The sequence below is a fragment of the Cupriavidus basilensis genome, from assembly GCF_008801925.2.
GTDB classification, from domain to species: Bacteria; Pseudomonadota; Gammaproteobacteria; order Burkholderiales; family Burkholderiaceae; genus Cupriavidus; species Cupriavidus basilensis.
This window is the reverse complement of sequence record NZ_CP062803.1, coordinates 3,905,165-4,018,674: the sequence shown is the minus strand read 5'-3', so window position 1 is coordinate 4,018,674 and position 113,510 is coordinate 3,905,165. Positions and strand designations below refer to the sequence as shown.

Here is a 113,510-nt window from a genome sequence, read left to right as displayed (position 1 = left end):
CAAAAGCAGGAGCGCAGCCTGACGGTATATGCCGACCAGGCCGGCGCGCGCTACGAGGGCGGCTACTCCAGCTACCTCGAAGTCACCACCGCGCAGGAGAAGCTGTTTGATGCGCAGCTTGCAGCCATTCAGGGACAGGTCGATGTGTTGAACGGCACGGCAGCCTTGTACAAGTCGCTGGGCGGCGGATGGCCGGCGGTGCCGGCCGAGGTCAGGGATGCCGGGTTGGGCGGCAACGCGCGCCCCGTGATGCGCTGAGCGGGCCGCTTGCGCCGCCCACTCAGGCTCAGCGTGCCGACCAGTTAGCGCCGCGCACGCCAAACGCCGTCACCACGCCGTAAGCGGTGATGCCCAACGCCACGCCCAGGAAGTGCCCGTCCAGGCCCATGCCCACCGCGTTCGCCAGCAGCCAGCCGCCGCCGGCGGCCAGCGCGATGCGCGAGATGCCGGCCGCGATCGGCCAGCCCATGCGGCCCGCGCCCATCGACGCGAAATACAGCGCCATGCCCAGCCCGAAGCCGCCGAAGGCCGGCGCGACCCAGGACAGCGCGCGCGCGGCGATGCTTGCCACTTCGGCATCCTTGGTGAAGAACCCGGCAAAGACATCCGGCGCCAGGCCCACCACCGCACCCACCGCGCCGGCCACCGCCAGCGCCATCAGCGCGCCGGCCCAGGCCGTGCGGCGTGCGGTGGCCCAGTCGCCGGCGCCGACTGCTCGCCCCACCAGCGCGGTTAGCGCGGAGCCCACGCCGAACGCTAGCGGGATCATCAGGAACTCCAGCCGTGCCGAGATGCCGTACGCGGCCACCGCGGCGGTGCCATAGTGGCGCAGCTGGGTGGTCACGAGGATCGTGGACAGGTTGGCCACCGAGGCCAGCGCGCAGGCCACCAGCCCCACTGACAGGATGCGCGTGAACAGCGCGCGTGACGGACGGATGCGCAGCATCGGCACGAACCCCGCGCCGCCCCGCAGCACCACCCAGGCCATGGCCAGCGCCGCCGCCCACGACACCGCCGCCAGCGACGCACCGATACCGGCCAGGCCCATGCCTACCGGCTCGGCCAGCGTCCAGGCCAGCACCGGGAAGACGATCCACATCAGCGAGAGCACCCGCGCCGCCAGCGCATGGCGGCCACCGCCGCGCAGCACCGATGCCAGCGTGTTGGCCAGCCAGGCCGGCACCGCGCCGGCGCCGAACAGCCAGATCGCATAGGTGGCGGCCGCGTCTGCCGCGGTCTGCCCTGCCACCGCGCCCAGGACGGCGCGCGGGAAACCGGCCATCGCCACGGCAAACGCCAGCCCCGCGGTGACCGCGATGATGAGTGCGTGCAGCACCAGCGACGAGGCCTCCTCGCGCTTGTTCGCGCCCAGCGCGCGGGCGATGGCCGCCACCACGCCACCGCCCATGGCGCCGGTGGACATCTGCTGCAGCAGCAAGGCAAACGGCAGCACTACCGCCCAGCCCGCCAGCGCCGCCGTGCCCTGGCGCGCCGCCAGCCAGGTCTCGATCAGTTGCGCGCCCGCCTGCAGGAAGGCGATCAGGCTGGTGGGCGCGGCCAGCACCAGGATGCGGCGCATCAGTTCGCGCATCAGCGGGTGAGTGGGGGTGGCAATGGGTGCGGCTGCTGCGGCCGACGCCATCGCGGCTCCGGCCATGGGATTGGCTTGCGGCTCATTCATGGCTGGACTCCGTTTCGTCTGTCAGCGGTTCGTCTGCGGCCTGCAGGCCGGCAGCGGCGCCAAAGCGCCGCCGCAGATAGCTGCCCGCGCCGGGGCCCGGCGCCACGCGCAGGTCGTCCAGCGTCAGCGGGCTGCCGTCCGGGCGGGCCAACGCCGGCGTGGCAATCTCTGCGCCGGTGTGCTTGTCCTGCAACAAGGTGAGCGGGCCGCGCTCGTCGGTCATCCAGCGGTCGGCCCAGGCCTTCAGCGCCACAAAAGCGGGAAAGAAGTCGCGGCCTTTCTCGGTGAGGTGGTAGGCATGCCGCGCACTGTCGGGCGCCGGCACGCGCTCCAGCATGCCGTGTTCCACCAGCGTCTTCAGGCGTGCGCTGAGGATGTTGGGCGCGATGCCCAGGTGGCGCTGGAATTCATCAAAGCGGGTGCTGCCGTAGAACGCCTCGCGCAGCAAAAGAATGGCCCAGCGCTCGCCCAGCACCGCCATCGAGCGGGCAATCGGGCAAGGCATGCTGGCAAAGTCGGTATGTCCCATGGTCTCCTCTCACGCGCTTTGCAGGGTTGGCTCTGATGTTTACTTTCGTTTTGCAAGCCAAGGGTTTCGGCGCATCTTAACTTGCAATTTGAAAGTTTGCTGGCGCGCTGCAAGCGGCGTGCGGGGACTACGGTGCGCACAAAGCGGTACCGCCCGGGGCGCTGAAGACATCCAGCGCCGGAATCCGCTCGCGCAGGAAGTCGATCAAGGTGCGCGTGGCCATCGACGGATGCAGGTTGGGTGTGGTGATGATGTAGAGCCGGCTGCCCAATCCCTCCGGTTTCCATTCGGTCAGCACCGGCACCAGGCGGCCTTCGCGCACATCGTCCCAGCCGGCGTAGACGGGCAGCAGGCCCACGCCGTGGCCGTCGCGTACCGCGCGCATCAGGAAGGGGAAATGCTCAGACTGCAGGTGCGGGCTCAGTTCCACCTCCTCGCGCTGGTCGCCACGGTCGAGCGTGAGCACAAAGCGCCGGGCGGGATAGGGCGGGCACAGGAACTGGCAGCGCGCCAGGTCGGCCGGGGTTTGCAGCGGGCCATGGCGGGCCAGGTAGCCGGGCGAGGCGCAGAGCTGCCAGTCGATGGCGCAGATGTCTCGCGCTACGTGGTCCAGCGGCGGCTGCGAAGTCACCTTGAGCGCCACGTCGATCTCCGCGGCGATCAGGTCGACCACGCGGTTGGCAAAAAACACCCGCAGCGAGATGCCGGGATGCCGCCCGGTGAATTCGAGCAGCAGCGGCGCGAGGAAGGTGTCGCCCAGCCCGGTCGGCACGCTCACGCGCACGTGGCCGCGCAGGGTGGTGCCCAGGCTGTCGATCTCAGCCTGGGCGGACGCCACTTCCTGCAGGATGCGCAGCCCGTGCTGGTAAAGCGCGCGGCCCGCTTCGGTCAGTTCCAGCCGGCGCGTGGTACGGCGCAGCAACTGCGCGCCAGCCTGGTGCTCCAGTTCGCGCAGCTGGCGGCTGACCTGCGAGCGCGTGACGCCGCGCCGCCGCCCCGCCTCGGACAAATTGCCGGCTTCGACGATGTCGACGAAGGCCTGGATCAGGTTGAGGTCCATCCGGGATTCCATGGAGAATTGTCGCGTATGGCGCAACATTGTGAGTCGCTGCGAGGGAATTGTCGATGCGGGGAACCGAGGCTACAGTGACCATGCCCTGCCGGATCGCCAAGGCAGAGCCAGGCGGGCGCGACACCGCCCTGAAACAAGCAGGAGACACCATGTTCAAGAACGATCTTTTCGCCGGCCAGCGCGTGCTGATCACCGGTGGCGGCACCGGGCTGGGCCTGATCATGGCCGAGCGCCTGGCGGGGCTGGGGGCGGAGCTGCACCTGTGCGGGCGCCGGCTGGCGGTGCTGGACGAGGCCGCCGAGATGCTGCGCCACCAGCACGGCACCAAGGTCGTGACGCACGCGGTGGACATCCGCGACGCGGCTGCTGTCGACGCCATGATCGAGACCATCTGGACCCGGCACGGCCCGCTTGATTGCCTGGTCAACAACGCCGCAGGCAACTTCATCAGCCGCACCGAGGATCTGTCGCCCAACGGCTTTCATGCCATCTCGGACATCGTCTTCCGCGGTACCTTCTACACCACGCAGGCCGTGGGCAAGCGCTGGATCCGCGACGGCCATCCCGGCTCGGTCCTGTCCATCGTCGTGACCTGGGTCTGGACCGGCTCGCCGTTCGTGGTGCCGTCCGCCATGTCCAAGGCGGGCGTGGATGCCATGACCAAGTCGCTGGCCGTGGAGTGGGGCCGCCACGGCATCCGCTGCAACGCCATCGCGCCGGGCGTGATCCCCACCGAAGGCGCGGGCTCGCGCCTGCGTCCGCAGGATGCGCAGCAAGACGCGATGAGCGGCCAGAACCCCACGGGCCGCATCGGCCAGCCGCAGGATATCGGCAACCTGGCCGCCTTCCTGCTGGCCCGCGACAACGCGTGGATCAACGGACAGACCATTGCGCTGGATGGCGGCGATTACCTTGCCAACGGTGCTTATTTCAAGCAGTACCTGGATTGGGGCGATGCCGAATGGCAAGCCGCGCGTGAGCGTATCGCGGCCACGAACGCCGCCGATCGTGCCGGGCGCAGCGTCAACGCACCGACCCCGACCCGCTCTACCACCAAGCCTAGCCAGGCTGGAGACAACTGATGGCCGCTGACCTCTTGTTTGAAGACATCCACCGTACCGGCGCCGAACTGAGCGAGCGCGGCGCGCGCCTGGCCGGCGGCCTGCGCGCGCTTGGCCTGGGCGAAGGCGACGTGGTCGCGGTGCTGCTGCGCAATGACCCGGTCTTTGCCGATATCGTGCATGCCTGCCGCACGGCCGGCACTTACTACTGCCCGATCAACTGGCACTTCACGGCGGAAGAAATCCGCTTCCTGCTGACCGACAGCGGCGCCCGGGCCTTGATCGTCAGCGCCGACCTGCTGGACGGCGTGCGCGCGGTGGTGCCCGAAGGCGTACAGGTGCTGGCGGTGGCAGCGCCCGGCAAGGACAGCCCCGCAGGCGCGACCGGCTACGAGAGCTGGCTCGCCGCGCAGCAGCCCTACGACGGCCCGCGGGTCGCGCCGCGCGGCCACATGGCCTACACCTCAGGCACCACCGGCCGCCCCAAGGGCGTGCTGCGCGCCGCACCGCCGCTGGCCATGCTGGACGAGCAGCTCGCGCGCATGCGCTCGGTGGTGGCGCAGACCATGGGCATCGTGCAGGGCACGCGCGCGTTGATGGCCGCGCCGCTGTACCACAGCGCGCCGGGCGTGTTCATCCAGAATGCGCTGCAGCTTGGCGAGTGCCTGGTGCTGTGCGCGCGCTTCGATCCCGAGCAGGTGCTGGCGCTGGTGGAGAAGCACCGCATCGACGTGCTCTACCTGGTGCCGATCATGTATGTGCGCATGCTCAAGGTGCCGCCCGAAGTGCGCGCCCGTTATGACTTGTCCTCGCTGCGCTTTGTCGCCTCGACCGGAGCGCCGTGCGCGCCCGAGGTCAAGCGCGCCATGCTGGACTGGTTCGGCCCGGTGATCCATGAAACCTATGCTTCCAGCGAGGCCGGCATGATTACCGTGGCCACGCCGGCCGACGCCCTGGCCAAGCCCGGCACGGCGGGGCGCCCGGTTGACCAGGGCGAAGTGCGCATCCTGGATGAGCAGGGCGTTGCCTGCGCCCCCGGCGAGATCGGCCTGGTCTATGTGCGCCAGCCTGCCTACCCGGACTTCACCTATCGCAACAACGAGGCAGCCCGCCGCGCCATCGACCGCGACGGCCTGGTCAGCCTGGGCGACATGGGCTACCTGGATGCCGACGGCTACCTCTTCATCTGCGACCGCGCCTCCGACATGGTGATCTCCGGCGGCGTGAACATCTACCCGGCCGAGATCGAGCACGAGCTGGTGCGTTATCCCGGCGTGGCCGACTGCGTGGTGTTCGGCGTACCCGACGACGAATACGGCGAGCGGCTGCTGGCCATGGTGCAGCCGGTGGCGGGCGCCACGCTGGAAGAGGGCGCCATCATCGAATGGCTGCGCCAGCGCCTGTCCGGCTTCAAGGTGCCGCGCACCATCGTGGTGGAGGCGCTGCTGCCGCGCGACGATACCGGCAAGCTGGCCAAGCGCCGCCTGCGCGACAAGTACTGGGAAGGGCGCACGCGGCGGGTTTGAGCCGCACCGGACACCGAATGCCGAGTACCAAGTACCGAGTACCGAGTACCGAGTACCAGACGTCAAAAAAAACGCCAAGGAGACTACGCAATGCATAGCTGGAAAACCGGATGGCGCGCATGGGCCGGCGCCGCCGTCTTCGCCTGTTCGCAACTGGCCGCTGCCGCCTATCCCGACCGCCCCATCAAGCTGGTGGTGCCCTACACGCCGGGCGGCTCCACCGACCAGTTCGGGCGCGGGCTGGCCGATGGCATGAGCCGCGTGCTCAAGCAGACAGTGGTGGTGGAGAACCGCCCTGGCGCCGCCACCATGATCGGCACGCAAAGCGTGGCGCGCGCACCCGCCGATGGCTACACCATGGTGCTGGCCACCAACGGCAGCATGGTGCTCAACCCGATGCTCTACAAGAAGATCGCCTACGATCCGCCGCGCGATTTCCGGATCTTCACCGTTGGCGCCGAGGTGCCGCTGGTGGTGGTGACCAACAGCCAGGTGCCGGCCACCAATATCCGTGAGTTCGCAGCCTACGCCAAGGCCAGCGGCGGCAAGCTCAACTACGCCTCGGTCGGCCTGGGCAACGCGCTGCAGCTCGCTACCGAAATGCTCAAGACCGAACTCGGGATCTCGGTCACCCATGTGCCGTACAACGGCAGCGCGCCGGCGCTCTCGGCGCTGCTCGCCAACGATGTGCAACTGATGGTGGATGTGGTCAGCACCTCGCTGCCCCACATCAAGGGTGGCAAGCTGCGCGCGCTGGCGGTGACCGGCCGCACCCGGCTGGAAGTGCTGCCCAACGTGCCGACCGTGGCCGAAAGCGGCTATCCCAACTTCCAGGCCGCAACCTGGTTCGGGCTCGCCGTGCCGGCGCAGACACCGCCGGACGTGGTGGAAAAGCTGCAGGCCGCGGCCGCGCAGGTCCTCAAGGATCCGCATTTCCGGGCGACCTTCAGCGCACTGGGACTGGTGATCCAGACGCCGCGCACCCAGGCCGAGATTGACCGCTATGTAGAGGCGGATCGCGAGCATTGGGGCAAGGTCATCCGCGCCAACAACATCAGCCTGGACTGAGCCAGGGGCCTCTGGCGCGCACTTTGTGCGCGGCACGCCTGGCGGCGATCGGCGTATAGTTCCATCACGCCGTGATGAATCCGGCCCTCGGGCTTGTCACGGCGTTTCTTCGCCCACGCCTGCCGCTCCATGAACGACATCACGCCAAATCGCAGCCAAGAGCCCGAGCCGTCCGATCCTGACGACGCTTCCGGGCGGGCCTCCGACCACAACCGGCTGCGCGCGCTGCGCCGCCGCGCCCGCATGGCAGCGGGCCGCAAGTCGCGCCAGATGTGGCGTATCTCCCGCACCACGCTGCGCTACGCCGTCTTCATGTGCGGCGCCGGCTGCGTGGCGCTGTTCTCCCTGATCTTCGCCTGGATTGCCGAGGTGGCCTTGCGCTGGAACGCGCACCTGACAGCGGCCACGCCCTGGCTGGCCTTTGTGCTGCTGCCGTTCGGGCTGGCCGCGCTGCGCTGGCTCACCATCCGCCTGGCGCCGCAGGCGCGCGGCAGCGGCATCCCGCAGGTGCTCGCCGCATTCGGCCTGCCCCCAGCGGGGCCGGCGCAGACCCTGCTGGTGTCGTTTCGCCAGTCCATGTGGAAAGTGCTGCTGACCACTGGCGGGCTGCTGGCGGGCGCCTCCATTGGCCGTGAAGGACCATCGGTGCAGGTTGGCGCCGCGGCCATGCTCGCCTGGGGGCGCTGGTGCCAGGAGAAGCTGCGCTTTCGCATCGGCTTTCATCCCAACGCGCTGATTGCCGCCGGCGCTGCCGGCGGCCTGGCCGCCGCCTTCAATACACCGCTGGCGGGCGTGGTGTTCGCCATCGAGGAGCTTGGCCGCGGCACTGCCGTGCGCTGGGACCGGCTGGTGCTGTCAGGCGTGCTGACCGCAGGCTTTCTCTCGCTGGCGATCCTTGGCAACAATCCCTATTTCAGTGTCAAGACGCCGATCCTCGCGCTGCATGATGCCTGGGGGCCGGTACTGCTGTGCGCCCTGGTCAACGGCGCGCTGGGCGGCCTGTTTGCCAAGTTGCTGATCGGCGGCGTGCCCGCGCTGATGCCGGCCCGGCTGCGCGCCTGGCCGTCGCAGCATCCCGTGCAGGTGGCGTTCGTGTGCGGCCTGCTGGCCGCGGCGATTGGCTGGTCGACCGGGGGCGCCACCTTTGGCACCGGCTACGAGCAGGCCGCCGGCCTGATCAACGGCGAGCCGCACGCCACGCTATGGTTCGGCCTGGCCAAGCTGGCGGCGACCGTGGTTTCGTATTTCGCCGGCATTCCCGGTGGCATCTTTACGCCATCGCTGGCCATCGGTGCCGGCATCGGCGCCAATGTGGCGGATTGGGTCGGCCACCTCTTCGGCGGCATGGCCGAGCCACGCGTGCTGGCGCTGGTGTCGATGGCCGCCTTCCTGGCCGCCGCCACCCAGGCGCCCATCACCGCCAGCGTGATCGTGATGGAGATGACGCGCTCGCAAGACCTCACCTTGTTCCTGCTCGCCTCGTCGCTGCTGGCTTCGTTCCTCGCACGCCAGTTTTGCCCGCACCCGTTCTATCACCACGTGGGCCATGCTTTCCGGCGCGAGGCGCTTGCCGCTACGCGGAAAGTGGCCCCCACCACATAAGCAGAGGCGGTGGCCATGGTGCCCGGTGCCGCTTTGTCTTACCATGGGCGGCGCCCGGGCCATGCACCTGGCGCTGTGTACCGGCGGCACATGAGGATCCGCGCCGGCACGACGAACCGGGGAGCACAGATGGCCACAAAACGACCGCCGGGCAGTAACGGCGCATCACGCCCGCAGCCGCAGAGCCCACGCAAGCCGCAGGGCAAGGAAAGCACTGCGTTGCGCGACCTCGGACCGGACACCGTCTGGCACACGCGTGGCCTGCATGGCCATACCCGCCAGCGCGCGCCGCTACCGTCGTCGGCGCGCTCGCCGCGGCGGCAGTTGCCGCCCAGCCGGGTGCCGCGCCTGCTGCTGTGGGGCTTGTTGCTGATGGTGCTGGCGGTGCTGGCCAGCGCGGTGATGAATATGACGCATTAACCCCCGGCAGTGTGCCTGCATGCCATCTTGTGGCGGGCGGCAGGAACCACGCGCGCAGGGGGCGCTCCAATCCGGAGCTTATCTCAGGAGTCTGGATGAAATACCCCCTTGCCGGGCTGGCCGTTGCCAGCCTGCTGCTGGTTTCACCTTGGGCCGGCGCCGCCCCCAAGGATGGCGTCGCCGACAAACTGGCGCCAATGCTGGGTACCCTGGAGATCGGCAGCCCGCTGCCCACGCTGCCCGATTGCGCCGACAAGCGCACCCCCGACGGACGCGACGTGACCGCCCTGTGCGTTGAAGTGCGTGGCGACGGCGTGATGCGCCAGGTTGGCGTGCCGCGCGACAAGCGGCCCGCCTTCATGGACGGACCCCATGTGGTGGCCTTTGTCGACGGTAATGCGCTGGTTGGCGTGATTGTGCCGATCGATGGCGTGCGCTCCGAGAAAGACGCGGTGGACAGCCTCACCGCGCGCTATGGCAAGCCCTTTCGCTCCGAGCAGGTGAAGATGAAGGACAAGGCCGGCCAGCCCGTCACCAGTGCGCACGCCGGCTGGATGAAAAAGCCGCTGACCGTCGAGCTATACGCCATTCCGGAGGATCCCAATACCGGCACCATCGAACTGCTGCTGCCCCAGGCCCGCGTGCTGATGGCCAACCAGGACAACGCGATGGCGCAACAGCTCAACCCCAAGGCGGCGTCCGCCCCGCAAGCGGCGCCCAGCGGCAAGGGCGCGGAGAAGAAGGGCAAGGACGGCAGCTGGTAGCGTTTGCGGCTTTGCGGCGCTCCACGCGCCGCAAAGGCCCTCAAAGCCCTTCCATCACCTTGTCCAGCCCGCGCACCAGCCCGGTCAAGGCATGCACCTTGCGGATCGCCAGCAGCGCGCCCGAGACATAGGGCTTGGAGCCGTCGCCGGACTCATGCTTCAGGTGCAGGCGCTGCCCGTCGGCGCCAAAGATCACCTCCACGCCCAACTGATAGCCCGGCAGGCGCACGGCGTGCACCTGGCTGCCGGACATCGTTGCGCCACGCGTCTCCTTCGGGCCCTTGACCTGGTCGATGGGCACCGCCTGCCTGGGCTCGCGGACCTGTCCCAGCCGATACGCCAGCTCGCGCACGGTGCCGGAGGGCACGTCGATCTTGCCGGCCTTGGCGTAGTCGATGATCTCCCAGTGCTCCAGGTGGCGCGCGGCCATCTCGGCGAACTTCTGCAGCAGCACCACGGTGATGGCAAAGTTGCCGCAGGCCAGCACGCCGCGCCCGGCCTGGCGCGCGGCGGCATCGATCTCGGCATAGTCCTCGTCGGATAGCCCGGAGGTGCCCACCACCACGTGCGCGCCCTTGGCCAGCGCTTGCAGGATGTTGCGCTTGGCAATGTCCGGCTTGGTGTACTCCACATAAACGTCGAAGGTGCCTTGCGCCAGCTCGTCGATGCTGGCCACCGCCACGCCCGGCGTGCCTTTGTGCGCGGTCAGCGCCGCCAGGGCCTGACCGGCCGCGCCGCGCGACAGCCCGGCCACCAGCGTCATGTCGTCCGCGTGCGCCACGCCCCGCGCCAGTTCGCCGCCGGCCCAGCCGGTCACGCCACCTACGGCGACTCGAATGCGATTGCTCATCGTCTTGCTCTCCTGATCTGGATGGTTTTCCGGGGTGGCCAACCGCACCGGGCTGGCTGCCAGGTTGTGCAGCATAAGCCTTTTGCGCGCGCGTCGCTGGCTCAGCCCGCGGCGCGGCGCCGGTCGATCTTGCGCGCCAGCACGATCGAGGTGGTGGTGTGGTTGACGCCATCCAGCGCGCCGATTTCGTCCAGCAGCCTGTCCAGGCGGGCATGGGTGTCGCAGCGGATCACCGCCATGTAGTCCACCGGGCCGCTGACCGAGTTCAGCTCCTCGATTTCGGGAAAGCGCTGCAGCGCCCGCACCACCGCGGGCGCGCTCTTGGGCATCACCGACATGCCGCAGAACGCCAGGATGGCGTTGTCTTCCATTTCCTTGCCCAGCCGCACGCCGTAGCCGGCGATCACGCCATCGCGCTCCAGCCGCGCAATGCGTGCCACCACGGTGGTGCGGGCAATGCCGAGCTTGCGCGCGAGATTGGCGGCATTCTCGCGCGCATTGGCCTGCAGCAGGGAGAGCAGGTGGCGGTCGGTCTGGTCGAGTTCGGTCATGGGCGGGCTAGGGCTGCGGGCGGGTCAAACGCCGGTGTTTCGTCGATTCGATCGTTGGCTTCGTCTAATCGTTCGATTGTGAGGCCTTTTCGTCAATCTTGTTCCTTCATTCTGCCTGTGCCCGCAACCATACTTCAGCTATGGGCTTGCTCCGCTGAATCACTTCCATGAGGGACATCATGACCTGCATTACGCCAACCGGCCATCTGGACCAAACTGGACAGAACACCCAAGCCAGGCAGACGCCGATGCGCGTGGTCGTGCTGGGCGCGGGCAAGATCGGCCGCACCATCGCCGTCATGCTGCATGACAGCGGCGACTACCGCGTGACCCTGGTCGACCGCGAGCCCACCCATCTCGAGGGTGTGCCGCAGGGCATCGCCGTGCGCGTCGGCAACCCGGACCAGACCGAGGATTGCGCCCGGCTGCTCGGCGGCGCGCAGGCCGTGCTCAATGCACTGCCATTCCATGCCGCGGTCGGCGTGGCCACGGTAGCGGCCAGCCTTGGCGTGCATTACTTCGACCTGACCGAAGACGTCGCCGCCACCCATGCCATCCGGCGCCTGGCCGAGGGCGCGCGCTCCGTGCTGATGCCGCAATGCGGGCTGGCGCCCGGCTTTATCGGCGTGGTCGGCAATGACCTCGCCCAGCGCTTCCTGCGCGGCGGCGGCGAACTGCTCGACCTGAAGATGCGCGTTGGCGCGCTGCCGCGCTACCCGAGCAATGCGCTCAAGTACAACCTGACCTGGAGCACCGAAGGCCTGATCAACGAATACTGCAACCCGTGCGAGGCCATCGTCGACGGCCGCCGCGTGGAAGTGCCGGCGCTGGAAGGGTTGGAGAGCTTTGCGCTGGACGGCATCGAGTACGAAGCCTTTAATACGTCAGGAGGGCTTGGCACCTTGCCCGAGACGCTGGCGGGCCGGGCGCGCGACGTGGACTACAAGTCGATCCGCTATCCGGGCCACTGCGCGGTGATGAAGCTGCTGCTCAACGACCTGCGCCTGCGCGAGCGCCGCGACTGGATGCGCGAGATCTTCGAGAGCGCGATCCCCGCCACGCAGCAGGACGTGGTGATCGTGTTCGCCAACGCCACTGGCTATGCCGCCAGCGGTGGCAAAGGCAGGCGCGGGCCGCTGACACAGGCGTCGTTCTCGGCGCGCATTGGTGGCGCGGATACGATTGCCGGCCATGTCAACGCGATCCAGCTCACCACGGCGGCCGGCATCTGCACCGCGCTGGACCTGGTTGCCAATGGCGAGTTGCCGCAGGCCGGCTTCGTTGCGCAAGAGGCGATGCCGCTGGACGTTTTCCTGGCCAACCGTTTTGGCCGACACTACACCCGTCATCCGCTTCAAGAGGCAACGGTATGAAAGCAAAGGAATTCGCGGCCTGCTGGCAGGCCATCGGGCTGACGCCGCCGTGGCGCGATGGCGAAGGCCCCACCGGCGCCTTGCCGGTGCGCTCGCCGATCGACGGCGAGGCATTCGGGCACCTGCCCGCCTGCAGCCTCGCCGAGGCCGATGCGCGCATCGAACGCGCCCGCGTGGTGCAAGCCAGCTGGGCGCTGGTGCCCGCGCCAGTGCGCGGCGAGGTGGTGCGGCGCTTTGGCGAGATGCTGCGCGAACACAAGAAGCATCTCGGAGAGCTGGTTTCGCTGGAGGCCGGCAAGATCCTGCAGGAAGGGCTAGGCGAGGTGCAGGAGATGATCGACATCTGCGACTTCGCCGTCGGCCTGTCGCGCCAGTTGCATGGCCTTACCATCGCCTCGGAGCGGCCCCAGCATGCGATGCGCGAGACCTGGCATCCCTATGGCCTGTGCGGCGTGATCTCGGCCTTCAACTTTCCCGTGGCGGTCTGGGCCTGGAATGCGGCGCTGGCGCTGGTGTGCGGCAATGGCGTGATCTGGAAGCCGTCGGAGAAAACGCCCCTCACCGCGCTGGCCATGCAGAGCTTGCTTGACGGCGTGCTGGAGATTGCCGCGCCCCAGCACGTTGGCATCGCCACCGTGCTCTCTGGCGGCCCGGCACTGGGCCAGCATCTGGTGGAACACGCCGCCGTGCGGCTGGTGAGCGCCACCGGCTCCACCCGCATGGGCCGCGCCGTGGGCATCGCTTGCGCCGAGCGGTTCAAGCGCGCCATCCTGGAACTCGGTGGCAACAACGCTGCGATCATCGCGCCCTCGGCGGATCTCGAACTCGCCGTGCGCGCCATGACTTTCTCGGCGGCGGGCACGGCCGGGCAGCGCTGCACGTCGCTGCGCCGCGCCTTCGTGCATGTCGACGTGCTGGAGGCCGTTACCACGCGCCTGATCCAGGTGTTCGGCCGCCTGCCGGTGGGCGATCCGCTGGCCGAGACAACGCTGGTCGGTCCGCTGATCGATGGCGCCGCCGGCGCCGCCATGGCCGCTGCGCTGCTGCGCTGCCGCGAGCATGGCAACACGGTGCACGGCGGCGAGCGCGTGCTGGCCGAAAAGTACCCCAATGCCGAGTACGTGCGGCCCGCGCTGGTGCTGACCGATCGTCAGCACGAGATGATGCTGAGCGAAACCTTCGCGCCGATTCTCTACGTGATGCCGTACACCACGCTGGACGAAGCCATTGCGCTGAACAATGCGTCGGAACATGGCTTGTCGTCCTGCATCTTCACCGAGTCGCTGCGCGAGGCGGAACGCTTCATGTCGGCAAGCGGCAGCGATTGCGGCATTGCCAATGTGAATATCGGCACCAGCGGGGCGGAGATTGGCGGTGCGTTCGGGGGGGAGAAGGCGACTGGCGGCGGGCGTGAATCCGGCTCGGACGCCTGGAAGGGGTATATGCGGCGCGCTACCAATACCGTGAACTATGGGGATACGCTGCCGTTGGCGCAGGGGGTGCGGTTTGAGGTTTGAGGTCTGAGGTTTGATATCTGAGGCCTGCGGCCCGCGGTCTTTACGTTCATCCAAACGTTGCGATTCGTAACAAGGGTTACAGCAGGTTGACCCTGTATTACTAAACCGCCCCGTATAACGTTCTTATGGCTAAACCAAGGCTAAACAAGCCACAAGGACGATGAGATGAGAACGTTGATGATGGGGCTCGCGATGGTTGGCGCCGCCATGCTTGGCGGTTGTGCGGTCTACCCGGCTTATCCCGGCTATGGCTATGGGGGCGGCGAGGTCGCAGTGGCGCCGGCGCCGGTCTACGCTGCGCCGCCGGTGGTGGTGGCCCCTGGGTTTTACGGTGGCTACTATGGCTATCACGGCGGCTACTACGGCGGCCGCCGCTATCGCTACTGGCATTGAAGCGAGAGAGGTAGCACGGGATAGAACGCGGTAAACGCGTGTGCCAGCGCGTGTGTCAGGCCTGGCCGTTGAGCCCGGCCCAGCTCGGCGCCAGCGTCTGCGGCACGTCGATCAGGTCCAGCACGCGGCCAACCGTATGGTCGACCAGTTCCGCCACGCTCTGCGGCTTCTGGTAGAAGCCGGGGACCGGGGGAAAGATGATGCCGCCCATCTCGGTGACGGCGGTCATATTGCGCAGGTGCGCGAGGTTCAACGGCGTTTCGCGCACCATCAGCACCAGCTTGCGGCGCTCCTTGAGCGTGACATCCGCGGCGCGGGTAATGAGATTGTCGGACAGGCCATGCGCCACGGCCGCGAGCGTGCGCATGGAGCAGGGCGCCACCACCATCGCATGGGCGGCAAACGAGCCGCTGGCAATGGTGGCGCCGATATCGCGCACGTTGTGGACCACCTGCGCAAAGGCTTCCACCTCGGCCTTGCTGATGTCGAGTTCGTGCTGCAGGTTCATCACGCCCGCCGCCGAGATCAGCAGATGGGCCTCCACGCCAGGCGCAGCGCCCAGTATCTGTACCAGGCGTACGCCGTAGACCGCGCCGGTGGCGCCGGTGATCGCGACGACGATGCGCCGCGGCTTGCCTTCACCCACTGCACCCGCCGCTGCACCCGCTGCGGTCATGTCGCGCTCAGGCCTTCAGCAGCGATTGCAGTTCGCCATTCTGGTACATCTCCATCATGATGTCCGAGCCGCCGACGAACTCGCCGTTCACGTAGAGCTGCGGAATGGTCGGCCAGTTGGCGTAGGTCTTGATGCCTTGGCGGATGCCGTCGTCTTCCAGCACATTGACCGTGGTCGGTGCGTCGACGCCGCAGGCCTTCAGGATCTGGATGGCACGGCCGGAGAAGCCGCACATCGGGAACTGGGCGGTGCCCTTCATGAACAGGACCACCGGGCTGCCCTTGACGATCTGGTCGATCTTTTGCTGCACGTCACTCATGATGTCTCTTTTCAGTTGCTCGCGGTGCAGGCACTGGCCGGCACCGCTATCGGGAAATCGGAAAGGGCGCGCGTGATGCGTGCGCCTTGATGCAATCAAGTATTTGATTTTACCGGAATCGGCTGCCGGCTTCAGGCGGCCGCCCCGGCCTGTGCTGGCAGGCGAGCCGCGCTGCAGCGTTCATGGCCTGCCAGGTCGCGCGCGGTAAAGATCTCGGCCATGCCGGCGGCGGCCAGCAGGTCGCGGGCAGCCTGGCCCTGGTCGTAGCCGTGCTCCATCAGCAGCCAGCCGCCCGCATGCAGGCGCGCGGCGGCCCCGGCCACGATTGCCGCCAGGTCCGACAAGCCATCGCCATGATCGGTCAGCGCATCGATCGGCTCGAAGCGCAGGTCGCCCTGGGCCAGGTGCGGGTCCGCGGCCGCGATATAAGGCGGATTGCTCACGATCAGGTCGAAGCGCAGGCCAGCGGGCAGCGCGGCGTACCAGTCGGAGGCCAGAAAGCGCACGTTGCCGGCGCCCAGCGCGCGCGCGTTGTCTTGCGCCACCTGTAGCGCGCCCGGCGAGATATCGGTCGCCCAGACCTCGGTGTCGGGCCGTTCGCAGGCCAGCGTGACGGCCAGCGCGCCGGAGCCGGTGCCCATGTCGAGCACCCGGGGCGCAGCCAGTGGCGCCAGCAGCTTCAAGGCCGCTTCCACGGCGATTTCGGTGTCCGGGCGCGGAATCAGCACATCCGGGGTCACGCGGAAGGCGCGCCCGAAGAATTCACGCTCACCCAGCAAGTAGGCCACGGGCTCGCCGCCCAGGCGGCGCCCGAGCAAGGCGGCCACGCTGTCGCGCTGGGCCGGGGCAAGCGTTTCGTCGTCGCGTGTGATCAGCTGGGTGCGGGTGAGCCCGGTGACATGGCTGATCAGCAGGCGCGCCTCCAGCGCGGGCAAGCCGGCTGCCGCAGCCGCGGCCAGGGCGTCGCGTACCGTGGCCGTCTCAGGCAATGAGACCGGCGTGGCGGCATCGGGGCTGGGGGAGGTGGCGGTGGACGTGATGCTGGGCATGGAGAGAGCAAAAAAACAAAACCCCGTCGGGAGGTGCCCTGACGGGGTTTGCAGTGTAACGCGCTTGCCTGGGCGGCGGTGCCTGGGCGCGATGCGCCAGCCTCTTGCCGCCGTGGCGCGCGGATTACTTGTTGACGGCGTCCTTGGCCTTGTCAGCGCTGGCGTTGACAGCATCCTTGGCGGCGTCCTTAGCCTTTTCCATGGCATTGCCGGCATCGACCTTGGCCTTTTCGGCGGCAGCGGAAACATCGGAAGCCGCGCTGCTGGCAGCGGCCTTGGCAGCATCGGCGGCATTGCTGGCGGCGGATGCGGCGTCGCTGGCGGCGGCCTTGGCGGATTCAGCGGCGCTTTGCATGGCGCTGTCGGCGCTCGGCGTGGCGGGGGCTTCTTCCTTCTTGCTGCAGGCAGCCATGGCGGCGGTGATCATCAACAGCGCGAGCAATTTCTTCATGATTTCGTCCTTTTTTCCGTTTTCGAGTGGCGACACGCCGACCTCTGTATGGCGGCTCAGTCGAAATCGATTATAGACAGCGAAAAATGGCACGCCAGTGCTGTTGCAAGCATTTACAACAGATACAAAGGTTTTCGTTCAGAAATCGCGATTTATGCAGTGCGATCAAAAAATCTGCCTTAATGACCGGTAATTCGTCGCAATAACCTGCTAATGCCAAGCGATTATTGCCCTTCGCCCAGCGCCGCCAGCTGGTCCGCCTGATGTTCCGCGGACAAGGCGGACAGGAGCTCGTCGAGATCGCCGTCCATGATCATGTCGATCTTGTACAGCGTCAGGTTGATGCGGTGATCCGTCACGCGCCCCTGCGGGAAATTGTAGGTGCGGATACGGTCACTTCTGTCGCCGGTGCCGATCAGGTTGCGCCGGGTGCTGGCTTCTTTCGCCTGGGCCGCGCGCAGCTTCGCGTCCATCAGCCGGGCCGCCAGGACCTTCATGGCCTTGTCCTTGTTGCGGTGCTGGCTGCGGTCGTCCTGGCACTCGACCACGATGCCGGTGGGCAGGTGGGTCAGGCGCACGGCCGAGTCGGTCTTGTTCACGTGCTGGCCACCGGCGCCGGAGGCGCGGAAGGTATCCACACGCAGGTCCGACGGATTGATTTCCACCTCGGTCACCTCATCGGCCTCGGGCATGACTGCCACCGTACAGGCCGACGTGTGGATGCGTCCCTGGGCCTCGGTGGCTGGCACACGCTGCACGCGATGGCCGCCGGATTCGAACTTCAGCCGGGAAAAGGCCGCATCCCCGGCGATGCGGATGATGACTTCCTTGTAGCCGCCCAGGTCGGACGGCGATTCGCTCATCACCTCTACCTGCCAGCGCTGGCGTTCGGCGTAGCGTGTGTACATCCGCAGCAAATTGGCGGCGAACAGCGCGCTTTCCTCGCCGCCGGCACCGGCGCGGATTTCCAGCAGCAGGTTGCGGTCGTCGTTGGGATCCTTGGGCAGCAGCAGTTTCTGCAGGCTGCCTTCCAGCGTTTCCAGCCGCTCGCGGGCCGCGGTGATCTCATCGGCCGCGAACTCCTTCATCTCGGGATCGTCCAGCAGCGCTTGCGCGGTGGACAGGTCCTCCTGTGCCTGGCAGTACTGCGCATATTGCTCGGCCACCGGCGTCAGTTCGGCGTGTTCGCGCGTGAGCTTGCGGTACTGGTCGATCTTGGCGGTGGCATCTTCGCGCGCAAGCAGGGCGTTGACTTCGTCGAGTCGCTCGGACAATTGGTCGAGCTTGGCAAGCATGCTGGCTTTCATGGGGGTCCGAAGAGGCGCGGTGAAACGGGTGGAGATGGATGTTGCTGCTGGGATGCGTGCGGGCCTATGGCCTGAGGCAACGCAAAGCTGGCCGCGCGCAGGACACGCACGGCCGAGGCGAGCGCGGCTAGCGCTCGGAGTGGCTGCTGTGGCGGAACAAGCCCGGCACCAGGCGCAGCAAGGTCTCGCGGTCGTCGCCCTGGGTGTGGTTCAGGGCGTGGGTCGGGCCGTGCAGGAATTTGCGGGTGAGCGCGCCGGACAGGGCTTCGAGCACGGCTTGCGGGTCGTCGCCGCGCGCCAGCATGCGGCGCGCGCGCTCCAGCTCGGCCTGGCGCATGGCCTCGCCCTGCTCCTGCAGTTCGCGGATGACAGGCACCACGCTGCGGGTTTCCAGCCAGTGCATGAAATTCTGCACGCGGCTTTCGATGATGGCTTCCGCCTGGGCCACGGCGGCCTGGCGCATGGCATTGCCCTCGCGCACGATGGCGCCGAGGTCGTCCACGGTGTACAGGAAGACGTCGTCCAGGCGCGCGACTTCGGGCTCCACGTCGCGCGGCACGGCCAGGTCCACCATCATGATGGGGCGGTGGCGGCGCAGCTTGACCGCGCGTTCTACCGCGCCCAGCCCGATGATGGGCAGGGAGCTGGCGGTGCACGACACCACGATGTCGAACTCATGCAGGCGCGCGCCCAGCTCCGACAGGCGGATGGCCTCGGTGGTCAGGCCCTGGCCGGCGAGCTGCTCGGCCAGCCGCTCGCCACGCTCCACGGTGCGGTTGGCCACCACGATCTGGCGCGGCGTTTGCGCCGCGAAGTGCGTGGCGCACAGCTCGATCATCTCGCCCGCGCCGATGAACAGCACGCGCTGGGTCGAGACGCTTTCAAAAATCCGCTGGGCCAGGCGCACCGCGGCAGCGGCCATGGATACCGAGTGCGCGCCGATCTCGGTCTGGCCGCGGACTTCCTTGGCCACCGCGAACGTGCGCTGGAACAACTGGTTCAGGTAGGTGCCCAGCGCGCCGGCTTCACCGGCGGTGCGCACGGCATCCTTCAACTGGCCCAGGATCTGGGTTTCGCCCAGTACCATCGAGTCCAGCCCGCTGGCCACGCGGAAGGCATGGCGCACGGCTTCGGACTGCGGCAACGAGTACAGGTGGGGCGCGAGTTCACCGGCCGGCACGTTATGGTGCTGCGCCAGCCAACGCAGCGTGTGCTCGAAGCCTTCCGAACCCGACAGCAGCACATCGGTGGCGCAATAGATCTCGGTGCGGTTGCAAGTGGAGAGGATGGCGGCTTCGGTGCCATTTTTGCCGGCCAGGTGGGTGCGCAAGGCGCCCAGGGCGGGTTTGATCTGCTCAAGCGGAAACGCCACTCGCTCGCGCAGCGAGACGGGCGCCGTGGTGTGATTGATACCGATCGCGAGCAGTTGCATGGTGGGGAGCATGTCTCTCTGGCCGGGCTCCGGGCGGCGGCTTTGCAGGCTGCAGCGCGGGAGTCAGGTGCAATCCGGGCATGAATTCAAGCGCGGATTCCGGCGCAAAGCGCCGCCGAACCGGGCTACATTATAGCGCCCGGCGCGGATCTTGCCGGAGCGCGGTCGGGTTTACCGTATGGTTGCGGCCACGCGCGGCGACTGGCGGGACTCCCCGGGGAGCGCGCCATATTCAGGAATTTGGGAGAAAGTGATGTTGGGTACGCTGGTGGTGGGGGTGCTGGCTGGGCTGGCGGCGCGGTGGCTGCACCCCGTGGGCCGGGTCAGCCTGCTTGCGGCGGTGGTGTTCGGCGCACTGGGCGCGCTGGCCGCGTTTTACGGCGGCCGTGGGCTGCACTGGTTTGTCGACGGGCAGATGGCGGGCTGGTTCGCGGCCATCCTGGGCGCGGCCGTGCTGGTTGGCGTCGGGGGCGTGGCCAGGGGGCGGTGAGACCGGCTCAATGCCTCTCAACCTCGAATTTACGCCGAACCAGGCTTCAGGCAGGTTACCCGCGCTGCTCCAGAAACCGCCTCAAGACCCCGCTCGAATAATGGCTGGCCACGTCGGTCAGGAACGCCGCAAAATCCACGTGCGCGGTATCGTCGGCCCGATCCGACAGCGTGCGCATGACCGCATGCCGCACGCCATACTCATGGCAAACCTGCGCCACCGCGGCGCCTTCCATTTCCACCGCCAGCACGCCGGGCAAGCGCTCGCGCAGTTCGGCCGCGGCGGCGGGTGAGCCGATGAACTGGTCGCCGCTGGCGATCATCCCCACATGCAGCCTGGGCGCGCTGACCCCGAAACGCGCCAGCACGCCGGCCGGGACGGAGGCCGGCAGATCATCCCGCAGGTAGCCTGCCACGGCCTCGCGCAGCGCGGCGGTCAGCCCCGGGTCGGTGGGGAATTCAGCGCGATCCAGCAGCGGCACCTCATGCCGGGCAAAAAAAGGCCGCGCGTCCAGGTCGTGCTGCAGCGTGCGGTCCGCCACCACCACGTCACCGACCCGCGTCTCGGCCCCGATGCCGCCGGCCAGGCCGGTGAAGACGATCTCATCCACGCCGAACTCGCGCACCAGGGTGACCGTGGTGGCTGCCGCCGCCACCTTGCCCATGCGCGCGAGCACCAGCACGCAGCGCTGGCCGTAGAGATGGCCAACGTGATAGTCGCGCATGCCGATCGTGCGCACGGTGGCGCGGGCATCATCGTGGCGCATGGCGGCGATCAGGCCGTCGACTTCATCGTGGATGGCGGCGAGGATACCAAGGGTCATGGCGAGGCGTGGCTGGGTTGGAGAAACGCACAGCATACCGGGCCGGGGCAAGGCGGCAAAGCAGCGCTGTTGCATGCTCCCGCTCACGCCAGGAAAGCTGCGCAAATGGCGGCGCCTTTGCTACAGTGCGCTGGCGTATCCATCACATGGGGCATCGATGCAGGCAACCACAACGCAGGGCTTTCAAGACCGGCGGGCAGCGCGCCAGGCGCTGGCAGACTGGCGTGAGCAGGGCGTGCTCGCCGCCGACGGCGTGGCCGCCGGCTGGCCAGGGACCGAGCCCGACGCGGCGCAGTGGCGGACCTGGCTCGATCGCACGTTGCTGATGCTGGGCGCCGCGCTGCTTTGCGCTGGCGTGATCGTGTTCTTCGCCTTCAACTGGCAGGACCTGCACAAGTTTGCCAAGTTTGGCCTGCTGGCCGGCGCGCTGACGCTGCTGGCGGGATTCGCCTGGCTGCGCCCGCCCGCTGACATGCCGGGGCTGGCGGCGCTCTGCGGCGCCCAGGTGGTGGCCGGCGTGCTGCTGGCCGTGATCGGACAGGTCTACCAGACCGGCGCTGACGCGTGGCAGCTGTTCGCCCTGTGGGCACTGCTGGCGATCCCGTGGGCGCTGGCCGCGCGCGCGGCGCCGCACTGGTGGGTGGTGATCGTGCTGGCCAATGTGGCGCTGCTGCGGTACCTCAGCGTGCGCCTTGGCGTGGGCGGCATGTTCGACCTGCTGTTTGGGGCAACTGGCGAACGGGCCACCACGCTCTGGTTGCTGGTGGCCACGCTGGTGCAACTGGTGCTGTGGTTCGCGCTGCGCGCAGTGGCGCCGGCCTACGGCTTTCGCGGGCTGGCCGGCGCGCGCATCCTTGCCACGCTGGCGTGCGCCTACGCCGGCTGGCTCGGCCTCGCCAGCATCCTGCACAACCGCGTCGACCCCGCCATGTTCGGCGTGGCCATGCTCACGCTGGGCGGGCTGCTTGCGTGGTTCCGGCTGCGGGCATTCGATGTGGTGGCGCTCAGCCTGGCCAGCTTCTCGGTCATCGTGCTGCTGGTGACCGGGGTTGCCCGGCTGCTGCTGGAGGGCAGCCGGGACGCGTTCGGCGCCTTCCTGATCCTCGGGCTGCTGACCATTGGCCTGTCCGCCGCGGCGGCGGCCTGGCTGCTGCGCGCCTATCGACACCACGGGCAAGACCAAAGCGGCGCGCCCAACGGAGAGCCAGCATGACCAGCGACCGTCAAGTAGTACAAGGGTTGTGGCAGGACCTGGCCGCGCGCGGCTTGGTGCAAGGGCAGCCGCAAGCCGCACAAGGGCGCACGCCATGGGCCGTGAGGCTGCTGATGGGCCTCGCGGGCTGGCTCGGTGCGGTGTTCTTCCTCGCCTTCCTGCTCGGCTCGGTCTTTGTGGCCGCGCGCGACAATGCCACGGCAATGGCGCTGTGCGGCGCCGCCATGATCGCACTGGCCGCGGTGCTGTACCGGCGCCGCGCGGGCGCCACCGCGCTCGAGCAGTTCGCGCTGGCCGTCAGCCTCAGCGGCCAGGGCCTGCTCGTGTATGGCGCGAGCCAGGCCTACGGCGGTAGCCGCCTGCTCGAATCGGCCGCCTTCTGGGGCGCGCTCGCGCTGCTGGAGGCCGTGCTCTATGTGCTGGTCAGCAACCGGCTCCATCGCTTCCTGGCCGCGCTGGGCCTATGGACCGGCGTGGCCCTGGCGCTCCACCTGGCCATGGCGCCCGGCCTGCGCCACGTCTGGCAAGCCATGAGCTTCTCGCTAGGCTGGCTCGCGCCCTTCGCCATGACGCTGCTCGCCGGCTTCGTGCTGGCGGAGCGGCGGCTCTGCGCCGCCGGTCTGCACAACTGGATCGAGCCGGCCGCGGATGCCACGCTGCTGTTCGCACTGGGCGCGGCCTTGATGGTGACCGGCCTCAGCCAGCCTCAGGCACTGCTGTTCGATGCCGACACCGGGCGCCACGCCGGCAACTACTGGATGGCCGGCGCGCTGTTTGGCGCTGTGCTCGCCGCGTTTGTCCTCGCCGAAGCAGGCCGGCTGCAGCTAAGCCCGGCGGTGCGGGGCACCGCGCTTGCCGGCGCGGTGCTGTTTGGTGCCTTGCTCGCCGGCGCGCCAGCGGTAGTCGCCGCCGCCCTTGCGCTCGGCCTGGCGCTGCGCCGCGGCTCGCTGCCCTGGCTGGGCCTGGCCGTCGCCGCGCTCGGCAGCGGCTTCATCTGGTACTACAGCGCGTTGCACTGGACGCTGCTGATCAAGTCCGCCACGCTCGCCGGCGCCGGCATCGCCGTGCTGATGCTGCGCATGGCGCTGCGTCGCGATGGCGCAAGGAGACAAGCATGAAACGCTGGATATTGTTGGCATGGGTGCTCACGCTCGGGCTGGCCGCTTTCGCCATCGCCGGCAAGGAACGGCTGCTGGCGCATGGCGACACCGTCTACCTGCGCCTGGCGCCAGTCGATCCGCGCTCGCTCATGCAAGGCGACTACATGGCGCTGAACTTCGCCATCGCCGAGTCCATCCGCCAGGCAGGCAAGCTGCAAGGCATCGAGCCCGCCCGCGAGCAAGTTGCCGTGATCCACCGCGATGCACGTGGCGAGGCTAGCTTCGTGCGTCTGCACACGGGCGCGGCACTGGCCGCCGGCGAGCAACTGCTGCGCTTTCAGAACGTGCCGGCCCGCTGGGGCGGCATGCAGGCGCAGGTGTCCACTGATGCGTACTTCTTCCAGGAAGGGCAGGGGGCGCGGTTCGAGAAGGCGCGCTATGGCGAGTTTCGCGTGGGGCCGGATGGGCAAGCGCTGCTGGTGGGGCTGCGGGGGGAGGATTTGGGGGCACTGTGAGAGGCGCACAGGCGATCGCTGCTCACGCCCCGGCCCGTCTCGGCGTCACCAGCGACACCACGAATGCCACGACGATATTCGTAACCAATGCAATCAAGCCGATGTAGACCGGATACGTGGCGCTGCCAATGTGCAAGGCAAACACCGGCTTGAGCCCCTGCGAAATCGCCATGCCCGTGCCCAGCGCGATGCCCGCCAGCCAGCCGAGAAACAGCCCGGGCGCGCTGAGCCGGCGCGTGTACAGCGAGAACACGATGGCCGGGAAAATCTGCAGGATCCACACGCCGCCGAGCAGCTGCAAATCGATGGCGTACTGCGTGGGCAGGAACACGATGAACAGCAGCGCGCCGAACTTCACCACGAGCGAAGCCATTTTCGCTGTCGACGCTTCCGCCTGCGGCGTGATGTCCGGCGCAACCAGCGGGCGCCACAGGTTGCGCGTGAACAGGTTCGCCGCGCCGATCGACATGATGGCAGCCGGCACCAGCGCACTGATTGCGATCGCCGCCGCGGCAAAGCCGACGAACCATGCAGGGAACAGAGCGCCGAACAGCGTTGGCACGACATCCGAGGCCGAGGTGACCTTCACCCCGGCCGCAATCGCCATGTAGCCGAGCAGTGCGATCAGGCCGAGCAGTAGCGTGTAGGCTGGCAGCAGCATGGCATTCTTGCGGATCGTTGTCGCAGATGAAGAAGACAACACCGCCGTCATCGTGTGCGGGTACATGAACGCGGCCAGCGCAGAGCCCAGCGCAAGCGACGCGTAGGCCGTGAACTGCGTCGGCTTGAGGATAATGCCCGTCGCGCCGCCCTTGGCCAGGAAAAACTGATCGGCAGCATCGAACACGTGCCCGTAGCCACCCAGCTTCGACGGGATCAGCCAGACCGCCGCGATCACCACGATATAGATCATGATGTCTTTCACGAACGCGATCATTGCCGGCGCGCGCAAGCCGCTCGCGTAGGTGTAGAGCGCCAGGATCACGAATGCGACGATCAACGGCATCTCGCCGGTCACACCAAGCCCCTTGATCACGACCTGCATGCCTACCAGTTGCAGCGCGATGTACGGCATCGTCGCAACAATGCCGGTCATCGCCACCGCGGCCGGAAGCCACTTGCCGCCATATTCGCCACGCACGTAGTCAGCTGCCGTGATGTGATTCTTTGCCTTCGCAATCGTCCACAGCTTCGGCATGACCGCGAAGACCAACGGATACACGATGATTGTGTACGGCAATGCGAAGAACCCGTACGCACCCACCGAGTAGACCAGTGCAGGCACGGCAATCACGGTGTAGGCCGTATAGAAATCGCCGCCAACGAGGAACCACGTGATCAGCGTGCCGAACTGGCGGCCACCGAGGCCCCATTCATGCAACTGCGTCAGGTCACCGCGCTTCCAGCGCGAGGCAAAGAACCCGATGACCGTGACGAGGACGAAGAAGAAGACGAAGACGGTCATCGCGACCGCGTTGACGGGAGGCGCGTCGCTCATTTGATGCCCCGGTACACGATGTAGATCAACAGCGACGTCAGCGGTACCCAGAGGAACTGATACCAGTAGAAAAACGGAAAGCCGGCGAAGGACGGCCGCGTGTCGTTATAGAAGGGCACCCACAGCAATGCGATGTACGGCAGCAGCAAGATGAGCCATAGCCATGAACGGCCGGCGGAGTTGGCAGGTTCCACGACATCCCCCTAACGGTCCATCACCGGGACCGGTCTCCTGACGCATAGCGGCCATCGCTGGCATGCCCTCGCCGGCATTGTTGTCGGGCTATGCGCCAACCATGCGTGCCCGCGCAGGTATTGGCCTTCGATGCAGTGCGTCGTGTGCCATTGCGCCTTGAGGGTGACTTCAGTCTAGGCCATCAATGCGGGGGTTTCACTTGGGTTTGGCGGGGAAATGTTTGGGAAGGCACGTCGCCATCTCCAGCGCATCAGCGATGGCCGGTTGCGGGATGGCCATGATGCTGCGTGCATTCATGCGGCGGCCATCGCCAATGTCTTCTCTTTGGTGCATTACGGCGCGGCGGCATTTGGCATGGGCCTTCTCGCCCGTTGAGTTCCAATTGCGCTGGACAGTTCTTATTTCAAATACGGCAGGAATCTCCCGCATGCCACCGCCTGATTCCGGGGCTGGCGGCCAGGACGGGGACCAGAGGATGCCACGCTCTGGTCTTGTACACCCAACGAGCGAAGGGTGTTGGACATGCCCCAGACAGTCGTTAACAAATTCGGTAGCCGGATCTCCGTGGCCGCTTCCGCGGATGCGGAGATTCATTGTTTCATGATGCGATTAACAGGAAGATTCTTAGTGAAGAAAGCGACCACAATTCCCCTGATCGGGGCGATGGCGCTGCTCGCCATGCTGGGCGGGTGCGCCACCGAAACGTCGACCGCGCTGCCGGTGCAGAAGGTGGAAAGCGCGAGCCGCCCCTACGCCGGCGTGCGGACCCCGATCGCGGTGGGCAAGTTCGACAACCGCTCGAGCTATATGCGCGGCGTGTTCTCCGACGGCATCGACAGGCTGGGCGGCCAGGCCAAGACCGTGCTGATCACGCATCTGCAGCAGACCAACCGCTTCAATGTGCTGGATCGGGACAACATGGAGGAGATCAAGCGCGAAGCCGCCATCAAGAGCCAGGCACAGCGCCTGAAGGGCGCCGATTTCGTCATCACTGGGGACGTGACCGAGTTCGGGCGCAAAGAAGTTGGCGACCAGCAGCTGTTCGGCATCCTGGGTCGTGGCAAGTCGCAAGTGGCCTACGCCAAGGTCGCGCTGAACGTGGTGAACATCACCACGTCGGAAGTCGTGTTCTCCGCCCAGGGCGCTGGCGAATACGCACTGTCGACCCGCGAAGTCGTTGGCTTTGGCGGCACGTCGAGCTACGACTCCACGCTCAACGGCAAGGTGCTGGACCTCGCGATGCGCGAGGCGGTGACGAACCTGGTCACCGGCATTGAAGGCGGTGCCTGGAAGCCGGGCAACCCCTGAGCATCGATTGTTGACGAGGAGAAGATGTGAATAAGTCGTATCAGCCATGGCGCCCGGCGGCGCTGGCTTTGTTGGGAAGCATCCTTCTGGCGGGGTGCGCAGCGCCAGCCAAGAACCTGTATCAGTGGGAAGGCTATCAGCCGCAGGTCTATCAGTATTTCAAGGGCGAATCCAAGGAAGCGCAGATCGAGTCGCTTGAGCGCGATATGCAGAAGATCACGGCCGCAGGCGGCACGCCGCCGCCGGGCTATCACGCGCACCTCGGGTTGCTGTACGCCGGCACCGGCAAGGACGACCAGATGGTCCAGGAATTCCAGACGGAGAAGACCCTGTTCCCTGAGTCGGCCACCTATGTCGATTTCCTGATGAAGAACGTCAAGCGCGGTGAGGAGAAGAAGTGAAGCCAATGTTCAAACGCCTCATCGCCGTTTCCGCGGTTGCGTTGCTGGCCGCTGGATGCGCAGCGCCCAAGCGGGTCAACTACGCCGCCTTCAAGGAGAGCCGTCCCCGCTCCATCGTCGTGCTGCCGCCGCTGAACGAATCGCCTGAAGTGCAGGCCACCTACAGCATGCTGTCGCAGGTCACCTATCCGCTGGCCGAGTCGGGATACTACGTGCTGCCGGTGACGCTGGTGGATGAAACGTTCAAGCAAAACGGCCTGACAACCGCCGGCGACATCCATGAAGTCCCGCCGGCAAAGCTGCAGGAAATCTTCGGCGCCGATGCGGCGCTGTACATCACCGTGTCGAAGTATGGCACTTCCTACATGGTGATCAGCAGCGCCACCGTCGTCACCGCGCGGGCCAAGCTGGTCGACCTGAAGACAGGCAAGACGCTGTGGACCGGTTCCGCTTCGGCCTCCAACGACGAAGGCGGCAACGCCTCCGGCGGCGGGCTGATCGGCGCGCTGGTGGCCGCAGCGGTCAAGCAGGTGATCAACAGTGTGACGGAAGCGGGGCACACGGTGGCTGGGGTCACGAGCCAGCGGCTGCTTTCGGCAGGGCGTCCGGGGAGTATCTTGTACGGGCCGCGCTCGCCTAAGTACGGGACGGATTGAGCTTGGGCGGGACGGGTGATGGATGAACGTGCGGCGTCCCTGCGCGAGCGAACGGCACGGGCCGTCTCCTGAAAACAAAAAGCCCCGCAGGCACATGCCTTGCGGGGCTTTTTCGTCGCCCGCCGAGTGGAGCCGGCGGGCAGTAGCTCAAGGTGATCAGACGTTGATCACACGTTGAACAAGAAGTTCATCACGTCGCCATCCTTCACCACATACTCCTTGCCTTCCGCGCGCATCTTGCCGGCTTCCTTCGCGCCCTGCTCACCCTTGTAGGTAATGAAGTCCTCATAGGCGATGGTCTGGGCGCGGATGAAGCCGCGTTCGAAGTCGGTGTGGATCACGCCGGCCGCTTGCGGAGCGGTGTCGCCCACGTGGATGGTCCAGGCGCGGACTTCCTTCACGCCGGCGGTGAAGTAGGTCTGCAGGCCGAGCAGGGTGAAGCCGGCGCGGATCACGCGATCCAGGCCGGGTTCTTCCATGCCGAGGTCGGCCAGGAACTCGGCCTTGTCCGCATCGTCGAGGTCGGCGATTTCGGCTTCGATGGCGGCGCAGACGGCCACGACCGGCGACTTGGTCTTGGCGGCGTGGGCGCGCACGGCGTCCAGGTGCGGGTTGTTCTCGAAGCCGTCTTCACGTACGTTGGCCACGTACATGGTGGGCTTGGCGGTGATCAGGCACAGCGGCTTGATGGCGGCCCATTCTTCATCGGACAGGTCGAGCGTGCGCACGGCCTTGGCCTCGTTGAGCACGGCCTGGGCTTTTTCCAGCACGGCCACCAGGCGCAGCGCTTCCTTGTCGCCGGCGCGGGCGGGCTTGATGTAGCGGGCGTGGGCTTTTTCGACGGTGGAGAGGTCGGCCAGCGCCAGTTCGGTGTTGATCACCTCGATGTCGGACAGCGGATCGACCCGGCCGGCGACGTGGATCACGTTCTCGTCTTCGAAGCAGCGCACCACGTGGGTGATGGCGTCGGTTTCGCGGATGTTGGCCAGGAACTGGTTGCCCAGGCCTTCACCCTTGGACGCGCCGGCCACCAGGCCGGCGATGTCGACGAATTCGACCACGGCCGGCAGGATGCGCTCGGGCTTGACGATCTCGGCCAGCTTGGCGAGCCTCGTATCCGGCACTTCCACCACGCCCACATTGGGCTCGATGGTGCAGAACGGATAGTTCTCGGCGGCGATGCCGGCCTTGGTCAGGGCGTTGAACAGCGTGGACTTGCCGACATTGGGCAGGCCGACGATGCCGCATTTGAGGCTCATGGTAAACCTTTAAAAATCAATGGGTTGCGGTTCACCCTGGGTGCGTCCGGCGCACTGGAATGGCGCGGCGGTGGGGACGCAGAGGGGAGGGTTCAGCACGAGACAACACAGCCAAAGCGGGGCGTTGCTCACCGGTTTTGTGCTGGAATGCCATCAGAAAGATGGCTATTGTAACCTCGCCGGACGCTGCGCTGAACCGGCTGGCCGCGCCTGCCGCCTGCTGCATTTGTGCGCCTCGCGGGCGTGCGCCCCTTCGCCGCAGGCGCCCGGGCGCCGCTTCATGCGCGCGAGGGCGCACCAAAGCCATCGTGCCGGGGTGGCTATAATCCACGCATGACTCGTCCATCTCCCTCCCGTTTCCAGGTTGCCGTGGTTGGCGGCGGCATCGTCGGCAAGGCTTGTGCGTTATTGCTGGCCCAGCAGGGCATGCAGGTGGCGCTGATCGCGCCGCGATTGCCTGCCGCTGCGGCCGCGCCGGATCCTGGCCAGTGGGACAGCCGTATCTACGCCTTCTCGGCGAGCTCGCAAGCCTTGCTGGAGCGGTTGCGCGTGTGGGAGGCGCTGGACCCGGCGCGGATGCAGCCGGTGTGCGACATGCGCGTGTTTGGCGACGCGAGCGCGGCGCAGGCGAATGCCTCGGCTGCCGGCGATCTCCATTTCTCGGCCTACGCGGCCACGGTCGCGCAACTGGCGTGGATCATCGAATCCGGCCATGTGGAGCGCGTGCTCGATACCGCGCTGCGCTTCCAGCACCAGGTGCACTGGCATGACGATACGGCTGCGGCGTTCGCGCGCGACCATGATGGCGTGACGCTGACCCTGGCTGGCGGCGACAAGGTGCGCGCGGCTTGCGTGGTGGGCGCGGATGGCGCGCGCTCGTGGGTGCGCGAGCAATGCCACATTCCGGTCACCAAGCGGCACTATCGCCAGCTTGGCGTCGTGGCGAATTTCGAATGCGAGCTGCCGCACCAGGACACTGCCTGGCAGTGGTTCCTGGGCACGCCGCCCAAGCTGATGGCGGACGAGGAGCCGGCCAACGGCGAGATCCTGGCGTTGCTACCGTTGCCGGGCCGGCGCGTGTCGATGGTGTGGTCGGCCGACGATGCCCATGCGAGTGAGCTGCTGGCGCTGTCGCCCGAGGCGTTGGCCGATACCGTGATGCAGGCTGCCAGCGGCGCCGTGGGACGCCAGTTTGGCGCGCTGCGCTGCATCACGCCCGCGCAGGGCTTCCCCCTGGTGCTGCAGCGCGCCGATCAGTTTGTGCAGCCGCACGTGGCGCTGGTGGGCGATGCCGCCCACGTGGTGCACCCCTTGGCGGGGCAGGGCATGAACCTCGGTTTGCGCGATGTGGCGGAACTTGGCCGCGTGATGGCCGCCAAAGAGTCTTTCCGAGCAGAAGGCGACTTGCGCTTGCTGCGCCGCTACGAGCGCGCGCGCGCCACCGATTTGTTGTCGCTGACGGCGGCTACCGATGGCCTGCATCGGCTGTTTTCCCTGCCTGGCGGCGTGGCGCGCACGGTGCGCAATGCCGGCATGCGGGTCGTGGGCGGCCAGTCGCTGCTCAAGCGTTTTCTTATCGGCCGCGCGCTGGGCTGAGCGCCCGACCCTTGAACCCTGAATCCCGAGCTCGCTCGCGCGAACCGAATCATCGAATTACTGGAGTCATCATGTTGCATTTTCTGCGCCGCCGTCCCGCCCTGTCCGCCACCATCGTTGGCGGCATTGCGGCTGCCGGTTTCGCGCTGCACGCCATGGCGGCGGGCGAGCCGGGCACCGACCGCATCAAGGAATCGGTGCAAAAGATGCTGGGCGGGCGCGCTGAAGTGAAGAGCGTGGCCAAGACTCCCGTGCCCGGCTTGTTCGAGGTCAACATCGGTGGCCAGGTGGTCTACACCGATGCCACCGGCCGCTACATCATCAACGGTGAGATGGTGGACTCCAAGACCGGCGCCAACCTGACCGAGGAGCGGCTGGCCGATATCAACCGCATCAAGTGGTCGGACCTGCCGCTGGCGCGCGCGATCAAGTGGAGCAAGGGCGATGGCAGCCGCCAGGTGGCGGTGTTCTCCGACCCCAACTGCGGTTACTGCAAGCGCATCGAGCAGACGTTCCAGCAGATGGACAACATCACGGTCTACACCTTCCTGTACCCGGTGCTGTCGCCGGATTCGTCGGTAAAGGCCAAGCAGGTGTGGTGCGCGGCCGACCGCACCAAGGCCTGGCGCGACTGGATGATCAGCCACGTGGCGCTGACCGGCAACGGCAGCTGCAAGACCCCTGTGGATGACAACCTGGCGCTCGGCCAGAGCCTGAACATCACCGGCACCCCGGCCGTGTTCTTCATGGACGGCACCCGCATTCCCGGCGCCGCCGACGCCGCCACGCTCGAGCGCAAGCTCACCAGCCTCAAGAAGTAATCACGTTGCGCCGGCGGCCTTCCCGGCGCTGCCGTGCCGGAGCCGGCCGGTTGTCTTTGCTTAAGAATCAAGAACCGGAAGGAGACTCCATGACGTTCCAGGCATTGCTGCTGACCCAGGCCGACGGCGCGACCCAGGCCGCCGTTACCGCGCTCGACGAATCCAGCCTGCCCGCCGAGGGCGATGTGCTGGTGGCCATCGACTACTCCACCATCAATTTCAAGGACGGGCTGGCCATTACCGGCCGCTCGCCGGTGGTGCGCAAGTGGCCGATGGTGGCGGGCATCGACGGCGCCGGCACGGTGCTGGAATCCGCCCATGCACGCTGGAAGGCCGGCGACAAGGTCGTGCTCAACGGCTATGGCGTGGGCGAGACGCATTGGGGGTGCCTGGCCCAGCGCGCCCGCCTCAAGGGCGACTGGCTGGTGGCGCTGCCGTCTGCCTTCACCACGCAGCAGGCCATGGCCATCGGCACGGCCGGCTACACCGCCATGCTGTCGGTGCTGGCGCTGGAGCGCGCTGGCATCAAGCCGGGCGATGGCGAGGTGCTGGTGACCGGCGCCTCGGGCGGCGTGGGCTCGGTCGCCATTGCCGTCCTGTCGAAGCTGGGCTATCGCGTGGTGGCCTCCACCGGCAAGACGGCCGAAGCGGATTTCCTCAAGGCACTGGGCGCGGCCGAGGTGATTGACCGGACGGAGCTGGGCAAGCCCGGTAAGCCGATGCAGAAGGAGCGCTGGGCTGCGGTGGTGGATTCGGTTGGCTCGCACACGCTGGTCAATGCATGCGCGCAGGTGCGCTACGGCGGCGCGGTCACCGCGTGCGGGCTGGCGCAAGGGCTGGATTTCCCGGCTTCGGTGGCGCCCTTCATCTTGCGTGGCATCACGCTCTACGGCATCGATAGTGTGATGGCCCCGATGGCCTTGCGCGAGCGGGCCTGGCAGCGGCTGTCGCAGGACCTGGAGCCGGATCGCCTGCGCGCGATCACCCGCGAGATCGGCTTGTCGGAGGCGATCGAGGCCGGGCGCAAGATTGTCGACGGTGGCATGCGCGGCCGCGTGGTGGTGAACGTCAACGCCTGAGCCGGCGCGTAGTCCGGGGCGGGCATGGCGCTACAATCACGCTCATGAAGCCGATCCATTACGCCATTGCCCCGCTTCAACCGGAAGCGCACCTGTTCGCCGTCACCGTCACGGTAGACGCCCCCAATCCCGCCGGCCAGCAGTTCTACCTGCCGGCGTGGATTCCAGGCAGCTACATGATCCGTGACTTCGCTCGCAATATCGTGCGCATCCGTGCGCAGGCCGGCGGCAAGCCGGTGGCGCTGACCAAGCTGGACAAGCAGAGCTGGCAGGCGGCCCCGGTGGCCGGGCCGCTTACGCTCAGCTATGAGGTCTACGCCTGGGACTTGTCGGTGCGCGCCGCGCACCTCGACGCCACCCACGGATTCTTCAACGGCAGTTCCGTGTTCCTTTGCGCCGAAGGGCAGGAAGACCAGCCCTGCACGGTCGATATCCATGCACCCGCCGGCGAGGCTTATGCCGGATGGCGGGTCGCCACGGCCATGCGCGAGGCGCCCGGCCGCGGTGGCGCCAAGCGCTACGGCTTCGGCCGCTACCAGGTGGCCGACTACGACGAACTGGTCGATCACCCGGTCGAGATGGGCAACTTCACCATGGGCAGCTTCCGCGCCTGCGGCGCCCAGCACGACGTGGTGTTCACGGGCCGCGTGCCGCAGCTCGATCTCGAGCGTGTCTTGCGCGACCTGAAGCAGATCTGCGAAGCGCAGATCCGCCTGTTCGAGCCCAAGACGGAGGCCGCGCCGTTCCTCGACAGCAACCGCCGTTACGTGTTCATGACCATGGTCACGACAGACGGCTACGGCGGCCTGGAGCATCGCGCCAGCACCGCGCTGATGTGCGCGCGCGCTGACCTGCCGGCGCGCGGCAAGGCTGACGCCACCGAGGGCTACCGCACCTTCCTCGGCTTGTGCAGCCACGAGTATTTCCATACCTGGAACGTCAAGCGTATCAAGCCCGCGGCGTTCGTGCCGTACCGGCTGCGCGAGGAAACCTACACGCCGCTGCTGTGGCTGTTTGAGGGTTTCACCAGCTACTACGATGACCTGATGCTGGTGCGCAGCGGCCGCATCACCGAGAAGCAGTACGTGGAGCTGCTGGCAAAGACCTGGAACGGCGTGCTGCGCGGCAACGGCCGCACCAAGCAGAGCGTGGCCGATAGTTCGTTCGATGCCTGGACCAAGTACTACCGCCAGGACGAAAACGCGCCCAACGCCATCGTCAGCTATTACACCAAGGGCTCGCTCGTTGCCCTGGCGCTGGATCTCACCATCCGCACCAAGACCCGCAACCGCCGCTCGCTTGACGACATCATGCGCGCGCTGTGGCAGCGCTACGGCAGCGGCTTCTATGCGCCAGGCGCGCAGCAGCGCGGCGTGACCGAGGCCGAGGTGCATGCCTTGTTCGACGAGGTCAGCGGCCTGCGCCTGGGCGCGCTGCTGCGCTCGCTCACCGAAGGCACCGGCGAACTGCAACTCGCAGCGCTCCTCAAGCCCTTCGGCATCAAGGCGGTGCCGACCAAGCCAGAGCGCAACGCCGCGCTTGGCATCAAGACCAAGACCGAGGATGGTTGGGTGCGCGTGACCCAGGTGCTCGACGGCGGCGCGGCCCAGGCGGCCGGGATCTCGGCGGGCGACCTGCTGGCCGCGGTGGACGGCCTGCGTGTAGCCCCTGGCCAGCTCGACAAGCTGCTGGCGCGCTATCGCGATGGCGATAGCGCCGAGTGCCATGTGTTCCGCCGCGATGAGCTGCATGTGCTGCCGCTGACCTTCGCGCGCGAGCCGGCGGTGCAGTACACCGTGACGGCCGAAGGCGGCCGCCAGGCCATGCGTGCGCGCTGGCTGGGCCTGTAGGCCGATTAGCCCCCAACGCCGCCGATCGCCACCACATGCAATACGCGCACGACGCCCGCACCTTCGTTTATTCGCATTACGTGTATCGCGGGCTGCGCTCCGCGACCGGGGTGATCGGCGCCACGCTGATCGCCTTGCAGTTCTCAGACCTGCCCACCGCCATGGTGGTGTCGATGGGCGCGCTGTGCACCAGCCTGATGGACCTGCCCAGCCCGTTCAACCACAAGTTCAACGAGATGCTGGCCAGCGTGCTGCTGTGCACGGCGGTGACATTGGTGGTGGCCATGGCCACGCCGTTCCCGCGCGTGATGCCGCTGGTGCTGGTGCTGGTGACCTTCATGGCCGGCATGATGACGGTGTATGGCAACAAGACCTTGCCATTGCAGTTCTCGGCCTTGTTCGTCATGACGCTCACCATCAACGAGGACTTCGTGGTGCGGCGCGCGCTCGAGCATTCCTTGCTGTTCGGCATCGGCGCGGTGGCCTATATGGCGTACGCGATGGCGGTGAGCTGGGCCACGCAGCGGCGCACCAAGCAGCAGGTGCTGGCCGAGTCGCTGTACGAGATGGCCGGGTACCTGGAGATCAAGGCGGGTTTCTACGACGCCGGCAATGACTACGAGGCGCTGTTCAACCAGCTGGTGCGCCAGCAGATCGTGGTGGCGGAACGCCAGCAGGCAGCGCGCGACCTGGTGCTGCGCGGCAACCGCACTAAGCATGACGGGCTGCTGGTACAGGTCCACATGCGCATGCTGGACCTGTACGAGTACATCCTCTCCACCAATACCGACTACCCGCTGCTGCGCCAGACCTTCGGCAGCACGCCGGTACTCGATCACTTGCGCCGGCTGGTGCAGTTGATGTGCAAGGACGTGGAGGGGATCGCCTACGACATCACCCGCGGCCGGCCCTCCTACGCTTCCGTGGATTACCGGGAAGAGCTGCGCGCCGTCGCGCACGAGATCGCGCAATTGCGCTACCACCACATCAACCCGGCGGCGATGACGGCGGTGGCGGAAACACTCGACATGATCAAGGGCGCCATCGTGCTGGTGGAGCAGCTGCACGAGGCATCGCGCACGCCGGTGGAGCCCAGCAAGGTGCTGCCCGGGCCGGACATGACACCGTTCCTGACGCGCCAGCGCTACGAGCTCAAGGTGCTGCGCGACAACCTGAACTGGAAGTCGCCGGCGTTCCGCTTTGCGCTGCGCATCACCATGGCGGTGGGCGCGGGGCTGTGGATTGCGGAGCACCTGCCGTATGTGTCGCACAGCTACTGGATCCTGCTGACCATCATCGTCATCCTGAAGCCCAATTTCAGCATGACCAAGCAGCGCTACAACGACCGCCTGATCGGCACGCTGATCGGCTGCGTGATTGCGGTGGGCGTGCTCAAGGTCGTGCACCAGCCGCTGATCCTGCTGGGCGTGCTGTTCCTGGCGCTGGTGGCCAGCACGGCGTTCTCCACCATCAAGTACCGCTACACGGCTGTTGCCGCCTGCGTGCAGGTGCTGATCCAGATCAACCTGCTGGTGCCGGGCAGCTCCACGGTCGCGGGCGAGCGGCTCATCGATACCGTGATCGGCGGCGTGATCGCCACGGTGTTCAGTTTTGTGCTGCCCAGCTGGGAGTACCGCGCGCTGCCCGCGCTGGTGGAAAACGTGCTGCAGGCCAACCGCCGCTACATTGCCGCCACGCGCGATCTGCTGCTGCGCGTGGCCAAGGATGATTTTGCCTACCGGGTGCAGCGCAAGCAGTTCATGGACAGCCTGTCCGCGCTGATCGGGGCGTTCCAGCGCATGCTCGACGAGCCGAAGAGCCGGCATCGCGCGGTGGACAACCTGAACCGCTTCATCGTGCAGAACTACCTGGTGGCGGCGCACGTGGCCGCGGCGCGCATCCAGGTGCGCGAGCACTACGGCGAGCTGGACCTGCCGGCCGCCGAAGCCGCCATCCGCCAGGCCACCGATGCCGCAGCCAACAGCCTGCAGCTGGCCAGCGAACGGCTGGCCGAGGATGATCGTGCCGGCGGGCGGGGCGCGGGTTTCATTCGCGCGGTGAAGGACCCGGCGAAGGCGAAGGCGCCGGTGAAAGCCACGGAGACGGCAGTGCTGGTGGACGATCGCGTTGGTGCCAACGTGGCGGTCGCCGTTGGTGTTGCCCATGGTGCTGCGGACGGTGCCGGTGGCACTGACGTGGCGGCGGTGTCCGATGCCCAGGCTGTGCGCGCCGCCGATGCTTCCATCGCCACGCAAGCGCTCGCCGCGCCGCCCGCGGCCGAAGATGCCAGCGAGCGTCGGGCCCGCCTGGCCGATTCGGCCGACCGCCGCCGCGCCGATGTGCTGGTGCAGGCTGCGGCCTCGGGCGAGTTGAGCCGGGCTGCCAGCGAAGCCGGCAGCATTGCCAGCACGGCAAGCTCCACGGGGCGCACCGCCAATGCCATCCTGGAGCGCCGCCTGCGCGCGCTGCGCGAGGACACCGCCAAGATCGCCCTGCGCACCGGCGCGATCGGCAGGGCCATGCGCGAGCGCTAGGAACCGAAGAGGCCGTTTCCGAAAGATGCTGGCGCGCCTGGCGAGAACCGCTTCGCTTCATGTTGAATCGGCCGCCAGGACACCAAGAAAACCGGGCCGCGCCAATCAGGTTTGCGTACCCGCGCCCGGCGCCGGCTGCTCCTCGCGGGGCAGCGTCAGCATGCCGCTGTTGTAGCTGTATTCGTACACCTCGCCATAGCGGCCCCATTCGATTGCCAGCGTCAGCACGCGTTCGGCCTCGTCCGGCTTGAGGAAGGCTTCGAGCTCGCGCAGTACGTGTTCCTCGCGGATCTCGCCGTCCTCGGACTGCTCCAGTTCGCGGCGGATATGCGCGGCCAGCGCTACGTGCTGCAGCAGCTGCTTGCCGAACAACACCTTGCGCTCGGGCGGCTCCGTCTCGTAGTACGCGCGGCCCAGGCCGGTGGCGCTGATGTCGCCGCGCTCGATGGTGGCCAGTTGCAGCAGGTGCAGCGCTTCGCAGGCCGGGAGCAGATCATCGTCGGTGAGCCCGGCTTCCTCTGCCAGGTGCGGCAGGTCGGCCCTGCCAAAAAAGGGGGCTTCGCACAGCAGGTCGAGAATGGCCTCCATCTGGCTGATGTCGGCATCCGGCAGGCGGTAGCCGATATCGCGCGCGGCCGCCAGCGCGGTGACGCGCGGACCCATCGCCGCGGGCGATGTCATCAGTGTGTAGACCTCGTCGATCAGCCCGCGCACCTGGGAAGAGTCGCGGTTGCGCGGGCGAGGGAACGGGATCTTCACCTCGGCGCGGATGCGGCCCGGGTCGCTCGACAGGATCACGATGCGGTCGGCCATCATGACCGCCTCTTCGATATTGTGCGAGACGATCAGGATGCACTTGATATTGGTGCGGCCGTCTTCCCACAGGTCGAGCATTTCGTCGCGCAGGGTCTCGCCGGTCAGCACGTCGAGCGCGGAGAAGGCCTCGTCCATCAGCAGCAGGTCAGGCTCGGTCACCAGCGCACGGGCAATGCCCACGCGCTGGCGCATGCCGCCGGAGAGCTCGCGCGGCAGCGCGCTGTTGAACCCGGACAGCCCGATCATGTCGATCGCCGCCTCGGCCCGGCGCGCGCGTTCTTCCTTGTGCACGCCCTGGGCTTCCAGCCCGAGCTCCACGTTTTGCTGCACGGTGAGCCAGGGAAACAGCGCGAACGACTGGAACACCATGGCGATGCCTTCGGCGGTGCCGCGCAGCGGCTGGCCGCGAAAGTGCACCTCGCCGCGATCGGCGCCGACCAGTCCGGCCATGATGCGCAGCAGGGTGGACTTGCCCGAGCCGGACTTGCCCAGCATGGCGACGATCTCGCCGCGCTTGAGGGTCAGGTCCACGCCTTCGAGCACGGCGCGGTCCGAGCGGTCCGCGGTGCGGAAGATTTTCGAGACGCCGCGCAGCTCGACTACGGATTCGGTTGCGTCTGCGGTGGGACTTGCCATGATGGAGTTCCGTTCAGATTCAGGGCTTCAAATGGGTGGCGTATTGGGTGCGGGCGTAGGGCGGCTCAAAGACGCGTGCGTTCCTGCGCCAGCAGGTAGAGGCGGTTCCACAGCAGGCGGTTGAAGCCCACCACGAAGATCGCCATCACGCCGATGCCCAGCGCGATGCGGGGGAAGTCGCCCTTGGAGGTCATCTCCGCGATATAGCTGCCCAGCCCGGTGGCGACCAGCGTGCGGTCGCCCCAGGTGACGTACTCGGACACGATACTCGCATTCCACGAGCCGCCGGCCGCGGTCACCAGGCCGGTCAGCAAGCTGGGAAACACCGCCGGGACCAGAAAGCGCTTCCACAGCAGCCAGCCGCGCAGGCCAAAGTTGCGTGCGGCCAGCTTGAGTTCGGTGGGGATGCCGGACGCGCCGGCAATCACATTGAACAGGATGTACCACTGCGTGCCGAAAATCATCAGCGGGCTGAGCCAGATCTCCGGGTTCAGCCCGAAGCGCACGATCAGCATCACCACCAGCGGGAACATCAGGTTGGCCGGGAAGGCGGCCAGGAACTGCGCCACCGGCTGGGCGACGCGCGCCACCTTGGGGTTCAGGCCGATGCGGATGCCAATCGGTACCCAGATCACCGCGGCCAGCGCGATCAGCACGATCACCCGCACCATGGTCAGCGTGCCCAGCCACAGCACATGGCCCACTTCAGTCCAGCCCACCTCGGTGCGCACGAAGTGCATCACGCGGTACAGCGCCAGCATGGCAATCACGATGATGATGACGTTGCTAGCGCGCTCGATCCACATTGCGCGCCGGCCATCGTTGGCCTTCGGCGCCACCGCCTTGCGCCCGGATCCCCAGGCCAGCGTGCGCTCGGCCAGCGCCGCCGTGCGGCCCAGCAGCACGCGTACCCATTCCGAGCGGCGCAGCAGATTGAGCAGCCACGATTGCGGTTCGGTCTCCTGCGCCATGGTTTCGAAGCGGAAGCGGTCGGCCCAGGCAATCAACGGCCGGAACAGCAACTGGTCATAGAGGATGATGCCGATCAGCATGGCCAGGATGGCCCAGCCGATCGCCGCCAGGTTCTGCTGCTGGATCGCCAGCGAGATGTAGGAGCCGATACCCGGCAGCCGGATGTCGTTGCCAGACACCGAGATGGCTTCCGACGCCACCACGAAGAACCAGCCGCCGGACATCGACATCATCATGTTCCACAGCAGGCCTGGCATGGCGAAAGGCACTTCGAGGCGCCAGAACTTCTGCCACGGCGAGAGCCGGAACATGGCTGCCGCTTCCACCAGGTCGGTCGGGATGGTGCGGATCGACTGGTACAGGCTGAACGCCATGTTCCAGGCCTGCGAGGTGAAGATGGCGAAGATGGCAGCACATTCCACCCCGACCAGGCTCCCGGGGAACAGCGCGATGAAGCCAGTCACGGTGATCGACAGGAAGCCCAGCACCGGGATCGACTGCAGGATGTCCAGCGCCGGTACCATCACTTTTTCGGCGGTGCGGTTCTTGGAGGCGAGCGCCGCGAAGGCGAAGGAGAACAGCAGCGAGGCGCCCAGCGCAATCATCATGCGGATGCTGGTGCGCATGAGGTAGTAGGGCAGGTAGGCGATGTCCAGGTGCACATCCAGCGGCTCGCCGGGCTGGTAGGGCACATTCATCTGGCGCGCGGCAAAGGCCACCAGCACGATCACCGCAAGGATGATGGGCAGCAGCGCCAGGTCGAAGCGGTTCGGCGGCGCGGTCAGCAGCTGGCTGGCGTAGCCACGGGAAGTGACCGAGCTGGCCTGGTCGTGTTCGGCTTGCTGCATTATCTTGGCAGTGGAAACGTTGGCTGCGGTTGCCGTATGGGCCGGGTGGGGCCGGGCGGTCCGGGGGCCTGGATGGATCGGATCGGTGGTGCCAGCCAGGACGTAGGCGCCTTGCGCTGCGCTGGCTCAGGTTATGAACAGGGTTCTCGGGTTGTCAACAGCGCGCCTTGCGCGTTGTTGTGCTGCGGACGTTACCTGCGTGGGCCTGCCCTTACTGGTAACGCTTTGCATGGCGGTCTAGTTTACCTGTTATGCGTGTCGTAACCGTTTCAACGGACGTTTCAGCGCTCGCGCGCGGCAAGGGGAAGCCAGATGGAAACATGGCACATCGTGGTCAAGGGGAGGGTGCAGGGCGTGGGCTATCGTGTGGCCTGCGCGGGGCAGGCCGGGGCGCTCGGCATCAACGGCTGGGTGCGCAACCGGCGCGATGGCTCGGTCGAGGTCATGGCCTATGGGCCGCCTGATCGGCTGGAGGCCCTTTGCAACTGGATGCGCCGCGGGCCGCCGGACGCGCAGGTCAATGCGCTAGTGGCGTTGCCCGGCGCGGGTGAGTTCGAGGATTTCGACTGCCTGCCGACCGCTTGAGAGGTGCCCGGCAGGCAGGCGGCTGCCCGGCGGCTCAGGTGGCGCGCCAGTCCACCGGCGCGGCGCCGTGCCGTTGCAGCCAATCGTTGGCCAGCCGGAAGTGTCCGCAGCCCAGGAAACCCCGGTGTGCCGACAGTGGTGACGGATGCGGCGCTTCCAGCACGCAGTGCGTGCCGGCCAGCAAGGGCTTCTTGGCTTGCGCGTGGCTGCCCCACAACAGGAAGACAAGGTGCGGGCGCGCGGCGGACAAGGCCTGGATCAGGCAGTCGGTCACTGCTTCCCAGCCGCGCTTGGCGTGGCTGGCGGCCTGGCCTTGCTCCACCGTCAGCACGGTGTTGAGCAGCAGCACGCCCTGGCGCGCCCAGCCTTCGAGATTGCCTGAGGCAGGCACGGCGCCGCCTTCATACTCCGCGGCGATTTCCTTGAAGATGTTGCGCAGGCTGGGCGGCACGCGCACGCCGTCCGGCACCGAGAAGGCCAGGCCATGCGCCTGCGGAATCTCGCTGCCGTTGACTACGCCGGTGCCGTGATACGGGTCCTGGCCAAGGATGACCACTTTGACGGTCTCGGGCGGCGTCAGGTGCAAGGCGTGGAACACGTCATGCGGAAAGACCGGCTTGCCGCTGGCGCGCTCGCCGTCGACAAAGGCGGCCAGTTCCTGCCAGCCGGCGGTGTTCATGCAGGGGGCCAGCAATGCGCGCCAGGCCGCAGGCAACGCGGCGGCTTGCTCTGACAGGCTGGCGGCGGCCGGGGCAGGCACGGTGGCGTTTTCGATGTCGGCTGCGGCAGCGGCCGGGGCCGCGAACAGGTCGGCCTGTGCGCTGTTGTGCTTGGTCATGCTGGAGGAGTACCTGGTTTTTTTTGGAGGGGCGAGAGGGCGCAGGCGCACCAGCTCAGGCGCGGCCGGCACCGGCGGCGAGCCGATAGCCGCGCGCGGCCTTGCTCTGGTCGGACGGCTTGAGGGGCGCAACGTGCTGCAGGCGCAGCGCCAGCGCACGCAGCGCGGCTTCGGCCTGTGCTTGCGTGGGAGCGTGGCCGGTGGCGCCAGGCAGCCACTCAAGCTCCAGTTCCTGGATCGTCTCCCGCGCGGCGCTTCCCGGCGCTGAAATCGTCCCGACGTCGAGCGCGGCTTCGATGCGCACCCCGTCCTGTTCTACCAGCCAGGTGCGCCGCGTGAAATCGGTGCGGAATACCGGTGCCAAGGTTGTGGCCAGTGGCGCCAGCAAGGCGCGCGCCTCGGGCGGGAAGGCGGCCAGCTCGATGGCTTCGGCCGCCACCCTGGTTTCCCACTCGTGGCGGGCGGCCAGCCCGGCTTCGCTCTTGCCCGCGGTCTTCAGCGTCTGCAGCCATTGCTCGCCGCGGCGGCGCAGCCGCAGGGCGGCGCGTGCGCTGGCGAGGTCGCGCGCGGGCGTGTCAAGGTAGACGTTAAGCAGCGTGTGCTCGCCGCGCGCCTGTCCTTGTGCATCCAGCCAGGCCGCCAGCGCCGGCATGGCACCGTCCGGCACCGCCAGCTTGAGTTCGATTTCCTGGGCCATTGTGGTTTTATGTTTCCGTTCAGGCGAACAGGCGGGCCAGCTCGACACCCGGGTCGGGCGCGCGCATGAAGGCCTCGCCCACCAGGAAGGCGTGCACATTGGCGTCACGCATGCGGTGCACGTCGTCCGGGCCGATGATGCCGGATTCGGTCACCACCAGGCGGTCGTCGGGGATGCGCGGCAGCAGGTCCAGCGTGTTGTCGAGCGATACCTCGAAGGTCCGCAGGTTGCGGTTGTTCACGCCCAGCAGCGGCGTTTTCAGGCGCAGCGCGGCGTCGAGCTCTTCGCCGCCGTGCACTTCCACCAGCACGTCCATGCCGAGCTCGTGCGCGCAGGCTTCCAGTTCGGCCATCAGGCCCGGGTCCAGCGCGGACACGATCAGCAGGATGGCGTCAGCGCCCCAGCAGCGCGCTTCATAGACCTGGTACAGGTCGATCATGAAGTCCTTGCGCAATGCCGGCAGCGGGCAGGCGCCGCGGGCGCGCTTGAGGAATTCGGCGTGGCCCTGGAAGAAGTTCACGTCCGTCAGCACGGAAAGGCAGGCCGCGCCATGCGTGGCATAGCTCTCGGCAATGGCCTCCGGCACGAAGTTCGCGCGCAGCACGCCCTTGGAGGGCGAGGCCTTCTTCACCTCGGCGATCACCCCGGCGTTGCCGGCGGCGATCTTCTCGCGCAGCGCGCGCTCAAAGCCGCGCGGCGCCAGGCCCGGCTCGGCGCGCAGGCTCTCGGCCTCGGCGCGCAGGCTGGGCAGGTCGCGCTTCTTGCGCGCCGCGTTCACTTCGTCGGCCTTCACGGCCAGGATTTTCTGCAGGATATCGGACATGCGGTAATTCTCTCGCGGGGCTGGATGGCTCTGGCTTACTTGAACTGCTGCGTGGCGCGCACGAACTGGTCGAGCTTCTCGCGCGCCGCGCCGCTGGCGATGGCCTCGCGCGCGCGCTGGATGCCGTCCTCGATCGAGCTGGCCACATTGGCCGCGTACAGCGCCGTGCCGGCGTTGAGCGTGACGATCTCGCGCGGGGTGCCGGGCACATCGGTGAGCGCTTCCAGCAGCATTTCCTTGGACTCGGTGGCGTCGGCCACCTTCAAGCCGCGGTTGGAGATCATCTGCAGGCCGAAATCCTCGGGGTGGACTTCGTACTCGCGCACTTCGCCGTCCTTGAGCTCACCCACCAGCGTGGCGGCGCCCAGCGAGACCTCATCCATGCCGTCCTTGCCGTAGACCACCAGCGCGTGGCGCGCGCCCAGGCGCTGCATCACGCGTACCTGGATGCCGACCAGGTCGGGGTGGAACACGCCCATCAGGATATTGGGCGCGTCGGCCGGGTTGGTCAGCGGGCCCAGGATATTGAAGATGGTGCGCACGCCCATTTCCTTGCGGATCGGGGCGACGTTCTTCATGGCCGGGTGATGGGTCGGGGCGAACATGAAGCCGATGCCGGTCTGCTCGATGCAGTGCCCGACCTGCTCCGGCGTCAGCATGATGTTCACGCCCAGTGCCTCCAGCACATCGGCGCTGCCCGACTTGGAGCTCACGCCACGGTTGCCGTGCTTGGCAATGCGCGCGCCGGCAGCGGATGCCACGAACATCGACGCGGTGGAAATATTGAACGTGTGCGAGCCGTCGCCGCCGGTGCCGACGATGTCGACGAAGTTCTCGCGGTCCTTGACGGGCACCTTGTTGGCGAACTCGCGCATCACCTGCGCCGCCGCCGAGATCTCGCCGATGGTCTCTTTCTTGACCCGCAGGCCGGTCAGGATGGCCGCAGCCATTACCGGTGACATCTGGCCCTGCATGATCTGCCGCATCAGGTGCAGCATCTCGTCATGGAAGATCTCGCGGTGTTCGATGCAGCGGGTGAGGGCTTCCTGGGGCGTGATGGACATGGCGGTCTCGGTCTTTGCGTTGGTGTGGGCCGCGCCAGGGACAGGCGCGTCAGGCGTATCGAGCAGTCTCATCGGGGCGCCTTGACGAAGTTGGCCAGCAGCGCATGGCCATGCTCTGACAGGATGGACTCGGGGTGAAACTGCACCCCCTCGATGGCGAGCGTCTTGTGGCGCACGCCCATGATTTCGCCATCCGGTGTCCAGGCCGTCACTTCCAGGCAATCCGGCAAGGTCTCGCGCTCGATCGCCAGGGAATGATAGCGCGTCACGTCGAAGTGCTTGGGCAGGCCGGCGAACACGCCTTCCTGCGTGGTCTCGATGCGGCTGACCTTGCCGTGCATGACCTGCTTGGCGCGGATCACCTTGCCGCCGAAGGCTTCGCCGATGGCCTGATGGCCCAGGCACACGCCCAGCATCGGGATGCGGCCGGCAAAGTGCTGCAGCACTGCCACGGAAATGCCGGCTTCACGCGGGCTGCACGGGCCGGGCGAGACGCAGATATGGTCGGGCTTGAGCGCCTCGATCTCTTCCAGCGTGATTTCGTCGTTGCGATAGGTGCGCACGTCGGCGCCGAGTTCGCCGAAGTATTGGACGATGTTGTAAGTAAATGAATCGTAGTTGTCGATCATCAGCAGCATGGCGGTTCCCCTGTTCCCTTTACCTTAGATATCCGAGTCCAGGCCGTCCTGGACCTGCTCGGCGGCGCGGATCACGGCACGCGCCTTGGCTTCGGTTTCCCTCCATTCGGCTTCGGGGTCCGAGTCCGCAACGATGCCGGCGGCGGCCTGCACATAGAGATTGCCGTCCTTGACGATGCCGGTACGGATCGCAATCGCCAGGTCCATCTCGCCGCCGAAGGACAGGTAGCCCACCGCACCGCCATAGATGCCGCGCTTGCGCGGCTCCAGCTCGTCGATGATCTCCATTGCGTGCACCTTGGGCGCGCCCGACAGCGTGCCGGCCGGGAAGGTGGCGCGCAGCACGTCGAGGTTGCTCATGCCGGGTTTGAGCGTGCCTTCCACCGAGCTGACGATGTGCTGCACGTGGGAGTATTTCTCGATCACCATCTGGTCGGTGACCTTGACCGAGCCGATCTCGGCGATGCGGCCGATGTCGTTGCGCGCCAGGTCGATCAGCATCACGTGCTCGGCGATTTCCTTGGGATCGTTGAGCAGCTCGGTGGCCAGTTGCGCGTCCTTCTCCGGCGTGTTGCCGCGCGGACGGGTACCGGCCAGCGGGCGGATGGTGACGATGTGATCCTCGCGCTGGTCGCCGTTGCTGCCCACGCGGCGGGTTTCCTGTCGCACCAGGATCTCGGGCGAGGCCCCCACGATCTGGAAGTCGCCAAAGTTGTAGAAATACATGTAAGGCGACGGGTTCAGCGAGCGCAGCGCGCGGTACAGCGTCAGCGGGGAGTCGCGGTACGGCTTGACCAGGCGCTGGCCGATCTGTACCTGCATCATGTCGCCAGCCATGATGTACTCCTTGGCCTTGTGCACGGCGGCGAGGTAGTCGGCCTTCTCGAATTCGCGGTAGACGTCGGTTTGCACCGAGGGGCTGGTGATGGGCACGTCCACCGGCTGGCGCAGCTTCATGCGCAGCTCGCGCAGGCGCTGGCGGGCGCGGGCGTAGGCTTCCGGCGTGGTTGGGTCGGCGTAGACGATCAGGTAGAGCTTGCCGGACAGGTTGTCGATCACGGCCAGCTCTTCGCACAGCAGCAGCTGGATGTCGGGCAGGTTCAGGTCGTCCGGCTTTTGCGTGTTGGCGAGCTTCTTCTCGATATATCGCACCGCGTCGTAGCCGAAGTAGCCGGCCAGGCCGCCGCAAAAGCGCGGCAGGCCGGGGCGCAGGGCCACCTTGAAGCGCTTCTCGAAGTCGGCGATGAAGTCGAGCGGGTTGCCTTCATGGGTTTCCACCACGCGGCCATCCGTGACCACTTCGGTGCGCATGCCCGAGGCGCGCAGCAGGGTACGGGCGTGCAGGCCGATGAACGAGTAGCGTCCGAAGCGCTCGCCGCCCACCACGGATTCGAGCAAGAAGGTGTTGACCCCGCGCGTTTGCGATTGCGCCAGCTTCAGGTACAGCGAAAGCGGCGTTTCCAGGTCGGCGAAGGCTTCGGTGATCAGGGGGATACGGTTGTAGCCCTGCTCGGCCAGCGATTTGAATTCCAGTTCGGTCATGTCGATCCTCTTGTGCGGCGGCGCCTGTCATTTCAGTATGGCGCACGTCGCGATGTCGGCAACTTGGGGCTGGAAGGTCGTCAGACCCGCCACGGAGAGACCATGGCGCGGACGAGTGTCCACGCACGGCCGGGGTGGGCGTGCAGCGCGTTCGGATGACACCGGCGCAAGAGCTGGATGTCGGGCGGCTGGAAAATCAGAGAAGGTCCGGCAACCTGCCGGTCTGGCCGGCCCCATCCTGGTGCGGATGCATCGCGGGGATGCGGGAAAGGGGCGGTCAGGAGACTCGCGAACGCACTTTACGCCTGTTGGGAGGCGCGCCAGCGACGCCAGGGCCAGGCCTGCCGATCACTGCCAGAAGAGATGCGTTTGCGGTTCAGAAACATGAAATCGTGTTCAGCGATTTATGGTTTGGATGTTGGGTGGTGCTTTTGCTTCGGCGGCCTTGCGGCCGCCGGGGTCATGCCCGCTGCGCCGCCAACAGCTCGGCAACGCGAACAATGGAATCGACTATACCATCGGCGTCAACGCCTTGTACAGGATTGCCGTGGTTGTAGCCGTAGGGCACAAGCAGCACTCCCATGCCCGCCGCGCGGGCTGCCTGCGCATCGTTTTCCGAGTCGCCGATCGCGGCCATTTCGGCCGGCTCCAGGCGGAATGCCTCAGCCACCTTGAGCAAGGGCAGGGGATCCGGCTTGCGCAGGGCGAAGGCGTCGCCGCCGTAGACCAGCTCGAAGAACCGGCCCAGCCCGGTCTTGGCCAGCAGCGGCTCGGTGAAGCTATGCGGCTTGTTGGTCACGCAGGCCATCCGAAGGCCGGCTGCCTTCAGGGCCGCCAGGCCTTCCGCGACGCCGGGGTAGACCTGCGAGAACTGACCGTTGATGCGCAGGTATTCGCGGTCGTACAGCGCCAGCGCATCGGCAAACATGCCGTTGGCGTGGGCCGGCGGGAAGCGCGCATCCAGCACGCGCCGGATCAGGTTCTCCGAGCCCTTGCCGACGAAGCTGACGATCTCTTCCTTGCTCATCGGCGCGGTGTCGCCAAGCTGCGGATGCAGGTGGACCAGCGCCTTCAGCATGGCATTGACCGCCGCGTGGAAGTCGCCGGCGGTGTCCACCATGGTGCCGTCCAGGTCGACGATGACGCCGCGGATGCCGCGCCAGTCGGTGCGCTTCATCTGCGCCGAGCTCATTGGCCTGCCTTGCCGACCTTGGCCAGCTCGGTGCGCATGGCCGAAAGCACGCCCTTGTAGCCGCCGTCGGCGTCCGGCTTGCCGAACACGGCGGAACCGGCGACAAAGGTGTCGGCCCCCGCAGCGGCGATCTCGGCGATGTTGTCGATCTTCACGCCACCGTCCACTTCCAGCAGGATGCGGCGTCCGGTGCGCTCGGCGTACGCGTCGATGCGCTTGCGGGCTGCGCGCAGCTTGTTGAGGGTCTCGGGAATGAAGGACTGGCCGCCGAAGCCGGGGTTGACCGACATCAGCAGGATCACGTCGATGCGGTCCATCACGTGGTCCAGGTGGTGCAGCGGCGTGGCCGGGTTGAACACCAGGCCGGCCTGGCAACCGTGTTCGCGGATCAGCGCCAGGGAGCGGTCGATATGCTCGCTGGCTTCCGGGTGGAAGGTGATGATATTGGCGCCCGCCTTGGCGAAGTCCGGAATGATGCGGTCCACCGGGCGCACCATCAGGTGCACGTCGATCGGGGCGGTCACGTGGGGGCGGATCGCCTCGCACACCAGCGGGCCCACGGTCAGGTTCGGCACGTAATGGTTGTCCATCACGTCGAAATGGATCCAGTCGGCACCGTCCGCGGTCACGCGCCGCACTTCCTCGCCCAGGCGGGCAAAGTCGGCGGACAGGATGGACGGGGCGATGCGGTAGGTGGGCGTGCTCATGGCGGGGCTCGAAAGGAGGGTACTTCAAGGGGGAAGCCGGTATTTTACCCTCCCCGCGCGGGGCGCCGCTGCCACCGGACAGGCCGCTTGCGGCGGCTTAGCTTGCCGCCCCCGGAGCCATGCCGCACAATGCGGCTACCCTGATCCCGCCTCCTATGTGTCGACAATGAGCGAATACGCGTTTTCCGTGGCCGTACGTACCCAGTACCTGGCCGACCAGTCCGACCCTGAGCGCGGGCGCCATGCCTTCGCCTACACCATCACGATCCACAATACCGGCGAGGTGGCTGCGCAGCTGATCTCCCGGCACTGGGTCATCACCGATAGCGACAACGGCACCCAGGAAGTGGCTGGCCTTGGCGTGGTCGGGCACCAGCCCCTGCTCAAGCCGGGCGAGCATTTCGAGTACACCAGCTGGGCCACCATCTCGACCCCGGTGGGCTCGATGAAGGGAGAGTATTTCTGCGTGGCCGAGGATGGCCATCGCTTCGAGGTGCCGATCCCCGAGTTTGCGCTGGTCCTGCCGCGCATGTTGCACTGAGACGTTGTATTGAACGCGACGGAACCTATTGGCCCGAAGCGCTGCCCTGATCCTGTTGGGCGCGCGCCGTGCCTTGTCCTGCATTTCCTCCATGGCCCGCACGCGACGGATGATCGTCCGGCGCGCGGCTGGGGCGCGGGTTCTTCTTGGCCGTGCCCATGGTCCAGACCACGATGAAGATCAGCAGGAAGAGCGCCAGTCCGGCCTCGAGGGCGAAGAGCAGCATGGGATGGGCTTCGAAGAACTTGCTCATGACAGGGCTACGTGGAGGCGACGGTGGGCATTGTAGGCCATCGGCAGATGCGTCCGACCGCGATACGCTGAGTTTTCACCCAATCAAGATGGCATACCTGCATTCCCTTTTCCGACTTCCTTTTTCGTCTTCCCGCATCTCGTCGGGACAGGCAGATGCCGCTGCCCGCAGCCGCCGGCTCGGCTGGCTCGGGCTTGCGGCCGCCGCCACGCTGCTGGCCGGCTGCATGAGCGGCCCGCCGCCACGCATCGAAGGCCCGGGCACCCGGCCCGTGGCGCCGCCGACCGGTTCCACCCAGAAGGGCGTGCTGCAAGCCGCCAGCTGGGGCGAGATCGGCGGCTGGGGCCAGGACGACATGCGTGCCGCCTGGCCGGCGCTGCAGGCCAGTTGCCAGGCCCTGAAGAAGCGCGCCGAGTGGAACCGCGTCTGCGCGCTCGGCCTGATGGTCGATGCCGGCGACCTGGGCGCGATGCGCGCCTACTTCGAGTCCAACTTCCAGCCCTTCCGTGTGGTCAACGGCGATGGCACCGATAGCGGGCTGATCACCGGCTACTACGAGCCGATCCTGCACGGCGCACGCACGCGCCAGGGACAGTACCAGGTCCCGCTGTATCGCAAGCCGCCCCAATGGGGCAACCGGGCGCTGCCGGCGCGCGGCGAACTGCTGCAGAACCCGGCCCTGCGCGGCCAGGAACTGGTCTGGGTGGATGATCCCGTGGAAGCCGCGTTCCTGCAGATCCAGGGTTCCGGCCGGATCCGCCTGCAGGACGGCAGCGTCATGCGGGTGGGCTTCGGCGGCACCAACGACCAGCCGTTCCGCTCCTTCGGCAAGTGGCTGCTCGACCGCGGCGAGATCACGCCGGCGCAGGCCACCATGCAAGGCATCAAGGCCTGGGCGCGGGCCAACCCGGGGCGCGTGGATGAAATGCTCAACGTGAACCCGCGCTTCGTATTCTTCCGCGAGCTGCCGCCTAATAACGATGGCCCGGTCGGCGCGCTGGGCGTGCCGCTGACAGCCGAGCGCTCCATCGCGGTCGATCCCGCCACCATCCCGCTGGGCGTGCCGGTCTTCCTCTCGACCACGCGGCCGCTGTCGTCCGAGCCGATCCAGCGCCTGATGTTCGCGCAGGATACGGGCTCCGCCATCAAGGGCGGGGTGCGGGCTGACTTCTTCTGGGGGGCTGGCGATGCAGCTGGCGAGACCGCTGGGCGGATGAAGCAGGGCGGGCGCATGTGGGTGCTGATGCCGCGCAGCTAGGGCATGAACGCAAGGGCCGGCCATTCCTTGGCCGGCCCTTGCTGCTACCTCTCTACTCCAATGCTTCAGCGCGGGCGCTGGTCGACGATGCGCCGCGCCTTGCCCACCGAGCGCTCCACGCCGCCGCTAGGCAGGATTTCGATGCCAACGGTCACGCCGATAAAGGCCTTGATGTCGTAGGTCAGCTGGGCACTGGCCTGATGCGTGGCCGCCGGGTCTACGCCATGTGCGCATTCCACACGCACGGTCAGCACATCGAGATGGCCATCCTTGGTCAGCACGCACTGGTAGTGCGGCGCCAGTTCGGCGTGCTTGAGGATTAGCTCCTCGATCTGCGAGGGGAACACGTTGACGCCGCGGATGATCATCATGTCGTCGGTGCGGCCGGTCACTTTCTCCATGCGGCGGAAGGCGCTGCGGGCGCTGCCGGGCAGCAGCCGCGTGAGATCCCGGGTCCGGTAACGGACGATCGGCAGGGCCTCCTTGGACAGCGACGTAAAGACCAGCTCGCCGAATTCGCCGTCGGGCAGCACCTCGCCTGTGACGGGGTCGATCACCTCCGGGTAGAAATGATCCTCCCAGATGGTCGGGCCATCCTTGGTCTCCGCGCACTCGCTGGCCACGCCCGGCCCCATGACTTCCGACAGCCCGTAGATATCCACCGCCGAGATGCCCATGCGCTTCTCGATGGCCAGGCGCATCTCGGGCGTCCACGGTTCCGCGCCGAAGATGCCGACCTTGAGGGAACTGGAGGTCGGGTCGATGCCCTGGCGCTCGAACTCGTCGGCGATGGCCAGCATGTAGCTGGGCGTGACCATGATCACTTCCGGCTTGAAGTCCTGGATCAGCTGCACCTGCCGCTCGGTCTGGCCGCCACCGAACGGGATCGCGGTGAGCCCTGCCTTTTCCACGCCATAGTGCGCGCCGAGTCCGCCGGTAAAGAGCCCGTAGCCGTAGCTGATATGCACCTTGTCGCCGCGCCGCGCGCCGGCCGCGCGGATCGAGCGCGCCACCACCGTGGCCCAGGTGTCGATGTCTTTCAAGGTGTAGCCCACCACCGTGGGCTTGCCGGTTGTGCCTGACGAGGCATGGATGCGTGCCACGCGGTCCTGCGGCACGGCGAACATCCCGAATGGATAGCTATCGCGCAAGTCCTGCTTGGTGGTGAACGGAAAGCGGGCGAGGTCGGCTAGCGTGCGGATCTGGTTCGGGTGGACGCCGGCGGCATCGAACTTGCGGCGGTAGACCGGCGAGTTCTGATAGGCGTGGTTGAGCGACCATTGCAGGCGTTCGAGTTGCAACGCCTGCAATGCGTCGCGGCTGGCGGTCTCGATCGGCTCGAGCGGCAGATCTGTCAGGCGCGTCATGGTGTCTCCTGCGCGGGGCTTATGTTTGCTTGTATTTGTCTGTGTCCGGGCCAGGCATCACTGCGCCGCGTCCGGCGGGGTGACCACATGCCCCTTGATCTGCGCGGACTTGCCGCGGAACATCGCCACCGCCTCGCCGGCGCGGTTGGTCACCCGGATATCGTAGATGCCATGCCGGCCCGACAGCACCTGCTCCGTGGCTTCTGCCGTCAGCACGTCGCCGCCTTGCACGGGTTTGAGGAACTCGATGCTGCAGCCTGCCGCCACCGTGTTGATATTGTGGCTGTTGCAGGCGAAGGCAAAGGCCGAGTCGGCCAGCGTGAACATCAGGCCGCCGTGGCAGATGCCGTGGCCGTTGAGGAACTCCCGGCGCACCGGCATGGACAAGCGCGCGTAGCCGGGCCGCACGGCCTCGACGATGATGCCCAGCCAGCGGCTGCAGGCATCGGCTTCGTACATGCTGGCGGCGGCGCTTTCCGCGAGGGCCTGGGGATTGTGGGTCAAGCTGGTCTCCTGTTCTGGTTGTTGGCTGCGCCGCGCTGCGGTATTGGCGATCCTATCGCCCGGTGAAGCGCGGTGCGCGTTTTTCCAGGAAGGCGTTCACGCCCTCGGCATAGTCGGGCGACGCGCCCAGCTCACGCTGCAGGTCGCGTTCCAGGTCGAGCTGGGCATCGAGTCCCTGGCTCGCGCCGGCGTACATGGCTTGCTTGATGGCGGCCAGGGCGCGCGTCGGCTGGGCCGCCAGGTGCGTGGCCAGCGCCAGCGCCTGCTCGGGCAACAGCGGGTCGTCCATGGCCTCCCAGATCAGCCCCCACTTCTCGGCCTCGTCGGCGCTGAGCTTGTCGCCCGTCATGGCCAGGCCCACGGCGCGGGCCATGCCGATGCGCTTGGGCAGCAGCCAGGTGCCGCCAGAATCCGGCACCAGCCCGATCTTGACGAAGGCCTGGATAAAGCTGGCCGAGCGCGCCGCCAGCACCATGTCGCAAGCCAGCGCCAGGTTGGCTCCCGCGCCGGCCGCCGTGCCGTTGACGGCGGCAATCACCGGCAGCGGCAGCTTTTGCAGGCGCCGGACCAGCCGGTTGAACCACACATCGATCAACTCACCCAGGTCGGTCATGGCGCCGGGCGTGAAATCCAGGTCGGCCAGGTCCTGCCCCGCGCAGAAGCCGCGCCCGGCACCGGTCAGCAGCAGGGCGCGGGCGCCGCCGGCCTCCACATGGTCGAGTGCCTGCTGCAGCACGGCGTGCATTTCGCGGGTAAAGCTATTGAGCTTGTCGGGGCGATTCAGCGTGATGACCGCAACCTGGCCATGCCAGGCGAGCAGTATCGGGCCGGAAGTCAGGCTGGCTTGCGGGGGCGTAGCTGGCATCTTTCGTCTCCTGCCATGTCAGTGGAGGCTATGTCCGGCGGCACGCGGTCACTTATATATAAGAGGATCCGGATCGCCACTTAAATTAACCGACCAGTCGGTCGGCAAATGGTAGCACTAATTTACGCACGCGAGTATCGTCTCGCAGGGTAACGAATCGATCCACTTTCCGCTTTCCGACTTCCCATTCCAAGAGGAGAACACATGCCGTACGAGAACATTCTGGTCGAAACGCGCGGGCGCGTTGGCTTGGTGACGCTGAATCGCCCCAAGGCCCTGAACGCGCTCAACGACGCGCTGATGGATGAGCTGGGCGCGGCGCTGCTCGCGTTCGACGCCAATGAAGCCATCGGCAGCATCGTGATCACCGGCAGCGAACGCGCTTTTGCCGCAGGCGCCGATATCGGCATGATGGCCAAGTACTCCTATATGGATGTGTACAAGGGCGACTACATCACGCGCAACTGGGAAACGATTCGCCGCATCCGCAAGCCGGTGATCGCGGCAGTGGCGGGCTACGCGCTCGGCGGCGGCTGCGAACTGGCGATGATGTGCGACATCATCATTGCCGCCGATAGCGCCCGCTTCGGCCAGCCCGAGGTCAAGCTGGGCACGATGCCCGGCGCCGGCGGCACCCAACGCCTGCCGCGCGCGGTTTCCAAGGCCAAAGCCATGGACCTGTGCCTGACTTCGCGCATGATGGACGCGGCGGAAGCCGAGCGCGCCGGCCTCGTGTCGCGCGTGGTTGCCGCAGACAAACTGCTCGACGATGCGCTGGCCGCCGCCGAGACCATCGCCGGTTTCTCGCTGCCGGTGGTGATGATGATCAAGGAGTCGATCAACGCGGCTTACGAGACCAGCCTTTCCGAGGGCGTGCACCTGGAGCGCCGCTTGTTCCACTCCACCTTCGCGACGGAAGACCAGAAGGAAGGGATGGCCGCTTTTGTGGAGAAGAGGGCGCCAGATTTCAAGCATCGCTAAAACTTGATAGGTGAATACCCGAGTAACTTCATCGGGTATTCACCTTCCGGTACGGGTTAAGTGGGTCGTATTTTCTTTATAGATCAATGGGTTGTTCCTGCACCTTCGGCGCGCCTCGCATACTCATGTGACAAAACGATTGCCAAGGTCCGGGGAGACGCCTATGATTCGCTCCCTCGCAACACGAAACACCGCTGCAAAGCAGACGGGACAAGGGTTGCGGGGTCGGCAGGGGAGGTTGGCGGCGCGAACGGCGCGGCGAGCTGAAGGAAAAAAACCTGTTGACGAAACGATGATCACGCTTCATAATCTCGTTTCTCTGCTGCAGCAAACGCAGCGACGCGGTAAGCAAAGCGAACCGCGGCCAGTTCTTTAACAAACAAACAACCGATAAGTGTGGGCGCTTGATAGCGGATGCGGAAGACTTCGGTCTTTTAGCTTACAAGTTATAAAGTGCTCGCACAGTAAAACATGTTGGTTATGTCCGGGGTGTAAATCGCGGACGTAGCCAGTCAGTTTTCTGAGAGTGAGCGACCGCTCGAAAGAGCGAGGTTTCAGCAGGTAACTGCGCGGAACCACACAGGTATTAAACTGAAGAGTTTGATCCTGGCTCAGATTGAACGCTGGCGGCATGCCTTACACATGCAAGTCGAACGGCAGCACGGGAGCAATCCTGGTGGCGAGTGGCGAACGGGTGAGTAATACATCGGAACGTGCCCTGTCGTGGGGGATAACTAGTCGAAAGATTAGCTAATACCGCATACGACCTGAGGGTGAAAGCGGGGGACCGTAAGGCCTCGCGCGATAGGAGCGGCCGATGTCTGATTAGCTAGTTGGTGGGGTAAAGGCCCACCAAGGCGACGATCAGTAGCTGGTCTGAGAGGACGATCAGCCACACTGGGACTGAGACACGGCCCAGACTCCTACGGGAGGCAGCAGTGGGGAATTTTGGACAATGGGGGCAACCCTGATCCAGCAATGCCGCGTGTGTGAAGAAGGCCTTCGGGTTGTAAAGCACTTTTGTCCGGAAAGAAATCCCTTGCCCTAATACGGCGGGGGGATGACGGTACCGGAAGAATAAGCACCGGCTAACTACGTGCCAGCAGCCGCGGTAATACGTAGGGTGCGAGCGTTAATCGGAATTACTGGGCGTAAAGCGTGCGCAGGCGGTTTTGTAAGACAGGCGTGAAATCCCCGAGCTCAACTTGGGAATGGCGCTTGTGACTGCAAGGCTAGAGTATGTCAGAGGGGGGTAGAATTCCACGTGTAGCAGTGAAATGCGTAGAGATGTGGAGGAATACCGATGGCGAAGGCAGCCCCCTGGGACGTCACTGACGCTCATGCACGAAAGCGTGGGGAGCAAACAGGATTAGATACCCTGGTAGTCCACGCCCTAAACGATGTCAACTAGTTGTTGGGGATTCATTTCTTCAGTAACGTAGCTAACGCGTGAAGTTGACCGCCTGGGGAGTACGGTCGCAAGATTAAAACTCAAAGGAATTGACGGGGACCCGCACAAGCGGTGGATGATGTGGATTAATTCGATGCAACGCGAAAAACCTTACCTACCCTTGACATGCCACTAACGAAGCAGAGATGCATCAGGTGCCCGAAAGGGAAAGTGGACACAGGTGCTGCATGGCTGTCGTCAGCTCGTGTCGTGAGATGTTGGGTTAAGTCCCGCAACGAGCGCAACCCTTGTCTTTAGTTGCTACGCAAGAGCACTCTAGAGAGACTGCCGGTGACAAACCGGAGGAAGGTGGGGATGACGTCAAGTCCTCATGGCCCTTATGGGTAGGGCTTCACACGTCATACAATGGTGCGTACAGAGGGTTGCCAACCCGCGAGGGGGAGCTAATCCCAGAAAACGCATCGTAGTCCGGATCGTAGTCTGCAACTCGACTACGTGAAGCTGGAATCGCTAGTAATCGCGGATCAGCATGCCGCGGTGAATACGTTCCCGGGTCTTGTACACACCGCCCGTCACACCATGGGAGTGGGTTTTGCCAGAAGTAGTTAGCCTAACCGCAAGGAGGGCGATTACCACGGCAGGGTTCATGACTGGGGTGAAGTCGTAACAAGGTAGCCGTATCGGAAGGTGCGGCTGGATCACCTCCTTTCAAGAGCGTGCATCTTAAGTCGAGCGTTCACACTTATCGGTTTGTTTGCTGTTACAGCCAAGGGTCTGTAGCTCAGGTGGTTAGAGCACCGTCTTGATAAGGCGGGGGTCGTAGGTTCAAGTCCTACCAGACCCACCAAGTTACGGATGGTGGTTCGAAGCCGAACCTCCGGACAGAAGTAAATTGGGGGATTAGCTCAGCTGGGAGAGCACCTGCTTTGCAAGCAGGGGGTCGTCGGTTCGATCCCGTCATCCTCCACCAATTACCTCGCACTTCGGTGTGCACCTTGGATTGGTCGTCAAAGGCAAGCGCTTAGGATTGAGCGTTTGCCTTTGGCCTTGGCCAAGACGTTGCGAGACGCAGTTTCGCACGGCTGTTCTTTAACAATATGGGATGTAGTAAAGGTGTCGTGAGCGTTGATGAGACGCTGCAGTAAAAACACGATACCGGGTTGTGATTGTATCAACCAAAATGTATTTAAGTGATCGAAAGATGACTTGGAATACGGCACAAATGCGAGAACTCATCCTGTAGCGAGCACGGCTTGAACGCAAGTTTGAGACACACTCGTTATAGGGTCAAGCGAACAAGTGCATGTGGTGGATGCCTTGGCGATCACAGGCGATGAAGGACGCGGTAGCCTGCGAAAAGCTTCGGGGAGCTGGCAAACAAGCTTTGATCCGGAGATGTCCGAATGGGGAAACCCGGCCCGAATGGGTCATCCCTGACTGAATACATAGGTCAGGGAAGCGAACGCGGCGAACTGAAACATCTAAGTAGCTGCAGGAACAGAAATCAACCGAGATTCCCAGAGTAGTGGCGAACGAAATGGGAAGAGCCTTGTACTCTTTAGCAGCATTGTTAGCAGAACGGGATGGAAAGCCCGGCCATAGCAGGTGATAGCCCTGTATGCGAAAACAGCGTTGTGGAACTAGGTGTACGACAAGTAGGGCGGGACACGTGAAATCCTGTCTGAAGATGGGGGGACCATCCTCCAAGGCTAAATACTCGTGATCGACCGATAGTGAACCAGTACCGTGAGGGAAAGGCGAAAAGAACCCCGGGAGGGGAGTGAAATAGATCCTGAAACCGCATGCATACAAACAGTCGGAGCCTGGAAACGGGTGACGGCGTACCTTTTGTATAATGGGTCAGCGACTTACATTCAGTGGCAAGCTTAACCGATTAGGGAAGGCGTAGCGAAAGCGAGTCCGAATAGGGCGTTCAGTCGCTGGGTGTAGACCCGAAACCAGACGATCTATCCATGGCCAGGTTGAAGGTGCGGTAACACGTACTGGAGGACCGAACCCACTAACGTTGAAAAGTTAGGGGATGAGCTGTGGATAGGGGTGAAAGGCTAAACAAGTCTGGAAATAGCTGGTTCTCTCCGAAAACTATTTAGGTAGTGCCTCGTGTCTCACCTTCGGGGGTAGAGCACTGTCATGGTTGGGGGGTCTATTGCTGATTACCCCGCCATAGCAAACTCCGAATACCGAAGAGTGCAATCACGGGAGACAGACATCGGGTGCTAACGTCCGGTGTCAAGAGGGAAACAACCCAGACCGCCAGCTAAGGTCCCTAAGATTGGCTAAGTGGGAAACGAAGTGGGAAGGCTAAAACAGTCAGGAGGTTGGCTTAGAAGCAGCCATCCTTTAAAGAAAGCGTAATAGCTCACTGATCGAGTCGTCCTGCGCGGAAGATGTAACGGGGCTAAGCCAGTCACCGAAGCTGCGGATGCACGTAAGTGCATGGTAGGAGAGCGTTCTGTAAGCCTGTGAAGGTGTCTTGTAAAGGATGCTGGAGGTATCAGAAGTGCGAATGCTGACATGAGTAGCGATAAAGGGGGTGAAAAGCCCCCTCGCCGTAAGCCCAAGGTTTCCTACGCAACGTTCATCGGCGTAGGGTGAGTCGGCCCCTAAGGCGAGGCAGAGATGCGTAGCTGATGGGAAGCAGGTTAATATTCCTGCACCGTCGTATGATGCGATGGGGGGACGGATCGCGGAAGGTTGTCCGGGTGTTGGAAGTCCCGGTCCCTGCATTGGAGAAGGCGCTTAGGCAAATCCGGGCGCGGAATTCAAGGATGCGGGGCGAGCGGCCTAGTGCTGCGAAGCAATTGGAAGTGGTTCCAAGAAAAGCCTCTAAGCTTCAGTCATACGAGACCGTACCGCAAACCGACACAGGTGGGCGAGATGAGTATTCTAAGGCGCTTGAGAGAACTCGGGAGAAGGAACTCGGCAAATTGGTACCGTAACTTCGGGATAAGGTACGCCCTTGTAGCTTGACTGGCCTGCGCCAGGAGGGTGAAGGGGTTGCAATAAAATGGTGGCTGCGACTGTTTAATAAAAACACAGCACTCTGCAAACACGAAAGTGGACGTATAGGGTGTGACGCCTGCCCGGTGCCGGAAGATTAAATGATGGGGTGCAAGCTCTTGATTGAAGTCCCGGTAAACGGCGGCCGTAACTATAACGGTCCTAAGGTAGCGAAATTCCTTGTCGGGTAAGTTCCGACCTGCACGAATGGCGTAACGATGGCCACACTGTCTCCTCCCGAGACTCAGCGAAGTTGAAGTGTTTGTGATGATGCAATCTCCCCGCGGCTAGACGGAAAGACCCCATGAACCTTTACTGTAGCTTTGCATTGGACTTTGAACCGATCTGTGTAGGATAGGTGGGAGGCTTTGAAGCGTGGACGCTAGTCTGCGTGGAGCCGTCCTTGAAATACCACCCTGGTTTGTTTGAGGTTCTAACCTTGGCCCGTGAATCCGGGTCGGGGACAGTGCATGGTAGGCAGTTTGACTGGGGCGGTCTCCTCCCAAAGTGTAACGGAGGAGTTCGAAGGTACGCTTGGTACGGTCGGACATCGTACCTAAAGTGCAATGGCAAAAGCGTGCTTAACTGCGAGACCGACAAGTCGAGCAGGTGCGAAAGCAGGACATAGTGATCCGGTGGTTCTGAATGGAAGGGCCATCGCTCAACGGATAAAAGGTACTCTGGGGATAACAGGCTGATACCGCCCAAGAGTTCATATCGACGGCGGTGTTTGGCACCTCGATGTCGGCTCATCTCATCCTGGGGCTGTAGCCGGTCCCAAGGGTATGGCTGTTCGCCATTTAAAGAGGTACGTGAGCTGGGTTTAAAACGTCGTGAGACAGTTTGGTCCCTATCTGCCGTGGGCGTTGGAATCTTGACGGGGCTGCTCCTAGTACGAGAGGACCGGAGTGGACGTACCGCTGGTGTACCTGTTGTCTCGCCAGAGGCATCGCAGGGTAGCTATGTACGGAAGAGATAACCGCTGAAAGCATCTAAGCGGGAAACTCGCCTGAAGATGAGGATTCCCTGGAGCCTTGAGCTCCTTGAAGGGTCGTTCGAGACCAGGACGTTGATAGGCTGGGTGTGGAAGCGCAGTAATGCGTTAAGCTAACCAGTACTAATTGCCCGTAAGGCTTGATCCTATAACCAGTGTGTTTCTACCTGGTGTGAGTGTCGCGTGCCGCTGCCGCAGTAACAAGCAGCTTGGCCGATACGCACAACCCCTACTACATCCCTATTCGCTGCGTTGAGCACACCTCAACGCGGCCACCGTTTATGCCTGGTGACCATAGCGAGTTGGAACCACCCCTTCCCATCCCGAACAGGACCGTGAAACGACTCCACGCCGATGATAGTGCGGATACCCGTGTGAAAGTAGGTAATCGCCAGGCTCTCCCTTGAAACCCCCCAGTACGAAAGTACTGGGGGGTTTTGCTTTTGCGCGATCGAAAGTGCGATCGAAATAACGCTGTCGCTACACCGGGAATCCCCGCGTCAGGGTACCCGAGCCTTTCTTCCCCCATAGCCTTCTGTTACCGTTTGTCTCAAGCTCCGGCTTGGTCCGGCGTGACGCGGTTCGATGCATTGACGCAGTTCGAAAGATTGAAATAAGTCCGGGCCGGTGCGCGCAAACAGGCGTGACCAGGCGGTGGCATCCAGGTTTGGGGGATGAATGGCGGCCAGATTTTGCCTGTTGGCACTGACCAGCGTGGTGGGTGCGCTTGTTTTGACGGGTTGCAGCACACTCGGAACGGCGTCCCCGCCGCGGGGATCGATCCCGCTGTCGGGGCCTGGCGCCATGGCTGCGCTCTCGTCGAACGACTGCGGCAGCTTTGCCGCGCACATTGAGCAACTCAGGCTAGCCGAACCGGCGCAGACGCCGGTTTCCGCCGAGAGCGCGACTGCGGGCCTGATCGCAACGAGCCAGGACCCAGCCGAAGCCGGTCACGCCGAGTCCGGCGAACCGGAAGAGCACCCTACGCTGGAGCGCCTGCCCTTGTTCTCCGCGACGCCAAGCGGGCTTAGCAAGCCGGCAGGCTGGCAGCCCTGGACCGTCAATCGCAACAAAATTCCCACGCGCTATACCCTGACAGAAGTCGACCAACGCATGGTGTTGCATGCCGAAGCCGACAGTTCGGCATCCGGCCTGTACGTAGCACTGGTCGGGCGCGAGCCGGGCATGCTGAACTGGACATGGAAGACGCGCGACGTCATCCGTAGCGCCGACAACTCACTGGCCCCGCGCGAGGACTCGCCGCTGCGCATCTTCGTCGCCTTCGATGGCGACAAAGGCAGCCTCTCGTTGAAGGATCAGCTGATGTATGAAATGGCGCGGCTGACAACGGGGCGGGAGATGCCTTACGCCACGCTGATGTACATCTGGGGCGGGCGCAAGCCTGAAGGATCCGTGGTGTCGAATCCGCACACTGAGCGTGTGCGGATGATCGTGGTCGACTCCGGTACCCGGCATACCGGCGAATGGCGTTGCCACCGGCGCGACCTGCGTGCCGACTATCGCAAGGCCTTCGGGGCCGATCCGGGCAAGGTAGTGGCGATCGGCCTCATGACCGATACCGACAACACCAGGAGCCGCGCCGAAAGCTGGTACGGCGACATCGCGCTGGACTGACGCGCGCTCAGGCCGGCGCGAGCCACTTCTCCGCCAGCTTCACGAAGAAGGTCGAGCCGACCGGCAGGATCTCGTCGTTGAAGTCGTAGCTGGGGTTGTGCAGCATGCAGGGACCCAGGCCGTGGCCGGCTTCGCGGTGCACGCCTTCGCCGTTGCCGATGAACAGGTAGCAACCGGGCTTTTCCAGCAACATGAAGGAGAAGTCTTCGGCGCCCATGGTCGGCTCGATCTTGCCGTCGACATTACCCGCGCCCACCAGCTCGCTCGCCACTTCAACGGCGAACGCGGTTTCCGCTGCGCTGTTGACGGTGGGCGGATAGTTGCGGTGAAACTCGAATTCCACGGTGCAATCGAAGGCGCTCGCAACCGCCTTGGAGACTTCTTCCATGCGGCGCTCGATCAGGTCCAGCACCGGCAGCGTGAAAGTGCGCACCGTGCCACCGATCCAGGCCTGGTCCGGCACGATATTGGTGGCGTCGCCACCATGGAACTGCGTGACCGAGATCACGGCGGCATCGATCGGGCGCTTGTTGCGCGTAATGATGCCCTGCAGCGCGGACACGATCTGCGCACCGGTGAAAACCGGGTCGTTGCCGTTGTGTGGCAACGCAGCATGCGCGCCCTTGCCGCGCACGACGATGCGGAATTCATTGCTCGATGCCATCAGCGGGCCGGCGGTGGTGCCGAAGCTGCCGGCCGGCATGCCGGGCCAGTTGTGCATGCCGAACACGGCATCGCACGGGAAGCGCTCGAACAGGCCATCCTTGATCATCTCGCGCGCGCCGCCTCCGCCTTCTTCGGCCGGCTGGAAGATCAGGTTGATGGTGCCATCGAAATTCCGGTGCTCGGCCAGATAGCGTGCCGCACCCAGCAGCATTGCGGTGTGGCCGTCATGGCCGCAGGCATGCATGCGGCCGTCGTGCTGAGAGCGGTGGCCGAAGGTGTTGGCCTCCTGCAGCGGCAGGGCATCCATGTCGGCGCGAAGGCCGATGCTGCGCTTGCTGCTGCCGTTGCGAATCACGCCGACCAGGCCCGTGGTGCCGAGGCCGCGATGGACCTCGATGCCCCAGGCAGCGAGGTTCTGCGCCACCACCTCGGAGGTCCGTTCCTCCTTGAAGCAAAGCTCGGGATGGGCATGGATGTCGCGTCGGATGCTGCGGATTTCAGGCTGCGCCTGAAGAATTTCGGGGATGAGTGTCATGATGCCAGTTGAGGGCGATGGATACCCCGATCATACGACGCCTTAGTCCAAAGCGCCAAAACAGGCGCCCGGCAGGACACTTGCGCCACTTTCACCTGCGCTTGCGCAGCGCATCATCGCCAACCAGCGCGGGGGTTTCCCCGCATTGCCCCGTATGGTGCAGTGCTGGAACAGTTCATGCTTGATGTGCTTGCCTGGCAACGTTGCCGCCTGTCGCGTCCGTAGCCGCACCAAAATGCGGCGCCTGGCGCGATTTGCCTGCGCTGCCCTTAGTAGTCATTTGCTACATTTCTTCCCGGGAGAGTTGCGCGATGTCCCTTCGCACATGCAAGAAGGCATTCGGTGCCATGGTGGTAACCGCGGCCATGAGCTTCGGTTTTGCCAGCCAGGCCCACGCGGTCGATTTCAAGCTGGCCATGAGTTCGCCCCCGACCTCCATGGATCCGCACTTCTACAACCTGTTCTCCAACATCAACGTCTCCGAGCACATGTTCGAGTGCCTGGTGAAGATGGATGCGGACAGCAAGATCATTCCCGGCCTGGCCGAGTCCTGGAAGCTGGTGAACAACCTGACCTGGGAATTCAAGATCCGCAAGGGCGTGAAGTTCCACGACGGCTCGGAGCTCACCACCGACGATATCGTCTGGTCGCTCGAGCGTCCGTCCACCATCCAGAACAGCCCGGGCAAGTTTGACGTCTACACCAAGGCGATCATCAACAAGAAGGTGATCGACAAGTACACCATCCAGCTCACCACCAACACGCCGTACCCGCTGATGCTGAACGACCTGACGTCGATCTTCATCGTGCAGAAGAAGGCCACGCAGGGCCTGACCTCGGACGACTTCGCGCAAGGCAAGGGCATGATCGGCACCGGCCCCTTCAAGTTCGTCAGCTACGCGCGCGACGACCGGGTCGAGCTGGTGAAGAACCCCGACTACTGGGGTGCCAAGCCCGCCTGGGACAAGGTGACGCTGCGCTTCATCCCGAACCCGGCGACCCGCATGGCAGCACTGCTGTCCGGCGACGTGCAGGCGATAGAGAACGTGCCGACGCCGGACCTGCCGCAGGTGCGCAAGGATCCGAAGCTGTCCTTCTTCTCCAAGATCTCGCATCGCGTGATCTACCTGTACACCGATGACAAGAAAGACAAGTCGCCTTTTGTCACTACCAAGGAAGGCGCGCCGATGGACAAGAACCCGCTGAAGGATGCGCGTGTGCGCAATGCCATCAGCATGGCCATCAACCGCCAGGGCATCAAGGACCGCCTGATGGAAGGCCTCGCCGAGCCGACCAACAATCTGGTGCCGCCCACGCTGTTCGGCTACAACCCGAACCTGAAGACGGTCAAGTACGACCCGGAGGGCGCCAAGAAACTGCTGGCCGAGGCGGGCTATCCGAACGGCTTCGGCATTACGCTGCACACGCCGAACAACCGCTACGTCAACGACGAGAAGATCGCCCAGACCATTGCGCAGAACCTGACCCGCATCGGCATTGCGACCAAGGTAGAGGGGATGCCGATGGCAACCTATTCTTCCAAGGGTATCAAGCACGAATTCTCGTTCGGCTTGCTGGGCTGGGGCGCGCAAACCGGCGAAGTGAGCTCGCCGCTGCGCGCGCTGCTGGCGTGTGAGGATCCGAAAAAGGGCTTTGGCACGACCAACTGGGGTGAGTACTGCAATCCCAAGATGGACGTGGTGCTGGAAAAGGCGCTGGCCACCGTGGATGACGGCGAGCGCTCCAAGCTGCTGCAGGAAGCTACCGCGATTGCGATCAACGATGGCGGTATCATCCCGATCCACCAGCAGGTGACCACCTGGGCCACCCAGAAGGGCATCACATACGTGCCGCGTACCGACGAACGCACGTACGCCCACAATTTCAAGCCGCAGTGAAGCGAAGCCTTGGGTAGTAGCGGTGAGGCCGGGGAGCGCGACCGCAATGTCGCGCTCCCCGGACACGAGATCATCTGCAGGTAAAAGCGGGAAGCGTCCGCGGTCTGGGTGGCCGCTTCCCGGCGAATCATCCCCGGACGGTAGCCGGGCCTAGCCACGAGCCGATTGCCGGTGCAGCCAGGCGGCGCCCACAGGCGCCGTGGCCTGTCATCGGCGAAGGAAAGCTTCCGAACATGCTGGTTTTCATTATTCGGCGCCTGATGCAGAGCGTAGTCGTGCTCTTCGTCATGTCGCTATTGGTTTTCCTGGGCGTCTTTGCCATTGGCAACCCGGTCGATATCCTGATCAATCCTCAGGCCGACCAGGAAGACATCAAGCGCACCATCGCGGCGCTCGGACTCGACAAGCCCCTCTGGGAACAATACTGGATCTTCCTGCGCAACGCGCTGCACGGGGACCTCGGTACCTCGTTCGCGCACGGCACACCCGCGCTAAAGCTGATCTTCGAGCGCATGCCGGCCACCATGGAGCTGGCCGTGTGCGCCATCCTGCTGGCCGTGCTGCTCGGCATCCCGCTCGGGCTGTGGGCGGGCCTGCGTCCTGGCGGCGTGGCCGGCAAGACCATCATGGGCGTCTCCATCCTCGGCTTCTCGCTGCCCACCTTCTGGGTCGGGCTGATGCTGATCATGGTGTTCGCGGTGCAACTGGGCTGGCTGCCGTCCAACGGGCGCGGTGAAACCACCTCGCTGCTAGGCATCCCCGTCAGTTTCCTGACGGTGGACGGCCTGCGCCACCTGCTGCTGCCGGCGGTGACGCTGTCACTGCTCAACATCGCCATGGTGATCCGTCTCACGCGGGCCGGCACGCAGGAAGCGATGCTGATGGACTACGTAAAGTTCGCGCGGGCCAAGGGCCTGTCCAATACGCGCATCGTGGGCGTGCACGTGCTCAAGAACATCATGATCCCCATCGTCACGGTGATTGCCCTGCAGTTCGGCTCGATCATCGCCTTCGCCATCGTGACCGAATCGATCTTCGCCTGGCCCGGCATGGGCAAGCTGATCATCGATTCCATCCAGCTGCTCGACCGGCCGGTCATCGTGGCCTACCTGATGGTGATCGTGACGTTGTTCATCCTGATCAACCTGCTGGTGGACATCATCTACAGCGTGCTCGATCCGCGCGTGCGTATCGCCGACAACAAGGGCTGAGCTCATGACAACCGCAACCGAAACCACGGCGGCCCCGCCGCTAGCCGAGCAGACCCCGCTGCGGCGCTTCGCCAGCCAGTTCTTCTCGAGCAAGATCGCCGTGACCGGCCTGACCTTGCTAATCGTCATCCTGCTGATCGCGCTGCTGGCGCCCTGGCTGTCGCCGCAGAACCCGTATGACCTCGCTACGCTCGACGTGCTCGATGCGCGCATGGCCCCGGGCGAGCAGTCCGGCAGTGGCATGACCTTCCTGCTTGGCTCGGACGAGCAGGGCCGCGACATTCTCTCGGCCGTGATGTACGGCCTGCGCATCAGCATCGGCGTGGGTGTGGTCAGCACCGTGATCGCGCTGCTGCTGGGTGCCACGCTCGGCCTGATCGCGGGTTTCCTCGGCGGGCGCGTCGAGGCCATCATCATGCGCGTGGCCGACCTGCAGCTGTCGTTTCCGCCCATCCTGCTGGCGTTGATCCTGTTGGCGTTCCTGCGGCCCGGCATCGGCAATATCGTGATCGCGCTGGTGGCGGTGCAGTGGGCTTACTACGCCCGGACCACCCGCAGCGCAGCACTGGTGGAGCGGCGCAAGGAATATATCGAGGCCGCCACCTGCCTGGGCCTGCCGCCGGGGCGGATCATGTTCCGCCACCTGCTGCCGAACTGCCTGCCGCCGCTGATCGTGATTGCGGCGCTGCAGGTGGCGTCCGCCATCACGCTGGAGGCCACGTTGTCCTTCCTCGGACTGGGCGTGCCCATTACCGAGCCATCGCTGGGCTCGCTGATCGCCAACGGACAGCAATACATGCTGTCCGGCAAGTACTGGATCAGCTTCTTCCCGGGCATTGCGCTGGTGGTCACCATCGTGGCCATGAACTTGGTCGCCGACCAGCTTCGCGATGTACTCAATCCGCGCCTGCAAACGCAGTAACGCAGCATGACAGGAGCGAACATGAGCAAACCGACCCTGGTGGTGGAAGGCCTCAAGACCCAGTTTTTCACGCGCGGCGGTGTCGCGCGCGCCGTCGACGATGTCTCGTTCTCGGTTGGCCGCGGCGAGATCATGGGCCTGGTGGGCGAGTCCGGATCGGGCAAGTCGATGACCGGCTACTCGATCATGGGCCTGATCGATCCGCCCGGCAAAGTGGTGGATGGCCGCATCGAGCTGACCAGCCGCGACGGCGTCACACGCGACCTGCGCAACCTCACGCCGGCGCAGATGCGCGATGTGCGCGGCAACCGCATCGCGATGATCTTCCAGGATCCGATGATGACGTTGAACCCGGTCCTGCGCATCGACACGCAGATGATCGAGGCCGTGCTGGCGCATGAGAAGGTCGACAAGGCGGTGGCGCGCGAGCGCTCGCGCAACGCGCTGGCCCGCGTCGGCATTCCTTCGCCGGACGAGCGCTTGCGCGCCTATCCCCACCAGTTCTCGGGTGGCATGCGCCAGCGCGTGGCGATTGCCATTGCGCTGCTGAACAAGCCCGACCTGATCATTGCCGACGAGCCCACTACCGCGCTGGACGTAACCATCCAGGGCCAGATCCTGTACGAGATGCAGAAGCTGTGCCGCGAGTCCGGCACCGCGCTGATCTGGATCACCCACGACCTGTCCGTAGTGGCCGGCCTGGCCGATACCGTGTGTGTGATGTACGCGGGCAAGATCGTCGAAGCCGGCGATGTGCGCCAAGTGCTGGAGCGGCCCGAGCATCCCTACACGCACGGCCTGATCAGCTCCGCGCCGTCGCGCAATCCGCGTGGCGCGCCGCTGCGGCAGATTCCCGGCATGACGCCATCGTTGCTGAACCTGCCGGCCGGTTGTGCTTTCCGCGAGCGCTGCGCTTACGCCACCGATGTGTGCAAGACCGCGCCGCCGCTCGACACCGCGGCAGACGGGCGCCGCCTGCGCTGCTTTCATCCGGTTCTCCCCCAGCAGGAGGCCGCATGAGCGCCGCCGTTGTTGATCCCGCCCTCGCCGCCATGACGACTGATTCCAGCGCGGAACCCACGCCCAACGCGCCCATCCTCGAGTTGCAAGGCGTGTCCAAGCGCTTTGTCAAATCGCTCGACGCCGCAGCCAAGATCGCTAACCTCTTCGGCGCAGGCGCGAAGGAGGAGGTCGTGCATGCGGTCGACCGGGTCGACCTGTCCATTCGCGCGGGCGAGGTGGTGGGCCTCGTCGGCGAGTCCGGCTGTGGCAAGTCCACGCTGGGCCGCATGGCGGTGGGCCTGCATTCGCTGACCGAAGGCTCACGCCTGTGGCGGGGTGTTGACCTGGACCGCTTGCCGCCGGAAAAGAAGCGCGAGAAGCAGCTGGCGATCCAGATGATCTTCCAGGATCCGTATGCATCGCTGAATCCGCGCCTGCGCGTGATGGATATCGTTGGCGAGGCGCCGGTCGTGCACGGCATGGTGCCGGCCAGCGAGCAGAAGCGCTACGTGGAAGACATGCTGGTGCGTGTGGGCATGGACCCCACCGTGCTGCGCCGCTTTCCGCACCAGTTCTCGGGCGGGCAGCGCGCCCGCATCGGCATTGCGCGCGCGCTGGCGGTCAAGCCGGAATTCCTGGTGTGCGATGAGTCGGTGGCGGCGCTGGATGTCTCGATCCAGGCGCAGGTGCTGAATCTCTTCATGCGCTTGCGGCAGGACCTGAACCTGACCTACCTGTTCATCAGCCATGACCTGGGCGTGGTCAAGCACATCAGCGACCGGGTGGTGATCATGTACCTGGGGCGGGTGGTGGAGTCGGCGCCGGCGGAAGATGTCTTTGCCAGCCCCAACCATCCCTACACGCAGGCGCTGCTGGCCGAGGCCCCGAAGCTGGAGGTGGGCAAGAAGACCTTCGTGGCGATCAAGGGCGAGATTCCCTCGCCGCTGAGCCCGCCACCGGGTTGCCATTTTCATCCGCGCTGCCCGCATGCGATGCCGCGTTGCCGGGAGGAGCAGCCGCTGTTGAAGGAAATCGCGCCGATGCGGTTTTCGGCTTGCCACCTGAACGACATGGCGTAGGTGCCGTCAGCACATGGCCCGTCTCACGCGTGCGCGAGACGGGCCATGTCCCCATCAGCGGATGACCTGCCCCCGCGAGTTGATGATGGTCATCTCGACAAATTTCGAGCCAACGTGGCTGTCCGGGCTGAAGTTGATGATGTAGCCGCCGAGGTCGACGTTTCTCATGCTTTCCAGCGCGGTGATCAGCTTTTCGCGGGTGAGGTCCTTGCCGGCGCGGCGCGTGCCTTCGACAAAGGCCTTGGCGGCGATGAAGCCTTCGATGCTGGCGTAGTCGAACTCGTTGGGCTTGCCGGCCGCCTGCAGCAGGCGCAGGTATTCGCGCACCACCGGCAGCGTGGCGTTGCCAGGGTGGGGCATGACTTGCGAGATGATCACGCCGCTGCCCTTGGCGCCGACCTCCTTGGCGAGTGCCTGGGTGCCGACGAACGAGACGTTATAGAACTGGCCATTGAAGCCGCGGCGCAGCGCTTCCTTCACGAAGGCGCCAGCGGTCCGGTAAGCGTTGATCATCACCACCGCGTCGGGCTTGGACTTCATGGCGCCCTGCATGGCGTCGCCGATCTCCACCGTATTGCGCACCACGCCTTCGCGCGCGACGATCTGCACGCCGCTGTCGGGCGCGGCCTTGAGGGCGCGTTCGAGCGCTTCCAGGCCGGCCTTGCCGTAGGCGTCCTCGTTATAGACCACGGCAACCCGCTTGAGGCCGGTGACGCGGACCTGGCGCAGGATGGCCGCGGCTTCCTCGTTGAAGCCGGCGCGCACGTGGAAGGCATAGCGGTTGAACGGCTCGCGCAGCGACTGGGCGCCGCTGTAGGGGGCGAAGAACGGCACCCTGGCCTGGGTGGCCAGCGGCAGTGAGGCTTCGCCGGTCTCGGTGCCGACGTAGCCGAACAGTGCGAAGGCGTGGTCCTCGTCGATCAGCGCGCGGGTGTTCTTGGCGGCGGATTCCGGTTCGTTGAAGTCGTCCAGCACCTTGAGTTCGATCTTGCGGCCGTAGATGCCGCCGTGCTGGTTGATGTAATCGAAGTAGAGCTGCGCGCCAGAATTGAGCTGCTTGCCTAGCGTGGCGGTAGGCCCGGTGAGCGCAGCCGACTGGCCCAGCAGGATGGTGTCCGCGCTGACGCCGTTCTCGGCGCTGGCATTGGCAACGAATGAGCCGATGGCGCATGCCACCAGCAGGCCGGCAAAGCGCCAGCCCCTGACCCCAGAATGCACTTGCATGGTTTCCCCGTGAAAAACGGTGTGTTCTTTACCCGTGAATGCCTTGCCGGTCTGTGCCGGCGCTGCCCTGGCGCCATCCCCTGGCGCAGCGTCGGGCTATCATAATCGAATACAATCGGAGCCTAACAATTTCCCCCGGCGGCGCCCGTCGGGGCGACGCCGGCATACAACACGCGATGCCACCAGGCAAGTCCGGCAACGGCCTTGCCTGCACGGTGACCAGGTCCCGCCGCGTGTGGTCGCTCAGCCGCCCCAGTGGATGCTGCCCCAAGGCAGTCGCGCCGCCCGTCCCCAATCGCTTGCCAGGAGAATCCATGGCTTCCCGCATCGTCCGTGCCGCTTGCCCGCACGATTGTCCTGATACCTGTGCGTTGCTCGTCACCGTCGAAGACGGCCGCGCAACCAAGGTAGCGGGAGATCCCGACCATCCCGGCACCCAGGGCGTGCTGTGCACCAAGGTCTCGCGCTACACGGAGCGCACTTACCACCCTGACCGCCTGTTGACGCCGATGAAGCGGGTCGGGCGCAAGGGCGAAGGCAAGTTCGAGCCGATTTCCTGGGACGAGGCGCTGGACACCGTGGCCACCCGCTTGTCTGCCATCGCCGCGCGCGACCCGCAGGCCATCCTGCCGTACAGCTATGCCGGCACCATGGGGCTGGTGCAGGGCGAGAGCATGGCGGCGCGCTTCTTTCACAAGCTGGGCGCCTCGCTGCTTGACCGCACGATCTGCGCCAGCGCCGGTGCCACCGCGCTGCGCTACACCTATGGCGCCAGCATCGGCATGGATATCGAGCATGTGCCCGATGCCAAGCTCATCATCATCTGGGGCGGCAACCCCATCGCCTCCAACCTGCATTTCTGGACGCGGGTGCAGCAAGCCAAGCGGCGTGGCGCCACCCTGGTGGCGATCGACCCGTACCGCTCGCTGACTGCCGAGAAATGCCATCGCCACATCGCCTTGATGCCCGGCACCGACGGCGCGCTGGCGCTGGCGATGATGCACGTGCTGATGCGCGACGACCTGCTCGACTTTGAGTACATCGCGAGCCACACGGTGGGCTTCGAGGCACTGCGCGAGCGTGCCCAGGCCTACACCCCGCAGCGCGCGGCCGAGATTTGCGGCGTCAGTGTGGACGACATCGAATGGCTGGCCGGCCTCTACGGGCAACTCGCGGTGCGCGAGCGCCAGCCGGTGGCGATCCGCCTGAACTATGGCATGCAGCGTTCGCACGGCGGCGGCCAGGCGGTGCGCGCTGTGGCCTGCCTGCCGTCGCTGGTGGGGGCCTGGCGCCACGCGGCCGGGGGCCTGCAGCTGTCCACGTCGGGCTTCTTCCCGGTGGACAACCTGGCGCTGCAGCGCCCGGACCTGCTGCCGGGCCTGCCGGCGCTGCCGCGCACGATCAACATGAGCACCATCGGTGACGCGCTGCTGGATGCCGGCGATGGCGCGGGCAACCCGAAGATCGAGGCGCTGGTGGTCTACAACAGCAACCCGGTGGCGGTGGCGCCGCAGTCGACCAAGGTGGCCGAAGGTTTCGCGCGTGAGGACCTGTTCACCGTGGTGCTGGAGCAGTTCCGCACCGATACGGCTGACTATGCCGACATCCTGCTGCCGGCCACCACCCAGCTCGAGCACGTGGATGTGCACAAGGCCTACGGCCATACGTACTTCCTGGCCAACAACCAGGCCATCGCGCCGCTGGGCGAGGCCGTGCCCAACACCGAGATCTTCCGCCGCCTGGCCCAGCGCATGGGCTTTGCCGAGCCGTGCTTTGCCGATAGCGACGAAGATATCGCCGCCCAGGCCATCGTGGCCACGGACCCGCGCGCGGCAGGCATCAGTTGGGAGTCGCTCAAGGCACAGGGCTGGCAAAAGCTCAACCTGCCGGCGGCGCCGCTCGCCGAGGGCGGCTTTGCCACGGCGTCCGGCAAGTGCGAGTTCTACTCGGAGATCATGCGCCGCGATGGCCTCGATCCCTTGCCCGACTACGTGCCCCCGTACGAGACCCCCGCGACCGCGCCGGAACTGGCTGCGCGCTATCCGCTGGCGATGATCTCGCCGCCGGCGCGCAATTTCCTCAACAGCTCGTTCGTCAACGTCGACAGCCTGCGCGCCACCGAAGGCGAGCCGCACCTGGACATCCATCCTGATGACGCCGCCCCGCGTGGCATCGCCAGTGGCAGCATGGTGCGCGCCTTCAACGACCGCGGCAGCATGCTGGCGCGTGCCCGCGTGACCGACCGGGCCCGGCGCGGGCTGGTGGTGGGGCTGTCGATCTGGTGGAAGAAGCTGGCGCCGGATGGCAAGAACGCCAACGAGCTCACCAGCCAGCGGCTGACCGACCTGGGCCGCGCGCCGGTGTTCTACGATTGCCTGGTGCAGGTGGAAGCTGCACCGGCCGCCGCCCCTGCCACTGCCACTGCCACCGCCTAGCCACCATGAACCTGCGCCCGGCACGCACGCTTCAAGCCCTGGCTGCACTGGGGCTTGCCGCGCTGCTGTCCGGCTGCGACACGGTCGGCTACTACGCGCAGTCGATCGGCGGCCACCTTGGGGTGATGGCAGATTCCCGGCCATTGCCCGACGCCATTGCCGCGGCGCAGCAAGCCAAGGATACGCGGCTGGCTCAGCGCCTGGCTCTCGCCGGCACCATCCGCGATTTCGCCTCGCATGAGCTGAAGCTGCCGGACAACGGCAGCTACCGGCGCTACGCCAACCTGCACCGGTCGTATGTGGTGTGGAGCGTGTTCGCCACCCCCGAGCTGTCGATGGAACTGCACAAGTGGTGCTTCCTGGTGGTGGGCTGCATAAGCTACCGCGGCTATTACGCGCAGGCGGATGCCGACGGCTATGCGCAGAGTCTGCGCAAGGAGGGCCTGGAGCCGTATGTCGCCGGCATCCCGGCGTATTCCACGCTGGGCTATTTCGACGACCCGCTGCTCAATACCTTTGTCTATCAGCCCGAAGGCGAGCTGGCACGGCTGATCTTCCACGAACTGGCGCACCAGGTGGTCTATGTGCGCAATGACACCACCTTCAACGAGTCATTTGCCACCGCAGTGGAAACGGCCGGGGTGGAGCGCTGGCTGGCGCTGGCGGCCTCGCCCGATGCCCGTGCCAGCTACCGCCAGTACGACCTGCGCCGCCAGCAATTTCGCGCGATGCTGCTCGACACGCGCGATCGGCTCGATGCGCTCTATCACTCCCCCCTGTCAGACGATGCCAAGCGCGCGGGCAAGGCGGAAATCTTCGCCGGCCTGCGTGCGCGTTATGCGAAGCTCAAGGAAGAGTGGGGCGGCTACAGCGGCTACGATCGCTGGTTCGAGCGGCCGCTGACCAATGCGCAGCTTGCCGCGGTGGCAACCTACCAGCAATGGGTGCCGGCTTTCACGGTGCTCCTTGCGCAAAACGGTGGCGACTGGACGGCGTTCTATGCCGAGGTCCGGCGCATCGGCGATCTGCCGCGCGCCGAACGCGATGCCCGCCTGCGCCAGCTGGCGCCGCCGGCCAGCGGCGCCGATGCGCTGACCGCCGGCGAGAGCGGGACCGCGGTAGGGGCCGCGATCGGCGCGGCACGCGCCAGCGGCGCGCCCGACACGCCATCCGCGCCCGCGGCGGGTGCCAAGCCTTGATGGACTGACTAGGTGCCCGTTTAGGTGCCCGTTGGGCGCTTCATCCGGCAGACCGACGGCAGATTCAGGTCTCCCCCTGCCGTCGTGCTGTCGAGGCGGAAGCCGTACTGCGTGCCTTCCACGCCAACCTTGACGGTCTTGCCGTCCACCGGCGCGACGGTCGAGACCACCTGCGGCAGCAGCAACTGGTGATCGCTCTTGCGCATCAGCACGTCGCCAACGGGCGAGCGGTACTGCATGCCCTCGAGCGCAAACGCGATGCTGGTCGGGTCGTCGGATCTGGCGCGGCGAATCGCCTCGCTGAGTATTTGCACGGCGATCAGCACGCGCGGGGCGAAGTACTCGCCCGCCGGGGTTTGCCTGACCCGCGCCGCCAGCGCTGCCAGCACTGGATCGTCGCCGTTGGGCAGGTACTCGGCCACCCAGGTCAGGTGCGCGTTCTTTGCCTGCGACACGGCCAGCACGGTGCCGGGCGCGCCGCCGCCACTGTGGTTCAGGTAGTTCAGTTCATAGCCGGCCTCGCCGCCTGCCTTGATCAGCAGGCTGAGGTCCTGGCCCCAGTTGCCCGTGACCACGGTATCGGCGCCGCTTTCCTTGATCCGGCTCATGTACGGCGCGAAGTCCTTGACTCGCGCCAGCGGGTGCAGCGCCTCGCCGACGAACTGCACGTCGGGTCGCGCTCCCGCGATCATCTGCCGGCCCAGTGCTGCCCAGATGCGGCCCTGGGTGTAATCCTGGTTGAGCAGGTAGACCTTGCGCATGCCCTTTTGCTCGCGCGCGAAATTGGCCAGCGCGCGCATTTTCATCGCCGTGTTCGCCTCGGTGGCGAAGTGCCAGAAGCTGCAGCGCGCGCCCGTCAGGTCGGGGTCGAGCGAGGCGTAGTTCATGATCAGCACGCGCTGCCCGGGGTTGCGCTCGTTGTGCCGGTTGACGGCCTCCACCAGCGCCGTAACCACCGGCGAGCCAGATGCGCCGGTGAACACCACGTGCACGCCGGCGTCGATCGCGCTTTGCAGCGCGATGAGGCTTTCCTGCGCAGAAAGCTTGTTGTCGTAGCTCACCAGCGCGTAGTTGCGCCCGAGCACGCCGCCCTGGGCGTTGGCGTCGTCGAGCGCGAACTTCAGGTTGGCCTGGAAGATCTGGCCCACGTTGGCCAGCGGCCCGGACAACTGGTCGATGAACGCCACCTTGATGGGCGCGGCGGCGCTGTCCTGCGTTTTTTCCTGCGCTTTTTCCTGGGCCTGTAGCGGCAGCCCGCCGACCAGCGCGAGCGCGGCAACGGCGACACTGCGCATGAACACGCCGCGCGCCAGCGCGGCGATCCGGGCGGCGGCGCGTGGCGCGTGCCTCAAGTCATGGGACATCGATCCTCTCCTTCTGCTTGTCACCACGTGTCGATGAAACGGCGCGATCCGGCCGCCGGCGTATCGCCCGCGGCCGACGCCGGGAGCGCCGAGGCCAGGCCGCGCAGCAGCCAGTGGCGTGTGTCGGCCGGGTCGATGACGGCGTCGATTTCCAGGTGGCTAGCCATATTAAGCGCTCGGCCACGCTGGTAGGCGCCCTCGATCATGCGCGCAAACAAGGCTTCGCGCTCGTCCGGGTCGGCCACCGCTTCGAGTTCCTTGCGAAAGCCCAGCCGGATCGAGCCCTCGATGCCCATCGCGCCGAACTCGCCGCTGGGCCAGGCTACGGTAAAGAACGGCGCGCTGAAGCTGCCGCCCGCCATGGCTTGCGCGCCCAGGCCATAGCCCTTGCGCAGCACCACGGTGAAGAAGGGTACGCGCAGCGCGCCGGCGGTCACGAACAAGCGCGAGACGTGGCGCACCGTGGCGGTCTTTTCCGCCTCCGGTCCCACCATGAAGCCGGGCGTGTCGCACAGCGAGACGATGGGCAAGCCGTGCGCATCGCACAACTGCATGAAGCGCGCGGCCTTGTCGGCGGCCGCGGCATCGATGGCGCCGCCCAGGTGCCGCGGGTTGTTGGCGATGCAGCCGAAGGCGCGGCCCTCGATCCGGATCAGCGCGGTGATGATGCCCGCGCCAAAGGCGGCGCGCAGTTCCAGCACGGAGTCGTGATCGGCCAGCGCTGCGAGCACCCCGCGCATATCGTAGCTGCGCAGCCGGTTCTCGGGAATCAGGTGGCGCAGCGCGCGCGCGTCGCCGGCCTCCCAGTCGGGCAGGTCGCCCTGGAAATAGGACAGATAGCGGCGCGCCGTCTCCACCGCCGCTATCTCGTCGTCGACCAGCACGTCGATCACGCCGTTGGGTGCTTGCACGCTCACCGGGCCGACTTCCTCCGGAGCGAACACGCCGAGGCCGCCGCCTTCGATCATGGCCGGGCCGCCCATGCCGATGGTGGCGTTGCGCGTGGCGATGATCACGTCGGCGCAGCCTAGCAGCGCGGCATTGCCGGCAAAGCAGCGCCCGGAGACGATGCCCACCAGCGGCACCTGGCCGGACAGCCGCGCGAACTGGATGAAGGACGTGCAATCCAGCCCGGCCACCACCGGGGTGTCGGTGTCTCCGGGCCGCCCGCCGCCGCCTTCGGCGAACAGCACCACCGGCAGGCGCCACTGGCGCGCCAGCGCCAGCATGCGGTCCAGCTTCTTGTGGCCGTAGAAGCCCTGGGTGCCGGCCAGCACCGTGTAGTCGTACGCCAGCACCATGCAGCGCGCATCCTTGGCCGGGAAGCGTTCGGCATTGACGGTGCCAATGCCGGTGACGATGCCGTCGGCCGGCGTCGCGCGCTCCAGGTCTTCCACGCTGCGGCGCTGGCGTTGCGCGGCGATGGCGAGCGCGCCGTACTCGATGAACGTGCCTGCATCGCACAGCTGGGCGATGTTCTCGCGCGCGGTGCGCCCGCCGCGGGCATGGTGCTTGTCCACCGCCTGCGGGCGGGCCGCGTCCTGCGTGAGCGCGTGGCGGGCCAGGGCGTCGCGCAGGTCCGCGCGGATATGGGCGGGGTCCACGGTGGCGCTGTCCCGCGCTCCATGATGGCCGCCTTCATCCAGCGACAGCACGATCACCGGCGCGCCCGCGCGCAGCACGTCGCCGGGCGCGGCCAGCACGCGCAGCACTTCGCCCGCGCCCGGCGCTTCCAGCGGGTGTTCCATCTTCATGGCTTCGATGATGGCCAGCGATTGGCCGCGCCGCACGCGCTCGCCGGGGCGCACCTGGACCGCTGCCAGCGCGCCATCCATGGGTGCGCTGAGCAACTCGGCATCGTCGGGCAGGTCGTCCGGCAGCGTGGATGCGAGCGCTTGCGCGCTGCTGGGCGCGGCCACTGCATGCAGCGCCGGATGACCGGGATCGCTGCCCTGCGACTGCGCCGCGAGGGCCGGCAGCGCCGCGTCCAGGTACTGCGTGTGGACTGCGTTGCGCCGCACATCGTCGCGCAGCAGCAGGTCCTGCAGCAGCCTGCGGTTGGTGTCGATGCCCTCGATGCGGAACTCGCACAGCGCCCGATAAGCCTGGGCCAGCGCGCGCGCGTAGTTGCCGCCGGGCTCATGCACGATCAGCTTGGCCAGCAGCGAGTCGAAACGCGGATTGACCGTCATGCCGGCATAGCCCGCGCCATCGACGCGCACGCCGGGGCCGCTGGGCGGCTCGTAGGCATCGATACGGCCGCTGGCGGGGCGCAACTGGCCCTGCGCGTCGAGGTGCTCGGCGTTGATGCGCAACTGCACCGCGATGCCGCGCGGCGCGGGCGCTTGCGCCAGCCCGAGGTGGCCGAGATCCTGCCCGGCGGCAATGGCCAGCTGTACCTGGACCAGGTCCACGCCGGTCACCATTTCCGTGACGGTGTGCTCCACCTGCAGGCGCGGGTTGGCCTCCATGAACCAGAACTCGCCATCCGCACCATCCGCACCCAGCAGGAACTCAAAGGTGCCGATGCCGCGATAGGCGCTGGCGCGCGCCAGCGTGATCGCGGCCTGGGCCAGGCGCGCTCGCATGCCTGCATCGAGCGAAGGGCTGGGCGCCACTTCAACCAGTTTCTGGTGCCTGCGCTGCAGGCTGCATTCGCGCTCGCCCAGGGCGATCACGCCGCCGGCCGCATCTGCCACCACCTGGATCTCGATATGGCGCGGCGCATGCACGATGCGCTCCACGTAGACGGCGCCGTTGCCGAACGCAGCCGTGGCCTCGGAGACGCAGCGGGCATAAGCCTCGTCGATGTCCGCTGCCGCGTGCACCGCGCGCATGCCGCGCCCGCCGCCGCCGGCCAGCGCCTTGATCATCATGCCGGCCGCCTTGCCCGGTGCTTGCAGCGAGGCAAAGAACGCGTGCGTCGCCTCCAGCGTTGTCGGCCCGGTGGAGCCCGGCACCACCGGCACGTCGCACTCGTGCGCCAGCGCGCGCGCGCGCGCCTTGTCGCCGAACAGGCGCAGCACATCGGGTGCGGGGCCGACAAAGGCCAGGCCGGCATCCAGGCAGGCCTGGGCAAATTCCGCGTTCTCGGACAGCAGGCCGTAACCCGGGTGGACCACGTCGCAGCCACTGCGGCGCGCGGCGTCCACGACCTGCGCGATATCGAGGTAGGCGCGCGGGCCGGTGCCAGGCAGGGCCACCGCGCCATCGGCCTTGCGCACGTGGAGGGCGTCGCGATCGTCCTCGCTAAAAAGGGCCACGCTTTCCAGGCCCATGGCCGCGGCGGCGCGGGCGATGCGGATGGCGATTTCACCGCGATTGGCGATCAGTAGCTTGCGCAACGTCATGAGGCGAAGAAGGTGAATGTGGCGGATTTCATAGGGGGGGGCGTCGCGGGATCAGCCAAGCTGCTCGGCCAGCGGCGCCAGGTCCTGCTTGCGCACCTTGCCCGTGGCGGTCAGCGGCAGGGCGTCGACAATATGCACCAGCGGCACCTTGTAGACGGCCATGTTGGCGCGGCACCATTGCACCAGCGCGGCGTTGTCCACCGTGCCGATGGCTTCGGGCTTGAGCATGACAAAGGCCACCGGCAACTGGCCCCGGTCCTCATCCGCGCGGCCCAGCACCGCCGAGCCGAGAATGGCCGGATGCTGGCCCAGCAGCGCCTCGATCTCGGCCGGGAACACGCTCATGCCGTTGACCTTGAGCATCTCCTTGCGCCGGCCAAGGTAGTGCAGATAGCCGTGCTCGTCGATCAGGCCAATGTCGCCGGTGTGGAACCAGCCGTTGCGTAGCGATTCGCGCGTGGCGTCGGGTTTGTTCCAGTAGCCTTTGAGCAGGGTCGGCGTGCGCACGCACAGCTCGCCCTCGGCACCCGGCGGCAGCAGCTCGCCGCTGGTGAAGTCGCAGATCTTGAACTCGGTGCCCGGCACGGGCAGGCCGACAAAGATGGGCTGGGCGCGCAGGTCCAGGTCATCGTCCTGCATGCCGTAGGCAAAGGTGTTGCAGGTTTGCGTCTCGGTCATGCCCCAGGCGGTCTCGGCAATGACCGAGCCGGTCAGCGCCTGCCACGCGCGGCGATAAGGCAGGTTGAGCTTCTTGACGAAGGACGATACGCCCACGTAGCGCAGCGAGCGCAATGCGTACTGCGCCGCGCGCGGGTGCTCCATCACCTCCACCGCGTTGTCCACCAGCATCGACGCGTTGGTGACCCGGTAGCGCTGCACTGCCGCCATGAAGGTCTCGGGATCCCAGCGCGCCAGCAGCACCAGTGGGATGCCGAAGAAGGCGGGGAAGATCAGGCAGAGGTTTTCGCCCGCGATCCAGAACTCAGGGAAGAAGCCCAGCATGACGCTGTCGTCGGCGATGTCGAGCGAGACCGCGCCGAACGCGGCCGCCATGTCCACCATATCGCCCTGGGTGTGGATGCAGCCCTTGGGCAGGCCGGTGGTGCCGCCGGTGTAGTTGAGCGCGGCCACGGCATCGAGCGAGGCCGGTGTGGCAGGGGCTGCGTGCGTGCACGCCGCCATCGCGGACAGCAGGTCGATGACATGGCCGTCCGCTTCGCAGTCATGGCGCGGGGCCTGCACCATGGGCGGCAGCGGCAGCGTGGGCTCGGCGGGAATCACATCGGCAAAGCTGGTCGAAAACAGCAGGGCGAGCGGATCCTGCGCGCCCAGCGCGGCGCGCGTTTCGTGCACCAGCGGCACCAACTGGTCCAGCGCGATCAGCGCGCGCGGCGTGCTGTCGGTGAGCGCGTGCTGCAACTCGGCGCGTTGCGAGAGCGGGCTGATCGGCACGTACACGGCGCCCAGCTTGAGGATGCCGAAGAACACGATGTGGAACTGCGGGCAGTTCGGCATCAGCACCGCCACGCGGTCGCCTGTGCCGATGCCGTGTGCTGCCAGCAGCGCGGCGCAGCGGTCGCTCTGCGCGTCCAGTTCCGCGTAGCTGGTTTCGTGGCCGTAGAAGATCACCGCGGGGCGGTCCGGCCGGGTGCAGCCCCAGTGGCGCAGCATGTCCGTGAGCGGCTGGCGCCCCAGCGGATATTGCGGCGTGCGCGGGGTGCGCTCGGGCCATGCGCGCTGCCAGCGCGCATGCATGTCGGCCAGGTAGGTCGTTTCGTCCATTGGCGGTGTCTCCTTGCTGATGGGCCGCCAAGCCGGCTTGGGTTGGCGAAATTTACTCTTTGGTATATTTGTTTACCCTTGGGTATGATCGTATTGGCATTGCCGTCATGCGTCAAGCCAGGTGCCGCCCGCGTGAATCCAGGTTCAGGGGGAGCGGGTCAACGCCAAAACGGACTGCCGGGCCTTCCAGCCGCGGCGCCATGCGAGAATCGCGTCATGCCGACTGCACAGAAAACCGCTTCCGCCGCCGAGGCCGCTCCGGAGATCGCTCCGGACGCCGCACCTGCCCGCTCGCATATCGCCGAGCGGCAGGAAGCGCGCCGCCGCCAGATCCTCGATGCCGCTGCCCAGCTCTTCTATACCAAGGGCTATCCCGGCATGACGATGAACGACCTGTGCCGCGCGCTGGGCGTGACCAAGCCGGCGGTGTACTACTACTTCACCGACAAGTACGAGATCTTCGACATCTTGTGCCGCGAGTCCGCGCAGACCTGCCTGCCGGTCATCCGCGAGACCGCCGATCCGGCCCTGCCGGTGCGCGAGCGCCTGCATGCCTGCCTGCTGGAAATGGCGCGGCGTTGCATTGCCTGCTACGTGCCCGCCACGCTCAGCTTTCGCGATAACCAGTACCTGCGGCCGGAAACGGTGACGTGGCTGGGCAATATGGCGCGCGCCTTCTACCGCGACCTCTATGCGCTGCTGGAGGAAGGCAAGCGCACGGGCGTGTTCAGCTATGGCGACGCGCGTGTGACCGCGCATGCGATCGGCAGCGTGGTTGGCTTCATGTACACCTGGCACCAGCCTGAACGCATGGAGGCACAGGCGCTGGCGCAAGAGCTGGCCACGAGCATGATGAAGATGGTGTTGCCGGTGGACGCCTGACTTCGGCAAGGCTTTTCGTAGCAGCCTGGCGCAAGCCGCTAGGGGAATTCCCCAGTCCGGGCTGAACTGTGCGCTAAACTTCACGTCAGACAGCAGGGAAGGCCCAGAGGACTTCATCTAACGTGTTGTCTTAACCGGGTCGCGCGTTTAGCATCTGTCGAAAATCGAACGACCATTCAGAAAATCAGGAGACGGTGCATGGAAAGACTGTGGCTGAAGCATTACCCGGCCGGCGTGCCTGCCGAGATCGATAGCAGTGAGTTCCGCTCGCTGGCCGAATTGCTCGAGGCATCCTTCCGCACCTATGCTGATCGCCGTGCCTTTGTGTGCATGGACAAGTCGATCACCTACGGCGAACTCGACCGCATGTCGCGGCAATTCGCGGCGTGGCTGCAGTCGCGCGGGCTCAAGCCGGGCGCGCGCGTGGCCATCATGATGCCCAACGTGCTGCAGTATCCGGTGGTGCTGGCCGCGGTGCTGCGTGCCGGCTTTGTCGTCGTCAACGTCAATCCGCTCTACACCCCGCGCGAACTCGAGCATCAACTCAAGGACAGCGGCGCCGAAGCCATTGTCATCCTCGAGAACTTCGCCACCACGCTGCAGCAAGTGCTGCCTGCCACGCCGGTCAAGCATGTGGTGGTGGCCAGCATGGGCGACCTGCTGGGCGGCCTCAAGGGCGCGATCGTCAATTTCGTGGTGCGCAACGTCAAGAAGATGGTGCCGGCGTGGGAGCTGCCCAACTGCGTGCGCTTCAACGCCGTGCTGGCAGAGGGGCGCGGCATGCAGTTGCAGCCCGCCACCACGGGTCCGGACGACATTGCCTTCCTGCAGTACACCGGTGGCACTACTGGCGTGTCCAAGGGCGCCGTGCTGCTGCACCGGAACATCGTCTCCAACGTACTGCAGTCCGAAGCCTGGATGCAGCCGGCGCTGGCCAAGGGCGCACCGATCGACCAGGTGATCACCATTACGGCGCTGCCGCTGTATCACATCTTCGCGCTGACGGTCTGCTGCCTGCTGGGCATGCGCAGCGGTGGCCTGAGCGTGCTGATTCCCAATCCGCGTGATATCCCCGGCTTCATCAAGGAGCTGCAGAAGTACAAGTTCAACATGTTCCCGGCGGTCAATACGCTATACAACGCGCTGATCAACAGCCCGGATATCGACAAGGTCGACTTCTCCGGCTTGCGCGTGGCCAACGGCGGGGGCATGGCGGTGCAGGAAGCGGTGGCCAAGAAGTGGCTGGCCAGGACGGGCTGCCCGATCATCGAGGGCTACGGCTTGTCGGAGACCTCGCCTTCGGCGACCTGCAACCCCACTGATTCCGACGCGTTCTCCGGCACCATCGGCCTGCCGCTGCCATCGACCGACATCGCCATTCGCGACGACGACGGCGCGGACGTGCCGCTCGGCCAGGCTGGCGAGATCTGCATCCGTGGCCCGCAGGTGATGGCCGGCTACTGGAATCGCCCGGACGAGACCGCCAAGGTCATGACGGCCGACGGCTTCTTCAAGTCCGGCGACATCGGTGTGATGGACGCGCGCGGCTACACCAAGATCGTCGACCGCAAGAAGGACATGATCCTGGTGTCCGGCTTCAACGTGTACCCGAACGAGGTCGAAGGCGTGGCTGCGGAGTGCCCGGGCGTGCTGGAGGTGGCAGCGGTGGGCGTGCCCGACGAGCATTCGGGCGAAGTGGTCAAGCTGTACGTGGTCCGCAAGGATCCCGCGCTGACAGAAGCCGAGCTGATCGCCTTCTGCAAAGAGCGCCTGACCGGCTACAAGCGGCCCAAGTTCGTGGAGTTCCGCAGCGAGTTGCCTAAGACCAATGTGGGCAAGATCCTGCGCCGCGAGCTGCGCGACAGCCGCAAGGCGGCCTGAGCGAAGAGCGCTAGAAAGCCACGCACGCCGCAGCAAGAACGGCCTCCCGCAAGGGAGGCCGTTTTTCATTCAGCGGGGCGCGTCAGCATTCCCGCGAGGGCATGAGCAGCGGCTCGGGGGCGCCGTCGGGATAGACCATCCGCACGCAGGCGCCGGGCTCCAGGCCAGGCGCCGCAGGGCCATTGACGATGACGTTGCCGCCGCCGCCATCCAGTGGCGCCACCGTGTACTGGAACAGGTCCATGCGCGGCCGCGGCTGCGGGCGTAACAACGTGTTCAGGTCGACGGCAAAGCCAACGCCTGCGCCGCTCCAGCCACCGCCGTTCCATGCGCCGCCGCCAACGCCCACGGCGGTGCCCACCGCACCGTTTTCCGGCATGTCGACCTGGCCCACCAGCGTCTTTGCGCCGATGCGCCCTAGTTTGATGGTGACGTTGAGCGGTGACACCTCGGGTCCCGGCGGCGTGCTCTGGCAAGCCGCGAGGAGCAGCGTCATAAGCAACACGCAAAGCGTGCCCGGTCCCGAGCGGGCGGCAGCGTTCATGCGCTCACCAGCCCGGTCTTGAGCCGGCCCAGCAAGCGGAACAGGGCGCGCCGGTCGGTCTGGGGCAGGCCGCCGAACAATTGCTCGATCCAGTCTTCGTGCGCGCGCGCCATCTTGGAAAACGCGGTGCGCCCGGCCGGCGTGAGCCGGATCAGGTAAGCGCGGCGATCGCTCGGCAAAGCCTCGCGCGAGACCAGGCCTTCTTGCTGGAGCTGGTCCGTGATGCCGGTGACGTTGCCGCCGGTGACCATCATGCGGCGCGATAGCTCGCCCATCTTCAGGCCCTCCGGATGGCGGTCGAGCTGGGACATCAGGTCAAAGCGCGGCAGGGTGCAGGCGAAATCCTGGCGCAGCCGGGAGCGGATGTCGGCTTCGACGAGATTGGTGCAGGTCAGCAGGCGCAGCCACAGGCGCAGGGCGTCGTGGGCGTTATCATCGGCGCTGGTTTCGAGATCGACCGGCGCTTCTTCGGCGCCGGCCTTGGGCGGGGCCTCGGCGGCAGGTGGGGTGGGCATCGCGGCACGCTGGTTGTTTGATGCCTCAAGTATATGCGCTTGCATGCCGCCACGGGCCGGTGCTCGCCTCAATCCACCTTGGCGCCCGAGTCCTTGACCACCTTGGCCCACTTGGTGAGCTCGGCGCGGATAAAGGCGGCGAACTGCTCCGGCGTGTTGCCGACCGGGTCGGCGCCCTGGGCCAGCATCTTTTCCCGCATGGCCGGCGTGCCCAGCGCGCGCGCGACTTCCTGCTGGACGCGCGCAACGATCTCATGCGGCGTGCCGGCGGGCGCCAGCAAGCCGAACCAGGAACTGGCCTCGAAGCCGGGCAGGCGGGCCGCCTCTGCCACCGTTGGCACGCCCGGCAGCGCCGGCGAGGGTTTGGCGCTGGTGACCGCCAGCGCCTTGAGCTTGCCGCTCTTGATCAGCGCCATCGACGAGGGCAGGTTGTCGAACATGAGCTGCATGGTGCCGCCGGCCAGGTCGGTCAGGGCCGGGCCGCTGCCCTTGTAGGGGAAGTGCACCATGAAGGTACGGGTCTGGGTCTTGAACAGCTCCCCTGCCAGGTGGATCGAGGTACCGTTGCCGCTCGACGCCATATTGAGCTTGCCGGGATTGGCGCGCGCATAGGCGATCAGGTCGGTGACGCTGTTGATGCGGTTTTGCTGCGCGAAGGCGGGGTTGACCACCAGCACATTGGGCACCGAGGCCACCTCGGTGATGGGGGTGAAGTCCTTGACCGGGTCGAACGGCAGCTTGCCGTACAGAGACTGGTTGATGCCATGCGTGCCGACCGTGCCCATCAGCAGCGTGTAGCCGTCCGGCGCGGCCTTGGCGACCATGTCGGTGCCGATGTTGCCGCCCGCGCCCGGCCGGTTGTCGACGACTACGTTCCAGCCCTGGAGCTTGGACAGCTCGGCGGCGACTGCGCGCGCCAGGATGTCGGTCGTGCCGCCGGCGGGGAACGGCACCACCAGGCGGATCGGCTTGTTGGGGTAGGGGTCCGCGGCTTGCGCGGGCGCTTGCCAGGCGAGGGGGCCAAGGCAGGCAGCGGCGAGGGTGGCAAGCAGCCTGTGGGTCGCGCGGCGGCGGGTGCGGTGCATGGGGTCTCCTGATGGGTGCCTGCGTTTTTTGCTGGACGGCGCGATGGCGTGGTACGCATCGCCGATACGTCCGAAAGGCTGCTGCATTGTAGTGTCGGCATAACAATGTGCCGATAAGGTGATGCCCTAGGACCGAGAGGCGAGGCAGCGCCATGAAAAAAGGCACCCGAAGGTGCCTTTGCCGTGCCGCGCGGATGCGCTTAGAACTTGTGGCGGATACCGACGCCGACGCCCAGCATGTTGTCGTTGTTGGAGCCGAGGAAGTAGCCGTTGGCGAAGCTGATTGCCGAGGTGTCGAAATTCAGGCCGGCGTTCTTCGCGTACGCGGCCGTCAGGTAGACGTCGGTGCGCTTGGACAGGTTGTAGTCGGCGATGAACGAAACCTGCCACGGGTTCTTGACGTTGACGCCGCCGAGGTTCTTGACGTCGTCATAGTTGTACTGCAGCGTCAGGCCCAGCGGTGCGGTGACCTGGTAGTTGGCACCGATCCAGTAGTAGTTGTCGCGCAGAATGGGCGCGCCGTTCTGTGCCTTGGCCTGGCCCCAGCGATAGCCGCCCATGATCTTGGCCGGGCCGAAGGCATAGCTGCCTGCCACTGCCGCCTTCTTGAACGTGCCGGTGTCGCCGGTCGCGCTCAGGGTCGGGTTGTACTGGTCGTAGGCGATGGTCGCGCCGAACGGACCGGCAGCGTAGGCCACGCCGGCGCCGTAGCCGGTGTCGCGGCGGAACTGACCCGGGACTTCGCCGTTGCCTGCCACGCCGTTGCCGAAGGACCAGTGCGCAATCGCGGTCACCGGACCGAACACGCCCGTGTACTTGGCGGTGTTGTCGGAGCGGAAGTTCAGGCCGAGCTGGGCGACCACCGGCTCATACTGGGTGGCGTAGCCGCTGGGCGAGAAGTTGGCGAGCAGGTCGAACAGCGTGGTGTACTGGCGACCAAAGGTGAAGCGGCCAGCCTGGGCGCTTTCGATACCCACGTACGCTTGACGACCGAACAGGCGGCCGCCTTGCTGCAGCGAGCCGGTGTCGAGGGAGAAGCCGTTTTCGAGCACGAACAGCGCCTTCAAGCCGCCGCCCAGGTCTTCCACGCCGCGCAGGCCCCAACGCGAGCCGGACAGGCCGCCGGAGGACATGCGATAGACGGAATTGCCGCGACCGGTGTTGAGGCCGTTGGCGACCGACGGCGCAACGCCGAGGTGATTGACGTATTCGAGGTTCATATCCGCAACGCCATACAGCGTCACGCTGGACTGGGCCTGTGCGGCACCCGCGAATGCACCCAACGCAGCCAGCGCGAGAAGCGATTTTTTCATGCTCGATGATCTCCGTGTAAGAATTATTGGTGGCCAGCGGAGAAACCTCCTGAGTCTCCATTTTCCGCTTACCCAACTTCGTCAGAAGCTGCCAACTACTGTAACAAACCGCCTTCGATTCACAATCGGGTTCACTGCCCTTGTCAGCTTTTCACAACTCAGGGTTTTGGAGTATCAGGCCCTTGTCGGCGCGGGCCAGGCGGGAGAAGCGCGGCAAGCCGCCACGGTACAATGCGGGAAATCCCGAGGGCGTATTCATCGGACCATCTCCCCTTTCAGCCAGGGCGTGGGACGCGGAATCGCTCCGAGCAACCACCAGCGCATGCATCCATGGATACCTTGATTCGCGAATTCGATGTGGCCTTGCGCGCGATCGCGGGCGTCACCCGCGCCAGCCGCGCCAATCCTGCCGAGGCGCTTGCGCCTGACGCGCAGAGCCTGGACGAGACGCAACGCCGCCACGTGGCCGGGCTCATGCGCATCAACCACGTGGGTGAGGTCTGCGCGCAGGCCCTTTACCAGGCCCAGAAGCTGACCGCGCGCACGCCGCAGGTCCGCGCGCAGATGGATGAGGCCGCGCGCGAGGAAGAAGACCACCTCGGCTGGTGCGCCGAACGCCTGCGCGAGCTCGGCTCGCGTCCCAGCCTGCTCAACCCGCTCTGGTACGCGGGCGCGTTTGCCATTGGCTGGGCGGCGGGGCGAGCGGGCGACCGCGTCAGCCTGGGCTTCGTCTCCGAGACCGAGTACCAGGTCGAGCAGCACCTCAATGGCCATCTCGAGCAGATCCCCGTTGCCGACGAGCGGTCGCGCGCGATCCTGGAGCAGATGCGCGATGACGAGGTGAGGCACGGCGCCGCCGCGCGCGAGGCGGGCGGCATGCCGCTGCCCTCGCCGGTGCGTGCGATGATGCGGGCGGCCTCCAAGGTGATGACCACCGCCGCGTATCGGATCTGAGGGACGGCGCAGGAGCGGGAAGCCCCGCCCCGGCGCCTCGCGCGCCGGCCAGCCAGGTACCCCCCCGCACGCGGGGTAGACGCGAAAACGTTGTATCCTTCCATCGGTCCGGCTCGGCCGTTTTTCCTGCTGCAGGCAGTTCCTTCCTCAGTTGTTCTCAGGTGGTTTCTCTGCTTTCTTCCATAAGATCTTCATTTCATTGGGAATTCACTTTTTCGGTGCGCGAGGTGTGCGCGCTAAGTCATTGTTCTAATTAAAAAAACCCGGATTGTTGCCCCACAACGAGCCTTGACCCGTGAAATCGCTTCCTCTAAAGTGGGAAATAGTGTGAGGAAGTGTGTTTTTGTGTGAAAACGCGGTCTGGCTATGGGATCATCGCCCAACGTCGGATTTAAAGGATTCAAGCGCCAGCCGGTGGCAAGCATGCCGGCGCGGACCGGGGAGCTAGCTTGTTTCAGGGCGCATCGGCGCTGTCACTGGATGCCAAGGGCCGGATGTCGATCCCGGCGCGGCACCGTGAAGCGCTACAACAGCAGGCCGAGGGCCGGGTAACGCTGACCAAGCACCCGGACGGCTGCCTGCTGCTGTTTCCGCGCCCTGAATGGGAGAACTTCCGTGGCCGCATTGCGGCTTTGCCGATGGACGCGCACTGGTGGAAGCGCATCTTCCTGGGCAATGCCGCCGATGTCGACATGGACGGCGCGGGCCGGGTGCTGATCGCGCCCGAGCTGCGTAGCGCCGCCTTGCTCGACAAGGAAGTCATGCTGCTCGGTATGGGCAGCCATTTCGAAGTCTGGGATGCCGCAACCTACGCCGCCAAGGAACAGCAGGCGATGGCGCAGGGCATGCCGGAAGCATTAAAGAATTTCTCTTTCTGACGAGGTCATGAGCTCAACCCAAACGCCGGGGACCACCGCCCTGCGCCATCGCACCGTGTTGCTGGACGAGGCTGTCGAAGCCCTGGTCTGGCGGCCCGATGGCGTCTACGTGGACGGCACCTTCGGCAGAGGGGGGCACAGCCGGGCAATTCTGGCCCGGCTGGGCCCGGCCGGGGCACTGGTGGCCTTCGACAAGGATCCGGCAGCAATCGCAGAGGCGGGCACCATCAAGGATGCCCGCTTCTCCATTGAGCACACCAGCTTCGCCGAGATGCCGGCGGCGCTGGCGGGCCACGGAAAGGTCGCCGGGATATTGCTCGACCTGGGCATCAGCTCACCCCAGATCGACGACGCGGAGCGGGGGTTTTCCTTTCGCTTCGAGGGACCGCTGGACATGCGCATGGACACCACGCGCGGCATGACCGCCGCGCAGTGGCTGGCGCAAGCGGATGAGCAAGACATCGCAAGGGTGATACGGGACTATGGGGAAGAACGGTTTGCTGTACAGATTGCAAAGGCGGTTGTTGCTCGCCGGAGCGAACCCGGCCATGGCGGACCGCTTACCACTACTGCCGAGCTTGCCGCGCTCGTGGCGAAAGCCGTCAAAACACGCGAGAAGGGTCAGGACCCTGCGACCCGCACCTTTCAGGCTCTACGGATTCACGTCAATCAAGAGCTTGCGGACCTCGAAAGCGGCCTGAGCGCCGCTTACGACTTATTGCAGGAAGGCGGGCGGCTGGTGGTCATCAGTTTTCATTCGCTTGAGGACCGCATCGTCAAGCGGTTCATGCAGGCGCACGCCCGTCCGCAGCAGAATGCCGATCCCGCCATGCGCCGCGCGCCCCTGCGCGCGGACCAGCTGCCGCAGCCCACGCTGAAGCTGCTCGGCCGGGTCAAGCCGGGCGCCGAAGAGGTTGCCGCCAATCCGCGTGCCCGCTCCGCGGTGATGCGCGTGGCCGAGAAGCTGCCGTCCCCGGCGTCCCCTTCGTCCGCCTCCACCCAGAAGGCGGGCCGCGCATGAACCGCCTGACTTTCTTCCTGCTGGCTGCCCTGATGCTGTGCGCGCTCTCGCTGGTGAGCGCGCAGCACCAGGCCCGCACCCTGTTCGTCGCCCACGAGCGCGCGCAGGCGGAAGAAAAGCAGCTCGACATCGACTGGTCCCGCTTGCAGTACCAGCAGAGCTCGCTCGGCAAGAGCGCGCGCATCGCCGAAGCGGCCCGGACACAGCTGAAGATGACGCCGGTGTTGCCCGGCAGGACCCAATACCTGGCCGGCGTGGTGCTGGACGCACCGCCCGCCAGCGCGCCCGCGGCTGCAGCACCCGAGGGGAGTAAGCCATGACCATCGCCCGGCCCTCGCAAAACGCCCAGCGCGGCAACCCTTCGCGCCCGCGCACCGGCCAGTTCGCCGCTAGTCCCGTGCTTGGCCTGCGCCTGCCGATGTGGCGCTCGAAGCTGGTGGTGTTCATGATGTTCGCCGCCTTCGTCGCCCTGGCTGGGCGCGCGCTCTGGATCCAGGGCCCGGGCAACCAGTTCTACGAGGCCGAAGGCAAGAAGCGCTTCCAGCGCACGCTTGAGCTGCCCGCAACGCGCGGCAAGATCCTCGACCGCAATGGGCTGGTGCTGGCGACCAGCTTGCCTGTGAAGGCCATCTGGGCGGTCCCGGAGGATGTGCCCGACGAGATCGACGCTGACAAGATCCGCCAGTTGAGCAAGCTGCTCGACATGAGCGACAAGGAACTGCGCCGCAAATTTACGGAAGACAAGAGCTTCGTCTACCTGAAGCGCCAGGTGCTGCCGGATGTCGCGGACAAGATCGCCGCGCTCAAGATCGAAGGCATTCACCAGACCCGTGAATACAAGCGCTTCTATCCGGAAGGCGAGGCGATGGCGCACATCGTCGGCTTTACCAATGTCGAAGACCGCGGCCAGGAAGGCGTGGAGCTGGCGCGCGAGGGCGTGCTGGCCGGCAAGTCCGGCGCGCGCCAGGTGATCAAGGATCGCCTTGGCCGCGTGGTGGAGGATGTGGGCATCCTCAAGACGCCGCGCGACGGCGAGGACCAGCAGCTCTCCATCGACGCCAAGATCCAGTACCTGGCCTACAACGAGGTCAAAGCCATTGTCGAGCGCAGCAAGGCGAAGGCGGCCAGCGCTGTGGTGCTCGACGCGCAGACCGGTGAGGTGCTGGCGCTGGCCAACTGGCCGACCTACAACCCCAACGACCGCACACGCCTGTCGGGCGAGCAACTGCGCAACCGGGTCCTGACCGACACCTTCGAGCCGGGCTCGATGATGAAGCCGATCACGATCGGCCTGGCGCTGCAGCTCAAGCGCGTCACGCCGTCGACGGTATTTGCCACGACCGGCAAGTTCAACTACGAAGGCGCCACCATCAGCGATACCCACAACTACGGGGCGCTGACCGTGGCCGGCATCATCCAGAAGTCCAGCAACATTGGCACGACCAAGATTTCGATGCTGCTCAAGCCGCAGGAAATGTGGGATATGTATATGAGCGTGGGCCTGGGCCAGGCGCCCAAGATCGGCTTCCCCGGCGCCGTGGCCGGACGAGTGCGCCCGTACAAGAGCTGGCGGCCCATCGAGCAGGCGACCATGTCCTATGGCTACGGCCTGTCGGTGTCGCTGTTCCAGATCGCCCACGCTTACACCATCTTCGCCCATGATGGCGAGCTGATCCCGGTCACCATGTTCCGGAACCAGGGCCCGGTCACTGGCGAGCGCGTGCTGTCGCCAGAGGTGGCGCGCCAGGTGCGGGCCATGCTGGAGACGGTGACGGCGCCTGGCGGCACTGCGCCCGAAGCCCAGGTGATGGGCTACCGGGTTGGCGGCAAGACGGGCACGGCGTACAAGCACGTGGGCCGCGGCTACGACCGCAGCAAGTACAGGGCTTCCTTTATCGGCCTGGCGCCGATGTCCAACCCGCGCGTGATCGTGGCCGTGAGCGTGGATGAGCCTACTTCCGGCAGCCACTATGGTGGCGCCGCGGCGGGCCCGGCCTTCTCCGCGATTACCGGCGGTGCGCTGCGTGCGCTCAATGTGCAACCGGATTCGCCGATCCGGCAGTTGGTCGTGAGCGACAAGGTGCAGGAAAGCGAACCGTGGAGCGCGACGCAATGACCCGCACACTGCTCCCCCTCGAAGTGGCCGCGCAGGCTGGCGATGCCTTGGCCTGGCTGCGCCAGCACGCCCCCGCCGGCGCCAAGCTGACGGGCGACACGCGCCGGCTGGCCCAGGGCGACGTGTTCTTTGCCTATGTGCTGGGCAATGCGCGCCTGTCGACAGATGGGCGCCCCCATATCGCCCAGGCGATTGCCCGCGGCGCCAGCGCCGTGGTCTTTGAGGCCGATGGCTTTGCCTGGCCGCATGGCGAAGGGGTGCCGCATCTTGGCGTGCCGGGCCTGCACCAGCTCGCCGGCCCGATTGCCGCCGGCTGGTATGACAACGCCGCGCGCGATCTCGCCGTGACCGGCATCACCGGCACCAATGGCAAGACGTCCTGCTGCCAGTGGCTGGCGCGCGTGCTGCAGGCCGCGGGCAAGCGCTGCGCCACCATCGGCACGCTTGGCACCGGGTTTCCTGATGCGCTCACGGCGACCGGTTTCACCACGCCCGACGCTGTCCAGTTGCAGGACAGCCTGGCCGCGCTGCATGGCGCCGGCGCGCGCGCGGTTGCCATGGAAGTGTCCTCGCACGGCCTGGAGCAAGGGCGCGTGGCCGGCACGCACTTCGCGGTGGCGGTGCTGACCAACCTGACCCAGGACCATCTCGACTACCACGGCACCATGGCCGAGTACGAGGCGGCCAAGACCCTGCTGTTCCAGTGGCCGGGCCTGCGTGCCGCCGTGATCAACCGCGACGATGCCATGGGTGGTCGCTTGCTGGCCAGCCCCGCGCTCGCCGCTCAGGTGATCGAGTACGGCATCGATGGCGCGGCCGGCCCGACCCGCAAGGCAGGCCAGTGGCTGCGCGCGACCAACGTGCGCGCCACCGCTGCCGGCACGGCCTTCCATGTGGATGGCAGCTTCGGCAGCGCCGATGTCAGCACGCCGATGATCGGCGCCTTCAATGTCAGCAACCTGCTCGCCGTGCTGGGCGCCACGCTGGCTAACGGCATTGCCTGGGACGCCGCCCTCGACGCGCTGCGCGCGCTCAAGCCGGTCGATGGCCGCATGGAGTTGTTCGGCGGCAGCCATGGCGGCCAGGACGGGCCGCTGGCAGTGGTCGATTACGCCCACACCCCGGATGCACTGGAAAAGACGCTGGACGCGCTGCGCCCCGTGGCCCAGGCCCGCAAGGGCCGGCTGTGGTGCGTGTTCGGCTGTGGCGGCGACCGCGACCCGATCAAGCGCCCGCTGATGGGCGAAGTGGCCGAGCGGCTAGCCGACGAGGTGGTGCTGACCAGCGACAACCCGCGCAGCGAAGACCCGCAAGACATCCTGAACGCCATTGCCGACGGCATGGCGGATCGCAGCCGCGCGCACCTGATCGAGGACCGCGCAGCCGCCATCCTGTATGCCATCAAGCACGCCACCGTAGCCGATGTGGTGCTGGTGGCCGGCAAGGGGCACGAAGCCACCCAGGAGGTGCAGGGCCGCAAGCGGCCTTTCTCCGACCGCGAGCATGTCCGGCTGACGCTGGGCACGCGTGGGGTGTCAGCATGACGCAATACACCATGACCGATTTGCAGCAAGCCGCCGGCTGGATCGCCGGCGCGCGTCTTTCCGGGCCCGACGGCGCAGGCAGCCGGGCGTTCGCGCGCGTGCTGACTGACAGCCGCATGGTCCAGCCCGGCGACCTGTTCGTCGCGCTCAAGGGCGAGCGCTTCGACGCGCACGACTTCCTGGCCGACGTCGTGGCGCGTGGCGCCGCCGCGGTGCTGGTGGACCGTGAGCCCGACGCCGCGCTTGGCATTCCCGCCATCGTGGTGCCCGATACCCGCCTGGCGCTGGGCCAGCTGGCCGCCGGCTGGCGCCGCCGTTTCAGCTTGCCCGCGGTCGCGGTGACGGGCAGCAACGGCAAGACCACCGTCAAGGAAATGATCGCCGCGATCTTCGCGGCGGCGGTAGGGGAGGGCGCCCGCCTGGCAACGGGCGGCAACCTGAACAACGATATCGGCCTGCCGCTGACCGTGCTGCGGCTGTCCGCCGCGCACCGGCTCGCCGTGCTCGAACTCGGCATGAACCACCCGGGTGAGACCGTCTACCTGGCCAGCATCGCCCAGCCTACCGTGGCGGTGGTGACCAACGCGCAGCGCGAGCACCAGGAGTTCATGGTGAACGTGGAGGCCGTGGCGCATGAACACGCCGCGGCGATCGCGGCGTTGCCCGCAGACGGTGTGGCGGTGTTCCCGCTCGACGCCGAAGGCGGCGGCGCGCATGCCGGCATCTGGCGCCAGGCAGCCGGTGCGCGCCGCGTGCTGTCGTTCGGCCTGGATGCCAGCGCCGATGTCCGCGCCGATGTGGCGCTGGACGACGGCGTGCAAGTGATGCAGGTCAGCGCGCCTGGCGCCGCGTTCGAGGTCCGCCTGTCGGTGCTTGGCACCCACAACGTGCGCAACGCGCTGGCGGCGATCGCCTGCGCGCTGGGCGCGGGCGTCGGCATCGCTGCGATCCAGGCAGGGCTGGCCGGGTTTGCCGCGGTCAAGGGCCGGCTGCAGGTCAAGCATGCCACCGGCGGCACGCTGGTGATCGATGACAGCTACAACGCCAATCCCGATTCGGTGCGAGCCGCCATCGACGTGCTGGCCGGGTTTGCCGCGCCGCGTTTGCTGGTGCTGGGCGACATGGGTGAAGTGGGCGACCAGGGGCCGGCCTTTCACACGGAGATCGGCGCCTATGCGCGTGCGCGCGGCATCGAGGCGCTGTGGGCGACGGGCGCGGCCATGGTGCACGCGGTGCAGGCGTTTGGCGCCGCAGCCCGGTATTTCGAACGGGCCGAGGACCTCGCCCAGGCGTTGGCGCAAGACAAGGACGGTACCGTGGCGGCGGCAAGCGCGGTACTGGTGAAGGGATCTCGGTTCATGCGGATGGAACGGATGGTCGATGCGCTGGTCGCAATCACTCCCGCGCATTAATCGTCATCAACAGTTATTTACGCAATCAATCAGATAGCCCGGCGCCGCTGGGTGGTTGTCGAAAGGAATACGGATACACGATGTTATTGGCTCTGGCCCAGTGGCTGCAAAACGACTACAGCTTCCTGCGGGTCTTCAACTACCTGACCTTCCGCGCGGTGATGGCTAACCTCACCGCGCTTTTGATCGGGCTCGGCCTCGGGCCGTGGGTGATCCGCAAGCTGACCGAACTCAAGATCGGCCAGGCGGTGCGCACCATCGGCCCGCAGTCGCACCTGGTCAAGGCCGGCACACCCACCATGGGCGGCGTGCTGGTGCTGGTGTCGATCGCCATCTCCACGTTGCTGTGGTGCGACTGGGGCAATCGCTTTATCTGGGTCGTGATGCTGGTGACCCTGGGCTACGGCGCGATCGGCTGGGTGGATGACTACCGCAAGGTGGTGTATCGCGATCCGCGCGGCATGTCGAGCCGCGAGAAGTTTTTCTGGCAGACCCTGATCGGCCTGGTGGCCGCGGTCTACCTGGCGTTTTCGGTATCGGAAAGCAGCAATGTGCGGGTGTGGGACCTGTTCCTGGGCTGGGTCGAAGGCGGTTTGTCGCTCGACATGCCTTACAAGTCCAACCTGATCGTGCCTTTCTTCAAGGAAGTGAGCTATCCGCTGGGCGTGGCCGGCTTCATCGTGCTGACCTATCTGGTGATCGTGGGTTCGAGCAATGCGGTGAACCTGACCGATGGGCTGGACGGCCTGGTGATCATGCCGGTGGTGCTGGTTGGCAGCGGGCTGGGCGTGTTTGCCTACGTGATGGGCAGTTCGGTCTACAGCAAGTACCTGCTGTTCCCGCATATTCCCGGGGCCGGCGAGTTGCTGATCTTTTGCTCGGCGCTAGCGGGGGCGGGGCTGGCCTTCCTCTGGTTCAACGCGCACCCGGCCCAGGTCTTCATGGGCGACGTTGGCGCGCTGGCGCTGGGCGGCGCGCTGGGCACGGTAGCGGTGATCGTGCGCCAGGAGATTGTGCTGTTCGTGATGGGCGGCATCTTCGTGGTGGAAACGTTGTCCGTGATGCTGCAGGTGGGTTGGTTCAAGATCACCAAGCGGCGCTACGGCGAGGGCAGGCGGTTGTTCAAGATGGCGCCGCTGCACCACCACTTTGAATTGTCGGGCTGGAAGGAAACGCAGGTGACGGTGCGCTTCTGGATCATCACCATGTTGCTGGTGCTGATCGGGCTGTCGTCGCTCAAGTTGCGCTGAAACCAGCGCGTATCTATTAACGCAGTCACGCAAGAAAGGCGGGAATCGAAGTGTTTGGCGAGTTGCAAAAACCTCATGTGCTGGTGCTGGGCCTCGGCGAATCGGGGCTGGCGATGGCGCGCTGGTGCGGCCTGTATGGTGCCCCCGTGCGCGTTGCCGACACGCGCGAGGCTCCCGCCAACCTGGTCTTCCTGCAGGCCGAGCTGCCCTCGGCCGAGTTTCATGGCGGCGCCCTGGCCGAGGCGCTGCTGGACGGCATCGAACTGGTGACGATCAGCCCTGGCCTGTCGCCGCTGGAGAGCGACACCGCTGCGTTGCTGGCAGTGGCGCGCGAGCGTGGCATTCCGATATGGGGCGAAATCGAGCTGTTCGCGCGCGCGCTCGCGCATCTGCGGGCAGAGTCGGGTTACGCGCCGAAGCTGCTGGCCATCACCGGCACCAACGGCAAGACCACTACTACCGCGCTGACCGGCCGCCTGGTGGAGCGCGCCGGCAAGAGCGTGGCGGTGGCGGGAAATATCAGTCCGTCGGCGCTGGACAAGCTGGCCGCCTGCATCGCCTCGGCCACGCTGCCAGAGGTCTGGGTGCTGGAACTGTCGAGCTTCCAGCTGGAGACCACGCATACGCTGGCGCCGGACGCGGCCGCGGTGCTCAATATCACCCAGGACCATCTGGACTGGCACGGCAGCATGGAGGCCTATGCTGCCGCCAAGGCCCGGATTTTCGGCCCGGCGCCGGCGCCCGGCGAAGCCGGCTGCCTGCAGATCCTGAACCGCAACGACCGTCTCAGCCTGGATATGGCCCGCCCGGCCAGCGCACCGGTGACCTTCGGCACCGATCTGCCTGAATCGCCGGGCAGCTTCGGCGTCCTGCGCGAGGGCGGCATGCCCTGGCTGGTGGTGGCCGAGCCCGATAGCGAAGCCGAAGGCGAAAACAAGCCGCGCCGCCGCAAGGCTGCGGCCGCCGAGAGCGAGCAGGCCGTGCCGGTGCGCCACAAGCGCCTGATGCCGGCCGACGCGCTGCATATCCGTGGCATGCACAACGCCACCAACGCCATGGCCGCGCTGGCACTGTGCCGCGCCATCGACCTGCCGATGAACGCGTTGCTGCATGGCCTGCGCGAGTACCGCGGCGAGCCGCACCGGGTGGAGTGGGTCGCCACGGTGGATGATGTCGAGTTCTTCGATGACAGCAAGGGCACCAATGTGGGTGCCACCGTCGCCGCGTTGTCCGGCCTGGACAAGCGGGTGGTGCTGATTGCCGGCGGGGAAGGCAAGGGACAGGATTTTTCGCCGCTGGCCGCGCCGGTGGCGCAGTACGCGCGCGCCGTGGTGCTGATCGGCAAGGATGCCGGCGAGCTGCGCCGCGCGCTCCAGGACACCGGGGTCACGCTGGCCGATGCCGCCACGCTGGAGCAGGCGGTCACGCTGGCTGCCGGCGCAGCCCAGGGCGGCGACGCCGTGCTGCTGTCGCCGGCGTGCGCCAGCCTCGACATGTTCCGTAATTATGTGCACCGTGCCGAAGTCTTTCGCGCCGCGGTGGAAGAACTGGCGATGTCCAGGGGGATCGTGCCATGAGCGACGCACAGGTCAAGCGTAGCGGCTTTATCGGGGCCACCATCGGCAACGCCTGGGGCGGCTTGCGCGATGCGGTGTCCGGCGTCAAGCCGACGCGCTCGCGCATGATGGAATACGACCAGCCACTGCTGTGGGTGGCGATCGTGCTGCTCGCGCTTGGCCTGGTGATGGTCTATTCGGCCTCGATCGCGCTGCCTGACTCGCCACGCTACGCCAACTACCGCGAGAGCCACTTCCTGGCGCGGCACGCGTTCGCGCTGTTCATCGGACTGTCGATGGGACTGCTGGCCTTCCAGATCCCGGTCAAGTTCTGGGATAAGTACGCGCCCAAGCTGTTCGTGATCGCGCTGGTGATGCTGATCGTCGTGCTGGTGCCGTTCGTGGGCAAGGGCGTGAATGGCGCGCGGCGCTGGATTCCGCTGGGCATCATGAACTTCCAGCCGTCCGAGCTCATGAAGCTGGCGGTGGTGCTTTACACCGCCAACTACACCGTGCGCAAGCAGGAGTGGATGCAGAACGTGGGCAAGGGCTTCCTGCCGATGGGCGTGGCCGTGGTGGTGGTCGGCATGCTGCTGCTGCTGGAGCCCGACATGGGCGCCTTCCTGGTGGTGGCCACCGTCGCCATGGGCATCCTCTTCCTCGGCGGCATCAACGGCAAGCTGTTTGCCGGTCTGGTTGGCGTAGCGGTGGGCGCCTTTGCGCTGCTGATCACGGCGTCGCCCTGGCGGCGCGAGCGGATCTTCGCCTATCTCAACCCGTGGGAAGAAGCCAACGCGCTGGGCAAGGCTTACCAGCTCACCCATTCGCTGATCGCCTTTGGCCGCGGCGAGTGGACCGGGGTGGGGCTGGGCGGCAGCATCGAGAAACTGCACTACCTGCCCGAGGCGCATACCGACTTCATCCTCGCCGTGATTGGCGAGGAATTTGGCTTTGTGGGCGTGCTGGTGGTGATCGTGCTGTTCTACTGGATGGTGCGCCGCGCCTTCGAGATCGGCCGCACCGCCCTGCAGCTCGACCGTACCTTTGCCGGCCTGGTGGCCAAGGGCATCGGCATCTGGGTTGGCTGGCAGACCTTTATCAATATGGGCGTGAACCTGGGCCTGCTGCCGACCAAGGGGCTGACCTTGCCGCTGGTGAGCTACGGCGGCTCGGGCATTTTGATGAACTGCGTGGCGCTGGCAATCCTGCTGCGTATCGACTATGAGAACCGGGTGATGATGCGCGGAGGGAAGGTATGACGGCACCGCGCACGTTGCTCGTGATGGCTGGCGGCACCGGGGGGCATGTCTTCCCCGGGCTGGCGGTCGCGCGCGCGCTGCGTGAGCAGGGCTGGCGGGTGGTATGGCTGGGCAACCGCACCGGGATGGAAGCCACGCTGGTGCCCAAGTACGACATCCCGATGGAGTTCATCCAGTTTGGCGGCCTGCGCGGCAAGGGCCCGCTGACCAAGCTGATGCTCCCGCTGAACCTGTTGCGCGCCTTCTGGCAAAGCCTGCAGGCTTTGCGCCGGGTGCGTCCCAATGTGGTGCTGGGCATGGGCGGCTATATTACGTTCCCCGCTGGCATGATGGCCTCGCTGCTGGGGCGGCCGCTGGTGCTGCACGAGCAGAACTCGATTGCCGGGCTGGCTAACAAGGTGCTGGCCAAGGTCGCGGACCGGGTGCTGTGCGCCTTCCCGAATGCCCTGCCCGACAGCGAGTGGACCGGCAACCCGGTGCGCGACGAAGTGGCGCGCATGCCGGCGCCCGAAGCGCGCTACGACGGCCGCACTGGCCCGTTGCGGCTGCTGGTGGTGGGCGGCAGCCTGGGCGCGGCGGCGCTCAACGAGGTCGTGCCCAAGGCGCTGGCGCTGCTGCCGCAAGGCGATCGTCCTCTGGTCAAGCACCAGGCCGGCGCGAAGCAGATCGACACGCTGCGCGCCAACTACCAGGCCGCGGGCGTGGTGGCGGAAACCTTGCCCTTTATCGACGACATGGCGGCGGCATACGCAGAGGCGGATCTGGTGATCTGCCGCGCGGGCGCAATGACCGTGTCGGAGGTGGCGGCGGCAGGCGTGGCGGCACTATTCGTGCCGTTCCCGCATGCGGTCGATGACCACCAGACCACCAATGCGGAATTCCTCTCGACCCAGGATGCCGCCTTGCTGGTCCAACAGAACGAACTGACCGCGAGCGGGCTGGCGCAGACGCTGGCCTCGCTGTCGCGGCCCCGACTCAGAGAGATGGCGCATCAGGCGCGCGGTCTTGCCAAGCCCGAAGCGACCCGGCGCGTGGCGGAGATCTGCAGCCAGATGGCCAGGGATTGAACCAACGGATTCATGAAGCACATCGTCAAGAACATCCATTTCGTAGGCATCGGCGGCGCCGGCATGAGCGGCATCGCCGAGGTCCTATTGAACCTGGGCTACAAGGTCTCGGGGTCCGACGTGGGCAGCAATGCCGCCACGCGGCGCCTCGCGTCGCTCGGCGCGACCGTGATGCACGGGCATGATGCCGCCAACGTCAACGGTGCCAACGCCGTGGTGGTGTCCACCGCCGTGACCAACGATAACCCCGAGGTGCTGGCCGCGCGCGCCAAGCGCATCCCGGTGGTGCCGCGCGCGGTGATGCTGGCCGAGCTGATGCGGCTGAAGCAGGGCGTGGCCATCGCCGGCACGCATGGCAAGACCACCACCACCAGCCTGGTGGCGTCGGTGCTGGCTGAGGGCGGACTCGATCCCACCTTCGTGATCGGCGGCCGGCTCAACTCGGCGGGCGCCAACGCGCGCCTGGGCACGGGCGACTTTATCGTGGCCGAGGCCGACGAGTCGGATGCCTCGTTCCTGAACCTGTTCCCCGTGATCGAGGTCATCACCAACATCGACGCCGACCACATGGACACCTACGGGCATGACTTTGCCCGGCTCAAGCAGGCGTTTGTGGAGTTCACCCAGCGCCTGCCGTTCTATGGCATCGCCGTGCTGTGCGTGGACGACCCCAACGTGCGCGAGATCATGCCGTTCGTGTCCAAGCCGATCGTGCGCTACGGCTTTGCCGAAGATGCGCAGGTGCGCGCGGTCAATGCCCGCGCCGTCGACGGCCAGATGCATTTCACCGTGCTGCGCCAGTTGAACGGACACGCCGAGGCGCCGCTGGAGGTGGTGCTGAACCTCCCAGGCATGCACAACATCCAGAACGCGCTGGCGGCGATTGCCATCGCGACCGAGCTGGAAGTGCCGGACGCCGCCATCGTCAAGGCGCTGCGCGAGTTCCACGGGGTGGGACGCCGCTTCCAGCGCTATGGCGAAGTGGCCTGCGTCGGCACCAACGAGCAGGGCGAGGCCAAGAGCGCGGGCACCTTCACGCTGGTGGACGACTACGGCCACCATCCGGTCGAGATGGCCGCGACGCTGGCCGCTGCGCGCGGTGCGTTCCCGGGGCGCCGGCTGGTGCTGGCGTTCCAGCCGCACCGCTATACCCGCACGCGTGACTGCTTTGAGGACTTCGTCAAGGTGCTGGGCACCGTGGATGCGCTGCTGCTGGCGGAGGTCTATGCCGCCGGCGAAGCCCCGATCGTGGCCGCCGATGGCCGCGCGCTGACGCGCGCGCTGCGCGTGGCAGGCAAGGTTGAACCCGTTTTTGTGGAGCAGATCGACGAAATGCCGCAGGCTATCCTGAACGCCGTGCGTCCCGGCGACGTGGTGGTGACGATGGGCGCGGGCACGATCGGTACCGTGCCCGGACAACTGGTTTCGCAGCAAGCCGGGGGGCAGGCATGAGCTTCGTCGCCCATCCCAATATCGATCCCAAGGCGCTGGGCAAGGTTGGCGTGCTGCTCGGCGGCCGCTCGGCCGAACGCGAGATCTCGCTGCTATCGGGCAACGGCGTGCTGGCAGCGCTGCGCTCGCGCGGCGTCGATGCCCATGCCTTCGATCCCGGCCTGCAGTCGGTGGCCGAACTGGCCACGGCTGGCTTTGACCGCGTCTTTATTGCCCTGCATGGCCGCTACGGCGAGGACGGCACCATCCAGGGCCTGCTCGAGCAACTCGGCGTGCCCTATACCGGCAGCGGCGTGCTGGCCTCGGCGCTGGCCATGGACAAGCAGGCCACCAAGCGCTTGTGGACCACGCACGGCCTGCCCACGCCGCGCTTCGCCATGCTGCACGCCGATACCGATTTCGATGCCGTGGTGGCCGACCTGGGCCTGCCCCTGATCGTCAAGCCGGCGCGCGAGGGCTCGTCCATCGGCCTGACCAAGGTGACCGAAGCCGGCCAGATGCGTGCCGCCTTCGAGAAGGCCGCGGCGCTGGACAACGACGTGATCGCCGAAACCTTTATCGACGGCGCGGAGCTGACCTGCCCGATCGTGGGGGAGGGCGCCACCGCCGAAGCGCTGCCGGTGATCCGCATCGTCGCTCCCGGCGCGAACTACGACTATCAAAACAAGTACTTTACTGACGATACCCAGTATCTGTGCCCGTCGGGCCTGCCGGCCGACGTGGAAGCCGAAGTCCGGCGCCTGGCGGTGCAATCCTTCCGCGTGCTGGGTTGCCGCGGCTGGGCGCGCGCCGACGTGATGCTCGGCGCCGACAACAAGCCTTACCTGCTCGAGATGAATACCTCGCCCGGCATGACCGGCCATTCGCTGGTGCCGATGGCGGCGCGCGCGGTGGGCATCAGCTACGAGGACTTCGTCATGCAGGTGATTGCCGCGGCCACGCTGGACCTGCATCCCAGCGCGGCCTGGAAACCCGATTGAGCACAGATCGAGCCAACACTGAACCCTGACTGACCGGAACCGGGACAACCCAACGCCATGTGGCATAACACTCGCCTGCTTAACCTGATCGCCTCCACGCTCTATGCGCTGGTGGCGATGATGGCGTTCGCGGCCGGCTTGCTATGGCTGGCGCAGCGGCCGGTGTTTGCCATTACCCACGTCGAGCTGATGGCGATGGAAGGCGGCACCCTGCGCCATGTCAATGCGCCGAGCGTGCGCGCCAACGCGCTGGGCAAGCTGTCGGGGAGCTTTTTCACGCTCGACCTGAACGAGGCGCGCCAGATCTTCGAGTCGGTGCCTTGGGTGCGCCGTGCCAGCGTACGGCGCGAATGGCCCAACGGGCTGGCGGTCGAGGTCGAGGAGCACGAAGCCCTCGGTACGTGGGGCAATGCCGACAGTGGCCGCCTGATCAACACTTATGGTGAAGTTTTCGTCGCCAATCCGGCCGAAGCCGAGGAAGATGCCCAGTTGCTCGCACTCGATGGCCCGCCGGACAGCGAGGGCGACGTGGTGGACAAGCTCGAAGTCATGCGCGAGTGGTTCAAGCCGCTGAAGGTGGAGCCGCTGGCGGTGACGCTGTCGTCCCGCTACGCCTGGCGCGCCAAGCTCTCCAACGGCATGGTGGTGGAGCTTGGCCGTGAACAGAACGACGAGGAGCGCGACGCCATGGACCAGCGCGTCAAGCGCTTCGTGGTGGCTTGGCCCCAGGTCACGGAGCAGTGGGGCAAGCAGATCGAGTATGCGGACCTGCGATACCCCAACGGGTTCGCGATTCGCGCGGCCAACGTGCGTTTCCTGACCGATGCCCAGGCAGCGGCGGCGGCCAAGGCGAGAGCAACTGGTTCCAGTACGAGCACCAGCGCGAACACGAACACGAACGCCAGCACCAATCCGAACAACAATCCGACGCGACTCAAGAGCAAGAACGCGGAGAAAAACCGATGAGCAAGGAATACAAGGACCTACTGGTCGGTCTCGATATCGGCACTTCCAAAGTGGCCGCGGTGGTGGCCGAGTTGCGCCCCGACGGCAGCTACGAAGTGATCGGGATGGGCCAGTCAGAGTCCAAGGGTCTGAAGAAAGGGGTCGTGGTCAATATCGAGGCCACCGTGCAGTCCATCCAGCGTGCGCTGGAGGAGGCTGAACTGATGGCCGACTGCAAGATCTCCGAGGTGTTTACGGGCATCGCCGGCAGCCATATCCGCAGCTTCAATTCCAGCGGCATGGTGGCGATCAAGGACAAGGAGGTCACCCAGACCGATGTGGCCCGGGTGATCGAGACCGCCAAGGCGGTCAATATCCCGACCGACCAGCAGATCCTGCACATCCTCACGCAGGAATTCATCATCGACGGCCAGGAGGACGTGCGCGAGCCGATCGGCATGAGCGGCATCCGCCTGGAAGTGAAGGTGCATATCGTCACCGGCGCGGTCAGCGCGGCGCAGAACATCGTCAAGTGCGTGCGCCGCTGCGGCCTTGAGGTGCACGACCTGATCCTGCAGCCGCTGGCTTCCAGCCTGGCGGTGCTGACCGAGGACGAGAAGGAACTCGGCGTGGTGCTGGTCGATATCGGTGGCGGCACCACCGATATCGCCATCTTCAGCGAAGGCGCGATCCGGCATACGGCCGTGATCCCCATCGCCGGCGACCAGATCACCAACGACATCGCCATGGCGCTGCGCACGCCCACGCCCGATGCCGAGGACGTCAAGATCCAGTACGGCATCGCCAAGCAGGCCATCGCCGACCCGGAAGACATGATCGAGGTCCCGGGCGTTGGCGACCGCGGCACGCGTTCGCTGTCGCGCCAGGCGCTGGCGGCCGTGATCGAGCCGCGTATCGAAGAGTTGTACTCGCTGGTGCACCAGGTAGTGCGCGAGTCGGGCTATGAGGAATTGCTGTCGTCGGGGGTCGTGATCACTGGCGGCACCGCGATGATGCCGGGCATGGTGGAGCTGGGCGAGGACATCTTCCTCAAGCCGGTTCGGGTCGGCGTGCCGGAATATCGCGGGAATTTGCACGAAGTCGTAAAGAGTCCGCGCTATTCGACCGTAATGGGACTACTGCTCGAAGGCCGTGTGCAGCGCATGCGCGGGCGCAAGGTGGCGGTGCAGAGCGGCTCGGTCAAGCAGGTGTGGACCCGCATGAAGGAATGGTTCGTCGGCAACTTCTGAACGTTGCAGACGACTTGATTGCACTGGATTGAATGGCGGGCCTGTCCACCGAATGGCGGGCAGGCCGTTGAACACGCAGTTTTTTGATGGTTTCTTGTTCAGTAACCAAGGGTTGCGGCGGGGAGGCTGCAGCGTTTGGCGGCTGATTCTTCTTGGAGGCAGTGATGGACTTTGACATGATCGAAACGGAATTGCAGGACGGCACCATCATCAAGGTGATCGGCGTGGGCGGCGCGGGCGGTAACGCTGTGCAGCACATGATCAGCCGTGGCGTGCAAGGCGTCGAATTTATCTGCATGAACACCGATGCTCAGGCGCTCAAGCGCTCCAGCGCTTCGCGCGTGCTGCAGCTCGGCAACACCGGCCTGGGGGCCGGCGCCAAGCCGGAGGTCGGCCGTAACTGTGCAGATCAGGCGCGCGAGCAGATCGCCGACTCGCTGCGTGGTGCGCACATGGTCTTCATCACTGCCGGCATGGGCGGTGGCACCGGTACCGGCGCTGCCCCGGTCGTGGCCCAGGTTGCCAAGGAAATGGGCATCCTGACCGTGGGCGTGGTCAGCAAGCCCTTCGAGTTCGAAGGCGCGCGCCGCGCCAAGGTGGCAGAAGCTGGCTCGGGCGAGCTGGAGTCCTGCGTCGATTCGCTGATCGTTGTGCTCAACGAAAAGCTGTTCGAAGTGATGGGCGATGACGCCGAGATGGACAAGTGCTTCCAGTGCGCAGACGACGTGCTGCACAACGCGGTTGCCGGCATTGCCGAGATCATCAATGTCGATGGCCTGGTGAACGTCGACTTCGAAGACGTGAAGACGGTCATGGGCGAGCAGGGCAAGGCCATGATGGGCACGGCCACCGTGTCGGGCGTTGACCGCGCCCGCCTGGCTGCCGAGCAGGCTGTCGCCAGCCCGCTGCTGGAAGGCGTGGACCTGTCGGGCGCACGCGGCGTGCTGGTCAACATCACGGCCAGCCGCTCGCTCAAGCTGTCGGAAACCAAGGAAGTCATGAACACCATCCGCAGCTACGCCGCGGAAGATGCCACCGTGATCTTCGGCACGGTGTACGACGACGCCATGGGCGATGCACTGCGCGTGACCGTGGTGGCGACGGGCCTGGGCCGTTCGGCCAAGAAGCAACAGCCGATGACCTTGCTCAAGACCGGTACCGACAACATGCCGGTGCAGATGATGGGCAACATGACCAGCAATGTGGGCGTAAGCCACAGCAGCGCGCCGGACTACAGCAATCTGGACACGCCGGCGGTATGGCGCAGCTCGCGCGAGTCTGCATCCGCCCACGTGGCTGCGCTGCAGGAAAAGGGTGTGGATACGTACGACATCCCGGCCTTCCTGCGCAAGCAGGCGGACTGAGTTGGCTCGGCAAGGTGCCGGCAGGGCCGGTTGCCTTCAGGCTGCAACCCCGGACCAGCGAAACACGCAAGCGCTCCCTACGCTCGTGTTCCGCCCGGTGGTTTCGGACTGAGCGGCAACCCGCCAGGCTGCCCTTTCGCTGACGCTCAGGCTGCATCCCGTCGCCGGGACAGGCGTGCCTCCGGCCGCCTCCCCGGACTGGTCTCCCGCCCCTCCCGGCCGGGATGTGCCGTCGTCCGCGCGTCGATCGCAAGATCGGCGCGCGGATTTATTTCAAGAACCGTGTGGCCCGCCACATGAAAAGCTGCTTTCAAGTGATGCAGGCGTCGTGCGCCGCGTGGCGCGAGCCACCCGATGATCCCTGCATGAGAGCCTGGGCAGCGCCTTGTCGGAGGATTTCGACGAAGTAACGGGCGGTGAACCGCCTTGGGCACCCGCGGCGGGCGGACTATGATGCTAAACAGGGTTTTTACCGAGACAGGAAGACACAACATGATCGCGATTGGAGCGCGTGTGCCGGATGCCACGCTGAATGAGTTCTTCGAGGTCGAAACCGGCGGCTGCGCCCTTGGGCCTAATTCCTTCTCGGTGTCGGAACTCACGCGTGGCCGCAAGATCGTGGTGTTCGGCCTGCCTGGTGCCTTTACGCCGACCTGCTCCGCCAAGCATGTGCCGGGCTTTGTCGCGCAGGCAGACGCGCTGCGCGCAGCCGGCGTGGACGAGATCTGGTGTGTATCGGTCAACGATGCCTTTGTCATGGGCGCCTGGGGCCGGGAGCAGAAGACCGGCGGCCGTGTGCGCATGATGGCCGACGGCAGCGCCGAATGGACCCGCCGGCTGGGCCTGGAGCAAGACCTGACCGCACGCGGCATGGGCATACGCTCCAAGCGCTATGCCATGGTGCTTGACGATGGCGTGGTGTCCCATCTGTGGCTTGAAGCACCCGGCGAGTTCAAGGTCAGCAGCGCCGAAGCCGTGCTGGCTGCGTTGCGCGCGTAATACGAGAGTGTGTCAGCACACGTCGCAAAACGTCGTAAAAGTGATTTATTGTGCTTTTATGGTGATTTATTTCTTCTTGCTAACACACCGAAACAAAGTGACGCAGCGCAGCAAACGAAGCAATGGTAAAATCGCTATATTAGAAAGTGTACTTGATAGATTTTAATAATAGCTGAGACTGTCATGCTAAAACAGCGCACCATCAAATCCCTGGTCAAGACCGTTGGCATTGGCTTGCACTCGGGCCGTAAAGTGACGCTGACGCTGCGCCCGGCCCCGGTGGATACCGGCATCGTATTCACCCGCGTCGACCTGCCCGAAGCGGTCGAAATCGTCGCGAGCGCGTCAGCCATTGGCGACACGCGCCTGGCGTCGGTCCTGCAGAAGGATGGCGCGCGCGTCTCGACCGTTGAGCATTTGATGTCCGCCTGCGCGGGCCTTGGCATCGACAACCTGTATGTGGATGTCGACGCCGAAGAAATCCCCATCATGGACGGCAGCGCCGCGTCTTTCGTCTTCCTGCTGCAGTCAGCCGAGATCGAGCAGCAATCGGCGCCCAAGCGTTTCATCCGCGTGAAGAAAGCCGTGGAAGTGCGTGAAGGCGACAAGCTGGCGCGGCTGGAGCCCTTCTTTGGCTTCAAGCTGGCGTTCACCATCGATTTCCGCCATCCCGCGGTGGACAAGACCGGCCAGACCTTCGCCATCGACTTCGCCGACACCAGCTATGTGCGCGAAATCGCCCGCGCCCGCACCTTCGGCTTTGCCCATGAAGTGGAAGCCCTGCGCGAGATGGGCCTGGCGCGCGGCGGCAGCCTGGACAACGCGATCGTGCTCGACGAGCACCGCATGCTGAATAACGAAGAGCTGCGCTACGGCGACGAGTTCGTGCGCCACAAGATCCTGGATGCGATCGGCGACCTGTACGTGGTCGGGCATCCGCTGATTGGTGCGTATATCGCCAACAAGTCCGGGCACGGCCTGAACAACCAGCTGTTGCGCGCGTTGCTGGCCGATCAGGAAGCCTACGAGATGGTGACGTTCGAGCGCGTCGAGGATGCACCGCCAGCGTTTCTGCCGCAGTTGGCGCCGGCGTTCGCGTAACGCGGCAAGGGAATTCAGGGCCGCTGCACGGTCCTATGTGAAAGCCGGCCTCCAGGCCGGCTTTTTCACGTTTGGGCGTCGAACAGGCTTGCGCTTCAGGTATCAGCGCCCGCCGATGCTTTCACCTTTCACCGATGGTGGGACAGCAGCGTATTCAGTGCGTCGCGCAACGGCGACTCGGGCAGTTCCTGGGCCAGTTGGGTCAGGCTGGACAAGCCGGTCGCCGACATCCGCGCGACCTTGGGCTTCACCACCGGCCCGGTGTCCCAATCGCTCTGCCGCCCGACCTCCGGTTGTACCCTCACCCGGATTGCGGTAATCTGCGATCCCCGCTGTTGCAGCCTCGAAAGTAATGTAGGGACCACTTGCCGGACTCGTGCCGCTGCGGCCCCATGGGCGGCAAGCAACAGCAAAGTTCGCTCCGACTGGCCTTGCCCGATGCCGCGGGCGTCTTGCTTGACGCCGGCTACAGCGATGCCATCCTGCAGTCCGCGTGGCAGGAGCGATAGCACCTCAGCCTCCAGTACCGCCAGTTCCCGTGCCGTCTGCATCAGGGCCGAGACCGGGCCAGCCTTGTCCAGCCAGTCGTTAAGCGGCTTGGCGGCGGGCGTCTGGAGGGCGTAATGGGTAAACATGCGCATGCGCGCATTCTAGCGTGCCGTTCGCGTCAGTGCGGCGGCTTATGCGTCGCGGCTGCCCGGCCTGCGCCGGCCAGGCATGAGAAGGAGTTGCGCCATGCAGATCATCGTGCTTCACCCACGCCTACGGCGTGTTCGCCATTTCACCCTGTCGCGGGGCAAGGTCCTTGCCGGCATCGCGTTGCTGTGCCTGGTCGTTGGGCTGGTGTCGTCGGCCCTGACCTGGATCGTGGCGCGCTCGGGCATCGCGGCGCCGGCCCGGGCACCGGGCGACGACGCTTACCTGCGGGCCAACCTCAATGTGCTCGCGACCCGCGTGGGCGAGATCCAGGCCCGGATGGTGCGGCTGGATGCGCTTGGCGAGCGGGTCTCGGGGCTGGCCGGCATCGCGCCCAAGGAATTCAACTTCCGGCAGCCGCCCGGGCGCGGCGGCCTGGCAGCATCCGCGCAGTCGCGCACCTCGAGCCTGCCGGAGCTGCAGCTTGCGCTGGCACGCCTGTCGGACCAGGCCGAGCAGCACGCGGACTATTTCGACGCGGTGGCAAGCACCTTGCTGGATCGCCAGAGCGAGAGCCGCCGTGTCCCGCGCGTGCTGCCGGTGGCTAGCGGCTACGACGCATCCGGCTTTGGCTGGCGTTTCGACCCGTTCACCGGGCGCCGCACCCCGCATGATGGTGTGGATTTTTCGGCACCCACGGGCACCCCGATCGTGGCGGCGGCCGGCGGCGTGGTGGTCGCGGCGGAATGGCATCCAGAATATGGCAACCTGATCGACATCGACCACGGCAACGGCCTCAAGACCCGCTATGCGCACGCGTCCAAGTTGCAGGTGAAGGCCGGCGACCTCGTCAAGCCTGGCCAGCAGATCGCCTTGGTGGGCTCCACCGGGCGCTCCACTGGCGCGCACCTGCATTTCGAGGTGCATGTGGACGGTGTGCCACAAAACCCGAATCGCTTCCTGGCCATCGCCAAGCCTGCGCCGGCCCAGGTTGCTCAGGCGCCGGACCCCACCGATCGCAATCTCATCCGTTGAAGAACCAGGGCGCCGCCCCGATGTCCGAAGGATTGGATGCGCGGGTTGTGTCCGGGCCGTCAAGTAGCGGGGATGCATGGTGTGGTTTGCACAGCGTTTCACCTGCCGCTTGGTTCCGGTCGTGACCCGCGCGCGTGATAAACTCGGCGTTTTGCGCCAATCTTCCTATTTCCTCGCGCGGTCCGCCCTGGGCAGCCGGCCAAGCCGGCGGCTAGGCCGCCCTAGTGCGTACCACGGCGGCGTACCACTCGCGTAGGTGAAAGCAATCGATGATCACGGGCCTTCTCAAGAAAGTCTTCGGCAGCCGTAATGAACGGCTGATCAAACAATATGGCAGGACCGTCGCGCAGATCAATGCGCTGGAACCGAAGTTCGAGGCACTTTCGGATGACGACCTGCGTGGCATGACCGAGATTTTCCGGCAGCGCCACGCCGCCGGGGAGTCGCTCGAGGCGTTGCTGCCCGAGGCCTTCGCGGTGTGCCGCGAGGCCAGCAAGCGGATCATGAAGATGCGCCACTTTGACGTCCAGCTGATCGGCGGCATGGTGCTCAACGACAACAAGATCGCTGAAATGCGCACCGGCGAGGGCAAGACCCTTACCGCGACGCTGCCGGTGTACCTCAATGCCATTACCGGCCGCGGCGTGCACGTTGTCACGGTCAACGACTACCTGGCCCAGCGTGACGCCGAGTGGATGGGGCGCCTGTACAACTTCCTCGGCCTGTCGGTCGGCGTGAACCTGTCGCAGATGCCGCACGACCAGAAGGCCGCTGCCTATGCGTCCGACATCACGTACGGCACCAACAACGAGTTCGGCTTCGACTACCTGCGCGACAACATGGTCTACGACCCTGGCCAGCGCGTGCAACGTCCGCTGAACTACGCCATCGTCGACGAGGTGGACTCGATCCTGATCGACGAAGCGCGCACCCCGCTGATCATCTCGGGCCAGGCGGAGAACCAGACCGACCTGTACCAGCGCATGAACGGCGTGCCCAAGCTGCTGGTGCGCCAGATCGGCGAGGAAAAGGCCGACGGCACCGGCGTCGAGAAGCCGGGCGACTACTTCGTCGACGAAAAGGGCCACCAGGTCTACCTGACCGAGGCGGGCCACGAGAAGGCCGAAGAGATCCTGATGCAGCAAGGCCTGATCGGCGAGGGCGAATCGCTCTACGCGCCGCAGAACATCACGCTGATGCATCACCTCTACGCCGCACTGCGCGCGCATAGCCTGTTCCATCGCGACCAGCATTACGTGGTGCAGAACGACGAAGTCGTCATCGTCGACGAGTTTACCGGCCGCCTGATGACCGGACGGCGCTGGTCCGACGGCCTGCACCAGGCCGTGGAAGCCAAGGAAGGCGTGACGATCCAGCAGGAAAACCAGACGCTGGCGACGATCACCTTCCAGAACTACTTCCGCATGTACGAGAAGCTGTCCGGCATGACCGGCACGGCCGATACGGAAGCCTACGAATTCCAGGAGATCTACGGCCTGGAAGTGGTGGTCATCCCCACCAACCGTGGCGCCCAGCGCAAGGACTTCCAGGACCAGATCTACAAGACCTCGAACGAGCGCTACGACGCCGTGGTGCGCGATATCCGCGACTGCTACGAGCGCGGCCAGCCCGTGCTGGTGGGCACCACCTCGATCGAGACCTCGGAATACCTGTCCGGCCTGCTCGACAAGGCCAAGCTGCCGCACCAGGTGCTCAACGCCAAGCAGCACGAGCGCGAGGCCGAGATCGTGGCGCAGGCGGGCCGCCCCAAGATGATCACCATCGCCACCAACATGGCGGGCCGTGGCACCGACATCGTGCTGGGCGGCAACGTGGAGAAGCAGGCTGGCTTCATCGAAGCCGACGAAAGCCTCTCCAAGGCCGACAAGGCCGCGCGCATCGCCCATCTGGAAGGCGAGTGGCAGTCGCTGCACGAGCAGGTCAAGGCCGCCGGCGGCCTGCATATCGTGGGCACCGAGCGCCATGAGTCGCGCCGTATCGACAACCAGCTGCGCGGCCGTGCTGGCCGCCAGGGCGATCCGGGCTCGTCCCGCTTCTACCTGTCGCTGGACGACCAGTTGCTGCGCATCTTTGCCGGCGACCGCGTGCGCGCCATCATGGAACGCCTGAAGATGCCGGAAGGCGAGCCGATCGAAGCGGGCATCGTCACGCGCTCGATCGAATCCGCCCAGCGCAAGGTGGAAGGCCGTAACTTCGATATCCGCAAGCAGCTGCTGCAGTACGACGACGTGGCCAACGACCAGCGCAAGGAAATCTACAAGCTGCGCAACGAGGTGCTCGAGTCGCAAGACGTTGGCGATATGGTGAAGAACCTGCGCCAGAGCGTGCTGGTCGAGATGTTCCGCGACCACGTGCCGGCCGACACCATGGAAGAGCAGTGGGACATCAAGGGCCTGGAGACCAAGCTGCGCGAGGAATGGTCCCTGGACGTGCCGCTGGCCGCGACCATCGAGGCCGCCCAGAGCATCGAGGACGAGGTGCTGCTGGACAAGATCATGCACGCGGCCGACGAGCGCTACGATGCCAAGGTCAAGCAGGTTGGCCGCGAGTCGTTTGCCGGCTTCGAGCGTTCGGTGATGCTGCAAAGCATCGATACGCACTGGCGTGAGCACCTGGCCGCGCTGGATCACCTGCGCCAGGGCATCCACCTGCGCGGCTATGCGCAGAAGGATCCCAAGCAGGAATACAAGCGCGAGTCGTTCGAGCTGTTCGCCCGCCTGCTGGACGTGATCAAGGTGGAAGTCACCCGGGTGATCTTCAACGTGCAGATCCAGTCGCCGGAAGAGCTCGAGCAAGCCTCGGAGCAGATCGAGGAAGGCCTGTCGCACCTCGCCAACGTGCAATACAAGCACGAGGAGTTCGACGAGGCCACGCAGGGCGCGGAGAGCGTGGGCAGCAGCGCGCCCGAGCGCGCCGGCATCGCCTACGCCGCCGCGGCCGAAGCCGCGGGCATGGCCAAGGTGGGGCGCAACGATCCCTGCCCATGCGGCTCCGGCAAGAAGTTCAAGTTGTGCCACGGCAAGCTCAGCTAAGCCGCGCACCGTGAAGTCAGCAAACATGCCCGCGCAAGCGGGCATGTTCGTCAGGGGCGGCGCATTCCGTTGAGAGCGCGGCCGTCTGGCAGCAGCAGAATCAGCAAAACCAGCAACGTCGAACGCATAGAGGAACGCACATGGCCGTCAACCTGCCACTGCCGCTGGCAGAAAACCTGAAACCTGTCGCCGGCGTCGAGCTCGGCTGGGCCGAAGCGGGTGTCCGCAAGGCCAACCGCAAGGACGTGCTGGTGGTGCGCGTTGCCCAAGGCAGCACCGTGGCGGGCGTGTTCACCCGCAACCGCTTTTGCGCCGCACCGGTGCAGGTCTGCCGCGAGCACCTGGCCGCCGGCAAGGGCATCCGCGCGATCGTGGTCAACACCGGCAACGCCAATGCCGGCACCGGCGAGCCGGGCCTGGCCAATGCGCGCGCCACCTGTGATGCGCTGGCCGCGCAGCTCGGCATTGCACCCGAGCAAGTGCTGCCGTTCTCGACCGGCGTGATCCTCGAGCCGCTGCCGGTGGACCGCATCACCGCCGCGCTGCCTGCCGCCATCGCCAATGCCAAGCCCGACAACTGGCTGGCCGCAGCGGAGTCGATCATGACCACCGACACCCAGCCCAAGGCCGCCTCGCGTACCGTGCAGATCGGCGGCAAGACCGTGACGTTGTCCGGCATCAGCAAGGGCGCGGGCATGATCCGCCCCAATATGGCCACCATGCTCGGCTTCGTCGCCACCGATGCCACCGTGTCGCAGGATGTGCTGCAGGCGCTGGTGTCGTACGCGGCGGATCACTCCTTCAACAGCATCACCATCGATGGCGACACGTCGACCAATGACTCCTTCGTGCTGATCGCCAGCGGCAAGGCCGGCGCGCCGGCCATCGAGCGTGCCGAGGGTGCGGACTTCGAGGCCCTGCGTGCCGCGCTGACCGACCTGTCGCAGGAACTGGCGCAGATGATCGTGCGCGATGGCGAAGGCGCCACCAAGCTGATGACCATCCAGGTCGAGGGCGGCAAGGACGTGGCCGAATGCCGCCTGATCGCCTACGCGGTGGCGCATTCGCCGCTGGTCAAGACCGCCTTCTACGCCTCGGACCCCAACCTGGGCCGCATCCTGGCCGCGGTGGGCTATGCCGGCGTGGACGATCTCGACGTGGAGCGTGTCAATCTGTGGCTGGACGATGTCCTGGTCGCGCGCGACGGTGGCCGCAACCCCGAGTATCGTGAGGAAGACGGCCAGCGTGTGATGAAGCAGGCCGAAATCACCGTGCGCATCGCGCTGGGCCGTGGCGACGCCACCGCCACGGTCTGGACCTGCGACCTGTCGCACGACTACGTTTCGATCAACGCGGACTATCGTTCGTAAGCACCAGCCCGGTACGCAATGCGTGCCGTTCCCGCCAGCGCGGGCACGGCACGCCAGCCCCTCGCTCTCCTGCCAACGATCCGCTTTTCCCCCAAGCCGCCATGTCAGACCTTGCTGCCCGTCTCGATAGTTTCCTCGCCCGCCTTGAACAATGGCTGCCGCCCCAGCTGACCGACGCTGACTGGGAGCAGGCCGTCGCCTTCCGCTGGCGCAA

General features: G+C 65.9%; 98 protein-coding genes, 2 tRNA genes and 3 rRNA genes (2 of these 103 running past the window's edge). 63 read left to right on the top strand and 40 right to left on the bottom strand.

What is annotated here, in order from left to right; genetic code table 11:
* Positions 1-258 carry the 3' end of an efflux transporter outer membrane subunit gene (locus tag F7R26_RS18455; RefSeq protein ID WP_150985682.1) on the top strand. Its footprint begins 1,188 nt before the window's first position, so 258 of the gene's 1,446 nt are visible here — the last part of the coding sequence; its start codon lies off the left edge, out of view; the stop codon is at positions 256-258.
* Between the two features lie 28 nt (positions 259-286).
* Here F7R26_RS18455 and F7R26_RS18450 read toward each other — a convergent pair whose 3' ends face one another.
* From F7R26_RS18450 to F7R26_RS18440, 3 genes are all read right to left on the bottom strand, one after another.
* Positions 287-1,642, bottom strand: coding sequence for an MATE family efflux transporter (locus F7R26_RS18450; RefSeq protein ID WP_150985759.1), 1,356 nt, complete (start codon positions 1,640-1,642; stop codon positions 287-289).
* A gap of 31 nt (positions 1,643-1,673) precedes the next feature.
* Complete coding sequence (locus F7R26_RS18445; RefSeq protein WP_150985681.1) at positions 1,674-2,210, bottom strand: winged helix-turn-helix transcriptional regulator; 537 nt, start codon at positions 2,208-2,210, stop codon at positions 1,674-1,676.
* Between the two features lie 127 nt (positions 2,211-2,337).
* Positions 2,338-3,270 (bottom strand): LysR family transcriptional regulator, encoded by a 933-nt coding sequence (locus tag F7R26_RS18440; RefSeq protein WP_150985680.1) that lies wholly within the window; start codon positions 3,268-3,270, stop codon positions 2,338-2,340.
* A 161-nt stretch (positions 3,271-3,431) separates the two neighbouring features.
* Here F7R26_RS18440 and F7R26_RS18435 point away from each other — a divergent pair, with 161 nt between their 5' ends.
* From F7R26_RS18435 to F7R26_RS18410, 6 genes are all read left to right on the top strand, one after another.
* Positions 3,432-4,364, top strand: coding sequence for an SDR family oxidoreductase (locus F7R26_RS18435; RefSeq protein ID WP_150985679.1), 933 nt, complete (start codon positions 3,432-3,434; stop codon positions 4,362-4,364).
* Positions 4,364-5,869 (top strand): acyl-CoA synthetase, encoded by a 1,506-nt coding sequence (locus F7R26_RS18430; RefSeq protein ID WP_150985678.1) that lies wholly within the window; start codon positions 4,364-4,366, stop codon positions 5,867-5,869. The genes F7R26_RS18435 and F7R26_RS18430 overlap by 1 nt, the downstream gene beginning before the upstream one ends.
* Positions 5,870-5,959: 90 nt before the next feature.
* Positions 5,960-6,937, top strand: a complete 978-nt coding sequence (locus F7R26_RS18425; RefSeq protein WP_150985677.1) for a Bug family tripartite tricarboxylate transporter substrate binding protein — start codon at positions 5,960-5,962, stop codon at positions 6,935-6,937.
* 129 nt (positions 6,938-7,066) lie between these two features.
* Positions 7,067-8,539 (top strand): chloride channel protein, encoded by a 1,473-nt coding sequence (locus F7R26_RS18420; protein ID WP_150985676.1) that lies wholly within the window; start codon positions 7,067-7,069, stop codon positions 8,537-8,539.
* 129 nt (positions 8,540-8,668) lie between these two features.
* Positions 8,669-8,959 (top strand): hypothetical protein, encoded by a 291-nt coding sequence (locus F7R26_RS18415; RefSeq protein ID WP_150985675.1) that lies wholly within the window; start codon positions 8,669-8,671, stop codon positions 8,957-8,959.
* A gap of 95 nt (positions 8,960-9,054) precedes the next feature.
* Positions 9,055-9,723, top strand: coding sequence for a hypothetical protein (locus F7R26_RS18410; RefSeq protein WP_150985674.1), 669 nt, complete (start codon positions 9,055-9,057; stop codon positions 9,721-9,723).
* Between the two features lie 40 nt (positions 9,724-9,763).
* On the opposite strand, the gene dapB is transcribed toward F7R26_RS18410, so the two are convergent.
* Positions 9,764-10,573 carry a 4-hydroxy-tetrahydrodipicolinate reductase gene (dapB, locus tag F7R26_RS18405; RefSeq protein ID WP_150985673.1) on the bottom strand — a complete coding sequence of 270 codons (810 nt, stop codon included), beginning with the start codon at positions 10,571-10,573 and terminating at the stop codon, positions 9,764-9,766.
* A gap of 101 nt (positions 10,574-10,674) precedes the next feature.
* Positions 10,675-11,124: an Lrp/AsnC family transcriptional regulator gene (locus tag F7R26_RS18400; RefSeq protein WP_150985672.1), complete on the bottom strand. Its 450-nt coding sequence runs from the start codon at positions 11,122-11,124 to the stop codon at positions 10,675-10,677.
* A gap of 248 nt (positions 11,125-11,372) precedes the next feature.
* On the opposite strand from F7R26_RS18400, the gene F7R26_RS18395 reads away from it, so the two are divergent.
* The 3 genes from F7R26_RS18395 to F7R26_RS18385 all read left to right on the top strand — a co-directional run bounded on the left by F7R26_RS18395 (position 11,373) and on the right by F7R26_RS18385 (position 14,407).
* Positions 11,373-12,497 (top strand): saccharopine dehydrogenase family protein, encoded by a 1,125-nt coding sequence (locus tag F7R26_RS18395; protein ID WP_150985758.1) that lies wholly within the window; start codon positions 11,373-11,375, stop codon positions 12,495-12,497.
* Positions 12,494-14,014, top strand: a complete 1,521-nt coding sequence (gene amaB, locus F7R26_RS18390) for an L-piperidine-6-carboxylate dehydrogenase (protein ID WP_150985671.1) — start codon at positions 12,494-12,496, stop codon at positions 14,012-14,014. The genes F7R26_RS18395 and amaB overlap by 4 nt, the downstream gene beginning before the upstream one ends.
* A 165-nt stretch (positions 14,015-14,179) precedes the next feature.
* Positions 14,180-14,407, top strand: a complete 228-nt coding sequence (locus F7R26_RS18385) for a hypothetical protein (RefSeq protein WP_241754360.1) — start codon at positions 14,180-14,182, stop codon at positions 14,405-14,407.
* 55 nt (positions 14,408-14,462) lie between these two features.
* Here F7R26_RS18385 and F7R26_RS18380 read toward each other — a convergent pair whose 3' ends face one another.
* The 6 genes from F7R26_RS18380 to hemA form a co-directional block, all read right to left on the bottom strand.
* The gene (locus F7R26_RS18380) at positions 14,463-15,083 is read right to left on the bottom strand and encodes a UbiX family flavin prenyltransferase (protein WP_150985670.1); all 621 of its coding nucleotides are present in this window, start codon (positions 15,081-15,083) and stop codon (positions 14,463-14,465) included.
* Between the two features lie 7 nt (positions 15,084-15,090).
* Positions 15,091-15,402 (bottom strand): Grx4 family monothiol glutaredoxin, encoded by a 312-nt coding sequence (gene grxD / locus F7R26_RS18375; RefSeq protein WP_150985669.1) that lies wholly within the window; start codon positions 15,400-15,402, stop codon positions 15,091-15,093.
* A 131-nt stretch (positions 15,403-15,533) separates the two neighbouring features.
* Positions 15,534-16,451, bottom strand: a complete 918-nt coding sequence (prmC, locus tag F7R26_RS18370) for a peptide chain release factor N(5)-glutamine methyltransferase (protein WP_150985668.1) — start codon at positions 16,449-16,451, stop codon at positions 15,534-15,536.
* A gap of 124 nt (positions 16,452-16,575) precedes the next feature.
* Complete coding sequence (locus F7R26_RS18365; protein ID WP_150985667.1) at positions 16,576-16,902, bottom strand: hypothetical protein; 327 nt, start codon at positions 16,900-16,902, stop codon at positions 16,576-16,578.
* Between the two features lie 224 nt (positions 16,903-17,126).
* Positions 17,127-18,209, bottom strand: coding sequence for a peptide chain release factor 1 (prfA, locus tag F7R26_RS18360; protein ID WP_150985666.1), 1,083 nt, complete (start codon positions 18,207-18,209; stop codon positions 17,127-17,129).
* 127 nt (positions 18,210-18,336) lie between these two features.
* Positions 18,337-19,641 carry a glutamyl-tRNA reductase gene (hemA, locus tag F7R26_RS18355; protein ID WP_150985756.1) on the bottom strand — a complete coding sequence of 435 codons (1,305 nt, stop codon included), beginning with the start codon at positions 19,639-19,641 and terminating at the stop codon, positions 18,337-18,339.
* Between the two features lie 253 nt (positions 19,642-19,894).
* Here hemA and F7R26_RS18350 point away from each other — a divergent pair, with 253 nt between their 5' ends.
* Positions 19,895-20,131 carry a hypothetical protein gene (locus tag F7R26_RS18350; RefSeq protein ID WP_150985665.1) on the top strand — a complete coding sequence of 79 codons (237 nt, stop codon included), beginning with the start codon at positions 19,895-19,897 and terminating at the stop codon, positions 20,129-20,131.
* Positions 20,132-20,186: 55 nt separating this feature from the next.
* On the opposite strand, the gene F7R26_RS18345 is transcribed toward F7R26_RS18350, so the two are convergent.
* Entirely contained in the window at positions 20,187-20,954 is a 768-nt protein-coding gene (locus F7R26_RS18345; protein WP_150985664.1) for a 5'-methylthioadenosine/adenosylhomocysteine nucleosidase, read from the bottom strand.
* Positions 20,955-21,111: 157 nt separating this feature from the next.
* Here F7R26_RS18345 and F7R26_RS18340 point away from each other — a divergent pair, with 157 nt between their 5' ends.
* From F7R26_RS18340 to F7R26_RS18330, 3 genes are read left to right on the top strand one after another with little or no spacing between them, the layout of a single operon-like run.
* On the top strand, positions 21,112-22,167 hold the full coding sequence (locus F7R26_RS18340; RefSeq protein ID WP_150985663.1) for a DUF2157 domain-containing protein: 1,056 nt from the start codon (positions 21,112-21,114) through the stop codon (positions 22,165-22,167).
* Entirely contained in the window at positions 22,164-23,285 is a 1,122-nt protein-coding gene (locus F7R26_RS18335) for a DUF4401 domain-containing protein (RefSeq protein WP_150985662.1), read from the top strand. Before F7R26_RS18340 ends, F7R26_RS18335 begins: the two co-directional genes overlap by 4 nt.
* Positions 23,282-23,782, top strand: coding sequence for a GDYXXLXY domain-containing protein (locus F7R26_RS18330; protein WP_150985661.1), 501 nt, complete (start codon positions 23,282-23,284; stop codon positions 23,780-23,782). The genes F7R26_RS18335 and F7R26_RS18330 overlap by 4 nt, the downstream gene beginning before the upstream one ends.
* A gap of 22 nt (positions 23,783-23,804) precedes the next feature.
* Here F7R26_RS18330 and mctP read toward each other — a convergent pair whose 3' ends face one another.
* The 3 genes from mctP to F7R26_RS18315 all read right to left on the bottom strand — a co-directional run bounded on the left by mctP (position 23,805) and on the right by F7R26_RS18315 (position 25,904).
* Positions 23,805-25,280 carry a monocarboxylate uptake permease MctP gene (mctP, locus tag F7R26_RS18325; protein ID WP_150985660.1) on the bottom strand — a complete coding sequence of 492 codons (1,476 nt, stop codon included), beginning with the start codon at positions 25,278-25,280 and terminating at the stop codon, positions 23,805-23,807.
* Positions 25,277-25,474: a DUF3311 domain-containing protein gene (locus F7R26_RS18320; protein WP_150985659.1), complete on the bottom strand. Its 198-nt coding sequence runs from the start codon at positions 25,472-25,474 to the stop codon at positions 25,277-25,279. The genes mctP and F7R26_RS18320 overlap by 4 nt, the downstream gene beginning before the upstream one ends.
* Before the next feature lie 196 nt (positions 25,475-25,670).
* Positions 25,671-25,904, bottom strand: a complete 234-nt coding sequence (locus F7R26_RS18315) for a hypothetical protein (protein ID WP_150985658.1) — start codon at positions 25,902-25,904, stop codon at positions 25,671-25,673.
* Positions 25,905-26,138: 234 nt separating this feature from the next.
* On the opposite strand from F7R26_RS18315, the gene F7R26_RS18310 reads away from it, so the two are divergent.
* From F7R26_RS18310 to F7R26_RS18300, 3 genes are read left to right on the top strand one after another with little or no spacing between them, the layout of a single operon-like run.
* Positions 26,139-26,783, top strand: a complete 645-nt coding sequence (locus F7R26_RS18310) for a CsgG/HfaB family protein (RefSeq protein ID WP_301542585.1) — start codon at positions 26,139-26,141, stop codon at positions 26,781-26,783.
* Positions 26,784-26,809: 26 nt separating this feature from the next.
* A complete protein-coding gene (locus F7R26_RS18305) occupies positions 26,810-27,184 on the top strand; it encodes a DUF4810 domain-containing protein (protein WP_150985657.1) in 375 nt (124 codons plus the stop codon).
* Positions 27,185-27,189: 5 nt separating this feature from the next.
* Positions 27,190-27,840 (top strand): DUF799 domain-containing protein, encoded by a 651-nt coding sequence (locus tag F7R26_RS18300; protein ID WP_150985656.1) that lies wholly within the window; start codon positions 27,190-27,192, stop codon positions 27,838-27,840.
* 167 nt (positions 27,841-28,007) lie between these two features.
* On the opposite strand, the gene ychF is transcribed toward F7R26_RS18300, so the two are convergent.
* Entirely contained in the window at positions 28,008-29,099 is a 1,092-nt protein-coding gene (gene ychF, locus F7R26_RS18295) for a redox-regulated ATPase YchF (protein WP_150985655.1), read from the bottom strand.
* Positions 29,100-29,432: 333 nt separating this feature from the next.
* Between ychF and F7R26_RS18290 the strand changes: the two genes are divergently transcribed.
* The 5 genes from F7R26_RS18290 to F7R26_RS18270 all read left to right on the top strand — a co-directional run bounded on the left by F7R26_RS18290 (position 29,433) and on the right by F7R26_RS18270 (position 36,979).
* Entirely contained in the window at positions 29,433-30,695 is a 1,263-nt protein-coding gene (locus tag F7R26_RS18290) for a UbiH/UbiF family hydroxylase (RefSeq protein WP_150985654.1), read from the top strand.
* A 71-nt stretch (positions 30,696-30,766) separates the two neighbouring features.
* Positions 30,767-31,516: a DsbC family protein gene (locus F7R26_RS18285; protein ID WP_150985653.1), complete on the top strand. Its 750-nt coding sequence runs from the start codon at positions 30,767-30,769 to the stop codon at positions 31,514-31,516.
* An 89-nt stretch (positions 31,517-31,605) separates the two neighbouring features.
* A complete protein-coding gene (gene acuI / locus F7R26_RS18280) occupies positions 31,606-32,595 on the top strand; it encodes an acrylyl-CoA reductase (NADPH) (RefSeq protein ID WP_150985652.1) in 990 nt (329 codons plus the stop codon).
* Positions 32,596-32,639: 44 nt separating this feature from the next.
* The gene (locus tag F7R26_RS18275) at positions 32,640-34,445 is read left to right on the top strand and encodes a M61 family metallopeptidase (RefSeq protein WP_150985651.1); all 1,806 of its coding nucleotides are present in this window, start codon (positions 32,640-32,642) and stop codon (positions 34,443-34,445) included.
* Positions 34,446-34,480: 35 nt separating this feature from the next.
* Entirely contained in the window at positions 34,481-36,979 is a 2,499-nt protein-coding gene (locus tag F7R26_RS18270; RefSeq protein WP_150985650.1) for an FUSC family protein, read from the top strand.
* A 105-nt stretch (positions 36,980-37,084) separates the two neighbouring features.
* On the opposite strand, the gene F7R26_RS18265 is transcribed toward F7R26_RS18270, so the two are convergent.
* Together F7R26_RS18265 and F7R26_RS18260 are read right to left on the bottom strand one after the other, a co-directional pair.
* On the bottom strand, positions 37,085-38,431 hold the full coding sequence (locus F7R26_RS18265) for an ABC transporter ATP-binding protein (protein ID WP_150985649.1): 1,347 nt from the start codon (positions 38,429-38,431) through the stop codon (positions 37,085-37,087).
* A 65-nt stretch (positions 38,432-38,496) separates the two neighbouring features.
* A complete protein-coding gene (locus tag F7R26_RS18260; protein WP_150985648.1) occupies positions 38,497-40,251 on the bottom strand; it encodes an ABC transporter permease in 1,755 nt (584 codons plus the stop codon).
* A 312-nt stretch (positions 40,252-40,563) separates the two neighbouring features.
* On the opposite strand from F7R26_RS18260, the gene F7R26_RS18255 reads away from it, so the two are divergent.
* On the top strand, positions 40,564-40,836 hold the full coding sequence (locus F7R26_RS18255) for an acylphosphatase (RefSeq protein WP_150985647.1): 273 nt from the start codon (positions 40,564-40,566) through the stop codon (positions 40,834-40,836).
* Between the two features lie 34 nt (positions 40,837-40,870).
* On the opposite strand, the gene F7R26_RS18250 is transcribed toward F7R26_RS18255, so the two are convergent.
* The 8 genes from F7R26_RS18250 to rpe all read right to left on the bottom strand — a co-directional run bounded on the left by F7R26_RS18250 (position 40,871) and on the right by rpe (position 48,337).
* Positions 40,871-41,674, bottom strand: a complete 804-nt coding sequence (locus F7R26_RS18250) for a uracil-DNA glycosylase (protein ID WP_150985646.1) — start codon at positions 41,672-41,674, stop codon at positions 40,871-40,873.
* Positions 41,675-41,729: 55 nt separating this feature from the next.
* Positions 41,730-42,371 carry a CYTH domain-containing protein gene (locus F7R26_RS18245; RefSeq protein ID WP_150985645.1) on the bottom strand — a complete coding sequence of 214 codons (642 nt, stop codon included), beginning with the start codon at positions 42,369-42,371 and terminating at the stop codon, positions 41,730-41,732.
* A 19-nt stretch (positions 42,372-42,390) separates the two neighbouring features.
* Positions 42,391-43,194, bottom strand: coding sequence for an indole-3-glycerol phosphate synthase TrpC (gene trpC / locus F7R26_RS18240; RefSeq protein WP_043349935.1), 804 nt, complete (start codon positions 43,192-43,194; stop codon positions 42,391-42,393).
* A 35-nt stretch (positions 43,195-43,229) separates the two neighbouring features.
* A complete protein-coding gene (gene trpD, locus F7R26_RS18235; RefSeq protein ID WP_006162588.1) occupies positions 43,230-44,258 on the bottom strand; it encodes an anthranilate phosphoribosyltransferase in 1,029 nt (342 codons plus the stop codon).
* Positions 44,259-44,326: 68 nt separating this feature from the next.
* Positions 44,327-44,896 carry an aminodeoxychorismate/anthranilate synthase component II gene (locus tag F7R26_RS18230; RefSeq protein ID WP_006162587.1) on the bottom strand — a complete coding sequence of 190 codons (570 nt, stop codon included), beginning with the start codon at positions 44,894-44,896 and terminating at the stop codon, positions 44,327-44,329.
* Positions 44,897-44,920: 24 nt separating this feature from the next.
* Positions 44,921-46,438, bottom strand: coding sequence for an anthranilate synthase component I (gene trpE, locus F7R26_RS18225; protein ID WP_150985644.1), 1,518 nt, complete (start codon positions 46,436-46,438; stop codon positions 44,921-44,923).
* Between the two features lie 460 nt (positions 46,439-46,898).
* Positions 46,899-47,630, bottom strand: a complete 732-nt coding sequence (gph, locus tag F7R26_RS18220) for a phosphoglycolate phosphatase (RefSeq protein ID WP_150985643.1) — start codon at positions 47,628-47,630, stop codon at positions 46,899-46,901.
* Positions 47,627-48,337: a ribulose-phosphate 3-epimerase gene (gene rpe / locus F7R26_RS18215; protein WP_150985642.1), complete on the bottom strand. Its 711-nt coding sequence runs from the start codon at positions 48,335-48,337 to the stop codon at positions 47,627-47,629. Before rpe ends, gph begins: the two co-directional genes overlap by 4 nt.
* A 166-nt stretch (positions 48,338-48,503) precedes the next feature.
* Here rpe and apaG point away from each other — a divergent pair, with 166 nt between their 5' ends.
* Complete coding sequence (apaG, locus tag F7R26_RS18210) at positions 48,504-48,878, top strand: Co2+/Mg2+ efflux protein ApaG (protein WP_006162582.1); 375 nt, start codon at positions 48,504-48,506, stop codon at positions 48,876-48,878.
* A gap of 25 nt (positions 48,879-48,903) precedes the next feature.
* Here apaG and F7R26_RS18205 read toward each other — a convergent pair whose 3' ends face one another.
* Positions 48,904-49,131 (bottom strand): hypothetical protein, encoded by a 228-nt coding sequence (locus tag F7R26_RS18205; protein WP_150985641.1) that lies wholly within the window; start codon positions 49,129-49,131, stop codon positions 48,904-48,906.
* An 88-nt stretch (positions 49,132-49,219) separates the two neighbouring features.
* Between F7R26_RS18205 and mltA the strand changes: the two genes are divergently transcribed.
* Entirely contained in the window at positions 49,220-50,389 is a 1,170-nt protein-coding gene (gene mltA / locus F7R26_RS18200) for a murein transglycosylase A (RefSeq protein WP_150985640.1), read from the top strand.
* Between the two features lie 65 nt (positions 50,390-50,454).
* Here mltA and paaK read toward each other — a convergent pair whose 3' ends face one another.
* From paaK to paaG, 3 genes are read right to left on the bottom strand one after another with little or no spacing between them, the layout of a single operon-like run.
* Positions 50,455-51,756: a phenylacetate--CoA ligase PaaK gene (gene paaK / locus F7R26_RS18195; protein ID WP_150985639.1), complete on the bottom strand. Its 1,302-nt coding sequence runs from the start codon at positions 51,754-51,756 to the stop codon at positions 50,455-50,457.
* 57 nt (positions 51,757-51,813) lie between these two features.
* The gene (gene paaI / locus F7R26_RS18190) at positions 51,814-52,260 is read right to left on the bottom strand and encodes a hydroxyphenylacetyl-CoA thioesterase PaaI (RefSeq protein WP_150985638.1); all 447 of its coding nucleotides are present in this window, start codon (positions 52,258-52,260) and stop codon (positions 51,814-51,816) included.
* Between the two features lie 52 nt (positions 52,261-52,312).
* Positions 52,313-53,125, bottom strand: a complete 813-nt coding sequence (gene paaG / locus F7R26_RS18185) for a 2-(1,2-epoxy-1,2-dihydrophenyl)acetyl-CoA isomerase PaaG (protein WP_241754359.1) — start codon at positions 53,123-53,125, stop codon at positions 52,313-52,315.
* 204 nt (positions 53,126-53,329) lie between these two features.
* Between paaG and F7R26_RS18180 the strand changes: the two genes are divergently transcribed.
* From F7R26_RS18180 to F7R26_RS18150, 7 genes are all read left to right on the top strand, one after another.
* Positions 53,330-54,106 (top strand): enoyl-CoA hydratase, encoded by a 777-nt coding sequence (locus F7R26_RS18180; RefSeq protein WP_150985637.1) that lies wholly within the window; start codon positions 53,330-53,332, stop codon positions 54,104-54,106.
* 588 nt (positions 54,107-54,694) lie between these two features.
* A 16S ribosomal RNA gene (locus F7R26_RS18175) occupies positions 54,695-56,226 on the top strand.
* Positions 56,227-56,287: 61 nt separating this feature from the next.
* Positions 56,288-56,364, top strand: a tRNA-Ile gene (locus tag F7R26_RS18170).
* 47 nt (positions 56,365-56,411) lie between these two features.
* A tRNA-Ala gene (locus tag F7R26_RS18165) sits at positions 56,412-56,487 on the top strand.
* Between the two features lie 315 nt (positions 56,488-56,802).
* Positions 56,803-59,680 (top strand): 23S ribosomal RNA (locus F7R26_RS18160).
* A gap of 136 nt (positions 59,681-59,816) precedes the next feature.
* Positions 59,817-59,929 (top strand): 5S ribosomal RNA (gene rrf / locus F7R26_RS18155).
* Together the 16S, 23S and 5S rRNA genes with 2 tRNA genes alongside form the textbook arrangement of a ribosomal RNA operon.
* Positions 59,930-60,336: 407 nt before the next feature.
* Complete coding sequence (locus tag F7R26_RS18150) at positions 60,337-61,167, top strand: DUF3047 domain-containing protein (RefSeq protein ID WP_150993210.1); 831 nt, start codon at positions 60,337-60,339, stop codon at positions 61,165-61,167.
* A gap of 7 nt (positions 61,168-61,174) precedes the next feature.
* Here the strand turns inward: F7R26_RS18150 and F7R26_RS18145 are convergent, their stop codons facing one another.
* Positions 61,175-62,368, bottom strand: a complete 1,194-nt coding sequence (locus F7R26_RS18145) for a M20 aminoacylase family protein (RefSeq protein WP_150993208.1) — start codon at positions 62,366-62,368, stop codon at positions 61,175-61,177.
* Positions 62,369-62,679: 311 nt separating this feature from the next.
* On the opposite strand from F7R26_RS18145, the gene F7R26_RS18140 reads away from it, so the two are divergent.
* The 5 genes from F7R26_RS18140 to F7R26_RS18120 all read left to right on the top strand — a co-directional run bounded on the left by F7R26_RS18140 (position 62,680) and on the right by F7R26_RS18120 (position 68,480).
* On the top strand, positions 62,680-64,266 hold the full coding sequence (locus tag F7R26_RS18140) for an ABC transporter substrate-binding protein (protein WP_150993206.1): 1,587 nt from the start codon (positions 62,680-62,682) through the stop codon (positions 64,264-64,266).
* 233 nt (positions 64,267-64,499) lie between these two features.
* Positions 64,500-65,477 carry an ABC transporter permease gene (locus F7R26_RS18135; protein WP_006163472.1) on the top strand — a complete coding sequence of 326 codons (978 nt, stop codon included), beginning with the start codon at positions 64,500-64,502 and terminating at the stop codon, positions 65,475-65,477.
* 4 nt (positions 65,478-65,481) lie between these two features.
* On the top strand, positions 65,482-66,399 hold the full coding sequence (locus F7R26_RS18130) for an ABC transporter permease (protein WP_150993204.1): 918 nt from the start codon (positions 65,482-65,484) through the stop codon (positions 66,397-66,399).
* Between the two features lie 21 nt (positions 66,400-66,420).
* The gene (locus F7R26_RS18125) at positions 66,421-67,419 is read left to right on the top strand and encodes an ABC transporter ATP-binding protein (RefSeq protein WP_150993202.1); all 999 of its coding nucleotides are present in this window, start codon (positions 66,421-66,423) and stop codon (positions 67,417-67,419) included.
* Positions 67,416-68,480, top strand: a complete 1,065-nt coding sequence (locus F7R26_RS18120) for an ABC transporter ATP-binding protein (protein WP_150993200.1) — start codon at positions 67,416-67,418, stop codon at positions 68,478-68,480. The genes F7R26_RS18125 and F7R26_RS18120 overlap by 4 nt, the downstream gene beginning before the upstream one ends.
* A 54-nt stretch (positions 68,481-68,534) precedes the next feature.
* On the opposite strand, the gene F7R26_RS18115 is transcribed toward F7R26_RS18120, so the two are convergent.
* Positions 68,535-69,704, bottom strand: coding sequence for an ABC transporter substrate-binding protein (locus F7R26_RS18115; protein ID WP_150993199.1), 1,170 nt, complete (start codon positions 69,702-69,704; stop codon positions 68,535-68,537).
* A gap of 314 nt (positions 69,705-70,018) precedes the next feature.
* Between F7R26_RS18115 and F7R26_RS18110 the strand changes: the two genes are divergently transcribed.
* Together F7R26_RS18110 and F7R26_RS18105 are read left to right on the top strand one after the other, a co-directional pair.
* Complete coding sequence (locus F7R26_RS18110; RefSeq protein WP_150993197.1) at positions 70,019-72,139, top strand: molybdopterin-containing oxidoreductase family protein; 2,121 nt, start codon at positions 70,019-70,021, stop codon at positions 72,137-72,139.
* A 5-nt stretch (positions 72,140-72,144) separates the two neighbouring features.
* Positions 72,145-73,338: an aminopeptidase gene (locus F7R26_RS18105; RefSeq protein ID WP_193692091.1), complete on the top strand. Its 1,194-nt coding sequence runs from the start codon at positions 72,145-72,147 to the stop codon at positions 73,336-73,338.
* A 20-nt stretch (positions 73,339-73,358) separates the two neighbouring features.
* On the opposite strand, the gene F7R26_RS18100 is transcribed toward F7R26_RS18105, so the two are convergent.
* Genes F7R26_RS18100 through F7R26_RS18090 form a run of 3 tightly spaced genes read right to left on the bottom strand, consistent with a single transcriptional unit; the run spans position 73,359 to position 79,834 of the window.
* A complete protein-coding gene (locus F7R26_RS18100; protein WP_150986790.1) occupies positions 73,359-74,702 on the bottom strand; it encodes a branched-chain amino acid ABC transporter substrate-binding protein in 1,344 nt (447 codons plus the stop codon).
* A 20-nt stretch (positions 74,703-74,722) separates the two neighbouring features.
* Positions 74,723-78,052 carry an acetyl-CoA carboxylase family protein gene (locus F7R26_RS18095; protein WP_150986791.1) on the bottom strand — a complete coding sequence of 1,110 codons (3,330 nt, stop codon included), beginning with the start codon at positions 78,050-78,052 and terminating at the stop codon, positions 74,723-74,725.
* A gap of 51 nt (positions 78,053-78,103) precedes the next feature.
* Positions 78,104-79,834 (bottom strand): AMP-binding protein, encoded by a 1,731-nt coding sequence (locus F7R26_RS18090; RefSeq protein WP_150986792.1) that lies wholly within the window; start codon positions 79,832-79,834, stop codon positions 78,104-78,106.
* 216 nt (positions 79,835-80,050) lie between these two features.
* Here F7R26_RS18090 and F7R26_RS18085 point away from each other — a divergent pair, with 216 nt between their 5' ends.
* A complete protein-coding gene (locus F7R26_RS18085; RefSeq protein WP_150986793.1) occupies positions 80,051-80,716 on the top strand; it encodes a TetR/AcrR family transcriptional regulator in 666 nt (221 codons plus the stop codon).
* A gap of 198 nt (positions 80,717-80,914) precedes the next feature.
* A complete protein-coding gene (locus tag F7R26_RS18080; RefSeq protein ID WP_150986794.1) occupies positions 80,915-82,597 on the top strand; it encodes a long-chain fatty acid--CoA ligase in 1,683 nt (560 codons plus the stop codon).
* Between the two features lie 82 nt (positions 82,598-82,679).
* Here F7R26_RS18080 and F7R26_RS18075 read toward each other — a convergent pair whose 3' ends face one another.
* The 4 genes from F7R26_RS18075 to F7R26_RS18060 form a co-directional block, all read right to left on the bottom strand.
* Positions 82,680-83,141 carry a hypothetical protein gene (locus F7R26_RS18075; RefSeq protein WP_150986795.1) on the bottom strand — a complete coding sequence of 154 codons (462 nt, stop codon included), beginning with the start codon at positions 83,139-83,141 and terminating at the stop codon, positions 82,680-82,682.
* Entirely contained in the window at positions 83,138-83,656 is a 519-nt protein-coding gene (locus F7R26_RS18070; protein ID WP_150986796.1) for a MarR family winged helix-turn-helix transcriptional regulator, read from the bottom strand. Before F7R26_RS18070 ends, F7R26_RS18075 begins: the two co-directional genes overlap by 4 nt.
* A 68-nt stretch (positions 83,657-83,724) precedes the next feature.
* Positions 83,725-84,741, bottom strand: coding sequence for a Bug family tripartite tricarboxylate transporter substrate binding protein (locus F7R26_RS18065; protein ID WP_150986797.1), 1,017 nt, complete (start codon positions 84,739-84,741; stop codon positions 83,725-83,727).
* 200 nt (positions 84,742-84,941) lie between these two features.
* Entirely contained in the window at positions 84,942-86,054 is a 1,113-nt protein-coding gene (locus F7R26_RS18060; protein WP_150986798.1) for a porin, read from the bottom strand.
* 330 nt (positions 86,055-86,384) lie between these two features.
* On the opposite strand from F7R26_RS18060, the gene coq7 reads away from it, so the two are divergent.
* From coq7 to lpxC, 18 genes are all read left to right on the top strand, one after another.
* Positions 86,385-87,008 carry a 2-polyprenyl-3-methyl-6-methoxy-1,4-benzoquinone monooxygenase gene (gene coq7, locus F7R26_RS18055; RefSeq protein WP_150986799.1) on the top strand — a complete coding sequence of 208 codons (624 nt, stop codon included), beginning with the start codon at positions 86,385-86,387 and terminating at the stop codon, positions 87,006-87,008.
* A 449-nt stretch (positions 87,009-87,457) separates the two neighbouring features.
* A complete protein-coding gene (gene mraZ, locus F7R26_RS18050; protein WP_150986800.1) occupies positions 87,458-87,886 on the top strand; it encodes a division/cell wall cluster transcriptional repressor MraZ in 429 nt (142 codons plus the stop codon).
* A 7-nt stretch (positions 87,887-87,893) separates the two neighbouring features.
* Positions 87,894-88,907 carry a 16S rRNA (cytosine(1402)-N(4))-methyltransferase RsmH gene (gene rsmH / locus F7R26_RS18045; protein WP_150986801.1) on the top strand — a complete coding sequence of 338 codons (1,014 nt, stop codon included), beginning with the start codon at positions 87,894-87,896 and terminating at the stop codon, positions 88,905-88,907.
* Positions 88,904-89,227 carry a cell division protein FtsL gene (ftsL, locus tag F7R26_RS18040; RefSeq protein ID WP_150986802.1) on the top strand — a complete coding sequence of 108 codons (324 nt, stop codon included), beginning with the start codon at positions 88,904-88,906 and terminating at the stop codon, positions 89,225-89,227. Before rsmH ends, ftsL begins: the two co-directional genes overlap by 4 nt.
* Positions 89,224-91,023, top strand: coding sequence for a peptidoglycan D,D-transpeptidase FtsI family protein (locus F7R26_RS18035; RefSeq protein WP_150986803.1), 1,800 nt, complete (start codon positions 89,224-89,226; stop codon positions 91,021-91,023). The genes ftsL and F7R26_RS18035 overlap by 4 nt, the downstream gene beginning before the upstream one ends.
* Positions 91,020-92,567, top strand: coding sequence for a UDP-N-acetylmuramoyl-L-alanyl-D-glutamate--2,6-diaminopimelate ligase (locus F7R26_RS18030; protein ID WP_150986804.1), 1,548 nt, complete (start codon positions 91,020-91,022; stop codon positions 92,565-92,567). Before F7R26_RS18035 ends, F7R26_RS18030 begins: the two co-directional genes overlap by 4 nt.
* Positions 92,564-93,979 carry a UDP-N-acetylmuramoyl-tripeptide--D-alanyl-D-alanine ligase gene (locus F7R26_RS18025; RefSeq protein WP_150986805.1) on the top strand — a complete coding sequence of 472 codons (1,416 nt, stop codon included), beginning with the start codon at positions 92,564-92,566 and terminating at the stop codon, positions 93,977-93,979. Before F7R26_RS18030 ends, F7R26_RS18025 begins: the two co-directional genes overlap by 4 nt.
* Positions 93,980-94,059: 80 nt before the next feature.
* Entirely contained in the window at positions 94,060-95,229 is a 1,170-nt protein-coding gene (mraY, locus tag F7R26_RS18020; RefSeq protein ID WP_017227540.1) for a phospho-N-acetylmuramoyl-pentapeptide-transferase, read from the top strand.
* Positions 95,230-95,279: 50 nt separating this feature from the next.
* The gene (gene murD, locus F7R26_RS18015) at positions 95,280-96,806 is read left to right on the top strand and encodes a UDP-N-acetylmuramoyl-L-alanine--D-glutamate ligase (protein ID WP_150986806.1); all 1,527 of its coding nucleotides are present in this window, start codon (positions 95,280-95,282) and stop codon (positions 96,804-96,806) included.
* Positions 96,803-98,044: a putative lipid II flippase FtsW gene (gene ftsW / locus F7R26_RS18010; RefSeq protein ID WP_150986807.1), complete on the top strand. Its 1,242-nt coding sequence runs from the start codon at positions 96,803-96,805 to the stop codon at positions 98,042-98,044. Before murD ends, ftsW begins: the two co-directional genes overlap by 4 nt.
* The gene (gene murG, locus F7R26_RS18005; RefSeq protein WP_150986808.1) at positions 98,041-99,111 is read left to right on the top strand and encodes an undecaprenyldiphospho-muramoylpentapeptide beta-N-acetylglucosaminyltransferase; all 1,071 of its coding nucleotides are present in this window, start codon (positions 98,041-98,043) and stop codon (positions 99,109-99,111) included. The genes ftsW and murG overlap by 4 nt, the downstream gene beginning before the upstream one ends.
* Positions 99,112-99,123: 12 nt before the next feature.
* On the top strand, positions 99,124-100,563 hold the full coding sequence (gene murC, locus F7R26_RS18000; RefSeq protein ID WP_150986809.1) for a UDP-N-acetylmuramate--L-alanine ligase: 1,440 nt from the start codon (positions 99,124-99,126) through the stop codon (positions 100,561-100,563).
* Positions 100,560-101,543 (top strand): D-alanine--D-alanine ligase, encoded by a 984-nt coding sequence (locus F7R26_RS17995; protein WP_150986810.1) that lies wholly within the window; start codon positions 100,560-100,562, stop codon positions 101,541-101,543. Before murC ends, F7R26_RS17995 begins: the two co-directional genes overlap by 4 nt.
* A gap of 57 nt (positions 101,544-101,600) precedes the next feature.
* On the top strand, positions 101,601-102,509 hold the full coding sequence (locus F7R26_RS17990; RefSeq protein WP_150986811.1) for a cell division protein FtsQ/DivIB: 909 nt from the start codon (positions 101,601-101,603) through the stop codon (positions 102,507-102,509).
* The gene (ftsA, locus tag F7R26_RS17985; RefSeq protein ID WP_035875601.1) at positions 102,506-103,738 is read left to right on the top strand and encodes a cell division protein FtsA; all 1,233 of its coding nucleotides are present in this window, start codon (positions 102,506-102,508) and stop codon (positions 103,736-103,738) included. The genes F7R26_RS17990 and ftsA overlap by 4 nt, the downstream gene beginning before the upstream one ends.
* 164 nt (positions 103,739-103,902) lie before the next feature.
* Positions 103,903-105,102 carry a cell division protein FtsZ gene (ftsZ, locus tag F7R26_RS17980; RefSeq protein WP_006162527.1) on the top strand — a complete coding sequence of 400 codons (1,200 nt, stop codon included), beginning with the start codon at positions 103,903-103,905 and terminating at the stop codon, positions 105,100-105,102.
* 492 nt (positions 105,103-105,594) lie between these two features.
* Entirely contained in the window at positions 105,595-106,101 is a 507-nt protein-coding gene (locus F7R26_RS17975; RefSeq protein WP_150986812.1) for a peroxiredoxin, read from the top strand.
* A gap of 183 nt (positions 106,102-106,284) precedes the next feature.
* Positions 106,285-107,202 (top strand): UDP-3-O-acyl-N-acetylglucosamine deacetylase, encoded by a 918-nt coding sequence (gene lpxC, locus F7R26_RS17970; RefSeq protein WP_150986813.1) that lies wholly within the window; start codon positions 106,285-106,287, stop codon positions 107,200-107,202.
* Between the two features lie 128 nt (positions 107,203-107,330).
* On the opposite strand, the gene F7R26_RS17965 is transcribed toward lpxC, so the two are convergent.
* The gene (locus F7R26_RS17965; protein ID WP_150986814.1) at positions 107,331-107,843 is read right to left on the bottom strand and encodes a DciA family protein; all 513 of its coding nucleotides are present in this window, start codon (positions 107,841-107,843) and stop codon (positions 107,331-107,333) included.
* A 94-nt stretch (positions 107,844-107,937) separates the two neighbouring features.
* On the opposite strand from F7R26_RS17965, the gene F7R26_RS17960 reads away from it, so the two are divergent.
* The 4 genes from F7R26_RS17960 to F7R26_RS17945 all read left to right on the top strand — a co-directional run.
* Complete coding sequence (locus tag F7R26_RS17960; protein ID WP_150986815.1) at positions 107,938-108,873, top strand: M23 family metallopeptidase; 936 nt, start codon at positions 107,938-107,940, stop codon at positions 108,871-108,873.
* A gap of 269 nt (positions 108,874-109,142) precedes the next feature.
* Positions 109,143-111,926: a preprotein translocase subunit SecA gene (secA, locus tag F7R26_RS17955; RefSeq protein WP_150986816.1), complete on the top strand. Its 2,784-nt coding sequence runs from the start codon at positions 109,143-109,145 to the stop codon at positions 111,924-111,926.
* A gap of 140 nt (positions 111,927-112,066) precedes the next feature.
* Positions 112,067-113,296 (top strand): bifunctional glutamate N-acetyltransferase/amino-acid acetyltransferase ArgJ, encoded by a 1,230-nt coding sequence (gene argJ, locus F7R26_RS17950; RefSeq protein ID WP_150986817.1) that lies wholly within the window; start codon positions 112,067-112,069, stop codon positions 113,294-113,296.
* A 101-nt stretch (positions 113,297-113,397) separates the two neighbouring features.
* Positions 113,398-113,510, top strand: partial view of an ATP-binding protein gene (locus F7R26_RS17945; protein ID WP_150986818.1) — the 5' portion only. Its footprint extends 790 nt past the window's final position; only the first 113 of its 903 coding nucleotides appear in the window; the start codon lies at positions 113,398-113,400; its stop codon lies beyond the right edge, outside the window.

Bases quoted from the DNA above. Each gene is read 5' to 3' on its own strand.
- amaB (WP_150985671.1), top strand. From the start codon at position 12,494: ATGAAAGCAAAGGAATTCGCGGCCTGCTGGCAGGCCATCGGGCTGACG.
- F7R26_RS18125 (WP_150993202.1), top strand. From the start codon at position 66,421: ATGAGCAAACCGACCCTGGTGGTGGAAGGCCTCAAGACCCAGTTTTTC.
- trpC (WP_043349935.1), bottom strand. From the start codon at position 43,194: ATGTCCGATATCCTGCAGAAAATCCTGGCCGTGAAGGCCGACGAAGTG.
- F7R26_RS18450 (WP_150985759.1), bottom strand. From the start codon at position 1,642: ATGGCGTCGGCCGCAGCAGCCGCACCCATTGCCACCCCCACTCACCCG.
- F7R26_RS18025 (WP_150986805.1), top strand. From the start codon at position 92,564: ATGACGCAATACACCATGACCGATTTGCAGCAAGCCGCCGGCTGGATC.
- ftsZ (WP_006162527.1), top strand. From the start codon at position 103,903: ATGGACTTTGACATGATCGAAACGGAATTGCAGGACGGCACCATCATC.
- F7R26_RS18420 (WP_150985676.1), top strand. From the start codon at position 7,067: ATGAACGACATCACGCCAAATCGCAGCCAAGAGCCCGAGCCGTCCGAT.
- ftsL (WP_150986802.1), top strand. From the start codon at position 88,904: ATGAACCGCCTGACTTTCTTCCTGCTGGCTGCCCTGATGCTGTGCGCG.
- F7R26_RS18205 (WP_150985641.1), bottom strand. From the start codon at position 49,131: ATGAGCAAGTTCTTCGAAGCCCATCCCATGCTGCTCTTCGCCCTCGAG.
- F7R26_RS18340 (WP_150985663.1), top strand. From the start codon at position 21,112: ATGCAGGCAACCACAACGCAGGGCTTTCAAGACCGGCGGGCAGCGCGC.
- mltA (WP_150985640.1), top strand. From the start codon at position 49,220: ATGGCATACCTGCATTCCCTTTTCCGACTTCCTTTTTCGTCTTCCCGC.
- ftsW (WP_150986807.1), top strand. From the start codon at position 96,803: ATGAGCGACGCACAGGTCAAGCGTAGCGGCTTTATCGGGGCCACCATC.
- lpxC (WP_150986813.1), top strand. From the start codon at position 106,285: ATGCTAAAACAGCGCACCATCAAATCCCTGGTCAAGACCGTTGGCATT.
- F7R26_RS18265 (WP_150985649.1), bottom strand. From the start codon at position 38,431: ATGGCAAGTCCCACCGCAGACGCAACCGAATCCGTAGTCGAGCTGCGC.
- F7R26_RS18100 (WP_150986790.1), bottom strand. From the start codon at position 74,702: ATGTCCCATGACTTGAGGCACGCGCCACGCGCCGCCGCCCGGATCGCC.
- apaG (WP_006162582.1), top strand. From the start codon at position 48,504: ATGAGCGAATACGCGTTTTCCGTGGCCGTACGTACCCAGTACCTGGCC.
- secA (WP_150986816.1), top strand. From the start codon at position 109,143: ATGATCACGGGCCTTCTCAAGAAAGTCTTCGGCAGCCGTAATGAACGG.
- F7R26_RS18180 (WP_150985637.1), top strand. From the start codon at position 53,330: ATGCCGTACGAGAACATTCTGGTCGAAACGCGCGGGCGCGTTGGCTTG.
- coq7 (WP_150986799.1), top strand. From the start codon at position 86,385: ATGGATACCTTGATTCGCGAATTCGATGTGGCCTTGCGCGCGATCGCG.
- rpe (WP_150985642.1), bottom strand. From the start codon at position 48,337: ATGAGCACGCCCACCTACCGCATCGCCCCGTCCATCCTGTCCGCCGAC.
- F7R26_RS18345 (WP_150985664.1), bottom strand. From the start codon at position 20,954: ATGACCCTTGGTATCCTCGCCGCCATCCACGATGAAGTCGACGGCCTG.
- ychF (WP_150985655.1), bottom strand. From the start codon at position 29,099: ATGAGCCTCAAATGCGGCATCGTCGGCCTGCCCAATGTCGGCAAGTCC.
- F7R26_RS18030 (WP_150986804.1), top strand. From the start codon at position 91,020: ATGACCCGCACACTGCTCCCCCTCGAAGTGGCCGCGCAGGCTGGCGAT.
- F7R26_RS18440 (WP_150985680.1), bottom strand. From the start codon at position 3,270: ATGGACCTCAACCTGATCCAGGCCTTCGTCGACATCGTCGAAGCCGGC.
- F7R26_RS18230 (WP_006162587.1), bottom strand. From the start codon at position 44,896: ATGCTGCTGATGATCGACAACTACGATTCATTTACTTACAACATCGTC.
- paaK (WP_150985639.1), bottom strand. From the start codon at position 51,756: ATGACGCGCCTGACAGATCTGCCGCTCGAGCCGATCGAGACCGCCAGC.
- trpD (WP_006162588.1), bottom strand. From the start codon at position 44,258: ATGTCCATCACGCCCCAGGAAGCCCTCACCCGCTGCATCGAACACCGC.
- F7R26_RS18335 (WP_150985662.1), top strand. From the start codon at position 22,164: ATGACCAGCGACCGTCAAGTAGTACAAGGGTTGTGGCAGGACCTGGCC.
- hemA (WP_150985756.1), bottom strand. From the start codon at position 19,641: ATGCAACTGCTCGCGATCGGTATCAATCACACCACGGCGCCCGTCTCG.
- F7R26_RS18110 (WP_150993197.1), top strand. From the start codon at position 70,019: ATGGCTTCCCGCATCGTCCGTGCCGCTTGCCCGCACGATTGTCCTGAT.
- F7R26_RS18130 (WP_150993204.1), top strand. From the start codon at position 65,482: ATGACAACCGCAACCGAAACCACGGCGGCCCCGCCGCTAGCCGAGCAG.
- F7R26_RS18120 (WP_150993200.1), top strand. From the start codon at position 67,416: ATGAGCGCCGCCGTTGTTGATCCCGCCCTCGCCGCCATGACGACTGAT.
- dapB (WP_150985673.1), bottom strand. From the start codon at position 10,573: ATGAGCAATCGCATTCGAGTCGCCGTAGGTGGCGTGACCGGCTGGGCC.
- F7R26_RS18395 (WP_150985758.1), top strand. From the start codon at position 11,373: ATGCGCGTGGTCGTGCTGGGCGCGGGCAAGATCGGCCGCACCATCGCC.
- F7R26_RS18385 (WP_241754360.1), top strand. From the start codon at position 14,180: ATGAGAACGTTGATGATGGGGCTCGCGATGGTTGGCGCCGCCATGCTT.
- F7R26_RS18080 (WP_150986794.1), top strand. From the start codon at position 80,915: ATGGAAAGACTGTGGCTGAAGCATTACCCGGCCGGCGTGCCTGCCGAG.
- F7R26_RS18115 (WP_150993199.1), bottom strand. From the start codon at position 69,704: ATGCAAGTGCATTCTGGGGTCAGGGGCTGGCGCTTTGCCGGCCTGCTG.
- F7R26_RS18150 (WP_150993210.1), top strand. From the start codon at position 60,337: ATGGCTGCGCTCTCGTCGAACGACTGCGGCAGCTTTGCCGCGCACATT.
- F7R26_RS18380 (WP_150985670.1), bottom strand. From the start codon at position 15,083: ATGACCGCAGCGGGTGCAGCGGCGGGTGCAGTGGGTGAAGGCAAGCCG.
- F7R26_RS18035 (WP_150986803.1), top strand. From the start codon at position 89,224: ATGACCATCGCCCGGCCCTCGCAAAACGCCCAGCGCGGCAACCCTTCG.
- F7R26_RS18435 (WP_150985679.1), top strand. From the start codon at position 3,432: ATGTTCAAGAACGATCTTTTCGCCGGCCAGCGCGTGCTGATCACCGGT.
- mraY (WP_017227540.1), top strand. From the start codon at position 94,060: ATGTTATTGGCTCTGGCCCAGTGGCTGCAAAACGACTACAGCTTCCTG.
- F7R26_RS18330 (WP_150985661.1), top strand. From the start codon at position 23,282: ATGAAACGCTGGATATTGTTGGCATGGGTGCTCACGCTCGGGCTGGCC.
- F7R26_RS18085 (WP_150986793.1), top strand. From the start codon at position 80,051: ATGCCGACTGCACAGAAAACCGCTTCCGCCGCCGAGGCCGCTCCGGAG.
- acuI (WP_150985652.1), top strand. From the start codon at position 31,606: ATGACGTTCCAGGCATTGCTGCTGACCCAGGCCGACGGCGCGACCCAG.
- murG (WP_150986808.1), top strand. From the start codon at position 98,041: ATGACGGCACCGCGCACGTTGCTCGTGATGGCTGGCGGCACCGGGGGG.
- argJ (WP_150986817.1), top strand. From the start codon at position 112,067: ATGGCCGTCAACCTGCCACTGCCGCTGGCAGAAAACCTGAAACCTGTC.
- F7R26_RS18310 (WP_301542585.1), top strand. From the start codon at position 26,139: ATGGCGCTGCTCGCCATGCTGGGCGGGTGCGCCACCGAAACGTCGACC.
- trpE (WP_150985644.1), bottom strand. From the start codon at position 46,438: ATGACCGAACTGGAATTCAAATCGCTGGCCGAGCAGGGCTACAACCGT.
- F7R26_RS18315 (WP_150985658.1), bottom strand. From the start codon at position 25,904: ATGCGGGAGATTCCTGCCGTATTTGAAATAAGAACTGTCCAGCGCAAT.
- F7R26_RS18140 (WP_150993206.1), top strand. From the start codon at position 62,680: ATGTCCCTTCGCACATGCAAGAAGGCATTCGGTGCCATGGTGGTAACC.
- F7R26_RS18260 (WP_150985648.1), bottom strand. From the start codon at position 40,251: ATGCAGCAAGCCGAACACGACCAGGCCAGCTCGGTCACTTCCCGTGGC.
- prmC (WP_150985668.1), bottom strand. From the start codon at position 16,451: ATGCCCAGCATCACGTCCACCGCCACCTCCCCCAGCCCCGATGCCGCC.
- prfA (WP_150985666.1), bottom strand. From the start codon at position 18,209: ATGAAAGCCAGCATGCTTGCCAAGCTCGACCAATTGTCCGAGCGACTC.
- ftsA (WP_035875601.1), top strand. From the start codon at position 102,506: ATGAGCAAGGAATACAAGGACCTACTGGTCGGTCTCGATATCGGCACT.
- F7R26_RS18075 (WP_150986795.1), bottom strand. From the start codon at position 83,141: ATGAACGCTGCCGCCCGCTCGGGACCGGGCACGCTTTGCGTGTTGCTT.
- F7R26_RS18145 (WP_150993208.1), bottom strand. From the start codon at position 62,368: ATGACACTCATCCCCGAAATTCTTCAGGCGCAGCCTGAAATCCGCAGC.
- F7R26_RS18070 (WP_150986796.1), bottom strand. From the start codon at position 83,656: ATGCCCACCCCACCTGCCGCCGAGGCCCCGCCCAAGGCCGGCGCCGAA.
- F7R26_RS18135 (WP_006163472.1), top strand. From the start codon at position 64,500: ATGCTGGTTTTCATTATTCGGCGCCTGATGCAGAGCGTAGTCGTGCTC.
- grxD (WP_150985669.1), bottom strand. From the start codon at position 15,402: ATGAGTGACGTGCAGCAAAAGATCGACCAGATCGTCAAGGGCAGCCCG.
- F7R26_RS17965 (WP_150986814.1), bottom strand. From the start codon at position 107,843: ATGCGCATGTTTACCCATTACGCCCTCCAGACGCCCGCCGCCAAGCCG.
- F7R26_RS18425 (WP_150985677.1), top strand. From the start codon at position 5,960: ATGCATAGCTGGAAAACCGGATGGCGCGCATGGGCCGGCGCCGCCGTC.
- F7R26_RS18365 (WP_150985667.1), bottom strand. From the start codon at position 16,902: ATGAAGAAATTGCTCGCGCTGTTGATGATCACCGCCGCCATGGCTGCC.
- F7R26_RS18415 (WP_150985675.1), top strand. From the start codon at position 8,669: ATGGCCACAAAACGACCGCCGGGCAGTAACGGCGCATCACGCCCGCAG.
- F7R26_RS17990 (WP_150986811.1), top strand. From the start codon at position 101,601: ATGTGGCATAACACTCGCCTGCTTAACCTGATCGCCTCCACGCTCTAT.
- gph (WP_150985643.1), bottom strand. From the start codon at position 47,630: ATGAGCTCGGCGCAGATGAAGCGCACCGACTGGCGCGGCATCCGCGGC.
- F7R26_RS18400 (WP_150985672.1), bottom strand. From the start codon at position 11,124: ATGACCGAACTCGACCAGACCGACCGCCACCTGCTCTCCCTGCTGCAG.
- F7R26_RS18270 (WP_150985650.1), top strand. From the start codon at position 34,481: ATGCAATACGCGCACGACGCCCGCACCTTCGTTTATTCGCATTACGTG.
- F7R26_RS18065 (WP_150986797.1), bottom strand. From the start codon at position 84,741: ATGCACCGCACCCGCCGCCGCGCGACCCACAGGCTGCTTGCCACCCTC.
- F7R26_RS18350 (WP_150985665.1), top strand. From the start codon at position 19,895: ATGTTGGGTACGCTGGTGGTGGGGGTGCTGGCTGGGCTGGCGGCGCGG.
- F7R26_RS18060 (WP_150986798.1), bottom strand. From the start codon at position 86,054: ATGAAAAAATCGCTTCTCGCGCTGGCTGCGTTGGGTGCATTCGCGGGT.
- F7R26_RS18275 (WP_150985651.1), top strand. From the start codon at position 32,640: ATGAAGCCGATCCATTACGCCATTGCCCCGCTTCAACCGGAAGCGCAC.
- F7R26_RS18090 (WP_150986792.1), bottom strand. From the start codon at position 79,834: ATGGACGAAACGACCTACCTGGCCGACATGCATGCGCGCTGGCAGCGC.
- F7R26_RS18445 (WP_150985681.1), bottom strand. From the start codon at position 2,210: ATGGGACATACCGACTTTGCCAGCATGCCTTGCCCGATTGCCCGCTCG.
- F7R26_RS18430 (WP_150985678.1), top strand. From the start codon at position 4,364: ATGGCCGCTGACCTCTTGTTTGAAGACATCCACCGTACCGGCGCCGAA.
- F7R26_RS18255 (WP_150985647.1), top strand. From the start codon at position 40,564: ATGGAAACATGGCACATCGTGGTCAAGGGGAGGGTGCAGGGCGTGGGC.
- F7R26_RS18300 (WP_150985656.1), top strand. From the start codon at position 27,190: ATGTTCAAACGCCTCATCGCCGTTTCCGCGGTTGCGTTGCTGGCCGCT.
- F7R26_RS18105 (WP_193692091.1), top strand. From the start codon at position 72,145: ATGAACCTGCGCCCGGCACGCACGCTTCAAGCCCTGGCTGCACTGGGG.
- mctP (WP_150985660.1), bottom strand. From the start codon at position 25,280: ATGAGCGACGCGCCTCCCGTCAACGCGGTCGCGATGACCGTCTTCGTC.
- F7R26_RS18290 (WP_150985654.1), top strand. From the start codon at position 29,433: ATGACTCGTCCATCTCCCTCCCGTTTCCAGGTTGCCGTGGTTGGCGGC.
- F7R26_RS18250 (WP_150985646.1), bottom strand. From the start codon at position 41,674: ATGACCAAGCACAACAGCGCACAGGCCGACCTGTTCGCGGCCCCGGCC.
- F7R26_RS17960 (WP_150986815.1), top strand. From the start codon at position 107,938: ATGCAGATCATCGTGCTTCACCCACGCCTACGGCGTGTTCGCCATTTC.
- F7R26_RS18285 (WP_150985653.1), top strand. From the start codon at position 30,767: ATGTTGCATTTTCTGCGCCGCCGTCCCGCCCTGTCCGCCACCATCGTT.
- F7R26_RS17995 (WP_150986810.1), top strand. From the start codon at position 100,560: ATGAGCTTCGTCGCCCATCCCAATATCGATCCCAAGGCGCTGGGCAAG.
- F7R26_RS17975 (WP_150986812.1), top strand. From the start codon at position 105,595: ATGATCGCGATTGGAGCGCGTGTGCCGGATGCCACGCTGAATGAGTTC.
- F7R26_RS18245 (WP_150985645.1), bottom strand. From the start codon at position 42,371: ATGGCCCAGGAAATCGAACTCAAGCTGGCGGTGCCGGACGGTGCCATG.
- F7R26_RS18095 (WP_150986791.1), bottom strand. From the start codon at position 78,052: ATGACGTTGCGCAAGCTACTGATCGCCAATCGCGGTGAAATCGCCATC.
- rsmH (WP_150986801.1), top strand. From the start codon at position 87,894: ATGAGCTCAACCCAAACGCCGGGGACCACCGCCCTGCGCCATCGCACC.
- paaG (WP_241754359.1), bottom strand. From the start codon at position 53,125: ATGCCAGCTACGCCCCCGCAAGCCAGCCTGACTTCCGGCCCGATACTG.
- F7R26_RS18410 (WP_150985674.1), top strand. From the start codon at position 9,055: ATGAAATACCCCCTTGCCGGGCTGGCCGTTGCCAGCCTGCTGCTGGTT.
- murC (WP_150986809.1), top strand. From the start codon at position 99,124: ATGAAGCACATCGTCAAGAACATCCATTTCGTAGGCATCGGCGGCGCC.